The sequence below is a fragment of the Streptomyces zaehneri genome (assembly GCF_032248645.1).
Lineage (GTDB): Bacteria > Actinomycetota > Actinomycetes > Streptomycetales > Streptomycetaceae > Streptomyces > Streptomyces coriariae.
In genome coordinates, this window is sequence record NZ_JASTTJ010000031.1 from 1 (window position 1) to 88,364 (window position 88,364).

The following is an 88,364-nucleotide window of genomic DNA, read 5'->3' on the forward strand; positions in this document are numbered from 1 at the left end:
GGGCGGGGGGGCGCGCCGGTCCCCGTGGGGCCCGGCGCGCCCGGGAAACCACGGGAGACCCCGGGAGACGCCGGGAGACCCCGGGAGACATGGTCGGCCCGCCCGGTCGCGTCGTCCGGTCAGGCCGTGGCGGCCTCCGACCTGATCTTGGACACCGCCGCGGCCACCTGCTCCTGCACGGCGTCCGCGGGCGGTTCGCCCAGTACGGCGGCGACCAGGCCGCGGGCGAGGTGACAGAGCTTGGTGTTGGTGTTCTGGGAGGCCAGGACCAGAACACGCCAGGCCTCCTCGACGCTCAGCCCGAAGGACGCCATGAGGATGCCGCGGGCCAGGTCGATCACCGGACGGGTCTGCATGGCGCGCCGCAGCTGGACGACCTCGACGCGCAGATCCTCCAGGGCTTCGGCGCCCGGGGCGCTGTCCTCCGGGAGCCTGTCGTCCCGGCCTGCGGCCTGCGCGTCACCACGGCCCGCCGCCCCGTCGCGGACCCCGCCGCCGGCCCCCGCGCCGCCGGGGGCATGAGGGTCGGGGGCGTCGAACAGCATCCTGGTGCCGGTGAGGGTGAGCAGCCGCTCGACCGCGGGGCCGACCGTACGCAGGGCGACCGTCTTCCCCTGCTTCAGGCTCTGCTCGTGCAGGCCGATCAGCACGTTCAGCGCGGAGCAGTCACAGAACTCGACCCCGCCGAGTTCCAGGTCCACCCCGCCCACCGCGGCACCGAGCGCCGCACGCAGGGTGTGTGCCAGCTGCTCGGCCGAGTCGAGGTCGAGTTCGCCCCGTACCGCCACGACGACACGGTCGCCGTCGGGACGGACACCGATCCGGGGCGCGGGAGCCCGGCGAACGGGACGCGCACCGTTCACCTCCGCGCCGATGCAGGCTTCGCCGCCTGCGGTGTGCGCACCACGAGCTGGTTCCGACATGACCGCCTCCCCGGTCAGTCCACTGGTCACCTCCAGATTCACCCGCAGGCCGTCAGACGTCAACAGATACACGAAACAAAGTTCCGGCCTTTGAATACGTGAATGCCCAGCCGTACAATCGCCCCATGGATGGAGTGCCCGAGTCACACAACGGATGGACGTTTCTCACCAACCACGCCCGCGTGCTGGCGGCCATCGCCGACAACCACAGCGCCCGCATCCGGGATCTCGCCGCACACTGCCGGCTCACCGAACGGGCGGTCCAGAAGATCATCGCGGACCTGGAGCAGGACGGCTACCTGTCCCACACGAGGGAAGGGCGGAGCAACACCTACCGGGTCGAGCCCGACAAGGTACTGCGCCATCCCGCCGAGGCGGGACTGAGCGTGGCGGCCCTGCTCTCCCTGCTGGCCCAGGACGACGCGGGGCGCGGCCCGCGCCCGGAGGCCGAGGCGGCCGAGGCGGCCGAACCCCGTTCGTGACCGGTCCGCGACGGTCCGTACAGCGAGCAAACCTCCGGGCGGCCACGAGAGACGAAGGTCACGAATACGTATCGGACATTTGGCGCTTCAATCTTCACGCCAGCCACACAAGTTGGCTAAGTTGACGCCCAGGCCGTACGACTGCCCGTCAGGGCAGGGGGCTTGGGGGCACCTGGCAACAAGGGTCGCCCGGATTCCGCCGCCGAACGGCAGGCGGAGGACGGAAGGAGTACGTCTTCCATGGCGACGGATCGCAGCCCGCGCTCCCCAGGCGGCAACACCGACGAGCCGAGTCGGGCGGAGATCCAGGAGCGGGTCAGCTCGCTCTACGACCGGGCCGAGAGCGACACGGGCAGCTACAACATCACGCGTGCCCAGTCGAGCAGGACCCGCGGGAGGGTCACGTCCGTCGCCAACAGCGGTCGCGGGTCGACGGATCCGTCACTCGAAGCGGTGGCCAGGCAGTGGTTCGACGTGGCCCGCGGCAAGGTCGGGCCGGTCGCGCCCGCCGTACTGCCGGCCGACCGCCGGCCCGCCCCTCCGGCCCGGGCCGCGCGCCCGGCAAGACCCCCGGAGCGGCCCGCAGACAGCTCCGTCGTACGGGAGTTGGAAGCGGCCACCCGGCGCGTCCCGGAACTGACCGCGCGGCCCGCCGCCGCCCTCCCCGCGGCACCCGAGCCGCGCCAGGAGCCCAGGGCCCTGCTGCCCGCCGTCCCCACCCAGGCCGGCTCCCCCGCCTCCGCTCCCACGGACCGGCAGGCCTCGCTCAAGAACACCAAGGAGCAGATCGGGCGGAAGCTCGCCACGGCCCGGGAGGTGCTGACGCGAGCTCTCGCCCAGCCCACGCCGGCCCTGCCCGCGCCGGCCGCCCCCGCACCCGCCCTGCCCGCGTCCGCGCCGGCCGCCTCTTCCCAGGCCACGTCCGTCCTGCCCACGATCGGGACGCAGCCGCCCGAGGCGCAGCCGGTGCAGCAGCCCTGGGACACCGCGGAGCAGCAGGCGTTCCGCGCGGAGATCACCGCCGCGTGGGCGGGACGGCCACCCGTCACCGCTCCCGGCCCGGCGTCGCCGATCGGCGCGGACGGGTTTCTCCCGACCGGTGAACTCGGCTTCGCCGCACCGGCGTCGGGCTTCACGACACCCGAAACCGCCTTCCCCGCAGCCACACCGGGCCACCTGACCTCGGACATCGGCGTCACCGCGGCACCGCCTGGCTATCCGATGTCCGAACTCGGCCTGCCCGCACCGGAGTCCGGCTTCCTGGCCGCCGGCGTTGCCGCCCCGGCCGCACCCGCGCCCGGCTACCCGACGCCGGAACTCGCCTACACGACACCGCCGTCGGGCTACGCGACGTCCGAACTTCCGCTCTCCGTACCGGCTTCCGGCTACGTGGCGGCCGGCCTCGCACCCTCCGCGCCCATGCCGAGCCACCAGGCCCCCGCGGCGGACGTACTGACCGCCGGTAGCGGTTATCCGGCCTCGGCCGGTCTCGCGGCCCCCGCCGCCCCGCTCCCCGAGGCCCTCCCCCCGGCCGCCGCCCCCACCGATGTCACGGTCAGCACCACCGGGACGGCATACCTGGGGAAGGCGGACAAGGCCCTCGCCTTCGCCCGGGCACAGATCGGCCGACCGTGCCTGTGGGGGGCGACGGGACCGGAGTCCTACGACTGTTCCAGCCTCACGCAGGCCGCGTGGCGGGCCGCCGGGGTGACGCTGCCGCGCTCCGCCATCGACCAGGCGAAGGCCTTCACCCGGATCAGCCTGGCCGAACTGCGCCCCGGCGACCTCGTCTTCTTCTTCGACGACCTCAGCCACACCGGCCTGTGCACGGGCAACGGCATGATGATCCACGCCCCGGGTCCGGGCACGTTCATCCGCGAGGAGGCGATCCTGCCGTTCGGGGAGGGCGCCCTGCGCGGCGCCGTCCGACCCTCCTGAGGTCCGGCAGGCCCCGCCGGGCAAGGGGGCGTGCGCCCTCCGGTGCGCGCCTGCCGGTGTGCGTCCCGCCGCCGCGTGCCCACCGTCGCCTGTCCGCCGGCGCGTACGTGGCCGTAACGGGGCATCGCGGGGACGGCCGGCGGAGCTCGCCTTCGGCGACGGCGCCCACCGCTGTCCGGGCGCCGCCGTCGCCGTCCTGGAGGCGGACGTCCTGCTCAGCCGGCTCTTCGCACCGGACGGCCTGCGGATGACCGGCCGGCCGCGGGTGTCGTTCGAGGACGAGGCCGGCGGATACCGGACCCGGGAACCGACGGTGACCGTGCCGGGGTCGGCGAAGTGAGCCGATCCGCCCTCAGCGCATCGCGGAGTTCGGGCGTGCCTGAGCCCGCCTGGCGTTGTTGTAGGCCCGCAGGAGGTGTTTCGAGACGGCGCAGGGCGACATGTCGAAATGGCACTGACGACAGGTGCGTACGTGCTCCTCATAGGCGGTGCGGGACTCTTGCAGAGCGTCCTCAAGCGAGGGCATGGGGGTCCTCCGAACGAAGCGACGGTTACCCGGGGGCCTGGCTACTCACCAGTAGGGCCCGCGTCAAGAGGATTGGATCATGTTACTTACGGTAGTGGAAAATACGATTCAGGCCGTTTCCCGGAACGCGAGGCCCTGACCGGTGCACCATGGCGGCGCGGGACTCACACACCACCACGAAGGGAACCGGCTTGGTCGGCGAGGACGGCGGGCAGCGTGCGGCGCGGGTGTTCGACGCGCTGGGGCCCGTGTACGAGAAGGCGTTCGCGCACTCGGAGGCGCACCACAGATCCCTGGAGTGGCTGCTGGGGCGGCTCGCCCCGGGCGGTCGGGTGCTGGACGTGGGCAGCGGGACGGGGCGCCCGACGGCCGAGACCCTCGCCCGGGCGGGCCACCACGTGCTCGGCGTCGACGTCTCCCCCGTGATGGTGGAGCTGGCCGCCCGGCAGGTGCCCGAGGCGGAGTTCCGGTGCCTCGACGTACGTGAACTTCCTTTGGAAGAAAGCTCGTTGGACGCGGTCTGCGTGTACTTCTCGCTGCTTCAGCTGGACCGGCCGCAGCAGTCCGAGCTGATCGGCCGGCTGACTCGGGCGCTCCGGCCGGGAGGCAGCCTCGCGCTCGCCACCGTGCCGCTGGACGTGGCGGGTGTCGACGCCGTGTTCATGGGGCAGCCCGTGCGGGTGACCAGCTTCGCCGGCGAGGCCCTCGTCGACGTGGTCACCGGGGCCGGCCTGACCGTGCTGGCCGAGGAGAACGTGCTGTTCACCCCCGACCATCCCGAGGCCGTGCCGGAACCCCACCTCTTCCTGCACTGCGGCAGGGAGTAGGCCGGCTCGGGCCTCCCGGCTCTCTCAGGCGCCGCTACGGGCGGTGAGCGCCAGGACCAGCGCCGCCGAGCCCGTGCCCAGCAGCGCTCCGGCCACGACGTCGCCCGGGTAGTGCACGCCGGTGTGGACCCGCGAGTAGCCGACCGCGCAGGCGAGCAGGCCCAGCGGCACCGCGGAGAGCGGCAGGGTCGGGCCGACCGCGGCCGCGAAGGCGACGGCCGAGGCGGTGTGCCCGGACGGGAAGGACGCCGACTGCGGCATCGGCACGTGCCGCCCCGGGAACGGCGAGTCCTCGGCGCGGTGCGGTCGCGGCCGGCGTACGAGCTTCTTGCCGAGCAGGTTGGCGGTGGCCGAGGCGACCCCGATCGCCGCGACCCCGAGCACGGCGGCACGGCGCGGGCGGCGGCCGCACAGGGCGAGCCCGGCGGCGACGCCGAAGGACAGCTTGGAGTGGTCGGCGGCCGCGGACAGCCGGCGCAGCGCGCTGTCCAGGGTGGGTGTTCTGGTCACCGTGACCGTCTCGTACAGGGCCTGGTCCATGGTCGCGAGGTCACGGACCAGATGCGAACTCGGGAGCTTCGGCAGGCGGTCAGACATCGTAGGCCTCCTTGATCGTACGAGAGTCGGTATGGCCGAGCGCGAGGCGGACGATGCGCCGCCAGTCGACCGTGGGGGGCGCGTAGGCCGCGCCGGGGCGGTGCCGGGGCACCCGGACCCGCAGCACGGAGGGCCGTACCGTGCACACGACGGGGGTGGCCAGTTCGAGCGCCTCGCCGTCGACGGCCACCGCGATACGCTCGCGGTCCGCCCCGACGACGACGCGCCGGGACGTCACCGAGGTGATGCTGCCCGCGCGCTCGCCGAGCAGCGCGAGTTCGGCGGCCTGGGCCGCGCCCTCCACCCGGACGCCGATCACCCCCAGCAGTCCGGCGTCCAGCCGGGGCCGGCGCCCGCCGCCGAGCGGGTCGGCGCGGGCGTAGGCGTTGTTGCTGACCAGCAGAGCCTGCGGCGCGTGCACATGGGTGTCGTCCGTCTGGACGTCCAGGGTCGGGCCGGCCTCGCCCTGGAGCAGGTCGGGCAGATGGTCGAGTGCGGTGGCGGCCTTGGCGTCGCGGTAGTCGGGGCTCTGCACTATCTCCGCGTACGCCCCGAAGGAGACGGTGTTGACGAAGGCCCGCCCGCCGACGTCGCCGAGGTCCACACGGAGTTCGACGCCGTTGGTGAGGGCGTCGAGGCTGCGTGTGGGGTCGGTGCGGTCGAGGCCGAGGTCCATGGCGAAGTGGTTGCGGGTGCCGGCGGCGATCACCAGGAAGGGCACGTCGTGTTCGGCGGCGACGGCCGCGACCAGTGCCTGGGTGCCGTCACCGCCCGCGACACCGAGCAGGTCCGCGCCCTCGGCGACGGCCTGCCGGGCCTCTGCCTCCGGATCGGTGTAGATGTCGTCGGCGCCGAGCACGACCACCCGGGCGCCGAGCGCCTCGGCGCGCTCGACGAGGCCGTGCTTGACGACCTTGCCGCCGCCCGAGCGCACGTTCATGATCAGGACCGGCCGGCGCGGCGGCGGGGTCTTCCGGCCGTGCATGCCCTTGGGACGGCGCACGCTGCGCAGCGAGGCCCGCGCCGAGCCCAGGGCCCCCGCCCACAGCGCGAGCGCGCCCACCGCCACCGGCCACAGGCCGGACAGGGCGTACAGCACCACGACGCCCACCGGCGCGGTGACGGCCACCAGACCGCCGAGCAGCCGGGCGCCGCCCCGGTGCGCCAGCATCCACCAGACGCCCGCCCCCGCCAGCGCGAGGAGGACGAACCCGATGAACAGGACCAGCCAGCCGCCGGATCCCGCGCCCGCCATCACCACCGCGACACAGGCGGCGACCAGCAGCAGGGCGAGCCGCGCCCAGCCCCGCGCGCGGGCTACGGCGTCCCGCTGCGCCGGGCCGATGTGCGGCAGCGACCATTTCTTCCCACGTGTCTCGTTCATCGTGCGCCCGCCATGCTCCGAGGCCCCCTCAGTTGCGTCGACCGCGCCGACGATCTCGATCAATTGTCCATGGCGCAGCACCCGGATGTGACCGAGGTCCCGGTACCGGTGTCCGTGTCGGTGTCGAGGCGGCAGAAGCAGGACGCCCGGACGGGTACGTCGGCCAGGGCGGTGGCGAACTTCAGCTGCTGGGCCACGATCCGCGCCTCGGCCTCCTTGCCCAGCCGGACCAGGCACTCGTGGTAGCCGTGCAGGGACCACACGTTGCCGGGGTGCTGGGAGGGGCGGGGCAGTGTGTCGTCCAGTCCGAGGTCGGCGCGGTAGACCGCCTCGGCCTCCTCGATCCGCCCCTGCTCCAGCAGCAGGGCGCCGTAGGCGTGCCGGGTGGGCTGCATCCAGCCCCAGGGCTCGTCGTAGGGGAGGCGGTCGTCCAGGTCGACGGACCGCTCCAGGGCGGCGAAGGCGAGGTCGTGGTTGCCCTTGCGGTACTCCAGTTCGCCGTCGAGCATGGCGGACGCGATCGCGAGGATGTCCCGGCAGGTGTTGTTGAACAGCATCCGGGTCTGCGGCACCCGGTCGGCCGCCGAGCGGAACAGGACGCGCTCGGCCTCGGCCTCGGGCACCCGGCCGGTGGCGGAGAGCGCCACACCGCGGGCGTAGTGGCGCATCGCGGTGGTCACGCTGTGCAGCACCGGGTCGGCCGGCGGCGGCACGTCGAGGACGTCCTGCCAGCGGCCGAAGCGGATCAGCACATGGAACCGCATGCCCCGGAACGCCTCCAGCCAGTCGGCCATGGGCGGGCTCTGCACGCGCAGCAGCTCCTCCGGGATGGAGGCCTCCAGACGTTCCGCGGTCTCCAGCGCGGTCCGGTACCGGCCCAGGAACATCGCCCCGTAGATCTTGAAGTGGTAGTTGTGCGAGCGGTACAGCGTGTAGAAGTTCATCGCGCCGGAGCGCGTGCGGTACTTCTCGTCGGCGGTGATCGCGGCGGTGTTGTCCGTGACGACGCGCCGGTAGTCCCCGCAGAGCACGTCGAGGTGCGAGGGCATGTGCTGGAGGTGACCGGCGTCGGGGACCAGGCCGCGCAGCCGGTCGGCTACCCGGAGGGCGGCCTCGGGAGTGGGTGACATCTCCATGAGGTGGATGTAGAAGTGCAGGACTCCCGGATGTCCGGCCGCGGCCCCGTCGGCCAGTGCGCGGTCCAGCACCGCCTTCGCCTCCGGTGTCCGGGCGCCCTCGGCGGGCCGGCCGGTGCGCAGGTCCCACAACTGCCAGGGGGTGAGGTTCATCAGGGCGTCGGCGTACAGGGCGGCGACGTCGAGGTCGTCGGGGGCCAGTTCGTGGACGGCCCGCATGGCATCGGCGTAGGGCTCGTTCCACACCGAGCAGTCCTCGGCGGGGCGGGTCTGCGGATAGCGGGCCCGCAGCGCGCCGATCAGGGCCCGCTCGACGGGGGTGGCGGCCTCGGCCTTGCGGTGGGCCAGTTCGACGGCTTCGTGCGTCCGGGCGACGGTCCGCGCGAGATCCTGGCCGTCGAAGAACTCCCACGGTTTGTTGTAGTTGGGGCCGAGCGCGTAGGCGATGCCCCAGTGGGCCATGGCGCAGTCGGGGTCGGCACGGACCGCGGCCTCGAAACAGGCGACGGCTTCCTCGTGGTGAAAGGCGTACGACCAGACCAGTCCGCGGTCGAACCACAGTTGGGCCTCGGCGGACGAGGTCGTCACGGACCGGCCGTGGGTGCCGAGGTCGTAGTAGTCACCGGACGTCGTGTGCTCCATGGGTCTCCCAACGTCGTGCGCTTCGAACGACGTATACCGTGCGGTCCGGCGCGGCGGCGACGGCTCATGTGGTGAGCACCCGTACGGGGGGTGGGAACCCCTGAGTCGCGCCGAGGGCCCGTCGGCAGTCCGACGGGCCCTCGGTGCGGTGGCTGAGTCTCGGTGCCGAGTCTCAGTGCTTACGGCGTCTCAGTACCTACGGCGTCTCAGTACTTACGGCGTCTCAGTACTTACGGCGTGCGTTGCGGAACAGAACGCCGAAGCCGGCGATCACCAGGAGCCCTCCGGCGGCCGCGGGCCAGAGATTGGCGCCGGTCTCGGCAAGGCCGCCCTGGACCGCCTGGGGTTCGGTCCCGCCCGGGACGGTGGTGTCGGCACCCGTGCCGGCCGGGGTCTGCGACTGCTCGGGCGTGGCCGCGGGGGCGGCGGTCGCCGGGGAGCCGATCTCACCGCCCGAGGCGGCGGGCGCCGAGGTGGCCGCCTTGGGCGACGGCTTCGTGTAGACGCGGGGGGCGGCGGTCGCGGAGGCGCCACCGGCACCGTTGCCGCCCGCGGCGGGCTCGGTGTCGGCGGGCTCGGTGGTCGCGGGCTGCTCGGGAGCCTGCGACGGCTCCTGCGTGCCCTCGCCGGAACCGTTGCCGGCGTTGCCGTTGCCGTTGTCGGCGTTTCCGCCGTCGCCGGAACCGCCGTTGTCGGCACCGCCGCCGTTGTCGCCATTGCCGCCGTTGTCGGACCCGCCGCCGTTGTCGGCGCCACCGTTGTCGCCGCCGTTGTCACCGCCGCCGTTGCCGGCGCCGCAGGTGCGGCCGTCGTTGATGCAGTCGACCATCTCGCCCATCAGGTCCTCGTCGAAGACGTTGATGAAGTCACCGTGGTCGGTCACCGGCTTGTGCAGCTGCTCCGGGAAGGAGTCCACCGCGAACAGCGGAGTCGTCTTGCCGCCGTCCTGGAGGCTCGGCGCGTCGACGTCGTACACGATGCGCTGCACCAGCTGCGGAACGGCCTTGAAGCCGTTCGGGCAGGTGCCGTCGGCGGACGCGAAGGCCACGTGGGTGCGGTGGTTGGCGCTGTCGATGTTGCTGCCGTCCCAGCAGCTCTGGAAACGGAAGGTGCGCACCACGTCGCTGCCGGAGGGGCAGATCGGGTACTTGTCCTTCAGCTGCCGGTCCTCGAAGCCGGTGCAGCTCCAGGACGCGTTGGCGTTGGCCGTGCCGTTGACGAAGGCCTTGGCGTCGCCGGTGATGACCCGGAGCAGCCGGGGCATGGCGGTGACCTTCTCACGCGGGTTGCCGACGAAGGTCAGGGTGACCTCCTTGGGCGTGACGATCTCGCCGGCGTTGCCCTCGATGCCACCGCCGGGCTTCTGCGCGTCCTGCTCCTGGTTGCCGTTCTGCAGGCGCAGCACGGGCCAGTAGTAGGTGGACTTGTCGCCCTGGTCGGCACAGCTCGTGTCGGCGTTCGCCAGGTCGTCGTCGGAGGCGAAGGCGTCGTTGGACTGGTTGCCGACGTAGTCGTGGAAGTGGTGGGCGCCGTTGGTGACACCCGGGGCGACGATCACGTTGTCGGAGTTGAACACGCCGTTCGCGTTCACCCCGCAGCTGGTGGCGAAGGTGCCGCGGGAGGGGCCGGAGCTGGGATCCGGGGTCTGCCGCGTCGGCTGGACGGCGTTGATGTCGGCGTAGTCCGCGGCGACGGGGCCGTTTCCGGCCTGACCGCCGTTGCCCTGCTGACCCTGGTCGCCCTGCTGGTCGCCGCCGCCGTTCTGGTCGCCGCCCACCTGGTCGCCGTTCTGGTTCTCGTCGCCGTTGCCGTCGGCGCCTTCGTCGGCCTGGTCGTCGTTGGCGCGCAGGGTGCAGGCCGCGAGGTCCTCCAGGCCCTCGGGGCGGTCACCGGCCCGGTCGATGGCCTCCGCGATGCGCTGGATCGTCGCGCCGCGCTTCTCCTTCAACGGGTTCATGACCGCGTTGTCGGCGAAGTCCGCGTCCTGGCGCACCGATTCCGCCGACTCCTGGAGCCGGCGGTATGCCTCGGCGATCTGCTCGTCCAGCAGGGCGAGTTCGCGGGCGACCTCGGGCGAGGCCTGCTCCGGGACGTCGGTCAGCTTGCTGCCGACGTCCGGGCAGTCGATGGTGACGGCGCTGTTGCCGCCCTGTCCCGAGTTGCCGTCGGAACCGTCTTCGGTGGCCGAGGCATAGACGTTCACCCCCATCAGCCCACCGCCGCCGATGATGAGCGCCAGCGCCGCGAAAGTCGCGCGTCGCCCGCCCGTCTGGCGTCTGCGCCTGTTCTGTACCAAGGAGTGCTCCTACGCGTCGTCGTCGGCGGCCATGGGCATGAGATCCCCCGGCCCTATACGCAAGCGGACGCAGGAGTGTTCAACCGCACCACGAATTCATAGCAAGATCTCAGGCGGACGCCGTGTCCTGCGCGTTCGTGGCGGTCTGCCGTCGGTGGCGGCCCCGCTCGTGCAACAGGCCGAGGACGACGGCGGCGGCCACCGCGATGAGGTGTTCGCGGCCGGCGAGGTTGGGCTTGGCGATCGACTCGAGCACCATCGAGCCGCCCGTGAGGAGGAACACGACGGGCGCGTGGCGAACGACCGAGAGATAGGTGAACAGCCCTACGACCGCCGCGGACGGGCCGGTGTCGAGCACCTGTCCGACCTCGGGCGGCAGTCCGAGGCCCCACCATCCCGGCCCCACCGCCATCATGACCCGCACGGTGAGGGTGCCGGCCAGGGTGGCCGCGTAGGCGATCAGCAGGGTCCTGCGGCGGCCGAGGGCGAGTTCGGCGAGGGCGAAGGCGAGGAACAGCTGGGTGATGCCGGCCCACACCGGCAGATCGAGGGCCGGGACGTACAGGGAGACCGGCGTGCGCAGCAGGGCGAGCCACAGCGGCAGGTCGCCCTGGACCCCACCCAGGATCCGCACCGCCGCCGCGCCCGTGGGGTGCTGGGCGATGGCGTGGAAGAAGATCACGCCCGCGCAGGCCACGAACGCCAGCAGCAGGGCGGCCGGCCCGCGCCGGCGCAACTGCCGCAGGGGGTCGACGACGATGCCGTACCACTCGCCCCGCAGTGTCCGGCCGACGAAGCCCGCGATACGGACGAGCGCACCACCGAGCGGCCCGCCTTCGGAACGGCCGGCGCGCGGCTCGTCCCCGGAACGGCCGGCGCGCGGCCCACCCCCGGCACGGCCGGCGCGCGGCTCGTCCCCGGAACGGCTTTCGCGAGGCCGCTCCACGTCCGGACGCAGGATGCTCAAGGTCTCCCCCAAACACTCGTCGCATGATGTCTCATACGATTCACGCCCTGAAGGACGCACGGGAGGCCCGCGAGGATCACTCCCGCAGAAGCCGTCCACCTCACATTTCCACCGGCTCCTCGGCCGGGGAGCGCGGCAGGGGAGATCCGAGTGAGGCACGTGGGCGGCGGGCGGCGGTGCGCTCGATGACACCCGGTCACTTATCCGTGACTCAAGTGGGTTAACGTCACTGCTGTGGAACGCACTGACCAGCGGAACATGACCCCGGCCGGGTTACGTCGCACTGCGGGCCCGACCGGCCCCGGCGACCCCGGCCCCCGCCCGCCCCGGACGACGGCCGCGTGAACCGATCGTCGCCCGTCGAGGCCCGCCCCACCGCCGGACCCACCGCGCAACCCGCACCGACACTGCTCGCCGACGGTCTGCTCACCGAACGGCTCGCCCTGGCCGCACCGGAGAACACCAGGGTCGTGGTCGCCGACTACGAGATCCCGCCGGGCCACTCGCTGCCCTGGCACTACCACGAGGGCCGGGTCGTCGCCGTGGTGACGGCGGGCGTCCTGACCCGGACCCTGGCGGACGGATCCGAGTGCGTGACGCCCACCGGCGGATGCATCGTCGAACCGGTGGGTCCGCAGGGCGTGCACATGGCGGAGAACCGGGAGCCGGAACCGCTGCGCATCTGCGCCCTCTTCTTCCTTCCGCGGGACAGCCCGTTGTCTACGCGCGCAGACCCGCCCGCCGCGGTCGTCTACCGCTGACACGGGCGCGCGTCCGGGTCAGAGCTGCGGCCGGGGGCCCGTCTCCTGGACCGGGAACGACTGCTCGGCGCCCGGCAGGGTGGGCCTGGGCAGGGTGGCGACCTCCTCCTTCGCCCTCAGCAGCTGCTCCGCCGTGTCGTCGGGCAGCCCCGGCGCGAGCGGGCTCGTGGACGCGAAGCGGAAGGCGGAGGTGAGGTCCCCGAAGGCGCTGCGCCGCCAGTCGCTGATGTTGGGCTCCACGACCCCCGTGAGTCTCTCCAGGAACCGCAGGGTCGAGGTGTGGTCGAAGGGCTCCGAGGCCACCCAGCCGCCCACGGTCCAGGGCGAGACGACGATGGCGGGGACCCTGAAGCCACCCCCGATCGGCAGCCCGCCGACGAACTCGCCGGACGTGCCGACGGGCGGGGTCGGCGGGGGAACATGGTCGAACAGGCCGTCGTTCTCGTCGTAGTTGAGGATGAACGCGGTCTTGCGCCAGACCTCGGGGTTGTCCGCGATGGCCTCGAGCTTCGAGGCGACGAAGGCCGCGCCGGCCGCGGGCAGGTGGTCGGGGTGCTCCGACTGGTGCCCCGGCGGCACCAGCCAGGACACGGTCGGCAGCCGGTCGGCCCGGGCGTCGTCCTCGAAGGTGCCCTCCGGCTGGGGCCGGACGCCCCGCTCGTACAGCTCGGAGCCCGGTCGCGCGTTGCGGAACGTGTCGAACTGCTCCAGCAGGTTGCAGCCGTAGTCGTCCTCCTGCTGGTACACCTTCCAGTCGACCCCGGCCGCCTGGAGCCGTTCCGCGTAGGTCGTCCAGCTGAACGGCGTCGGGGCGGAGTTGCGGACGACGGGCCCGCCTCGGGCGCCGTCGGGGTCGATGGTGCCGGTCATCCACATCAGGCGGTTCGGCCAGGTCGGGCCCAGGACCGAGCAGAAGTAGTGGTCGCAGACGGTGAAGGTCTCGGCGAGGGCGAACTGGAACGGGATGTCCTCGCGGGTGTGGTAGCCCATGACGTAGGGCGCGTTGGCGCCGTCGGCCGTGCGGTGGGCCGACATCCAGCGGTCCATCCGGCCGCCGTTCCACGCCTCGTGCTGCACCGACCAGGCGTGGCTCGTGGACGGGATGGCCTGGGCGCTGGAGGCGTGGGTGTCGAGGTGGAAGGGCAGCAGATAGCCCGCGGGGTTCTCGTCGTCGGGCTGGTAGAAGACGGAACGTCCGGTGTCGAGGGTGAGCGCCTCGGGGTCGGCGAAACCGCGCACGCCGGACAGGGTTCCGAAGTAGTGGTCGAAGGAGCGGTTCTCCTGCATCAGCAGGACGACGTGTTCGACGTCGGCCAGCGAGCCACGGCGGGACGGTCCGGCCGCGACGGCCTTCTGCACGCTCGGCGGGAGGAGGGAGAGCGCCGCGGCGGCGCCCAGTACGCCCGCGGTCGAGCCCAGGAGTCTGCGGCGGGTCAACTCGGCCATGTGTGGTGCCCCTTGCTGAGCGGAGGAAGCGGAGGAAACCGAAAAACGGAACAGACGGGGGAAGCGGAGGAAGCGGGGAGCAGGGAAGGAGCGGCGGCTCGCGGCCCGCGCGGGACGGCCACCCGCCGGCTCTCCGCCTCCCCCGGGCCGGAACTCGGAGATCGCGGCTGCGGCGGCGCGCCGTACGGACCGCCCGTCAGACCGCTTGCGGCGCGGAACCGTTCAGGTCCACAGCTCACCGCTGTCGCGTACCCGCGCCCCCATGTTGCGCTCCATCATCACCAGCGCCGCGTCCGCGAGATCGGCGTGGATGTGGGCGACGGCGTCCCGGGGGACGGTCACGTCGAAGTGGCGGATGTGGGCGTCGAGGGCCGAGTACAGGACGCACTGCTCGGTGACCTGTCCGCACAGGACGAGGTGGTCGATGCCCTCCTGCTGGAGCAGGTAGGACAGCGGGGTCTCGAAGAAGACCGAGTGCCGTGCCTTGACGACGAAGAGCGAGTCCGCGTCGGGCACCAGCGGCTCCACGAGTGCTGCGTGCGGGCCGCGGAGGGCCTCGTGGAGGAGTTCGCCGTGGTGGGAGCGCCACTGGCCGAAGTTGTCGTTGACGTAGACGACGGGTTCGCCGGCCCGGCGGGCCCGGTCGAGGAGACCGGCGGCCACCGGGACCACCTTGCCGGCCGACTGCAGGAGCAGGTCGGCGTCCGGGTGGGCGTAGGTGTTGATCATGTCGATGACGATCAGCGCGGTCTTGCTCATGCCTGTATGGATTCCCGGCGGAGCGTGAATATGACGGCACGTCACTCGTCCGCGCGACGGCCGCGCGGCAGAGCGGCCGGGTCCCTTTCCGGGTCCCGGCCGCACCGCTGTCTCGGGTCGGCGCCGTTCAGCCCTGCCGGGCAGGCGCCGGCCTCATCGCGCCTCTCGGAAGGAGACGTGCCGTCCGGCGACGGAGTCGTACTTGCGCAGGACCAGCCGGTCGGCGTCGTTGCGACGGTTCTTGCGCGTCACGTAGGTGACACCGGTACCGGCCGTGGACCTGAGGGTGATGACGGGGCGCGCCGTACCGCGGGCCATGGGGAGCTCCTCTCACACCGACTCGCACCTGCTGATCGGTGCATGTCGGTCACGCGCCACGACAGGGAGTGGGGCCGGGACATTCCCGGCCGCCGCCCCCGCGGCGCATCTCGGTGGCGGGAGCCACGACCCCCTCGGTTACAGTGCTCCGCCGGTGTCGCGCCGGCGCCGAGAGGAGACACAGAAGTGCGCTTCGGGGCGGGGACCATGGGGAACGTGGGGCAGGCGCTGACGCTGGCGGCGCTGTTGACGGGACTGCTGACGGGATGCGCGGCCGAGGAGGCCGATCCGGACGGCGCCTCGGGGGCGTCGGCGACGAGTACCGCGAAGGTCGCGCGGCGCGGCGGGTCCATCGGGGCCTCCGGGTCCGCCTGCGAACTGCCCGTCACCTTCGACATAGCCGAGTTCTGGAAGGCGAAGGCCGTCGACGCCGAGAAGGCGACCGGCGACCTGGCCGACCTCGCCGACGCCTTCCTGCGCCAGGGCCCGGTCACCATGGCCTGCGAGGTCGACGCCAAGCCCGCGGGGAAGATCGGGTTCCTGCGGGTGTGGACGGGTGAGCCGGGCGACACCGACGCGCGTGCCGTGCTGGAGGACTTCGTGGCCGCCGAGCAGGGGGCCGGCGGGGCGCGCTACAGCACGGTGAAGGCGGGCGGCATCACCGGTACCGAGGTCGCGTACGTCACCACGAGCGAACTCCTCGAGGAGACGAAGAAGGAGCACGCGCTCGCCGTCACCACGCCCGAGGGCCCCGTCGTCCTGCATCTGGGCGGCATGGACACCGCGGAACACGAAGCGATGCTCCCGGCGTACGAGCTGGCCAAGAGCACCCTGCGCACCACCGCCGGCTGACCGCCCCGCGGATACCAGCCGCTGGAGCCCGGTGCCCGGTCCGTCCAGGAGCAGGCGCTCACCAGGATCTCGCGCATGGCGTGCCGGTCACCCCGCCCGGAACCGTTCTCCCCGGGTCGCGCAGATGCACATCCGGCCAGGTGTGGCGCATTCTTGCTGTGTCGCCCAAGCGGCGGCGCACGGACGAGGTAGGGCCGAATGACTGGGAGCGCCGGAATCGAGCGGAAGCCGTCCGGGCCACCGCCCGCGCTGCTGACCGGGGCCGTGGCGGACGCGCTGCGGGCGACGGACGGCCACACCGGTGGCGTGTACCTGTGCTCGGCCACGTCCCGGCTGCTGCGCCTCGCGGTCCTCGCTGGGCTGCCCGGTCCGCTGTTCCGTCCCTGGTGGCGGGTGCACATGGACCGGCCGTTCCCGGTGGCCGACGTGTACCGGACGGGTGTGCCGGTGGTGCTGGCCAACGCCACCGAGATGATGCGCCGCTACGCGCAGCTCGCGGCGGGCCTGCCCTTCCAGTTCGGTTCGCTCTACGTGCCCATCGCCGCGGACGGGCGGTCCTTCGGGGTGCTGGCCGTGCTGCGCCCGGCGGCGGCCGGCGCGGCGGAGGTGCAGGCGGAGCGGGAGCGGCTGACGGCGGTGGCGGACGACCTCGGAGCGGCCCTGCTGCGGCTGGGGGCGGACGGCCGGGACGTCACCTGGGACGAGGAGCCGCTGTGCGTGCGGCCACCGGCCGCCGGACCGGCCCCGGGGCGCGTCGGACGGTTCTCCTGGGACCCGGCGACCGACGTCGTCACGCTCGACGAACAGGCACGCACCCTGCTCGGTCTGCCCCCGGACGAGTTCCCGGGCACGCTGGAGGCCCTGGCCCGGGCCGTCGACCCGACGGACGCCCACCGGCTGCCGGGCCTGCTGCACCGGACGGCCCGGGGCCGGCCGCCGCCGCTGCCGCTCCAGGTGCGCACCACCGAGGGCGGCCTGCGGCTCCTCGAACTGTGGGATGCGACGGGCGTGGCCACCCGACCGGGTGATCCCCCCGCCGCGTCCTCCGCCCTGCCCCGCCCCATCGCCGGCGTCCTCCTCGATCCGGGCCCGGGCGCCCTGGCCGACGGAGCCGCCGACCTCCTCCCGGAGGGGGTCTTCTGTCTCGACCGGCTGGGGCTCGTCGTCTACGCCAACGCGCGCGCCGGGCACCTCCTGGGCGTGCCTCGGGACCGGCTGGTCGGCCGGTCGCTGTGGGAGGCCGTGCCGTGGCTGAACCAGCCGACGTGCGAGGAGCATCTGCGCGGCGCCCTGCTGTCGCCGCAGCCCGCGCACTTCGATGTGCGGCTTCCCGTCCCGGCCGACCCCTCCTTCGTCCCGCGGCCGTACGAGGGCGACTGGCTGAGCATGTCCCTGTACCCGGGCGCGGACCTGGTCACCTGCAAGGCGGTCCCGGCGAACCGCGTGCCGGACGACACGGCCCCCGAGCCCACGCAGACGGACACCCCGGCGCCCGGCTCCGCCGCCTCGGCCACCTCGCTCTACCGGCCCATCGTCCTCGCCATCGCCCTGACGGAGGCGGTGACCGCCCGCCAGGTGTCGGCGGTGGTGATGCAGGAGCTGCTGCCCGCGTTCGGCGGCCGTCGGCTCGCCATCTACCTGCTCCAGGAGCGGCACCTGTACCTGGCGTGGGAGTCCGGGTTCCCCGAAGGCTTCCTGGCCCCCTTCGAAGGGGTGGGGCTCGACACCCGGCTGCCCGGCGTGGAGACCCTCACCACGGGCCGGCCGCTCTTCTTCGACTCGATGCAGCAGCTGGCGGACGCCTATCCTGGCATCGACCTCGACGCGGCGGAGGGCGCGCGCGCCTTCCTCCCGCTGATCGCCTCGGGCCGCCCGGTCGGCTCGTGCATCCTCGGCTTCGACCGCTCGCGCAGCTTCAGCTCCGAGGAACGCACGGTGCTGACCGCGCTCGCCGGGCTGATCGCCCACGCGATGGAGAAGGCGCAGCGCTACGACACCGAGGCCGCCCTCGCCCGAGGGCTCCAGCAGGCCCTGCTCCCCCGGCGGCTGTCGCAGCACGCGCGCGTGGAGACCGCGGGACGCTACCTGCCGGGCACCGAGGGCATGGACGTGGGCGGCGACTGGTACGACGTCGTGGAGGCCGGGGACGGGCTGGCCCTGGTCATCGGGGACGTGCAGGGACACGGCGTGCAGGCGGCGGCCACCATGGGACAGCTGCGCAGCGCGGTGCGGGCGTTCGCACTGGGCGACCGGCCGCCCGAGGAGGTCATGGGCGGCACGAACCACCTCCTCATCGACCTGGACCCCGGCCAGTTCGCCAGCTGCTGCTACGTCCGGCTCGACCCGGCCACCGGTCTGGCCCGGGCGGTCCGCGCCGGGCATCTGCCGCCGCTGCTGCGCCACCCCGACGGACGAACCGAGGTCGTGGAACTGCCCGGCGGCGTGGTGCTCGGGGTGGACCCGCGCGCCCACTACCCGGTGACGGAGCTGCGGCTGGAGCCGGGCGCGATCCTCGCCCTCTACACGGACGGGTTGGTCGAGCGGCCCGGCCACGACATCGACGACGGCATCACGGATCTGCGCCGGGCCCTGGCCGGGGCCGGGCGCCCTCCGGCCGAGACCGGCACCGCCGGGCCCACGGCCGAGGCTCGTTCGGGCCGTTCCCTCGCGGACGTCGCCGACCTGCTCACCGCCACGGCCCGGCAGGCGGCGGACCGGGCGGACGACATCGCGCTGCTGCTGGCCACCCGGCGGGCGGCCGAAGTCACGCACGGCAAGCGAGCGGGACACGGCCCGTGACCGTGCGTGACGACTCTCGCCTCGCGCGGCCCGGCAGTGTAGACATGGCACATGGTCCGACTCCTGGGGCGCTCGGATGCCCGGCCGGCCCGTCGTCCCCGGGGCCCGCGGGTCCGGCGTACGCCCGAGTCCGCCCTGGGCGGGCGCAGTCTCGCCGCGCAGGTGTTCGTCCTCCAAGTGGTCATCGTTCTGCTGCTGGTCGTGGCGGCCGTGGTGGCGCTGCTGCTCCAGGTGCGTCACGACACCACCCAGGAGGCCCGCAACCGCTCCGTCGCGGTCGCGCAGACCTTCGCCAACTCGCCGGGCATCGTCGAGGCGCTGAACGCCCCCGACCCGACGGCCGTGCTCCAGCCCAAGGCCGAGGCCGCCCGCAAGGCGTCCGACATGGACTTCCTCGTCGTCATGAACACCGACGGCATCCGCTACACGCATCCCAAACCGGACCGCATCGGCAAGAAGTTCGTCGGGAACATCCAGCCGGCGCTGGACGGCGGGATCGTGGTCGAGGAGGTCAACGGGACCATCGGCCGGCTGGTCCAGGCGGTGGTGCCGGTGAAGACGGCCGACGGGACGGTGGTCGGCCTGGTGTCGTCCGGCATCACCACCGCGCACGTCGGCGGCAACGCCGACCGGCAGCTGCCGCTCGTCCTCGGCAGCGCCGCGGTCGCCCTGGCCCTGGCGACGGCGAGCACGGCACTGGTCAGCCGCCGTCTGCTGCGCCAGACCCACGGCCTGGGCCCGCGCGAGATGACCCGGATGTACGAGCACCACGACGCCGTCCTGCACTCCGTGCGGGAAGGCGTGATCATCGTCGGCGGCGAGGGCGATCTGCTGCTCGCCAACGACGAGGCGCAACGCCTGCTCGACCTGCCCCCGGACGCCGAACGGCGCCAGGTCCTCGATCTGGGACTCGACCGGGACACCGCAGAACTGCTGGCCTCGGGCCGGATGGTCACCGACGAGGTGCACCTGGTCGGGGAGCGGCTGCTGGCGATCAACCAGCGGCCCACCGACCTGGCGGGCGGACCGGCGGGCAGCGTCGCCACCCTGCGCGACTCCACGGAGCTGCGCGCCCTGTCGGGCCGTGCGGAGGCGGCCCGCGAGCGCCTGGACATGCTGTACGCGGCCGGGGTGGGCATCGGGACCAGCCTGGACGTCACCAGGACCGCCGAGGAGCTGACGGAGCTGGCCGTGCCGAGGTTCGCGGACTTCGCGTCGGTGGATCTGTTCGACGCCGTCCTGGAGGGCGAGGAGCCGGGGGCCCGGGGCACGCTGCGCCGCACGGCGGTCAGCGCGATCCGCAAGGGCGCGCCGCTGTACGCGGTGGGCGAGCGGATCCGGTTCGTGGACTCCGCCCCGCAGGCCCGAAGTCTCGGCGAGGCGCGGGCGGTCCTGGAGGCCCGTCTGGCCGAGGCGCCGGGCTGGCGCGCCCAGGACCTCGAACGGACCGAGCAGGTCGTGGAGTTCGGCATCCACTCGCTGATCACCGTGCCCGTGCGGGCGGGGTCCCTGATCCTGGGCGTGGTCAGTTTCTGGCGCTCGGAACGGCCCGATCCGTTCGATCCGGACGAGGTGGTGCTCGCGGAGGAACTGGTGGCGCGGGCCGCGATCTCCATCGACAACGCGCGCCGGTTCACCCGCGAGCACGGCATGGCGGTCACCCTCCAGCGCAGTCTGCTGCCGCGCACCCTGCCGGAACAGAACGCCCTGGACATCGCCTACCGCTATCTGCCGGCACAGGCGGGTGTGGGCGGCGACTGGTTCGACGTGCTGCCCCTGTCCGGGGCCCGGGTCGCCCTGGTCGTCGGTGACGTGGTGGGCCACGGGCTGCACGCGGCGGCCACCATGGGCCGGCTGCGCACCGCGGTGCACAACTTCTCCGCCCTGGATCTGGCTCCGGAGGAACTCCTCGGTCTGCTGGACGAGCTGGTGGCCCGTATCGACCAGGACGAGGCGGACGACGGCACCGACGCGGCCGTCTCCGGAGCGACCTGTCTGTACGCCATCTACGACCCGGTCTCCCGGCGCTGCACGATCGCCCGGGCCGGCCATCCGCCGCCGGCGCTGGTGCACCCCGACGGCCGGGTCGAGTACCTCGAGGTGCCCGCCGGACTCCCGCTCGGACTGGGCGGGCTGCCGTTCGAGACGGTCGAGCTGGAGCTGACCGAGGGCAGCTCGCTGGTGCTGTACACCGACGGGCTGGTGGAGGACCGGGAACGGGACATCGACACCGGTCTGGAGCTGCTGCGCTCGGCCCTGGAGCGGGCCTTCGACGGTCCGCCGGAGGGGACCTGCCAGGCCGTCCTGGACGCCCTGCTGCCGGCCCGCCCGGCCGACGACATCGCGCTGATCGTCGCGCGTACCCGGGCGCTGGGCGCCGACCGGGTCGCCGAGTGGGACGTGCCGGTGGACCCGGCCGCGGTCGGCGAGGTGCGGGCGGCCGTGGTGCGGCAGCTGGCGCGCTGGGATCTGGAGGACCTGTCCTTCACGACGGAACTGATCCTGAGCGAACTGGTCACCAACGCGATCCGCTACGGCAGCGCCCCGGTGCGCGTCCGGCTGCTGCGCGACCGCACCCTGATCTGCGAGGTCGCCGACAGCAGCAGCACCTCACCGCACCTGCGGTACGCGGCGATGACCGACGAGGGCGGCCGCGGTCTGTTCCTCGTGGCTCAGCTGACCGAACGCTGGGGCACCCGCTACACCGCCAAGGGCAAGGTCATCTGGGCCGAACAGCCGCTGCCGTGAGGCGAGTCGGACGCCACTCCACTCATAAATGATGCTTATGAGTCCATAGACCGGACCCGCGTACCGGGTAAGGTTTGCCTTAGTTTAGGCTTCCCCCGAGTCGATCTGTCGCCACTCGAAGGGAACCTGATCATGCCCCGCCCCCTGCGGGTAGCCATTGTCGGAGCCGGCCCCGCCGGGATCTACGCCGCCGACGCGCTGCTCAAGTCCGATGTGGCCGCCGACCCGGGTGTCTCCATCGACCTCTTCGAGCGTATGCCGGCCCCGTTCGGCCTGATCCGCTACGGCGTCGCCCCGGACCACCCCCGCATCAAGGGCATCGTCAACGCCCTGCACCAGGTCCTCGACAAGCCGCAGGTCCGCCTCTTCGGCAACGTCGACTACCCCACCGACATCAGCCTCGACGACCTGCGCGCCTTCTACGACGCGGTGATCTTCTCGACCGGCGCGACGGCCGACCGCGACATGCCGATCCCCGGCATCGAGCTCGACGGCTCCTACGGCGCCGCGGACTTCGTCTCCTGGTACGACGGCCACCCGGACGTGCCGCGCACCTGGCCCCTCGAGGCCGAGAAGGTCGCGGTCCTGGGAGTCGGCAACGTCGCCCTCGACGTGGCCCGCGTCCTGGCCAAGACGGCGGACGAGCTGCTGCCCACGGAGATCCCGGCCAACGTCTACGAGGGTCTCAAGGCCAACAAGGCCCTGGAGATCCACGTCTTCGGCCGCCGCGGCCCGGCGCAGGCGAAGTTCTCCCCGATGGAGCTGCGCGAGCTCGACCACTCCCCCACCATCGAGGTCATCGTCGACCCCGAGGACATCGACTACGACGACGGCTCGATCGCCACGCGGCGCGGCAACAAGCAGGCCGACATGGTCGCCAAGACGCTGGAGAACTGGGCGATCCGCGATGTCGGGAGCCGCCCGCACAAGCTCTTCCTGCACTTCTTCGAGTCGCCGGCCGAGATCCTCGGCGAGGACGGCAAGGTCGTCGGTCTGCGCACCGAGCGCACCGCCCTCGACGGCACCGGCAACGTCAAGGGCACCGGCGAGTTCAAGGACTGGGACGTCACGGCGATCTACCGCGCCGTCGGCTACCTCTCCGACAAGCTCCCCAAGCTGCCCTGGGACCTCGACTCGGGCACCGTCCCGGACGAGGGCGGCCGCGTCATGGAGGAGTCCGGCGAGCACATGCAGTCGACGTACGTCACCGGCTGGATCCGCCGCGGTCCGGTCGGCCTCATCGGCCACACCAAGGGCGACGCCAACGAGACGGTGTCGAACCTGCTGGCCGACCACGCGAACGGCCGTCTGCACACGCCCGCCTCGCCCGAGCCGCAGGCCGTGGAGACGTTCCTCGCCGAGCGCGACGTCCGCTTCACCACCTGGGAGGGCTGGTACAAGCTGGACGCCGCCGAGAAGGCGCTGGGCGAGCCGCAGGGCCGCGAGCGCGTGAAGATCGTCGAGCGTGAGGACATGCTGCGGGCGAGCGGCGCGTAGTCCCGGGCGCGGGGTCCGGCCGACCGCGGCCGCCGTGCCGGGCCACTCCGGCCACGGTCGACCGAACCCCAACTCACCCAAATTTCAGGGTGGTTGACGAAATCCTGTTGGGCCGCGCGATCGACGCCTGTTAGCGTCCCGGCGTGTTCACCCTCCATGAGCCTCCCCTCTTCACCCGGCTGCGCGACGCGCGCCGGGTGCTGATCGCCGGTGCGGGCGGCGGTTTCGACGTGTACGCGGGCCTTCCGCTGGCGCTCGCCCTGCGCTCGGCGGGCAAGGAGGTCCATCTGGCCAACCTCTCCTTCGCCGACCTGTACGGCCTGCCCTCCGAGGTCTGGCTCCAGCCGGACGTCGCGGCCATCCGCCCCGACATCCCCACCCGCGGCGACTACTTCCCCGAGCGCACCCTGTCCCGCTGGCTCGACCGGCACGACCTCCCGGCCACGGTGTACGCCTTCCCGCGCACCGGAGTGGAACCCCTGCGTGCCGCCTACCGGGCGCTCCTCGACCACCTGGGCGGGGTGGACGCCGTCGTCCTGGTGGACGGCGGGACCGACATCCTGATGCGCGGCGACGAGCACGGACTGGGCACGCCCGAGGAGGACATGGCCAGCCTCGCCGCCGTGGAGAGCCTCGACGACGTCCCCCACCGGCTGGTGGCCTGTCTCGGCTTCGGCGTGGACGCCCACCACGGGGTGAACCACTCCCTCGTCCTGGAGAACCTGGCCGCTCTGGACCGCGCCGGCGCCTACCTCGGCGCGTTCTCCCTGCCGCACCGGAGCCCCGAGGGGGCCCTCTACCTGGACGCCGTGGCCGACGCCCAGGCCCACACCCCGGGCCACCCGAGCATCGTCAACGGCTCCGTCGCCGCCGCCGTACGCGGCGCCTTCGGCAACGTCCGGTTCACCGAGCGGACCAAGGACAGCGAGCTGTTCGTCAATCCGCTCATGGCGCTGTACTTCTGCGTCGACGCGCCCGGCCTGGCCCGTCACAACCTCTACCTCGACCGCCTCGCCGACACCGTCCTGATGCGCCAGATCAGCTCCCGCATCGAGGAGTTCCGCGACGAACTCCCCCTGCTCCGGCAGCCGCGCGCCTTCCCGCACTGAACACGGCCGCCCCGCGGCGCGGGTGGTGGTGCGGCGCGGGTGGCCGTGCACCGCGCCGGTCGCCGGCGGGCCGCGAGGTCGCGGTCGGTGTCCCGCAGACAGACCTCGGCCATCTCCGCCTCGCGTTACCTGCGCTGGTACGCGGGCAGCGGGCACGGGGCGGTGCGGTGCGGTGCCGTAGCGCCCTGCGAGCAGCGTGGGCGGGCCCGCCGTCACCGAGTCGCGCACCTGACTCGGCAGGACACCGTTCCCGGCGAGGCGTTCAATGGTCTGCATGGGTGTTCGACAGACGACGACACGCCACCGGGCCAAGGCCCCGGCGGCCCTGACGGTGGCCGCGCTCCTGCTCGTCCCCGGTGTCCTCGCCGCCGCTCCCCCGCCCCAGCCACCTCCGCAGCTGACGACGGCGGAGGTGAACGCGGCCGTGGGGAAGCTGGACGGGATCGTGCGGGACGGGATGGAGCGGACGGGCGTGCCCGGGGTCGCGGTCGCCGTCGTGTACAAGGACCGGGTCGTGTACCTGAAGGGCGTCGGCGTCCGCCACGAAGGCCGGCCCGCCCGGATCGACCCCGACACGGTGTTCGAGCTGGCGTCACTGTCCAAGCCGCTGGCGTCGACCGTCGTCGCCGGAGCGGTGGGCGAGGGCGACGAGAAGATCGGCTGGGACGACCCCGTGGCCCCCCATCTGCCCGGCTTCGCCCTCAAGGACCCGTGGGTGACGCGGAACGTCACGGTGGCCGATCTGTTCGCCCACCGCAGCGGCCTGCCCGACCACTCGGGCGATCTGCTGGAGGACCTCGGCTACGACCGCGACTACATCCTCGGCCACCTCCGGTACGAGCCACTGGCCCCGTTCCGCGCCTCCTACGCCTACACCAACTACGGCCCGACGGCGGCCGGTCAGGCGGTCGCGGACGCCGAGGGCACGACCTGGGAGAAGCTCTCCGAGGACACCTTGTACAAGCCCGCCGGGATGGACTCCACCAGCTCCCTCTTCGCCGACTACGAGGCCGCGAAGAACCGGGCCGACCTGCACGTGAAGGCCCCCGACGGCACCTGGCGGGCCCAGTACGTGCGCGACGCCGACGCCCAGTCACCGGCGGGCGGGGCCAGTTCATCCGCCCGCGACATGTCCCGCTGGCTGCGCCTCCAGCTGGCGAACGGCAAGCTCGACGGCGAGCAGATCATCCCGGCCGAGCAGCTCGAGCGCACCCACCTCCCCGCGATCGTCTCCAATCCCCCGCAGGCGCCGGCCGGCCGCACGGGCTTCTACGGCCTCGGCTGGAACGTCGGCTACGACGACCTGGGCCGCCTGCGCCTGAGCCACTCGGGTGCCTTCGCCCTCGGTGCGAACACCAACGTCACCATGCTTCCCGCGGAGCAGCTGGGCATCGTGGTCCTCACCAACGGCAAGCCGCTCGGGCTTCCCGACGCCATCGCGCAGGGCTTCTTCGACACCGCCGAGCACGGGAAGGCCACGGCCGACTGGGTCGACCTGATCGGGAAGGTCTACACGCAGCAGGAACAGGCGGAGATCTCGCCCACCGACTACACCGACCCGCCCGCCGGCGCGGCCGCCGCCCGCCCCGACGCGGCCTACACCGGGACGTACGCCAACAGCTTCTACGGTCCGCTCACGGTCTCCGCGTCCGGCGGCGAACTGACCATGCGGCTGGGCCCGAAGCCGACGACGTTCCGGCTGACCCACTACGACGGGGACACGTTCAGCTTCCGGACGGTCGGCGAGAACGCCGTCGGACTGTCCGGCGTCACCTTCCACGGCGACCGCGACGGCAAGGCGACCCGGGTGACCGTGGAGGCGTTCGACGAGACCGGCCTGGGCACCTTCACCCGCGAATAGCGCGAGCGCGCGAACCGGCGGCCGGGGGTCAGCCGTCGTCGCGCGGGTGGGTCTCGATCACCCGGGCCCGCACATCGGCCCTGAGGTGGGCGCTGCGCCCGACCAGCTCGAAACGGCCGTCGACGACGCGTCTGTGGGGTTCCGCTGTGCTCATGGGGGGAGCTTAGGGGTACGGACCGACAGGCGGTGCGTCGGCCGGACGGGCACAGCGCGAATGGTCCGCGGGGGCCCCGGGCATGCTGTGAGCGAGGTCACTTCCGCCGGGCCGTGCGGGACCACTGCCGGACCGCTCCCCCACTCGCTCACCGCCCTCCCCCACGAAGGACATGTGCTTTGGCTCTTATGTACCCTGACGCCCCATCGGCCCGCCGTCCGGGCCGCTGCTGGACGATCCGTGTGGTCGGGCACCGGGACCGCACCGCGTCGGTCACCTGCTCCTCGCCGTGCGTGATGCCGCCTCGCTCCCGGGACCTCGCGGCCCTGCGCCGCTTCGCGGTGGCCCACGCGGCCGCGCACGCCAGAGCGGCGGCGGTGCACCACGACGCCGCCTGCTGGTGCCGTCGCCAGCGGTGCGCGCTGCACGAGGGCACCCGGGTCGCCTGCGCCGGCTCCGTCGTCCTCGTCCTGCGGCACGACCCGGCGGTCGGCCAGGTGTGGACCCTCAGCGAAGTCTGCGCCGCCTGCGCCCCGTTGCTGCCTCACGCACGCGTACTGACCCGTGCGGCGCCGCCACCGCCGCGCGTTCCGGACCCGGCACCGGGCACGGGCACGGGCGCGGAGGCGGGCCGGGGAGCGGGTACAGGTCCGGTTCCCTCCGGGTTTGCGACGTCGACCGCGGGGCCACCACGTCTCGTCCCCGGCGGGTTCAGCGCCCCCTCGCCGGGAGCGGGTGCGGGCCCGGAGCGGGGTGGCGGCCGACGGCGCGGGGCCGGCGGACGCCGCGGCCGGGCCACCGGTTCGTAGGCGCCCCCGCCGGAGTCCGGCCGAGTCCGCACGAGTCCTGCGGAGCCCTCCGGAGTCCGTCAGGGTTCGTATCGGGACTGCGGCGGGATACGTATGGGCAGGGCGCCGAGGATCCGGCCGCGCAACTGCGGAGCCGGTGGCTCGCCGCCATGGACGACGGGCCCGACGCCCCTGGACCGCGCCGCCAGCAACGCGGCGATGCGCGCGCCGCCGCGCCGCCCCTCCAGGTGCAGACGGCCGACGTTGGCCCGGTCGTCGGCGAGCAGCGTCAGGACGGCCGACGGCCCGGCCGCGTACGTCGCGAGGTAGCCCCCGGCCCCGCGCACCAGCAGTTCGCGGAACTCGCCGCGGTCGGCGAGGTCGACCATCCGGCGCCCCACGCCGAGCGCCGCCGCGGTGAGCGCGGCCAGCCCCTCCGGCTGGACGTCCGGCATGTCCTCGGCGAGCACGAGACCGTCGGCACCGGCCGCCAACGCCCCCGTCAGCTCCGGTATGCGGGTACGCAGCCGGTGCAGTTCGTTCAGAACCTCGGTCTCGACGGCCATGACCGTTGCCCCTTCGGCGCGTTGTCGGCTGACGCAAATCAAGTGCGGTGCGGCGCGCGGTGGTTCAGATACTCCTGAGGCTACGGAAAGGAACGACCGGAAGCGATGGCTCCGGCATTTTCATGTGGAACATGCCATGCGGCCAGGACCTGTCGCCGTCCCGGGCGCCCCGGTTGCGTTCCTTGCGGTTCAGGAACCCTTCCGACCGAGGCCGGGCCACCGAAGGCGGTTCGACACCGCGACTCCGGCGAGATTCTTCAGGACCCCACCCGGCCGCGGTAGACGGTGCACGGGCGGGTCAGGGGGCCGAGCGGTGCGGTGAGCATGTGGACCAGCCGTGTGAAGGGCCTGGCCGCCAGGAGAAGCAGGGCGCTCAGGGCGTGGAGCCGGAAGAGCACCGGGGCATACCGTCCGCGTCAGGACACACCGACGACATGGGCCATGAGTCCCTGCCGACGGACGGACGTCCCGGGCTCGGACGGGGGCCGACCGGCCCTACCCCCGCACTACGGCCACGGGGACCATGGACCGATGTTCCAGAACGACTCCATGCGCGCCATCGACCGGCAGGAGTGCCTACGTCTGCTGGCCAAGGCACCGGTCGGCAGGGTGGTGTACACCCGGCAGGCCCTGCCCGCCGTCCTCCCGGTCAACTTCGCCCTCGACTCCGATGCCGCTGTCCTGCTGTCCACCTCGGCCGGATCCGACCTTGTCCGCGCCATCGACGGCGTCGTGGTCGCCTTCGAGGCGGACGAGTACCACCCTGCGACCCGGTCGGGGTGGAGTGTGGTCGTCACCGGCCGGGCCACGGTGGTGACGGATCCTGCCGAGCACGCGCGGCTGTCGCAGACCGGCCCTCGCTCCTGGATGCCCGTGCAGGACGGCGTCTTCGTACGTATCGAGTCGGAGATCGTCACCGGACGCGACCTCAGGGGAAGCCCCGCCACGCGGTGAGGCGCGGACCGCGACGATCCGCCGGACGGCGCCTCCGGCCGCGCGGGCCGGGCTCGGTCGGCAGCGTGAGACCAGTGCGCCGACGCGTTCCCCGTGTCGGTCCCGAGGTGGGAATCGTGCGGTTCGGGCCCCGTGACGGAGCCGGACACGGGACGGGCGGACGCACGGCGGCCCGGCGATTCCGCGGGGAAGGGGCCGACCGGCCCATGCGGCAGCCGCATGGCAGGCGGAGAGTGGAAGGAGGAAGACACACGACATCAGGAGGCGGGAGCCCATGTGGCACCGAATGGTGAGCGACCTCATGACCGCACCGGTCGTCCGAGTGCGCCGCGACACCGGCTTCAAGGAGATCGCCAAACTGCTCGCCGAGTACGACATCACCGCCGTACCGGTCGTGGACGACGACGAACACCCCGTGGGCGTGGTCTCCGAGGCGGATCTGCTGCGCAAGGAAGCCTCTCACCTGGACCCGGTCGGCCTGCCGCCCTCGCCGCACCTCGCACCCACGTCGAGGACGAAAGCCGAGGCCGCGACGGCCGAGGGGCTGATGAACAGCCCTGTCGTGACCGCCAGGCCCCAGTGGACCGCAGTGGAGGCCGCCCAGGTGATGGAACGCGACCACGTCAAGCGGCTGCCGGTGGTCGACGAGACAGGCACGCTGGTCGGCGTGATCAGCCGGGCCGACCTGCTCCGCGTCTTCCTGCGCGGGGACAGCGCGATCCGGGAGGAGATCACCGGGGACGTGCTCCTGCGCACTCTCGGCATCACCCCCGACGGGATCGAGGTGCGCGTCGTCGACGGACGGGTCTCACTGAAGGGCACGGTCGAGCGCAAGTCGCTCGTCCCCGTAGTCGTCCGTCTCTGCCAAGGCGTGGACGGGGTGGTCGACGTCCGCGCCGACCTGCGCCACCGGGTCGACGACAGTCAGGCGGAACCGGAGCCCGGAGCGTCTCGCCGTGCCGGACTCGCCACGTGAGCGAGGCCGGCTCCGTCGGCTCCCCGAGAACGCGCCGGCGCGGCGAGAGTGGCTGATCGCCATGACGTCCCCGGTGGCCGTGCCCGACCACCTCGTCGCCGGCCTCGGTCTCGGCCTCGGCCTCGTCATGGGGCTTCACCCTGCGCGCGGATCACCGCCACGGGGCAGTCGGCGTGCCGCAGCGCCGCTCGGCTGAACCGGGTCGGCGACGCGCCCGTCCGGCCGACACGGCCGTTCATGCCGACCACGACGAGCTGTGCGCGTGCGCCGGCCTCGACGACCGCCCGTCGGACGCCCCCACGGACACGAGGACGGCGCACGACGATGTCCGGGTAGCTCTTGCGCAGCGCGGACAGCGTGTCGGCGAACCCGTTCCGGGACTTCCCCGTCCGCGTGTCCCAGCCCTTGAGCACCACCAGGTCCGTGCCGCGGGCGGACGCCTCGGCGAAGGCGAACTCGGCCGCCGCCCGGCCGGCCCTCCCGTGGTCGCCGACCAGCACGACGGGACCGGCCGGGTCCGGTCTGCCCCGCACGATCAGGACCGGAGAGCGTCCATGGGCGGCCAACCGCACGGCGAGGGAGCCGCGTCGCCTGCCCGCGGACCGGCTCGGCGGCCGGCTGCCGACGACGGTGAGCGACGCCCGGCGGGACTCGGTCTCCAGCACCGCCACGGGTTCACCCATGAGGACCGTGCGCGTGACGCTCAGCCCGGGAGCGGCGCTGCGGGCCCGGCGCTCTGCCTCCGTCAGCGCGCTGTTCGTCACGTCATGCACCCGTGCCCCGCCCGGATCCCAGGGCGCCACACCCGGCGGCACACGGGTCGCCGACCAGTCGAAGGCGTGCGTCAGCTGGAGTTCCACCCCCAGACGGTCCGCCTCACGGGCGGCGGCCTCCACCGCGGCCATGCTCGTCGCCGAGCCGTCCACTCCCACCAGTACGGGGCCGCTCATGACGGCTCCCCCCTTCACTTCGCATGCTTCCGAGGACCGGGGAACCCGGCTGCCCGGCTCGGTGACGTACGGCCGCGTGCCGTCGGCCTCGTCATGGCCGTCGTCCCGTTCGTCCGGCCGGGCTGACGCCCGGCCTTCGACGAACGGGCGGCTCAGCGCGGTCGGGGATGCCTACACATGGGGTACGACGGCCACGGGGCAGCCGACGTGATGGATCGCGGCGTGGGTGACGGGTCCGGTGCGCGGGCCGACGGGCCGTTCGTCCAGACGGTGGCCCACGACCAGGAGGCTCGCTCCGGTCGAGGCCCGTACGAGCGCGGTCGTGGGCTTGTCCTCCACCACCGTCTCCCGGACCTCCACGTCGGGGTACTTCTCGCGCCACGGCTGGAGCACGGCCTTGAGGAAGCCCAGCCACTCCTCGCCCCGCCAGGGATCGTCCACCAAGGCGATGTCACCCGCTCCGAGTCCGAGCGGGCCGGGTGCCTGCCAGGCGTGCACGGTCCGCAGTCGCGCGTGCCGGAGACGGGCCGCCTCGAAGGCGAACTCGATGACCTCGTCGCAGGCGTCGGCGAGGTCGACGGCCAGCACCACGTCCCGGTATCCGGTGTCGGTCGAGGTGTCGCCGTCGTCCGTCGGCACGTGTTCGTCCGACGCCTCCTCTCCGGCCCGGACGAGGACGACGGGACGGGTGGCCTTCGCGACCACGCCGAGCGCGACGGAACCGACGAGGAATCCGGTGAAGCCGCTCAGGCCGCGTGAGCCCAGGACGATCATGTCGGCCTGGTCCGCGGCCTTCAGCAGGGCGGCGGTGGCCGGGCCCTCCATCTGCTCGTCGGAGAGGCGGACGTCCGGGCACTCGGCTCGGACCCGCTCCTCCGCCTGCCGCAGGGAACGCCGGGCCAGGTGCCGCTGAGCGGCGCCCGCCACGTCGTGCTCCTGACGGGGGTGCCAGTCCCAGACGTGCACCAGGTGCAGCCATTGGCCACGCCGCCGGGCCTCGCGGGCCGCCCACGCGGCGGCGGCCAGGCTCTCGGCGGATCCGTCCACTCCGGCGACAACGGGAAGAATCATCTCGGCACCTCCAGCGACAGCACTGTCATCCGCTTCCAGCGTCGTACCGAACCCGGCGCACGGTCAGGGGCCGGCAGGGCCTCTCACGGGGCCGTCCGGCCCCCTCGGCCCGGGAGCGGCAGCCGGCGCGTCTCCCCCGGCTGCACGCGGACCGCGCGGTCCGGCAGCCGGATGTCGATCGGCGCACGGTCGGAAGGCGGCACGGCCACCTCCAGCAGGCCGCTCTCCAGTCGCAACCGGACGCCCCAGTGCCCTTGGTAGTGAAGGGAGAAGCCGTAGGACGAGAGTTCCGGCAGCGGTACGGGGTCGAGCCACAGCGCGCCCGCGCGGGTCTCCAGTCCGCTCAGCCCGCGTTGGACGAGGTCGAGGGAGCCGGCCATGGCGCCGAGGTGGATGCCTTCTCCCGTGGTACCGCCTTGCAGGTCGGCGACGTCACCGAGCAGGGCTTCCTGGCAGTACGTCCATGCCTCCGCCCGCCGGGCCCGGGCCAGGACCCAGCCGTGGACCAGGCCGCTGAGCGTGGAGCCGTGACTGGTGCGGTGCAGGTAGTGGTCGACGGTGCGCTGCCAGACGTCGTCGTCGAGGTGATGGCCCAGCCTGCCGAAGAGGGAGCTGAGTTCGGCAGGCGAGAAGAGGTAGCCGAGCATCAGGACGTCGGCCTGTTTGGACGCCCGGTAGCGATTGACGGTGTCGCCCTGCGCCTCGAGGATCCGGTCCAGCCGCCGGATGTCGCCGTACCGCTGCCGGTAGGCCTCCCAGTCGAGCTCGGCGAGGCCGCCGTAGCCCTCGAACTGGCTGATGACACCGTCGTGGAAAGGCACGTGGAGTGTGCGTGAGACGTCCTCCCACTGTTCGAGCTCGCCGTCGTCCAGGCCGGTGCGCTCGGCGAGTTCGCGCCGCCGGGGCTCCGGCAGGGCTCCCAGCACCTCCAGCGTGCGGGTGAGCACCCATGCCGCGGTGACGTTCGTGTAGGTGTTGTCGTCGAGACCGGGTTCACGCGCGCCGGGATACGCGTCGTGATACTCGTCGGGGCCCATCACGCCTCGGATGCGGTGCCGGCCCAGTTCCTCGTCCCAGGTCGCCGAGTCCGCCCAGAAACGGGCGATCTGCAGCAGCATCTCGGCGCCCTTGGTGTGCAGGAACTCGGCGTCGCCGCTGGCCTCGCAGTACTGCCACACGTTGTACGCCACCGCCGAGCCGACATGCCGCTGAAGCCGGGAGTGGTCGGGCAGCCAGCGTCCCGAGCGGGGGTTGAGGTGCAACCGCTGTGTCTCCTCGCGCCCGTCGCTGCCGCTCTGCCACGGGTACAGGGCTCCACGCCGGCCGGCCGCGCGGGCGGCGGCGCAGGCCTGGTCCAGTCGGCGATGACGGTAGCGGAGCAGGGCGCGGGACACTTCCGGGAAGTGCAGGTTGAGGTACGGCAGCACGAACAGCTCGTCCCAGAAGACGTGGCCGCGGTACGCCTCGCCGTGCAGGCCGCGGGCCGGGACGCCGACGTCGAGGTCCGCCGTGTGCGGGGAGAGGGTCTGCAGTACGTGGAAGAGGTGCAGCCGCAGGACGCGGCCCGCCTCGCCGGGGACGTCCAGCTCGGCCCTCCGCCACAGCTGGTCCCAGGCGGTCAGGTGTGCTTCGAGCAACTCGTCGAACGCGGGTGCCGCGCCCACCCGTTGGATCGCCGCGTCCAGCGGGTCACTGATCGCCGGGTCGCGGGAGGTGTGCAGAGCGACGGTCTTGTCGACGGTGACCGTACGGCCCGGCAGCAGGCCCAGGCGCACTCGCTGACTGGCGCGCGCTCCCGCGTGCCGGCCGGTGACGACGGGCACGTCGGCGGTCAGCCGGGCCGCCATGCCGATCCGGACGTCGGAGGTGCGGGTCCGGCAGCGCAGCCACACGGTGTCCGGCGCGGCGCTGCCCGTGTGCACGTGGGTCAGGTGGTGGCCGTCCAGTTCCCGGTAGCGCGGTACCCCCGCGTTGGTGACGCCGCCGTCGAGAGCCGCCTCGACCTCGAGATCTCCGGAGAAGCCCTCGGCCCTGAAGTCGGTGCGCAGGCAGGCCAGATGGGGGTCGGCCATGTGGACGAGACGTTGCTGCCGCACGGTGAGCGAGCGGCCCTCGCCGAACGTGTACCGCGTACTGCGCTCCAGCAGTGCGGAGTCCAGGTGCAGCACCTGCCGGTGGCCGAGCACCTCGGCCGTGTCAGGGCTGAGCCACTGCTGCCCGGCGAGGCGGTACCGCAGGGGCAGCCAGTTCGGCAGGTTGACCATGTCCTCGTTCTCCACCCGGCGTCCCGCGACGTCCGTGGTGAGCCGGTCGTAGCAGCCGGCGACGTAGGTGCCGGGATAGTGCACGTCGTCCGCCGTGCACTCCGGCAAGGCCCCGCGGGTGGCGAAGTACCCGTTGCCCAGCGTGCACAGCGACTCCCGCAAGCGTTCGTCCGTCGGGTCGTAGCCTTCGTACTCCCATGTCCGGCCCGTCATCGCCCTGCTCCCTCGACGAGCAACTCCGAGAGATCGGTCACGACGACGTCCGCGCCGTGGCGCAGGAGCCGGCGCCGGGTGTCCGGACCGTCGGCGCGGTCCACGCCGACGACGAGGGCGAATCCGCCGCGGCGGCCCGCTTCGACGCCTGCCAGGGCGTCCTCCACGACCGCGGCGCGAGCAGGCGGAACACCGAGCCGACGCGCCGCTTCCAGGAACAGGTCGGGCCCCGGCTTGCCCACCAGCCCCAGGCGAGCCGCCTCACCTCCGTCGACCAGGGCGTCGAAGAGGTCCAGCACGCCGGCTCCGGTGAGCAGCTCGCGGGCGTGCCGTGACGCGGAGGCCGCGGCGACCGGCACCGCGGCGCCGCGCAGCGCGCGCACCAGCCGTACCGTCCCGGGATACGCGTCGACACCGTGCTCGCGCAGCCGCTCGGTGAAGAGCCGCTCCTTGTCCGCGGCCACGGCGTGCACGAACGCCTCGGTCGGATCGAGACCTCTCGACGCCAGGAACGCGGCGGCGCCGTCGAGCCGGGACTTGCCGTCCACGTACCGCAGGTAGTCCTCGTCGGCGTCGAAGGGACGCCGCTGAGCGAAGTCGTCGGGCGGGTGCTCGGTCAGGAAGGTGTCGAAGGCGGTCTTCCAGGCGGCCGCGTGCACCTTCGCCGACTCGGTGATCACCCCGTCGGTGTCGAGGACGACCGCCTCGATGTCCCGCAGCGCGGGTGCGAGTACGTCACGGGGCCGAGCGGCCATCATCACTCCCCCTGTGCGCGGTCGGACAGGCGTGGGCCAGGACAACACTCACACTGTCCGCGGGACGATCGCCACCGGACAGTCCGCGTGGTGGAGCAGGGTGTGAGCCACCCGTCCGATCTGGAGCCCGAGGTGCCCGCTCCCGCGCCGGGCTCCGACGATCACGAGGTCGGCGGCGGCCGAGCGGCGCACCAGGACGCTGTGGGCGGGGCCCTCGGCCGTGACCCGCCGCACCCGGACAGCGGAGTGATCGGCTACGCCGTCCCGCAGCAGCTCGTCCAGCAGGGCCGAGGCCCGCTCCTCGTGCCGCCGCACCGGTTCCTCCGCGAGCGCGGGATCGTCGGCGCTGTCGTGCGCGGGGCGGCGCCAGGCGCGGACGACGTCGAGGCCGCAGTCGCGCGCCTCGGCCTCCCGGAGGGCGAAGCGGGCGGCTTCGGCACAGGTTTCGGGTTCTCCCGCACCCAGCAGGACCCGCCCGTGCGAGCCGGCCAGACCGGCCTTGTCGCCTCTGACCACGATCACCGGGCAGTTCGCGCGGGCCGCCACCGCCAGGCCGACCGAGCCGAGGAGCAGGCCCTTCAGCTCACCGCGGCCGCGCGATCCCGTCACCACGGCGAAGGCGTCGTTCGCCTCCCGCAGGAGAGCGTCCGCCGCGTCGTCGGGGACCACGTCCACGGTGACCTTCACCTGGGAATTGCGCAGCTCGGCCCGCTCGGCCGCGGCGGCCACGAGGTTCTCCGCGACCACGCGTTCGGACGGCCGGCCGAGGCTGCCGGTCGGGACGAACCTCTCGTAGCGTTCCCAGCGGGACGCGTACACCAGCCTGAGCGGGAGGCCGTGCCGAGCAGCCTCGTCCACCGCCCAGTCCACCGCGAGCAGGCTCGTGCCTGATCCGTCGACGCCCACGACCAAGGGGAGTGTCATCATCCCCACCGCCTTCCGTCGGACTGCCTGGGACAGCTAAGGGGCATTACCCCACCGTCGCACGGGCCGGCTGTCGGTACGAGGGGCGGTTCGGCCCCCGATGGGGCCGATCGGCCCATGCTGTCGCAGCGGAGGGAAACGGGTCGCCGCTGTGTCGCCTGTCCCAGGGGCTCGACGTCGGCTGGTCGTGTCCACCGTCGCGGCCGATCCCGGCCGATCGGGGCCGATCGGCCCTGGTGGCCGGGCGGGCCTGCGTGGTGTGGTGGAGACGACGGGAGGGGCGCGATGCAGACGCGGAGAAGCGATCGACGGCGGTCGCGCACCGCGCAATCAGGATCCGCGAGAAGCGGGTGACGCCCTTCCCGTCCTGTATGCGCGGGGCCTTTTGGACCTGGCGCGGATTTTTTCGGGCGCCGGCGACCGGGCCGCCTTCGGTCCTGGAACGGAACGGCAGCCGGGATCGCCCCGGTGGTCGGTGCACGCGCCGTGAGCGAGGCCAGGACGACGCCACGCGTGGACAGGCGGCCATCATCGACGACGCGGGGCGCGGCTCCGGCTCGGCCGGCGTCTCGGCCTCATCCGACCCTTCGAGGAGGAGACCATGCACAGCAGCCCGCACGCCGTGAGCGACGTGATGACACGCGCCGTCGTCGCGGTCGGCCGCGACGCGTTGTTCAAGGACATCGTCCAGCTCATGGAGCGTTGGAAGGTCAGCGCCCTCCCCGTGCTCGAGGGTGAGGGCCGGGTCATCGGCGTCGTCTCGGAGGCGGATCTGCTGCCGAAGGAAGAGTTCCGGGACAGCGATCCGGACCGGTTCACCCAGCAGCGGAGGCTGTCCGACCTGGCCAAGGCCGGCGCGGTGACCGCCGAGGAGCTGATGAGCAGTCCGGCGATCACCGTGCACGGCACCACCACCCTGGCCGAGGCGGCCCGCATCATGGCCCGGCGCAGCGTCAAGCGGCTGCCGGTGATCGACGACGAAGGCATGCTCCAGGGCGTCGTCAGCCGCTCGGATCTGCTCAAGGTGTTCCTGCGGGATGACGAGGAGCTCACCGAGGAGGTGCGCCATGAGGTCGTCGACCGTCTGTTCCCGCTGTCCGCCGACCACATACGGGTCGAGGTGACCGAGGGCGTCGTGACCCTCACGGGATGGGTGGACGGCCCGCGGTTGGTACCGGTGGCCGAACGCCTTGCGCGGGCCGTCGAGGGAGTCGTCGACGTCCGCTGCCACCTCTCCGCACGTCTCGGTGCGGAGTGACCTGCGTGAGCTGCTGCGACGTACCTCGACGGGTGACAGGCGGCCTACGACGTCGCGCCGGGGCGAGGTGCGCGGCCGGACACTCTGCCGCGCACACCGGGTGCGGCGTCGCCCTGTCTCGGCCGCGCCGCAGCCGGCGGTCCCCGGCCGCCGACCGCCTAGCCTTCCTTCACCGGTACACGCCACAGCAACGAGGCGCCACCGCCGGAAGGTTTCGACAGTTCGAGCCGGCCGCCCATTTGCTCGGCCCGCTCCGCCATGTTCCGCAGTCCGCTGCGCCGGCCCTCGGGCGCGATGCCGACGCCGTTGTCCGTGATCGACAACCGCACCTCGCGCCCGTCGGTGGTGAGGACCACCTCGGCCCGGTCGGCACGGGCGTGACGCGCGATGTTGGTGAGGGCCTCGGAGAGGACGGCCACGACGTGATCGGCGATCTCCTTCGGCACGTCGGTGTCCAGCAGGCCCTCCATCCGCACGCTGGGGGCGAAGGACAGGACCGGCGCCGCCTCCCCTACGACCCGCATCGCACGGGCCCGCAGTCCGGTGCCGTCGGCTCCCTCGCGGGTACGCAGGCCGAAGATCGTCGACCGGATGATCTTGATGGTCTCGTCGAGGTCGTCGACGGCCCGCACCACACGCTCGGAGGCCTCGGGATGCTCGATGAAGCGGCCCGCGCTCTGCAGCGTCATGCCGGTGGCGAAGAGCCGCTGGATCGCTAGGTCGTGCAGGTCGCGTGCGATGCGGTCGCGGTCGGTGAGCACGGCGATCCGCTCGGCGTCCTGACGGCGCTCCGCCAGCTCCATCGCGACGGCGGCCTGCGCGGCGAAGACCTGCAGGGTCTCGGTCTCCGTCGCCGTGAACGCCGGCCGGCCGGCTTCCCGCGCCAGCAGCACCACACCACGCGCGCCCGCGTCGCCGGTACCGATGGGCACAGCCACGGCGGGCCCCAGTCCGCCGAAGCGCGGAGGTTCCAGGGAGATTCGCTCGTCGTGAGCGGCGTCCTCGCTGGTGACCGGAGCCGCTCCGGAGAAGGCAAGTCCCATCAGGCTCCGGTCCATCGACAGGACGAGCCCCCGGTGCGCGTCGGCGTCCAGTCCGACGGCGATCTCGACGGCGAGGGAACCGGTGTCCTCCATGGGCAGGGCGACCGCCGCCAGGGCCGCCTCGGTGATCTCGCCCGCCCGCTCGGCGATCAGCCGAAGGACCTCGGTGCGCCCACCACCCGACATCAGGCTGTGGGTGATCTCGGCGTTCGCCCGCAGCCAGCGCTCGCGCAGCCGGGACTCGGCGTACAGCCGGGCGTTGTCGATGGCGACGCCGGCCGCGACAGCCAGGGTGAGCGTGACGGAGACGTCCTCCTCGTCGAACTGGGCGCCACCCCGCTTCTCGGTCAGGTAAAGGTTGCCGAACACCTGGTCGCGTACCCGGATCGGGACGCCGAGGAAGGTGTTCATCGGCGGGTGGTGCGCCGGGAAGCCGTACGACGCCGGGTGCTCGGAGATCTTCGCGAGCCGAAGGGGCTCCGGGTGGCGGATCAGCTCTCCGAGGATGCCGTGGCCCTCGGGGTAGGGGCCGATCGCGGCGATCTGCTCCTCGGTGACCCCGATGGTGTGGAAGGCAGACAGCCGCTTGCCGTCAGGACCGATCACGCCCAGCGCGGCGTACTCCGCGTCGACGAGCACCGCAGCCGCTTCGACAATGCTGTGCAGGGCCTGCTCGAGGTCGAGCTCCCGGCCGACCGAGAGCACGGCCTCCAGCAGGTTGTGGACCCGGTCGCGGGTGCCTCGCGCGGCGTCCAGCCGTGCCTGCAACTCTTCCAGCAGTTCGTCCAGCCTGAGCTGAGGCAGCCGTACACGGGCCTCCTCGGGGCTTCCCACCTGTGTTCCTCCAGGTCCGCTTATCGAACGGACACCCACCGGTCCGATCATGTGCCACGGTAACGGTCGCCAGTCCAGGGCGTAAGCGGAACCGGGCGAGCCACCGCGCCCGTCGGCGCCGGCCGCAGACCGGGCCCTGTCCCGAAAGGGGGCCGGTCGGCCCACCGGACGGGACGGACAGCACCTGTCCCGGTCGCTGCGGTCGTCGGACGCTGAAGGCGTACCGAGTCCGCAGACTGACCTCCGCAGAGAGATCGAGGAGACCGGCGTCATGGTCCGTTACGTGTACGAGTTCGCAGAGGGCGGCCGTGACATGGCCGACCTGCTCGGCGGCAAGGGGGCCAACCTGGCCGAGATGACCCGGCTGGGCCTGCCCGTCCCGTCGGGCTTCACCGTGACCACCGAGGCGTGTCGGGCCTTCCTGGCGACCGGCGCGGAACCGGAGGGCATGCTGGAGGAGGTTTCCCGGCACCTCACCGCCCTGGAGAAGTCCGCCGGACGTCTTCTGGGCCAGCGTGACGATCCGCTGCTGGTGTCCGTCCGGTCCGGAGCACGGTTCTCCATGCCCGGCATGATGGAGACCGTCCTGGACATCGGCCTCAACGACGAATCCGTCCTCGGACTGGCCAAGGCGTCCGGCAGCGACCGCTTCGCCTGGGACTCCTACCGTCGACTCGTCCAGATGTTCGGCAGCACGGTCATGGGGGTCGACCAGGCCCTGTTCGACGAGGCCATGACCCTGCTCAAGGAGACCCGCGAAGCCCCCGACGACCTGCACCTCGACGCGAACGACCTCGCCTGGCTCGTCGAGACGTACAAGCGGCTGATCCGCGACGAGACGGGGCAGGAGTTCCCCCAGTCCCCCGCCGAGCAACTGCGCCTGGCGATCCTCGCGGTCTTCCGTTCCTGGAACGGCGAACGGGCCCGGCTGTACCGCCGGCGCGAGCACATCCCGGACGACCTGGGCACCGCCGTCACGGTGCAGCGCATGGTGTACGGCAACCGGGGCACCGACTCCGGCAGCGGCGTCGCCTTCACCCGCGACCCCGCCACCGGGCGGCCGGGCCTGTACGGCGACTACCTGTCCAACGCCCAGGGCGAGGACGTCGTCGCCGGCATCCGCAACACCGTGCCGCTGGCCGATCTCGAGCGGCTGGACGCGGACGCGTACCGGCGGCTGCTCGACCACATGGGGACCCTGGAGCGCCACTACCGCGACCTGTGCGACATCGAGTTCACGATCGAGCGCGGCACGCTGTGGATGCTCCAGACCCGGGTCGGCAAGCGGACCGCGGAAGCCGCGTTCGCCATCGCCGCCGAGCTGGTGGACGAAGGGCAGATCACTGCGGAGGAAGCGCTGGCCCGGGTCAGCGGGGACGGCCTCGCCCGGCTGATGTTCCCCCGCTTCGACACCGCCGTCACCGGCGACGCCCTCGCCCACGGGCTTCCGGCCTCCCCGGGTGCGGCGGTCGGCGCGGCGGTGTTCGACTCCGCCGAGGCCGTACGGCGTGCCGCGGCCGGCGAGAAGGTGGTGCTCGTCCGCCAGGAGACCACCCCGGACGACCTGCCCGGCATGGTGGCCGCCGAGGCCGTGCTGACCAGCCGGGGCGGCAAGACGAGCCACGCGGCGGTCGTCGCCCGCGGCATGGGCAAGGTGTGCGTCTGCGGCGCGGAGGAACTCACCGTGCACACCGAGGCCCGGCGGTTCACCACCCCCGACGGCACCGTCGTCGAGGAGGGCACGGTCATCTCGGTGGACGGCTCCGTCGGAGCCGTGTACGCGGGTGAAGTCCCCCTGGTCGCGTCTGCGGCCATGCGTTATCTGGAGACCGGCGAAGAGTCCGACCGCGTGGTGGCCGGGGTTGCCCGCGCCCTCCGGCAGGCCGACTCCGTACGGCGGCTGGAGGTCCGGGCGAACGCCGACACCCCCGAGGACGCGGCCCGCGCCCGCCGCTTCGGCGCCCAGGGCATCGGGCTGTGCCGTACCGAGCACATGTTCCTGGGCGAGCGGCGCAAGCTGGTCGAGCGGATGATCCTGGCCCGCACCGACGCCGAACGCGACCGGGCGCTGGAGGCCCTCCTCCCGCTCCAGCGGCAGGACTTCGCCGGCATCCTGGAGGCCATGGACGGCCTGCCCGTGACCATTCGCCTTCTCGACCCGCCGCTGCACGAGTTCCTCCCCGACCACACCGAACTCGCCGTACGGATCGCCGCGGCCGAGGCCCGGGGCGGGCGACCGGACCCGCACGACGTCGAGTTGCTCGACGCGGTGAACCGTATGCACGAGGAGAACCCGATGCTCGGTCTGCGGGGCGTGCGGCTGGGCCTGGTGGTGCCCGGACTGGTCGCCATGCAGGTACGGGCGATCGCCGAGGCGGTCGTGGCCCGGACGAGGGCCGGGGGCTCCCCCGAGGCCGAGATCATGGTGCCGCTGGTCGGCGCGGTCGAGGAACTCCGGCTCGCCCGCGAGGAGGTGGAGCGGGTGCTCGCCGAGGTCACCGCCGAGACGGGCGTGCCCCTGCACTGCCCCGTCGGCACCATGATCGAGCTGCCCCGGGCCGCGCTCACCGCGGGCCGGATCGCCGAGGAGGCGGAGTTCTTCTCCTTCGGCACGAACGACCTGACGCAGACCACGTGGGGCTTCTCCCGCGACGATGTCGAGGCCGCGTTCTTCTCCGCGTACCTCGACAAGGGCATCTTCGCCACCTCCCCCTTCGAGACCCTCGACCGCGACGGAGTGGGCCGGCTGATCCGGATCGCGGTCGACGAGGGCCGCGCCGCGCGCCCCGGCCTGAAGATCGGCGTCTGCGGCGAACACGGCGGCGACCCCGAGTCCGTGCACTTCTTCCATGGGGCGGGCCTGGACTACGTCTCCTGCTCCCCGTTCCGTGTTCCGGTGGCACGGCTGGAGGCCGGCCGTGCCGCCCTGCCCGCGACGGAGGGGAGCGACAGTCGCTGACATGCTCGGGGCCGCTCGGCCCCGGCAGGCGGGGCCCTCACGGGAACGGCACCGATCGGGCCCCGCATCGGCCTGCTGGGCGGTGGCGTGGCGGCGCTCGACGGCAAGGGCGACGCTGGAAGGACAGTGAACCGGCGGACGCGGAGATCAACCGGAGGTGCCATGGCCAGTGCGGAGGGCCGTCGGCCGATCGTGGTGGGTGTCGACCCCGATCCCTCGAAGCGGCCGGCCCTGGCCTGGGCCGTCGACGAAGCGGATCGGCGTGGGCTGCCGCTGCGGCTCGTCCACGCCCAGGGCATGCCGACCGGCGGATACCGGTCGGGGGAGGCGCGGGCGTCCTGGGAGGAGTGGAACCCGGCGCTGCACGGCGCGGGCGACCGGATACTCGAGGGGGCGGTCGCCTTCGCCGAGTCCCGGCGTCCGACGGTGGAGGTGTCGACCTCGCTGGCGGAGGGAGAGCCGGCGTGGGTGCTGCGCGAGGAGGCGCAAAACGCCTCCCTGGTCGTGGTGGGCTCCTGGCACCTGAGCACCCGGCGTGAGATGTTCACCTCGGCGTCCGTGGCGCTCCCGCTCACCGCCCACGCCCCCTGCCCGGTCGTGGTGGTTCCGGAACCGGAGCCGGTCGCCGAGCAGCCCGCGTACTTCGTGGTCGGCGTCGACGGCAGCCCGCATTCCGCTGCGGCGGTGGACCTGGCGTTCGAGGAGGCGGCGCTGCACGGAGCGGCCCTCAGGGCCCTGTACGCGTGGCATCCTCCGCTGCTCGGCGTCCTGGACGAGGACGCGGCACTGCGGGAGTGCCGTCGCGTGCTGTCCGAGACGGTCGCCGGCCGCACGTCGAGGCACCCTGAGGTGGAGCTGCACCACGAAGTCGTCCGCGGCCACCCGGTGGGGGCCCTGACCGCCGCCTCGGAACACGCGCTGGGGCTGGTCGTGGGAACCCGCGGGCGCGGAGGATTCACGGGCATGCTGCTGGGCTCGGTGAGCCAGGGAGTGCTGCACCACGCCCACTGCCCCGTCATCACGGTCCCGGTGTGAGGGCCCGAACGGCCCTGCCTGCTGCCCCCGACGGCCCTGGTGACGGCGGTCGGCCCGGCACAGGATGACGGGGTGCCGCCGATCGAGGGCGGCGAACCGGCGGGACGGCAGCCGAACCCCTTGGAGTCCGTGATGGAAGCCTCGCACAAGGCCCTCCGCGCCCTCCGCCCTGTCGCGGCGGTCGCGGCGGTCGCGGCGGTCGCGCACGCCTTGTCGGCGTACGGACTCGGATGATGCGCACCGGTGCGGATCCGTCGGTGGCGGGCGGCGGGAAGGACAGGACGTCCGGCAGGACGTCACGCACCGGTCCCTCCGGTCCCTCGCCCGATCCGATCCGGCGGCTCGCCGCCGGTGATGTCTTCTCCACGCTGACCACGTCACGACGTGGTCTGCCGGCGGCACAGGCACGGGCGAGGCTGGAGCAGTACGGGACCAACGAACTGCCGCGCGTCCGCCGCCGCTCCGCATGGCGGCAGCTGGGGGCGCAGTTCACCGACCTCTTCGCGGTGGTGCTCATCGTCGCGGCGGCCATCACCTTCCTGGCGTACCGGCTTCAGGAGCCGCGTGACACGGCCACCTTGCAGCTGGCGGTGGCGATTCTGGGCGTCGTCCTGCTGAACGCCGCCATCGGCTTCGCACAGGAGTACTCGGCCGAGCGCACGGCTCAGGCCCTGGAGGCGATGGTGCCCCACACCTGCCGGGTGCTGCGTGACGGCGAACGGCTGGAGGTGCCCGCCCGGGAGCTGGCGCCGGGTGACGTGGTGGTGCTCGAGGCCGGGGACGCGGTGCCGGCGGACTGCCGGGTGGTCGAGGCGCACGAGCTGACGGCGAACAACGCTCCGCTGACCGGCGAGAGCAACGCCGTGGTCTGTACGGCCGACCCGGTGGCCGCCGTGTCATCGCTGGAAGCACGCAACTGCGTGTTCATGGGAACCGACATCGTCGCCGGGTCCGGGCGGGCCGTGGTGTACGCCACCGGCGCGACGACCGAGTTCGGGCGGATCTACCGGCTGGCCGCGGCGGCCCCGAAGCAGAAGACCCCGCTGCAGCACCAGGTGGCCTCCATGGCGCGGCGGGTGGCGGGGGCGGCCCTGGCGATCGGCGCCCTGATGTTCGCCGTGCGGCTGCCCACCGGGGAATCCCTGGTGCCCGCGTTCGTGTTCGCGCTGGGGGTGATGGTGGCGATGGTGCCGGAAGGGCTGCCCGCCACCCTCTCGGTGTCGCTGGCGATCGGCGTGCGGCGCATGGCACGCCGCCATGCGCTGATCAAACAGCTGCTGGCGGTCGAGGCGCTCGGGTCGACCACGGTGGTGTGCACCGACAAGACCGGGACGCTCACCCAGGCCGAGATGACCGTCACCCAGGTGTGGGCGGGCGGCGCCACGCATGCGGTGAGCGGCGTGGGATACGCCCCGGGCGGGGAGGTCCGCGACCCGGCACCGGTGCGCGAACTGCTGCGGGTGGCCGGTCTGTGCTGCGACGCCCGGCTGGTCCCGCCCGAGGGCCCCGGCGGCCGGGACCACTGGCGGGTGCTCGGTGACACCACCGAGGGGGCACTGCTCGTCGTGGCGGCCAAGGCCGGGCTCGATCCGGGTGCGGAGGAGGCGACAGCGCCTCGGGTGACCGAGTTCCCCTTCGACTCCACCCGCAAGTTGATGACCACGGTGCACAAGAGCGGCGCGGGCTACCAGGCGTGCGTCAAGGGGGCGCCCGTGGAGTTGCTGGCGCGGTGTACCGGCCTGGAGCGGGATGGGCGGCGCGAGCCGCTGACCGAGCGGGACCGGGCGGCGGTCGTCGCGACGAGTGACGCGATGGCGTCGCAGGGATTGCGGGTGCTGGGCGTCGCCCGGCGGGGCCTGGACGGCCCACGCCCCGCGCAGGACGAGGCCGAGGCAGGACTCACCCTTCTTGGACTGGTCGGCATGCTGGACCCGCCGCGTCCCGAGGTGACCGACGCGGTCGCCGCCTGTCGTCGGGCCGGCATCCGGATCGTCATGGTCACCGGCGACCACCCGCTGACCGGGGAGGCCGTGGCCCGCCGGGTCGGGATCGTACGGGGGCCGGATCCGGTCGTGGTGACGGGCGCCCGGCTCGACACGATGGACGACGAGGCGCTGGACGCGCTGCTCGCCGAGCCGTCTTCGGAGCTGCTGCTGTGCCGGGTCAGCCCCGAGCACAAGATGCGCGTGGTCACCGCCTTCCAGCGGCGCGGTGAGGTGGTGGCGGTCACCGGGGACGGGGCGAACGACGCGCCGGCGCTCAAGCACGCCGACATCGGCGTGGCGATGGGGGCCTCAGGCACGGACGTGGCCCGGGAGGCGGCCTCGATGGTGCTCCTGGACGACTCGTTCGCGTCCATCGCCACGGCGGTGCAGCTCGGCCGGACGGTCTACCAGAACATCCGCAAATTCCTCGTCTACCTCTTCAGCCACAACATCGGGGAGCTGGTCCCGATCCTGGCGGCGACCTTCGCCGGCTTCCCCCTGGTGCCCATCAGCGCCGTGCAGATCCTGGCCATCGACCTGGGTTCCGACGTGCTGCCCGCCCTGGCCCTGGGGGCCGAACCCCCGGAGCCCGACGTGATGGAGCGCCCGCCGCGCTCCCGCCGGGAACGGCTCTTCTCCGCCTCCGTGGTGGGACGGATCCTGTTTCTCGGCGGCATCCAGGCGCTCTGCGTCAGCGCCGTCTTCTTCTGGCACGTCACGTCCTCGGGCATCCCGTTCGACGACTTCACCAAGGACACGCCCGTCTACCGAGAGGCGATCACCATGGTCCAGGCCGGGATCGTGCTCAGCCAGTTCTTCAACGCGCTCGCCGTGCGCACCGACCGGCAGAGCATTCTCAAGGTCGGGCTCGTGTCCAACCCGGCCCTGCTGGCCGCGGGCGGCTTCGGCGTCGCTCTCATGGCCGCCATCAGCTACGTGCCGACGCTGCAGGACGTCTTCAACACCGCCCCGCTCGACGCCGCCGACTGGGCGGTACTGGCCGGGCTCGGCACCCTCCCCCTGCTCGCGGACGAAGCCCGCAAGTGGTGGCTGCGCCGCCGTACCGACCTCCGGAAAGGAGTCCCGCGGTGAAGGTGATCGTCGTCGGCTGCGGAAGGGTGGGGTCCACCCTCGCCGGTCTGCTCGCCGCGGAAGGGCACGACGTGCAGGTCGTCGACCGGCGCCCCAAGGCGGCCCGGCGGCTGCCCGACAGCCCCCACATCCGCTTCCACGAGGGCAACGGCTACAGCCGCGCCGTGCTCGAGGCCGCCGGTATCGAGCATGCGGACGCCTTCGTCGCCGTCACCTCCGGGGACAACAGCAACATCGTCAGCGCGCGCACGGCGAAGGACACCTACCGGGTGCCGATCGTCCTCGCCCGTATCTACGACCCCCGGCGCGCCGACATCTACCGGGAACTCGGCATACCCACCATCGCCAGCGTCCGGTGGACCGTCCACCAGATCCATCAGATGCTGCTGCACCGCCACCTGAGCCCGGAACTCAGCTTCGGCAACGGGGAGACACTGCTGCTCCGCTCCGAGGTGCCGGACTACCTCATCGGCCGGCGGCTGGCCGAGTTCGACGTCGACGGCGAGGTCCGTGTCGTCGAGGTCACCCGCGCGGGCCGCTCCCTGATCCCCTCGCACGGCACCCCCGCACAGGCGGGCGACCTGGTCACCTTCGCCGTCGCCGCGACCGCGCTGGGCAGGCTGCGCGGCTTTCTCGACAAGGAGCTGGGGACGTGAACGTGATCGTCGCCGGTGCCGGACGCCTCGGCACCCAGATCGCCCAGGTGCTCGCCGCCGCCCGCAACGAGGTCACGCTGATCGATGTCGACGACGACCGCGTGGCCGAACTGCAGGGCCGTATCCCGGTGCGGCTGGTCGCCGGGGACGCGTGCGAACCAGCCCTGCTGGAAGACGCCGGCGCGCTGACCGCCGACCTCGTCGTCGCCACCACGGGGGACGACGAGGACAACCTCGTCATCAGCCTGCTCGCCAAGCGGCAGTTCTCGGTGTCCCGGGTGGCCGCCCGGATCAACGACGCCGACAACGCCTGGCTGTTCGACGAACGCTGGGGCGTCGACGTCGCCGTGCCCTCCGCCACCCCGCTGATCTCCCTCATCGAGGAAGCCACCGGGGCCACCGACACGGTCGCCCTCCTGCGGCTCAGCAAGGCCGGCGTCGACGTCATCGAAACGGCCATCACACCGCAGTCCAGTGCCGCGGGCCGCGCCCTGGGCGAGGTCCGGCTGCCCGAGGGGACGGTCGTCGCCACCATCATCCGCGAAGGCCGGCCCACCGTGCCGGATCCGGCGACCCGGCTCCGGCCCGGCGACGAACTCCTCCTCGTCTCGCACACCGCGACCGAGCGGGAGATCCACGCCGCCTTCCAGTGAACCGGGCCTGCGCAGAGCGACGATCGGCGGTGCAGCCGCGGTGCGGTACGCCCCTGAGCGGCTGCGCTAGTCCGGCTCCATGTAGGGGCGGCGGAAGACCGGTGCCTGACCTGTGCCCCATGGCCTGACGGCAGCGAGCGCCCGGGAGACCGCGGACTCCAGAGACCCGCCGGTGTCGACCGCGACGGCTTGCGGCCACGGCGGCTCGTCGGCCGCCATGGCGGAGGCGATGCCCGCGTCGGCGTCGGACGGGCCGCGAGCGCGCCTGCTCAGCCGTGCCGCCGACACGTCGGCCGGAGCATCGCAGTGCAGAGCGACCAGGTCGGCACTGGCGCGCTCGGCCATGCGGTGCGCCGCCGTGCGCTGCTCGGCGTCGGACCAGGTGGCGTCCAGTACGACCGACTCGCCCGACGCCAGCAGCGCGGCCGCGCGGTCGAGCAGGGCGGCGTAGGTCCTGGCTGTCCATTGCGCTGTGTACAGTCCCTCGCCGTAGCCGGCCGCCGCCGACTGCTCCGGGGGAATGCCCGCCAGCTCCTTGCGCATGCGGTCACTGCTGAGCAGGGTGACTCCCAGCCGGTCGGCCAGCGCACCGGAGAGGGTGGACTTCCCGCTCCCGGGCAGTCCGCCCACGACCGTCACGCGGACCGCCGAGGTACGCAGATGGCGCAAGGCCGTCGCGACCAGCCGTTGCGAGGCCGCCTCCGCGCCGGGCGTCCCCTGCCGGGCCTGGATCAGGGAGACCTTGGCGCGGACGAACGCGCGGTAGGCGACGTAGTGATGCCACAGGGACGGGGGTGCGGGGTCGGCGGAGTACTCGCTGTAGCGGGCGAGGAAGTACGCCGCCTCCCGCGGGGCGCCGAGCTGTTCCAGGTCCATGGCGAGGAAGGCGGCGTCGTCGAGTCCGTCGACGTAGCGGAGGTGGTCGTCGAACTCCAGGCAGTCCAGGACACGGGGACCGTCGTCGAGGCAGAAGACGTCCTCGGCGAGAAGGTCGCCGTGGCCGTCGACCACCCGCCGCTGTTGGATACGGGAATCGAACAACGACTCGCGGCCCGCGAGATAGCCGCGCACCAGCCGTTCGGCCTCGGGCACCCCGTCGGGCACGGAGCCGTCGCCGGACAGGGCGCGGACCTGGGCGAAGCTCGCCTCCCAGCGCGATGACAGAGCGTCCCGTGTGCCCTGTTCGTCCACTTCCCGGCCGCGGGGCGCCTCCGCATGCCACGCGGCCAGGCGCCGCGCGACGGCGCGGAGGCTGTCGTCGACGTCGGCGCCGCCGCGTACGAGCCGGGAGAGACGCCGGTCCGCCGGCATGCGACGCATCACCACGAGCGGTTCCGGGGCGTCGGTTCCGGGACTGGTCACTTCGCCCAGGCCCAGGTACACGTCCGGGGCGAAGCGGCGGTTGAGAGCGACCTCGCGTTCGCACGCCGCGAGGCGGGCCGTCCGCGTGCTGTAGTCGAGGAATCCCAGGTCAACCGGCTTCTTGACCTTGTAGGCGCGGTCACCGGCGAAGAACAGGATCGCCGTGTGGGTCTCGCACACCTGCGCGCGCGGCGACTGCGTGCCGGTGCGATCGGCTTCAGCGCGATCGGCTTCAGCCATGAGGGACGACGGCGACGGGGCAGCGCCCGTGGTGGAGGGCGGCGTGCGCGACGGGATCAAGGTGGGGCGCCGCACCCTGCCGGTGTGCGCGGCGGCCGACGACGAGCAGTGCGGCGCCGTGGGCAGCCTGTACGACGGCCTTGGCGGGGCTTTCCAGACGGATGCTGTGGGCCACGTCCACCTGCGGGTACTTCTCGCGCCAGGGGCGGAGCACCTTGCTCACCTCGTTGTCCGCGTCCCGCGTCGCCTCGTCGGCGATGTCGTGGTCGACGCCCCAGGGCACACGCGCGTGCAGCGGCACGCTTCGGCCGTGTACGGCCAGAAGGGGGATGCCCCTGGCCGCGGCGCTGTGGAATGCGAAGTCGAGCAGGTCGTCGGTGGATCCGTGGAGCTTCAACGCCACGACCACCCGACTCGCCGGGGCGGGGTGTGCTCCCTCCTGGGCGGGGTGTGCTCCCTCCTGGGCGGGGTGTGCTCCCTCCTGGGCGCTGTCCGCGCGGACCAGCACGACCGGCCGCTCCGCCCGTGCCACGACCGGCATGCTGACGTCGCCCATGAAGTAGCTCTGGGCGGTGCCCAGCCCCCGGGATCCGAGCACGAGCATCTCGGACTCCGACGCCGCGTGGAGCAGCGCCACCTGGGCGTCCTCGGCGACCAGGCTCCCGACCACGGACAGGCCCGGGTGGCGCGCCTTCAGTTCCGCCTGTGCGGTGTGGACGAGACGCTTCGCCCAGTAGTTCTGGTCGACCACCGTGGGGGCGCCGGCCGGTTCCGGCGCCAGCAGCGGCCAGGCGTGCAGCAGGCGCAGGGTGAGCTTGCGTTTCTCGGCCTCGTCCGCCGCCCATCTGGCGGCGGCGAGGCTCTCGGGTGAGCCGTCAAGGCCCACGGTGACAACTGGTTGCATGGCGGCGGCCTCCGTCTCATACGAAGCTGGATGTGACGGTGAATGACGATGAACGAGTCCGATGGCGGATCGTCCGGGCGGACGTCGCCGGCATGCCGGGCGTGATGCGTTCCTTCTTCGAGAGAACCCCAATCCCTCCCCGGGCGCATGTGGACCCGAGGAGGAACGGTGCTGAGAGTGCGGATACGACCGCGGCCGCCGGAGCCCGGCTCCGGGCCGGAAGTCGGTCACTCAGGGACCTTCGGCCCTGTGCCCGAAGCCCGTGCCGCCCGACGGTGGAACCAGGGGACAACGGACCAGCCGCCCGCTGGAGGCCGAGTCATGAGCGCACAGGGACCGCCGTACACATCCGGTCCGCCCTCGCCGCGCGACGCACACGCGCCGAAGGGCGCGAACCCGCTGAAGCGCGTGTCGGACACGTTCGAATGCTGGCTCCGTCGCGTCCTGACGGTCGTCCTCGTCCTCGGGCTGCCGGCCGCCGCGATCAGCGCGGGTCTGACGGCCTACGAGGCGTCGATGGGCACCGTACGGGTCCAGCGGGCGGAGCGGCACCAGGTCACCGCGCGACTGACGGCGAGCGTCAGGAGCGACGACGACTGGGCCAAGCGGGCGGCGCGGGTCCACTGGACCGACGGCAAGGGTGTCACGCGCACGGGAGCGGCCCTCGTGAAGCCGGGAACGCCCGAGGGCGCGCCCGTGCGGGTGTGGGTGAACCGTGACGGAACCGTCGTCGCTCCGCCGATGAGCACACTCAACGCGAGGACTTCCGGCTGGTTCGTGGGCGTGATGGCGGCGTTCGGCGTGGCCGTCGGGACCTACGGGGCATGGGCGGGCACGCGCCTGGTGCTGGACCGGAGGAGGTACGCGCGGTGGGACGCCGAGTGGGACCTGGTGGAGCCGCAATGGTCCGGCCGCTTCCGCCGGTGACAGGCGGTACACGGGCCGCGGAACCAGACGGAGGCCGAGGAGGTGCCCAGATGTCGGATGCGGCGACCACCGATCTGTACGAAGTGACCATGGTCATGTCCTACCTGCAGGAGGGAATGACGGGCCCGGCGACGTTCAGCCTGTTCGTCCGTGACCTGCCTCCTGGGCGTGGCTTCCTGATCTCGGCCGGGCTGGAGTCGGCCCTGGACTACTTGTCGGGCTTCCATGTGGGCCCCGAGGACGTCGACGCGTTCGCCTCCGCCCTGCACCGGCCGCCACGGGATCTTCGGTCACTGCTCGGAATGGAGTTCACCGGCCGGGTGCGTGCCGTCCCTGAAGGGCGGGTCGTACTCGCGGGAGAGCCCCTGCTGGAGGTGACGGCGCCTCTTCCGCAGGCGCAGTTGGTCGAAACGTACGTACTCAACCAGCTCAGTCATCAGACGGCGATCGCCTCGAAGGCCGCGCGGTGTGTGCTCGCGGCGGCGGGCCGTCCGGTCGTGGACTTCTCCCTGCGGCGCGCGCACGGTCCGCAGGCCGGGTTCCAGGCCGCACGCCTGGGCGCCCTGGCCGGTTTCGCCGGGACGAGCAACGTGGCGGCGGCCACGGCTCTCGGAATTCCCGCCGTCGGCACGATGGCGCACTCCTTCGTGGAGGCGTTCTCCTGCGAGGAGGACGCCTTCCGGGCCTTCGCCAGGTCCCATCCCGGGCCGGTGACCCTCCTGGTGGACACCTACGACACCGAGGGGGGCGTCCTCGTCGCGGCACGCGTCCTGCGGGACCTGGACCGCGGGCCCGGTTGCGCCGTACGGCTGGACAGCGGCGACCTCGGGGGCCTGGCGGTTCGGGCGCGGGCCGCCCTCGACGGGGCGGGCCTGACAGACGTGCGGATCGTTGCCAGCGGTGGTCTCGACGAGTACGCCCTGGACGACCTGGTCCGCTCCGGGGCGCCCATCGACACCTACGCCGTCGGCACCCGGGTCGGGGTGTCGGCCGACGCACCGTATCTGGACTCCGCGTACAAGATGGTGGAGTACGACGGCAGGCCGGTGATGAAGCTGTCGTCGGCCAAGGTGACGGCACCCGGTCCCAAGCAGGTGTTCCGCCGCCCCGGGTGCGCCGACGTGATCTGCCTCGCCGACGAGCAGCCTCCCGAGGAGGCTCTTCCGCTGCTGGAGACGGTGATGCGCGACGGGCGGCGCACCGGCGGGCCGGCCACGCTCGACGAGTGCCGGGCGAGATGCGCCGCGGACCTGGACGGGCTGCCGCCGGCGGCCCGCCGGATCCGGGCGCCCGTCGCGCCCCGCGCGGTTGCCTCGGAGGGGCTGAGCGAACTCACCGCCCGCGTCCGGCACCGCATCGAGGAGCAGCTGTCGGCGGCCCCGACGCCGTCCCCGGTCCCGGAACGAACCGTGTCCGGACCGCATCGGACCGGCACGAGATGAGGAGGCACGCGATGCAGCACACGCTGGAATGGAAGGTCCGCATCCATCTTTTCGAGGACGACGAGGGAACGACGAACGCCCATCTGGTCCTGGACACCGGTACCACGGCGCTGACCAGCCACGGTGCCGCGCACTGCCATCCGGCTGACGCAAACGTGCCGGAGATCGGCGACGAGCTGGCGGCGGGCCGGGCCATGAACGCCCTGGCACAGCAGCTGCTGAAGGCCGCCGAGCGCGACATCCAGGGCATGGGTACGTCCCGGCCGGGCGGTCGCGAGGTCTCCGGATGGCCCACGTGACGCCGAGAAGGGATCACTCAGGACACGTCCCGCACGACGTCGGCCCGCCGCACACCGGCACCGGGCCCAGCAGCGCGGGACTGAACATCGGGGCTCACGGAAAGGGGCCCCGAGACCGACCACTGCGAGGAGAGGGCGGCCATCATGCGAGCGCACCTCGGCGACCAGCTCGTCATCGAGAGCACGACGACGGGCACCAGAAGACGCGACGGTGAGATCGTCGGGCTCCACCACGAGGACGGAACACCTCCCTACGACGTCCGCTGGTCGGACACCGACGAGGTGACGCTCGTGTTCCCCGGGTCCGACGCGCACATCCACCCGATCGAGCACGACCGGCCCAAGACCGCCGACGAGTCCGCTCGGCCGCTGACGGACGAGGCGCGGGCCGCAGCCGCGGGCGACCCGGGCGACATCGGCCGGCGCGTGGCCGTGGAGCGCGGGAGACAGAGACTCAGCCGGGAGGAGACAGCCCGCCGCGCCCGCATGGCGCCCGGCTACCTCGCCTACCTGGAGGAGCAGCCCGCCGATCCGAGCGTGGGGGCCCTCATCCGGCTGGCCGACGCACTGGGCACCACCGTGGCCGCCCTGCGCGGAGGTGGAATCGACCGTCCGTCGGGCCAAGGCCACACCGTGCTGCACCCGCGGCTGCGGGACCTCAGCCCGGCCGAATGCCGTGGGCTGCTCTCCACCCACGGCGTGGGGCGCATCGCGGTGTCGGCGCCCGACGGCCGTCCGGCGGTCGTCCCGGTCAATTACGAGGTCGTCGACGACACGGTCGTCTTCCGGACCGCACCCGACTCGCTGCCCGCCGCCGCCGTCGGAACCGAGGTCGCCTTCGAGGTCGACCACGTGGACGACGCCCTGAGCCAGGGCTGGAGCGTCCTCGCCGTCGGCCCCGCCGCTGTCATCACGGATCCCGACACCGTGCGCGGGCTCGCCGAGCGGGCCCACACCACGCCCTGGCCGGGCGGTGAACGTGAGATGTGGGTGTCGATCCGGCCGACGAGTGTCACCGGCCGCAGGATCACGGCAGCCGATCGGTAGCCGGCCACCGACGGGTGTGACCGTCCCCGCGCGCCGCCGACTCACGAGGGAGGCTCCAGTCAGCCGACGGGTGCTGTCCGTGGACCGGGTGACGGCCCTGGTCCACGACGACCGGCCCTGACGCCTGCGCCGTCTCCGGCGGGAGCGCGCCTTCGAGCCGCGTTCGGACGTAGAGCGCACCATGCCGCACCCCGGCAGACCCGTGGGCCCCGGAGTTCCCGTCGGGAGGCCGCGGGCCCCGGTGGCGGGGCGTCCGGGGCGGGTCGCCGACGCGGTCGCCGTCGCTCATGCTGGAGGGAGAGCCACCTGCACGCGAAAGCGTCCCGCGCCGCACACCGAGAGGTCAGGGCTGTCCCACCTTCCTGACCTCACCGCGGACCGGGAAGGGAGGAAGCCATGAGGGTAGGAGTGCTGACCGGCGGCGGGGACTGTCCCGGCCTCAACGCCGTGATCCGCAGCGTCGTCCGCAAGGGCGTCCAGGAGTACGGCTTCGATTTCGTCGGGCTGCGTGACGGCTGGCTCGGTGCGCTCCAGGACAAGGTCGTGCCGCTGGACATCTCCCGCGTGCGGGGGATCCTGCCACGCGGCGGAACCATTCTCGGTTCCTCCCGCACCAATCCGTTCAAGCACGAGGACGGGGTGAGTCGCATCCGGGACACCCTTGCCGCGCACCAGGTCGACGCGCTCGTCGTGATCGGCGGCGAGGACACTCTCGGCGCCGCCTCCGAGCTGAGCCGTCAGGGCGTCAATCTGGTCGGCGTGCCGAAAACGATCGACAACGACGTGGCCGGCACCGACTACACCTTCGGCTTCGACACGGCGGTCAACATCGCGACCGAGGCCATCGACCGCCTCCACACCACCGCCGAGTCGCACATGCGCACCCTGGTGGTGGAGGTGATGGGACGGCATTCCGGATGGATCGCGCTCCACGCCGGTGTCGCGGGCGGCGCCAATGTGATCCTCATCCCGGAGCAGCCGTTCGACGTCGACCAGGTCTGCGCGTGGGTGAAGAGCCGGTTCAGGTTCAACTACGCGCCGATCGTCGTGGCCGCCGAGGGAGCGGTGCCCGAAGAGGGACAGATGATCCTCAAGGACCGGTCGCTGGACGAGTACGGTCATGTGCGGCTGTCCGGCGTCGGCGAGTGGCTGGCCAAGGAGATCTCACAACGCACCGGCACCGATGCCCGCACGACGGTACTCGGTCATGTCCAGCGCGGCGGCACACCGAGCGCCTTCGACCGATGGCTGGCGACACGCTTCGGGCTGCACGCCGTGGACGCTGTCAAGGACGGGGACTTCGGCACCATGGTGGCCTTGCGCGGTACCCGGATCATCCGTGTCCCGCTCTCCGAAGCCAGGGCGACGACCAAGCGGGTGGACCCGTCGCTGTACGACGAGTTCGAGGTGTTCTTCGGCTGACCTCCGCGACGCGGTCGTCCGGCGTGCGGTACGACCGCCGCCGGGCAGCGGGTGAGGTGCTCAGGCGCCGAGGTCCACTCCGTACAGCGTGTGTCCGCCGACGAGTTCACGCCCGGTGACCAGCTGAGGGTCGATACGGACGAAGACCTCCCGCGGCGCGGGCGCCCAGGACCGCGGCCCCGCGCTCAGGAGCCGCGAGTGTTCGGCCGGGTCGGTGATCAGCGTGGCAGTGCCGGTGACCACGACGCTCCAGCCGGAGTGGGCGGCGGCGTCGACCGAGTCTGCCTCGAAGGCGACCACCGCTCCGTCGATCGCACCCACCAGCTCCGACGTCGCGGAGGTGCGCAGCAGGATCGCGTCGTCGCCGTCCAGACAGAAGTTGACGGGCAGCACCGCGGGCAGCGCCTGCCGGGTGTGGACGACGCGCCCCACGGGGACCGTGCCCAGCAGGCGTACGCACTCCTGTCGGTCGAGTTCGCGGAATCCGTCGTTGGCGTACATCTGCCTTCTCTTCTCTCGCACCTGATGACTCGCACCCGATGAGGGGGCGCGCCGCATCGTCCATGGTCGGACCGTGCGGCACGCCGCGGCCAGGGACCATCGGTCCCGGGCCGCCCTGAGAAGGGCCCGGTTCAGACCGTGATCCGGCGTCCGGTGACGGAGTACGGATCGATCCGCACCCACATGTCGCGCCGGCCCCCGGCCCATGGTGTGCTGTGCGCCCGTGCCGCGAGGCGGTTCGCTTCGTCGACGTCCGTCACCAGGCGCGCGCGTCCCCGCACCAGCACGCTCCAGCCCTGGCTGAACGCCTCGTCGATGCGGTCGATCTCGAAGGCCACCGAGCAGCCGGCCGCCAGCGCCGGCGTCGCACCGCGTGCGGTTCTGAAGGCGATCGTGCCGTCGATGACGCTGTAGTTGACGGGGACGATCACCGGCCCGGATGCCGTGGGCACCGCGAGCCTTCCCACACCGTGGGTCGAGAGCAGGTCACCGCACTCGGTCCTGCTCAGCTCGGTGAATCGAGGATCATGCCCGGCCTGTCCGGGTCCGGGGGGCAGTTCGGCGTCGCCTCCGGTGAGCGTCGAGAGCGTGGTCTCCAGGGCAGCCGCCAGCTTGAGCAGTGCGGCTCGGCTCGGGGCGGCGTCGGAATGCTGCTCCAGGTGCCGCAGATAGCCGGGGTCCATGTCCGCTCGGGCGGCCGTCTCGCCCTGTGTCAGTCCGAGTTGGAGTCGACGTGCGGCGAGTCGGCGGCCCAGGTCACCCGAAGGGAGGCTCTCCGTCGCACTCGTGTGTGTCAGTTCGGCCATGACTCGTCACGTCCTCTCGTCAGGCCGCCGGGATGGCGACTTCCTCGTGCGGCTGTTCGCCGAGCACCACCTTGAGCGCACCGGTGTCCGCGGCCCGGGAGAAGACGTCGTACGCCTCCTCCATGCGGTCCAGCGGGAAGGTGTGGGTGACCAGCTGTGCGGTGGGCAGTCGGCCGGCGGCGGCCATGCGCAGCAGGGTCGGGGTGGAGTGGGTGTCCACCAGGCCGGTGGTGATCGTGACGTTCTTGATCCACAGGTCTTCCAGGTGGAGCGTGGCGGGCTTGCCGTGGACCCCGACGTTGGCCACGTGGCCACCGGGGCGCACCATCCGCGTGCAGAGTTCGAAGCTCTCCGGCACGCCGACCGCCTCGATGACGACGTCGGCGCCGAGCCCGTCGGTGAGGTCGGCGATCAGCTGCTCGGGGTCCTCGCGCGCGTCGGCCACCGCGTCGGCGCCGAGCCGCCGGGCCGCTTCCAGCCGGGAAGCGGCCAGGTCGACGGCGACGATCCGCTCGGGCGCGAACAGTCGCGCCGTGGTGATCGCCGCGAGGCCGATGGGGCCCGCTCCGACGATGGCGACGGTGTCGCCCGGGCGGACGTGTCCGTTGAGAACGCCCACCTCGTACGACGTCGGGAAGATGTCCGCCAGCAGGACGGCGTCCTTGCTCTCCACCGCGCTGGGCAGGGCGTGCACGGACAGGTCGGCGTAGGGGACGCGGACGTACTCGGCCTGGGTGCCGTCGATCAGGTGGCCGAGGATCCAGCCCCCGCCGCCCCGGCACTGGCCGTAGGCGCTCTCGCGGCAGAAGCGGCAGCGCCCGCAGGCACTGATACAGGAGACCAGCACGCGGTCGCCCGGACGGACGGTCCGGACGTCACCGCCGACCTCCACGATCTCGCCGACGGCCTCGTGCCCCAGGACGGTTCCCGGGCGCACCTCGGGCACGTCGCCCTTGAGGATGTGCAGATCCGTGCCGCAGATGGTGACGGCGTCGACCCGCACGATGGCGTCGGTGGGCTCCTTGACAGCGGGGTCCGGGACGTCCTGCCAGGCGGACTGTCCGGGACCGTGGAAGACAAAGCCTTTCATGACCTTCCTCACCCTCGTCGCTCTGGTGCGGAGCCGGGAGGAGCGGTGGTGGTCGCCGCCCCCTGCGGACCCGGCGTCGGCTTGAGCGCCGGGGTTGCCCCGCAGGTCCAGCCTGTCCGGTGGCGGGTTGCGGCGCTTGGGCCGTCCGGCCCCCATGGCCTGCCGAACGGGTCCACCAGCGGTCGGCGGCCCACAGGATCGCCGCAGTCCACGGCACGGAACGGGACAGCGTCACTCACGCGCTGTCACGGGAGACGACCTGTCCCGTTGCCGTGGTGCCGAAGCGGCGGCTGACCTGGGTCACGCTCCTACGCCCGCGTCAGCTCGTGGGCGACGCCCGCCGCCCACGTCTCGATCACGTCGAAGTTCCGGAAGTCGCCGCCCTTGTCGGCGCGGAGGATCATCCCGGCCACACGCCCCTTCGCGCCTTCCACGAGACAGCCACCGAAGGTGACGTGCTCCCGGACGGACAGGCTTGTCATCGCCCGCCTCACACCGCGCACGGGCGGGATGTCCCGTTCCGATGCCGATGCGTCCAGCGGGCCGCTGCTGAAGAACCAGACCGGTCGCTCCGCGAGGAGATGGCGGTGGCGGCGGACGAACCGGCGTGCGTCCTTGTGCCAGCGCCCGCCGTACAGCCCGCCGCCGACCACCACGGCGTCGTACGACGCCACGCTCGTCACGGCGTCCGCCGGCGTTGCGTCGACCGTCAGTCCCTCCTTGCGCAGTACCTCGGCGACCGCTTCGGCGATCTGCGCTGTCGATCCGTTCGTGGATCCGTAGGTGACCAGCACGGTGTCGGTCATGGCGGTTGCGCCTCCTCTCACAGCCGGCCCGGCCGTTCGTCGGCCGCGCCGTGCAACGCCTGCGCATCGGCGCGCAGGGCCGCGTCGTCCAGTCGGTGGGTGAGGTGGTCTGTCGTGCGGGCGTCCGCCTTCGCGGCCCGCCGCCCGGCGCCGGGCATCGGCACGTGGAGTGCGGTGCGGCGCTGCGGCGCGTGAGGGGCGGGCGCGTCCGCCTGGTGCGGCATCAGGTCCGGTTCGGACAGGACGCCGATCGCCTCGTCCCGCTCGTCCACCACAGGCAGTCCGCTGATCCGGTGGTCCGCGAGCCGGCGCGCCGCTTCCTCGAACGGCGTGGCGTACTCGGCGCGGACGACATCCGTGGTCATCACGGAGCCGACCTTGCCGTGCTTCATGGCCGTTCCCTCCTCAGCGCAGTCGGCGCAGATACGGGTCCTGGGGGCGTCGCGGCACGAGACGCACCCGCGCGTCGAGCACGGTGACACCGCCGGGCGCCGCCAGAACCGGGTTGAAGTCGACCTCGGCGAGCTGCGGGAGGTCGCAGGCCATCCGGGACAGCCTGTGGAGCAGCTGTTCCAGCTCCTCCAGGTCGACGGGGGCGCTTCCGTTCGCGCCCAGCAGCAGCGGGGCGCACCGTGGCGAGGTGATCAGCTCGTGCACGTCGCGGTCGGTGAGCGGGGCGAGGCGGGCCGCGTGATCGGCGAGCACCTCCGTCGCGGTACCGCCGAGCCCGAACAGGACGAGCGGGCCGAAGACCTCGTCCTGGACGACGCCCGCGAACAGCTCGGTGCCGCGCGGGGCGAGCGGCTGCAGGACCGCTCCGGTCATCAGCCCGTCGAAGCGGGTCGCCAGGTCGCGGAAGGCCGCTCGCACCTGGGAGTCGCCGCGCAGGTCGAGGTGGACGGCGTGCTGTGCGCTCTTGTGGACGAGTCCGGGCCACTGGGCCTTCATGACCACCCGGCCGTCGAGACCGCGCAGCCGCTCGGCGGCGAGGACGGCCTCGTCCTCGGTCCCGGCCCAGGCCCAGGGGATCTGCCCGATGCCGTAGCAGGCGAGCAGGTCGGCGCGGGCGCGGGGGTCGAGCCAGCCGCCGTCGGGGGTCAGCGCGAGGTACTCCTCGACGACCGTTCGGGCCCGCACGGTCTCGACGTCGTCGAGGACCGGGACCACACCGGCGGGCCTGGCCAGCCAGGCGGCCCGGTCGGCGGCGTGGGCGAGGGCACGGGCCGCGGCCTGCGGTTCGGCGTAGGAAGGGATCGTGCCGCCGTCGGCGGCGGGCAGCAGCCTGACGGAACGGTCCTGCTCCAGGCGTACGGCGAGCACGGGCCGCGCCCGTCGGCCGGGAGCGGTGACGGCCCGCACCAGATCGTCACCGGTGGCCACCGCGACCGCCGTCGGGACGAGGGCGACGACGACGGCGTCGATACCGGTGCACCGGGTCAGACGGTCCACGCACTCGGTCAGCTGCTGTTCGGACACGGCGGCGGTGGCGTCGACGGGGTTGCCGACGGCGGCGCCGTCGGGCAGCACGCCGAGCAGTTCGTCGACCATGGCGGGGGTGAACGGGGGAAGGGCCAGCCCCGCCTCCACGCAGGCATCGGCGGCCAGCACTCCCGCGCCGCCCGCGTTGGTGACGATCGCGACGCGAGTGCCTTCCGGCAGCGGCTGGGAGTGCAGCAGGGCCGCGGTCTCGAGGAGCTCGCCGACCGAGCGGGTCGCGGTGATGCCGGCCTGGGTGAACAGTGCGCCCCGGGTCATGGTGCGGGTGGCGGCGGCAGCGGTGTGCGAGGCGGCCGCGCGGCGTCCCGCGTCCGTGCGTCCGGTGTCGACGGTGAGTACCGGGATGCGACGCGTGACGCGGCGGGCGGTACGGGAGAAGGCACGCGGGTTGCCGAACGACTCCAGGTGCAGCAGGGCGAGGTCGGTGCGGCCGTCGCTCTCCCACCACTGGAGCAGGTCGTTGCCGCTGACGTCGAACTTGTCGCCGAGCGAGACGAAGGACGAGACCCCGACGCCCAGCCGGGAGAGCCCGTCGAGCAGGGCGATTCCGACGCCTCCGGACTGCACGGCGACACCGGCCGTCCCCGGTCGGGGGTGCTCGGCGGCGAAGGTGGCGTCGAGGTTCAGCTCGGGGTCCGTGTTGGAGACGCCGAGGCAGTTGGGTCCGACGAGCCGCATGCCGTAGGTGCGGCAGGCGTCCAGCAGGGACCGCGCCTGGGTGTGGTCGAGTCCGGCGGTGACGACGACGAGCGCACGCACCCCGGCCCGGCCGCACTCGTCGGCGACGGCCGCGACCGCGCCGGTCGGCACGGCCACGATCACGAGGTCGGGGGTCTTGGGCAGGGCCGCGACCGACGGGTGGGACGGCACGCCGAGCACCGAGGTGACGCGGGGGTTCACGGCGAAGAGCCGCCGGGTGAAGCCGCCCTTGTGCAGATGGTGGAGGATCGCCCGGCCCACCGACCCGGGCGTGCGCCCGGCGCCGACGACCGCGACCGCGTCCGGGCGCAGCAACGGCAGGAGGCTGGCCACGTCGGCGGCACGGCCCCGGGCCTCGACGGCCGACAGGTAGGTGTCGTCCTGGTCGAGGTGGACGGTGCAGCGCACCTCCGGTCCCTCGAAGCGGCGGGAGGTTCGCAGGCCGAGGTCGGCGAAGAGACGGAGCACCTCGTGGTTCTCGCTCAGCGCGTCGGCCGTGAAGGTGGTGATGCCCTCAGCGCACGCCGCCGAGGCCAGGTGCTCGACGAGCAGGGTGCCCACGCCCCGGTGGTGCAGACCGTCGGCGACGGCGATGGAGACCTCCGCGTCGTCCTTCTCCCCGGCGGTGTCGTACTCGGCGAGGCCGATCACCCGGCCGTCCACCTCGGCCAGCAGGGCGCGGTAGCCCGGACGGGCCGGGGCGCAGGCCCGGCCGGCGGCCGTGGCGGCCGAACGCCGGCTCGCCGAGAAGAACCGCAGGCGGAGGTTCTCCGGCGACATCTCCTCGTAGAACCCCTGCAACTGATCGTGGTCGCTCGGCCGCGCGGGCCGTATGCACACGGTGGTGCCGTCGGCGAGCAGGGCGTGGACCGTGGGCCGGTCGATCAGGTCGTCCGTCATCGCAGGTCTCCTCCTGGCTCTCGACACTTCGATCGTCCGCCAGACCGGAGAGCGGTCCCATGGGCTGTCCGGGGCTGAACGGGGGGCCGATCGGCCCCCCGTTCCGCTGATGGTCCCCGGGCGGTCGGATCGTCCGGCCGGGTCAGGCCGTCCAGGTCCAGTCGGCGACCTCGGGCAGGTCGGTGCCGTGTTCGCGGATCCAGGCCTGATGCCGGGTGCGGACGTCGGCCATCCGCTGGCGTACCGCGGCGGCGCGCACGTCGAGGCCGGGGACGCGGTCGATGACGTCCATGACGAGGCGGTAGCGGTCGAGGTCGTTGCGGACGACCATGTCGAACGGCGTCGTCGTCGTGCCGGACTCCTTGTAGCCGCGCACATGAAGGTTCTTGTGCCCGGTGCGGCGGTAGGCGAGGCGGTGGATCAGCCACGGGTAGCCGTGGTACGCGAAGATCACCGGCTTGTCCTGGGTGAACAGTCCGTCGTACTCGAAGTCGCTCATCCCGTGCGGGTGTTCCTCGCGCGGCAGCAGCCGGGTCATGTCGACGACGTTGACCACGCGCACGGCCAGGTCGGGCAGATGGCGGCGGAGCAGCTGCGCGGCGGCCAGCACCTCCAGGGTGGGGACGTCGCCCGCGCAGGCGAGCACCACGTCGGGTTCGCGGGTGCCGTTCTCGGTGCCGGCCCACTCCCAGATCCCGGCCCCGCGGGCGCAGTGGGCCCGGGCGGCGTCCATGGAGAGCCAGTCGAAGCAGGGCTGCTTGCCCGCCACGACGACGTTGACGTAGTCGCGGCTGCGCAGGACGTGGTCGGCCACCGACAGCAGGGTGTTGGCGTCCGGCGGGAGGTAGACGCGGACGACCTCGGGGCTCTTGTTGAGGACGTGGTCGACGAAGCCCGGGTCCTGGTGCGAGAAGCCGTTGTGGTCCTGGCGCCAGACGTGCGAGGTGAGCAGGTAGTTGAGGGAGGCGATGGGCGCGCGCCAGGGCAGCTCCCTCGACGTCTTGAGCCACTTGATGTGCTGGTTGACCATCGAGTCGACGATGTGCACGAACGCCTCGTAGCAGGAGAACAGTCCGTGCCGGCCGGTCAGCAGATAGCCCTCCAGCCAGCCCTGGCAGGTGTGTTCGGACAGGATCTCCATCACCCGGCCGTGGTGCTCGAGGTGCTCGTCGACCGGCAGGTGTTCGGCCTGCCACGCCTTTCCGCTGACGTCGAAGACGGCCTGAAGCCGGTTGGACGCCGTCTCGTCCGGGCCGACGAGTCGGAAGTCCCGTCGCGCGCCGGTGTCCTTCATCACCCGGGCGAGGAGGTCGCCGAGAACGCGGGTCGGTTCGTGCAGGGTCGTGCCCGGCTTGTCGACGGGTACGGCGAACTCGTCGAGCGATGGGACGGGCAGGTCCCGGACGAGGAGGCCGCCGTTGGCGTGCGGGGTGGCGCCGAGCCGCCGGGCGCCGTCCGGGACACAGGCGAGGACGTCGGCGGTGGGACGGCCGTCGGGCCCGAAGAGTTCCCGGGGCCGGTACGAGCGCAGCCACGCCTCCAGCTGCCGCAGATGCTCCGGATTCTCACGGACCCCGGACAGGGGCACCTGGTGGGCGCGCCAGGTGCCCTCGACGGGTTCGCCGTCCACCTCGGCCGGTCCGGTCCAGCCCTTCGGGGTGCGCAGCACGATCATGGGCCAGTGCACGCGCTCGGTGACACCGTCCTCGCGGGCGGTGCGCTGCATGACGGCGATGCGGTCGAGTGCGTCGTCCATCGCCGCGGCCATGGCCCGGTGGACCTTGGCGGGGTCGTCGCCGGTGACGTGGATCGGCTCGTGGCCGTAGCCGCGCAGCAGCTCGTCGAGTTCGGCCTGCGGGATGCGGGACAGCACCGTCGGGTTGGCGATCTTGTAGCCGTTGAGGTGCAGGATCGGCAGGACCGCCCCGTCGTGCGCGGGGTCGAGGAACTTGTTGGAGTGCCAGGCGGCGGCCAGCGGCCCGGTCTCCGCCTCTCCGTCGCCGATCACGCAGGCGACCAGGAGGTCCGGGTTGTCGAAGGCGGCGCCGTACGCGTGGGACAGCGAGTAGCCGAGCTCACCGCCCTCGTGGATCGAACCGGGCGTCTCCGGGGCGACGTGACTGGGCACGCCACCGGGGAACGAGAACTGGCGGAAGAGCCGGGCCATGCCGTCCTCGTCGCGCGTCACGTCCGGGTAGGTCTCGGTGTAGCTGCCCTCCAGCCAGGAGTTGGCCACGATCGAGGGACCGCCGTGGCCCGGACCCCACACGCACAGCGCGTCGAGACCCCGCGCCTTGATCACCCGGTTGAGGTGCGTGTACACGAGGTTGAGACCGGGCGAGGTGCCCCAGTGGCCGAGCAGCCGCGGCTTGATGTGCTCCGGCCGCAGGGGCTCGGTCAGCAGCGGGTTCGCCATCAGATAGATCTGTCCGGCGGCCAGATAGTTGGCGGCGCGCCAGTGCGCGTCCAGGGTGCGCAGCTCTTCGTCGGTGGGTGCGGTGGCGTCCTGGTGCCGGACGGTGGGCATGGTGACTCCGGAGGCGTCGAGTGGTCGGTCGGGTCGTTTGGCGCTCACGCCTGCTCGGGCACGATAGCGACAGGGCAGGCGGCGTGGTGCAGGACTCCGTGGGCGACACGCCCGAGCTGAAGCCCGAGGTGCCCGGGGTTGCGCCGGGCGCCGACCACCAGCAGGCCGGCGCCGTGGGAGGCGTCCAGCAGGACTCTGCGGGCGGGTCCCTCGACGGTGCGGCGGTGGAGATCGACGTCCGTCGGCACGTCCTTCAGGGCCTCCTCCAGTGCCTCGGCGGCGTGCTCCTCGTGCAGTCGCGCGGGTTCGCCGGCGAGCAGGGGGTGGTCCACGCTCTCGTGTGCGGGGCACCGCCACGCGCGCACGGCGTCCAGGGGTGCGGCGCGCAGCCTCGCCTCCTGGAAGGCGAAGCCCGTCGCCGCGGAGTCCTTCCCCGTCTCCCCCACGCCGAGCACCACGCGCCCCCGCGAGTCCGCGCCCGCCCGGTTGTCGTGGCTGCCGCGCACCACGATCACCGGGCAGTCCGCGTGTGCGGCCACGGTGAGGCTGACGGACCCGAGCAGCATCTCGACGAGGCCGCTGCGACCCCGGGTGCCGAGCACCAGCGCGGCGGCGTTGCGCCCTTCCCGCACCAGCGCGTATTCCGGCTCCTCGGGCAGCACGTCAGAGGAGACCTTCAGGCCCGGTCGACGGCGGAGGGCGCGCCGCGCGGCGGCCCCCACGATGTCGTCCGCCCTCACCTCCTCCGACGGCTTGCCGACGTCCGAGGCGAGTGCGCTGCCCTCGTAGCGCTCCCAGAGCGAGGCGTACACCACCTTCAGCGCCACTCCGCGCAGAGCCGCCTCGTCGGCCGCCCAGTCGACGGCGCGCAGGCTCGGCTCGGAGCCGTCCACGCCGACGACCAGGGGCGCTCCCACCGCGTTCACCGCTGCGCTCCGAGGTCGAAGACGATGCGTGCCTTGACCTGGCCGCGCAGTACCTCGTCGATGGACTCGTTCACCGAGGCCAGAGGCCGGGTCTCGTAGATGACCTTGGTGCGGCCGGCCGCGTGCAGCTGGAAGACCTCGGCGAGGTCCTGCCGGGTGCCGACGATCGAGCCGATCACCGAGGTGCCGTTGAGAACGGTGTCGAAGATGGGCACGCGGACCGTGCCGTGCGCGGGCAGGGCCACCATGACCAGCTTGCCGCCGCGCCGCAGCCCGGAGTTGACGGCTTCGAAGGCTGCGTCGTTCACCGCGAGCGCGATGGCGGCGTGGGCGCCGCCGTGCCGCTTGAGCACCTCGCCGACGTTCTCCTTGCGGGCGTCGATGACGATGTCCGCGCCGAGTTCCGCGGCCAGCCGGAGCTTCTCGTCGGTGACGTCGATCGCGGCGACGGTGGCGCCGGCGATCTTGGCGTACTGCACGGCCAGATGGCCGAGCCCGCCGATCCCGGAGATCGCGACGAGCTGGGTGGGCTTGACGTCGGCCACCTTGAGCGCCTTGTACGTCGTCACGCCCGCGCAGGTCAGCGGGGCGGCTTCCAGGGCGGTGATGCCGTCGGGCACGAGCTGGGCGAAGTCGGCCCAGGCGAGCATCTTCTCGGCGTAGCCGCCGTCGCAGCCGTAGCCGGTGTTGATCTGCTGCTCGCACAGGGTCTCCCAGCCGGACAGGCAGTGCTCGCACCGCCCGCAGGCCTTGCCGAGCCAGGGCACGGCGACGCGCTGCCCGAGGGCGAGATGGGTGACGCCTTCGCCGAGCGCCTCCACCAGGCCGACCCCCTCGTGCCCGGGAACGAACGGCGGGTTCGGCTTGACCGGCCAGTCGCCGTGGGCCGCGTGGATGTCGGTGTGGCACAGCCCGGACGCCTCCACCCGGACGCGGACCTGACCGGGGCCGGGCTCCGGGTCGGGGCGCTCCTCGATGACCAGGGGCTCACCGAACGCTCGTACGACCGCTGCCTTCATGGCTCTCTTCTCCTCAGGGTTGATCAGCTGTGCGGGACGACGGCGACGGGGGCGGCGGAGTGGTGCAGGACCGCGTGGGTGACGTGGCCGACGTGGGCGCCGAACGGGCTGCGGCGGATGCGCCGGCCCACGACGACCAGGGATGCGTGACGTGAGGCGTCCACGACGTGGATCGCGGGGCTGCCGTACCGGGACTCCTCGACGACCGTCACCTCCGGGAACTTCTTCCGCCAGGGAGCCACGACCTCGGCCAGCGCCTCTGCGTCGCTCAGGGCCAGCGCCTCGTGCAGCGCGGGGTTGGCGGGCGTGCCGTACGCGTAGTAGGGCGGCGGGTTCCAGCCGTGGACGACCCGCAGGGACGTCGCGCGGCTCCTGGCCGCGTCGAAGGCGAACTCGATCAGCGTCTCGTCCGGGTGCTCGACGTCGAGTCCGAGCACCACGGGCCGGAAGGGTGTCGCGGCGGAGGGAACACCTGCCGGGTCCGGCTCGTGCTCGTCGGCGGCCTCCTGAAGCGCCCGCACCAGCACGACCGGGCGGTCCGCGTGGGCGACGACGGACAAGCCGACCGAGCCGACCATGAACCCGCCGATCCCACCGAAACCACGAGAGCCAAGGACGAGCAGTTCGGCGCTCTTCGCCGCCTCGGCCAGCGCATGGCCCGGCTGGCCGGAGAGCTGCTCCCTGATCACCTCGACGCCCGGGTGCCGCAGGCTGATGCCCTCGGCGGCCTCGCGGGGGATCCGCTCGGTCCAGTGCTGCTGGGTCTCGGCTCCGAGAAGCGGAGCCTCGGCCATGGGCTCCGGCACCGGTTCCCAGACGTGGACGATCTTCAGGGGCAGGTCGCGCAGCCTCGCTTCGCGAGCCGCCCATTCGGCGGCTGCCCGGCTCTCCTGCGAGCCGTCGAGACCTACGGTGATGGTGCGGAGCATGCTCTCCACCTCCTGGGGCGAAGGATCCGAGGGATCCGATTCCAGAGTCGTGTTCGGGGGGTTCGTTGTGCAGGGGCCACTGGTCCCGGATCGGGACCGGAAGGCCCAGGACACGGCTCGGCGCGGAGAGCCGGGTGACGGGCCCACCGCGCCGCCCGCGTTCAGCGCAGCCAGCCGTGGTCGCGCACGATCGGCAGCCGGGCCCAGACCCGGCCGGCACCGAGGGTGTCACCGGCCGCGGCAGCGGCCAGGACGATCAGCGCGATGGCATAGACCAGGTGGTAGTCGGCGAACGGATTCGTCGACATACTGAGCGACCCGTCCGAGAGGTGCTTGGCCGGCGGCCACTCGGCAACCCACATCAAAGCCATCATCACCGCCCCGGCCACAGCGGCGAGCCGCAGCGCGACACCCAGGACCAGAGCCAGGCCTATCCCGAGCAGACCGAGCATGAACAGCCAGTCAGCCCACGGCTCACCCGCCCAGGAACGGAACGTGGACTCCATCGGCCCCACCGCCACGGAACCGAGGAAACCCTTCGTCGGCGATCCACCGTCGACCCAGCCCCTGCCCGACCCGGTGGCGTAACCGAGACCGAAGGTCTTGTCGAGGAACGCCCACAGAAAGACGAACCCGGTCAGCAGACGCAGCGAGGCCAGGGCGTAGGCCCGCACGGTACCCGTGCCGGTGCCTGCCGACACGGCCGACTCGGATGCGGTGGCGGTCCGGTTCCTGCGCAGCGACGACAGACGGAAGCCGGAGCTCCGGTGCAGGTGCTCGTGCACGGACATGATGGGATTTCCCTTCGAAGCGGTCGGGGCCTTGCCTGACATGACTCACCCTGGTCCTGTGCACCGGACGGCGCCGGATGCCGAAGGTCCGTGCCGGCGGGCCGAACGGCCCTATCTCGAGAGGCTGTTGGGGATCGACACGGCACACCCGACGGGACGGAGCCTGCCGGGACCTCAGCCACTTCGCGGAGCGGCGCCGACCGGTGCCCGGCCTCGTGGCCCTTCGTGGCCACCGGCGTGCCCGGCTCACCGGTGACCCGCGCGCCGACGTGACCGTGGCGGCGTACCTCGTGCCACAGGTCATGGCATGCACGACGTGGAGGGCCGTCCACAGGCACGCGCGATCCCCGGCCTGCTCGTCCACCGCCACGACTCGCCCCCGTGCTTCGCCGACGCGGACGAATTCCGGCGCCGGGCCCTGGCCGCCGTCGACGAACAGAGCGACCCCGTCCGCTGGCTCGTCCTCGACACCGAGGTCAGTCGTGCGGCACCACCGCGACCGGTGCGGAGGCGTGCTGCAACACGGCGTGTGCCACCGGGCCGACGTGGCCGCCGACCGCCGCGCGGCGGTTCTTCCTGCCGACGACGAGGAGCGCCGCGTCCCGCGAGGCGTGCACGAGATGACGGCCGGCGCCACCGATCACGGCCTGCTCGTGCACCTTGACCCCGGGGAACCTGTCCTTCCACGGTCGCAGGACGTCGCTCAGCCCGTTCCGTGTTTCCTCGGCCAGTTCTTCGTTGAGTCCCGCGTCCACCGCGGCGGCGTAGCCGTAGACGGCAGCCGGGTTCCAGCCATGGACCACGCGCAGGCCGGCCGCGCGCCGCTGAGCGGCCGTGAAGGCGAACTCGATGACGGCGTCGCTCGGCTGCTCCAGGTCCAGTCCCAGCACCACGTCGCGGTACGGGGTGGTGGTCGCCCCGGCGCCCGTGGCGTCCGGCAGGTGCTCGTCCTCCGCGCGCTCGGTGGCCCGCACGAGGACGACGGGCCGTGCGGTACGCGCCACGACCGCCTGCGCCACGGAGCCGACCAGGAACCCGGCGACGGTACCGAGACCCCGGGACCCCAGGACCAGCAGCTCGCTGTCCTCGGCGGCGGCCAGCAGTGCGGGGACGGCCTGGTCTCCGGTGACTCGGCTGGTGATCAGCAGACCGGGGTGGCGCCGCGCGAGCCGGGACTCGGCCTTGCGCAGCAGTTCCGCGGCCCACTCGTGCTGCCCGTCGATCGCGCCCAGCGCCGGAACGCCACCGTACGGCGCGTAGGGAGGGGGCGGGTCCTCGGCGTGCACGAGGTGCAGGAGCGCCTCTCGTTGTGCCGCTTCTCGAGCGGCCCAGTCTGCGGCGGCGAGACTTGCGGGCGAGCCGTCGAGACCGACGGTGATGGTGGGCATGTGCGGACCTCCTTCAGGGGTGCACCGTAAGTCTCCGGGCCCGGTGATCTACGGCAGAAGAGGCCTGAGGGTCCCTCCTGAGGGCCAACCGGCCCACGGGGACGGGCTCTGCCCCGTGCCGGTCGGGCCGCGGGCATCGCAGCGCGTTCGGCCCGGGGCCGTGGATCCGCCCCCAGCGCGGGCGGACGCGGCGTCCCGGCGTGGGCAGGCGGATCGCCCGGGGGCCCGCGCGGCGCCGAGCGCATCCCAGGCGCCACGGTCGGCGGCGTACACCGGCCGGCGCCCCCTCGGTGAGACGCCGTCAGGGGACGACGGCTGTCAGCTCCTGCACCGTGCCCTGGCTCGGGGCTCATCGGTGACGGGCGGAGGCCGGGCACACCTCGGCCACTTGGCCGGCCCCGGTGGGGTCCACCGGGGCCGGCCAAGTGGCGCGGAGAGGCCACGTCCAGGGGGCGCATGCTGTCGGCATGACGTCCCCCGGGCTGCCGGCTCACACGGCCCGCAACCCATGTCCGCGGAACTGTGCACGGACCCGCTGGACGAGGTCCCGGTCGGGCGTCGGGGTGTCCTTGAGCGGGAAGGGGATCCCGAGGGCCTCGTACTTGTGGCTGCCGAGCTTGTGGAAGGGCAGGACGTCGACCCGGTCGACGTTGCCCAGCCCGGCCAGGAAGGAACCCAGGCCGTCCACGGCGGTCTCGTCGTCGGTCCAGCCGGGGACCAGGACGTAACGGATCCACACGGGGATGCCGAGCTGGTCCAGGCGGGTGGCGAAGTTGAGGGTGGGGGCCAGCGCGCCGCCGGTCAGCTTGCGATACGTGCCGATGTCGAAGGACTTGATGTCCAGGAGCACCAGGTCGGTGTCGGCGAGGAGCGTTTCGTCGGCACGGACGCCGAGGAAGCCGGAGGTGTCGAGGGCGGTGTGCAGCCCGAGTTCCTTGCAGCGGTGGAGCACGGCAGCGGTGAAGGCGGACTGGAGAAGGGGCTCGCCACCCGTGAGAGTGACCCCGCCGCCGGCCGTCGTGACGAAGTCCCGGTACTTCTCGATCTCGGACATCACCTCCTCCACCGTGGCCTCCCGGCCGTCGCGCATGTGCCACGTGTCGGGGTTGGCGCAGTACAGGCAGCGCAACGGGCAGCCGCTGACGAAGAGCACGAACCGGGTCCCGGGACCGTCCACGCCGGTGGAGAGGTCCCAGGAGTGGATCCGGCCCTTGGTCGTCGTGCTCACAGCGATCCGTGGAAGGTCCGGCTGATCACGTCGAGCTGCTGTTCACGGGTCAGCCGGACGAAGTTGACGGCGTATCCGGAGACCCGGACCGTCAGCTCCGGATACTTCTCCGGGTGCTCCATGGCGTCCTCCAGGGTGGCCCGGTCCAGGACGTTGACGTTCATGTGGAAGCCGCCGGAGGACATGTACGCGTCCAGGATCCCGGCCAGGTGATCCGCGCGCTCGTCCGGGTCGTGGCCCAGCCCTTCCGGGGTGATCGTCGTGGTCAGCGAGATCCCGTCCCGGGCCTGTTCGTACGGCAACTTGGCGACCGAGAGGGCGGAGGCGGCCACGCCGTGCCGATCACGGCCGTTCATCGGATTGGCGCCGGGCGCGAAGGGCGCGCCGGCCCGCCGGCCGTCGGGGGTGTTTCCGGTGTGCTTGCCGTAGACGACGTTCGAGGTGATGGTCAGTACCGACTGGGTGTGCTCGGCGTCCCGGTACGTGGGGTGCTTGCGGACCTTGGCCATGAAGGACTCGACGAGGCCGACGGCGATGCTGTCGGCGCGGTCGTCGTTGTTGCCGTAGGCCGGGAACTCCCCCTCGGTGCGGAAGTCGACGGCGAGACCGGTGGCGTCGCGGAACACCTTCACCCGCGCGTGCTTGACGGCGGACAGACTGTCGGCGGCGACCGAGAGTCCGGCGATTCCGCAGGCCATGAACCGGTGCACCGGATAGTCGTGCAGCGCCATCTCGATGCGCTCGTACGCGTACTTGTCGTGCATGAAGTGGATGACGTTGAGGGTGTTGACGTAGGTCTGCGCGAGCCAGTCCAGTACGCGGTCGTACGCCGCCGACAGCTCGACGAAGTCCAGGTACTCACCCGTCAGCGCAGGTGCCTCGGGGGCGACCTGTTCGCCGGTCATCTCGTCCCGGCCGCCGTTGACGGCGTACAGCAGTGCCTTGGCCAGGTTGACCCGCGCCCCGAAGAACTGCATCTGCTTGCCGACGGCCATCGCCGAGACACAGCAGGCGATCGCGGTGTCGTCGCCCGTGCGCGGGCGCATGAGGTCGTCGGACTCGTACTGGATGGCGCTGGTGTCGATGGAGACCTGGGCGCAGAACTTCTTGAAGCCGGCGGGGAGTCGCGGCGACCACAGCACGGTCAGATTGGGCTCGGGGGCCGGTCCGAGGTTGTACAGGGTCTGGAGGAAGCGGAAGGAGGTGCGGGTGACCAGCGTGCGGCCGTCGTCGCCGATGCCGCCGATGGACTCCGTCACCCAGGTGGGGTCGCCGGAGAACAGCGCGTCGTACTCGGGGGTGCGCAGGAACCGTACGATCCGCAGCTTGATCACGAAGTCGTCGATCAGTTCCTGCGCGCGGGTCTCGTCGACGAGCCCCGCGTCCAGGTCCCGCTGGAGGTAGACGTCCAGGAAGGTGGAGGTGCGGCCCAGCGACATCGCGGCGCCGTTCTGCTCCTTCACCGCGGCCAGGAAGCCGAGGTAGAGCCATTGCACGGCCTCGTGGGCGGTGGCGGCGGGGCGGGAGACGTCGCAGCCGTAGGTGGCCGCCATCTCAGCCAGTTCCCTCAACGCCCTTATCTGCTCGGCGAGTTCCTCGCGATCACGGATGACGTCCGCAGTGGAGGGCTGCGTGGCGAGGAGGGCGTTCTCGGCCTGCTTGGCCTCGATCAGCCGGTCGGTGCCGTAGAGGGCGACGCGTCGGTAGTCGCCGATGATCCGGCCGCGACCGTAGGCGTCCGGCAGCCCGGTGATGATGCCCACCTTGCGGGCGGTGCGCATTTCGGGGGTGTAGGCGTCGAAGACACCGTCGTTGTGGGTCTTGCGATAGGTGCCGAAGACGCGGGTGACAAAGGGATCTGCCTGGTAGCCGTACGCCTTCAGCCCGTTCTCGACCATCCGCAGGCCGCCGTTGGGCATGATGGCCCGCCGCAGCGGGGCATCGGTCTGGAGGCCGACGATCAGCTCGCGGTCGCGGTCGATGAAGCCCGGCCGGTGCGAGGTGATCGTGGACGGATTGCCCGGGTCGACGTCGAGGATGCCCCGGCGCCGCTCCTCGGGAAACAGCGAGCTCACCTTCTCCCACACCGCGCGCGTGCGCTCGGTGGGCCCGGCCAGGAAGGCCGCGTCGCCCTCGTACGGCGTGTAGTTCGCCTGGATGAAGTCGCGGACGTCGATCCGCTCCCGCCAGCCCGCGCCGGTGAAGTCCCGCCAGGCCTGCGGCGTCCGGGGTCCAGCCGTCACCGTTACCGTCATCGCCGTTCTCTCCTCAGTCCGCACGGTCGCTCCTTCTGTCCTGCCGATCCTTCTCGTCGGCCCCGGCCGCCGGGAGGGTCCGTCGGCACACCTGCCGGCGGCCACCGGTCCCTCCCAGCCGGGCCGATCGGCCCTTCGCCTCAGCCCCCTGCCAACTCGGGGCGGACGAGCGTGCCCGAGCGGCCGTGGACGATCTCGTACGCCGCGTCCAGGGCGCCGATCGCGGCCAGACCCCCCGTGCGTTCCACGAACCGCGCGCACGCCTCGGCCTTGGGGCCCATCGAGCCTTCGGGGAAGTCCCTTCGCCGCAGCTCGGCGGGGGTGGCGTCGAGTACGGGCTGCTGAGCCGGTGTGCCGTAGTCCTCGTACACGCAGGGGACGTCGGTGAGGACGAGCAGGAAGTCGGCCTTGAGGTCCTCGGCGAGCAGCGCGGCCGTGAGGTCCTTGTCCACGACGGCCTCGACCCCGGTCAGCGCCCCGGTGACCTTGTCGGCGGTGACGGGGACACCTCCGCCGCCGGCGCAGATCACCAGCGCACCGCCGTTCAGCAGTTCGTGGACCGTGTCGGTCTCCAGGATCCGTTCCGGTGCGGGGGAGGGCACGACGCGGCGCCAGCCGCCGGTGTCCTGGGCGATGTGCCAGCCCCGCTTGCGTGCCAGGGACCGTGCCATCTCCCGGGAATGGGTCCGGCCCACGAACTTCGTGGGCCGTGCGAAGGCCGGATCGTCGGCCCGAACGAGGGTGTGGGTGACGAGCGTGGCGATCCGGCGGCCGGGCAGGGCGTCGTGCAGGGTGCAGGCCAGCAGGGAGCCGATCATCCCCTGGGTCTGGGCCCCGAGCAGGTGCAGCGGATAGGGGGCGCTGAGGGCGGGGTCGGACGCGCTTTCCATGGCGAGCAGGCCGATCTGGGGACCGTTGCCGTGGGTGAGGACGACCTCGTGCTCGTGTGCCAGAGCCGCCAGGGCGGTGGCCACCCGGTCGATGTTCTCCTGCTGTACGGCGGCGTCGGGGCGCTCGCCCCGGTGGAGCAGGGCGTTGCCGCCGAGGGCGACGACGATTCGCATGGCTTCAGCCCTCCAGGGTGGCGACGAGTTCGGCCTTGATGGTGTGCATCCGGTTCTCGGCCTGGCCGGGGACGACCGACGCGGGCGAGGAGAAGACGTACGGGGCCGGGGCGGAGGGCGGGGCGAGGATCCCGGCGCCGATGACGGTGCCGTTCACGAGCGAGGACGCGGCGGACGGACCGAGTGACGGTCTCGGCGCCGCTCGCTCCCCGCTCTTCGTGGTCCCGGGCATGGCTGTGCTCCTTGTGCGGGTCGGTGCGGATGGGCCGATCTGTGCACGAGCTTTCTGCGCCGTGCCGCGCGCGGGCAGCGGCCACTCGGCCCCGGCCGGTGCGGAGGGTCCCGGTACCCGAGGGCCGACCGGCCCGGGGTGACCCGAACGTCCCGGCCGAGGGACCCGGGTGGCCCCTGCCGAGCTCAGGGGGATACGGCGCACCCTGGCCAGGGAACGCCGTACCACTCTCGCGGAGGCACGCCATGAACGCTTCCCCCACCCCCACGATGCTTCGCTCCCTCACCGCGGAAAACCGCGAGCGGTTGATGCGGTTCGCCCGGGAGGTGTCCATCCCTCAGGGAACCCGCCTGTTCGAGGAGGGATCCCGCGCCGATCGGTTCTGGATCATCCGCACCGGCAGGATCGAGCTCGACATGCGCGTCCCCGGCCGTCGGCCCGCCGTGATCGAGAACCTGGGCCACAACGAACTCGTCGGCTGGTCCTGGCTCTTCCCGCCGCACATGTGGCACCTGGGCGCCGAGGCGACGACACCGGTCAGGGCCTACGAGTTCGACGGCGCGGCGGTCCGTTCCCTGTGCCAGGACGACGCCGAACTGGGCCGGGACGTCTCCCAGTGGGTGGGGCAGGTCCTCGCCCACCGGCTCCGTTCGGCCAGGACACACCTGCTGGACCTGTACGCCCCGTACGGCGCCGGCAGTTCCGTCTGAACCCCACCGGCTGACCCCACCGGCTCCTGCACGAGAAACGAAGGAGTGACCATGCACGGCACCCCGCACATCGTCAGCGATGTCATGACCCACACGGTCGCCGCGGTCGGCCGAGGGGCGGCCTTCAAGGAGATCGTCCAGCTGATGCAGGAGTGGAGGATCAGCGCCCTGCCCGTGATCGAGGGCGAGGGCCGGGTCGTCGGCGTGGTCTCCGAGGCGGATCTGCTGCCCACCGAGGAGTTCCGCGACGGCGATACCGACCGCTACACGCAGCTGCGGCGTCCGCAGGTCCCGGACAAGGCGGGTGCGCTCACCGCTGAGCAGCTGATGACATCCCCCGCCCTCACCGTCCGCGCGGACGCCACCCTCGCCCAGGCGGCTCGCACCATGGCGCGCGCGAAGGTCAAGCGGCTGCCCGTGGTCGACGCCCTGGGCATGCTCGAGGGCGTCGTCAGCCGCGCCGACCTGCTCAAGGTCTTCCTGCGTGACGACGAGGAGATCGCCGAGGAGGTCCGGCGCGAGGTCGTGTCCTACCTCTTCCCGCCACCGAAGTCGGCCGTGCTCGTGAGCGTGCGGGACGGGGTCGTACAGCTCACCGGCCGAGTCCGGGACACCGCACTGGTGCCGGTGGCGGCACGGCTGGCCCGTGCCGTCGAGGGCGTGGTGGACGTGGAATTCGACCTCACTCCCCACGCAGGGCCGCCCGCGCCGGAGGAAGCCGCCGCGCCGCGGTGACGCTCCCCGGAGTCCGCTGTCCCTCCGCCGGTCTGGGCGCGATCGGTCCGCTCGCCGTCCTCCTTCGTGCACAACCCCGAGGAGGCGTCATGACTGCCACCGTGATCAGGGCGACCCGACCGCGCCCGAGGACGCCACCCTCAGCCGCGTCCTGTACCTGAACGCGGTATCACCGGCGGTATCACCGCCCAGCGCCGGCGCTGGGCGGTGATACCGCCGGTGATCGGGGTGCCCGCGGCCCGCGCGCAAGGGCTGCCGTCGGCGAACGCTCCGCCCGCCGCCAGGCGCGGGGGAGCGCGCACCGGCCGCCCAGGAACCCGTCGGGCCGATGTCACGCGATGTCGAGGACCTCCCCCACCGCGCGCCGAGGCGTGACCGGCCCTCGCGGGCCGTAGCCGAGTCGCAGCACCATCTGTACCTGCCCTGTGCCCTCCCCGGGGTCGCGGGTCAGCAGGCGCAGGTCGCGGGTCTCCAGCGCGTGAGAGGTCAGGGAGGTGGCCAGGTCGGCCAGGGTGGCCTCCAGCAGGACGCGCTCCAGTGCCTGCCCCGCGCACAGCCAGTCGTCGGAGCCGTCACCGAGGGTGCTGAGCAGTGCCAGCTGCGGGGTGCGTTCGAAGGTGGTGGTGCCGCGGTCGGCCACCCGACGGCGGCCGGCGAAGTCCCGGACGGGAGCCTTGCCGTCCCGCTTGCCGGGTCCGAAGGCGTACTCCGGGACGCCGTCGACGGCGATATCCGCTTCCGGTCCGAGCCGCGTCCAGCGCACCAGGTCCTCGTTGGAGCCGGGGTCCATGACGTCGCGGCTTTCGGCGTCGCGGACGAGGTCGAGAACGGTCTCGGTGTGCCAGGGGCCGGGGAACAACAGCTCGGCGCCCTCGCGTGCCGCGGCCTCGCGCAGGACGGCCTGTACGTCGTGCGGGATGGCCGTGTCCGCGAACGGGTGGCGGCTGGTGTGCCGCTGGTGGATCGCCGGGTGCAGCCGCACCAGGTCGTCGTCCCGGACACGGCCGGCAGTATCGACCAGGCGCACGGACGCAAGCAGCAGCGGGTCCTGCGGATCGGGCGACAGCGCTGTTTCCGCGACGAGGTCCGCCTGCGCGGCCGCGACCCGGAGATTGAACAGCGCTGCCCCGCAGCCGATGTACAACGCCCGGTTGCCGGGGTCCGAGCGGGGCATGGCCCGCTCGAGATCCGCGTACAACAGCATGCGGCGTTCACCGGTCACGAAGCGGAACCGCCACGGTTGCGCATTGTGCATGGACGGCGCCTTCGTGGCCTCGGCCACGAGCTTCGCCACCGTCTTCTCATCGAGTCGGGATGCCATGGCATCCTCCTCACACGCTCGGGATACGCGGCGAGTCCCCTCCGTCGGCCGTGACGGGTGGGGCGCCGCACACGCGGGCTTCGTCGAACCCCTGCGCGCTCCCGCCGACCGGCGCCCGACGAGTGCGGGAACGCGCAGCTTGGTGCAGGTATGCCTACCTCCGTTCACCGCGCCTGAACACAGGATGCGCAACCGGCTCGCCCTCGCCCCTGCCCTCGCATGTCGGCAGAGGTCATCGCGTGAGCGACCAGGCCGGTCAGCTCCGCGAGAGCCGGGCCGCGACGTACTCGGTGAAGTCCAGCAGCCGGTTGGTGTAACCCCACTCGTTGTCGTACCAGCCGAAGATCTTGACCAGGTCGCCGTGTGCCTGGGTCAGCGGGGCGTCCAGGACACACGAGGCGGGATCGCCCACGACGTCCCGGGAGACGATCGGTGCGTCGGACACCCGCAGGATGCCCTTGAGCGGTCCGTCGGCGGCCTCGCGGAAGGCGGCGTTGACCTCGTCCGCGGTCACGGGCCGTTCCAGGACCACGCTCAGGTCGGTCAGCGAACCGTCCTCGACCGGCACCCGCACGGCGATGCCGTCCAGGGTCCCGGCCAGCTCCGGCAGCACCAGACCGACGGCACGCGCGGCCCCGGTGCTGGTGGGGATGATGTTGACGGCGGCGCTGCGGCCACGGCGCAGGTCCTTGTGCGGGCCGTCCAGGACCACCTGGTCGTTGGTGTAGCCGTGGATGGTGGTCATCAGGCCCTTGACCAGGCCGAAGTGCTCGTCGAGGACCTTCACCATGGGCGCTACGCAGTTGGTGGTGCAGGAGGCGTTGGAGACCACGTGGTGGCGCTCCGGGTCGTACGTGCCTTCGTTGACGCCCATCACCACGGTGGCGTCGACGTCCTTGCCCGGCACCGACAGCAGCACCTTGCGGGCGCCGGCCTTCAGATGCAGCCCCGCCTGCTCGCGGGTACGGAACCGGCCGGTGGACTCGATGACGACGTCGACTCCGGCGTCACCCCAGGCCAGGGCCGCCGGATCGCGCTCGGCGGTCACGACGATCCGGTGCCCGTCGACCGTGAGCGAGGTGTCGTCGTGCTCGACCGCGCGGTGCAGCCGGCCGTACGTGGAGTCGAACTCCAGCAGATGGGCCAGCGCCGCCGGCGAGGTGAGGTCGTTGACCGCGACGACCTCGACCGGTGTGCCGGCCGAGGTCTCCGCGCGCTCCAGCACGCAGCGCAGGTAGTTGCGTCCGATGCGGCCGAAGCCGTTGATGCCGACGCGCACGCTCATGTCCGCCATCCTCCTGATGAGTGCCGTCCGGTGATGTCCGGGTGCGTTGCCAGCCTGACGGCCGGGAAGGAGATCCGGCTTGGGCCGCACGGGGCTGGGAGGAGGGCCGTTCGGCCCAGTGGGCCTGGCGTGCGGGCGGGCTCAGCGGCCTTGCTGCCTGGCCCGGTCCTGGGCCTGGGTGGCGATGACGGCCGCCTGGATGCGGCGCTCCACGCCGAGTTTGGCCAACAGCCGGGAGATGTGGTTCTTGACCGTCTTCTCCGCGAGGTAGAGCCGCTGACCGATCTGCCGGTTGGTCAGTCCCTCACCGATGAGGGCCAGGATCTCCCGCTCCCGGTCCGTCAGGCCCGGGAGGGCGTCCGGCTCGGGCTCCGGCTCCGGGCCCTGGCGCAGGCGGGCCATCAGCCTGGCGGTGGCACTGGGGTCGAGCAGGGACTGGCCGGCGGCCACCGTACGGACGGCCGAGACCAGATCCGATCCCTGAATCTGCTTCAGTACGTATCCGGAGGCGCCGGCCATGATCGAGTCGAGCAGCGCCTCCTCGTCGTCGAACGAGGTCAGCATCAGACAGGCCAGTTCCGGCATGCGCGACCGCAGCTCCCGGCAGACGGTCACACCGTCGCCGTCCGGCAGGCGGACGTCGAGAACCGCCACCTGCGGGCGCAGCGCGGGGACACGCACCAGCGCCTGCTCCACCGTGCCCGCCTCACCGACCACGTCGATGTCCGGCTCGTCGTTCAGCAGGTCGCGCACCCCGCGGCGTACCACCTCGTGGTCGTCCAGCAGAAAGACCTGGATCGGATCATCGGGTCCGGGCCGCTTGCCGTCCGCCATCAAAAACTCCTCATTCCGTGCCGTCTCGTACCTGCGCCGGAGCACGCCCACCGCGTGCCCGGGTCCCTGCCTACCGTAGATCGTGCGCGTTCCAGGGCCGAAGGGCCAGGGCCGGTCGGCCCTACTGCTTCGGACCATCCAACTGCGTTGCCGGCCAAGGACCTCGCCGCCTTCCTTGATCCGCGGTGTGCCGAGAGCTCCCGCGGCCCGGCCGCGACGAACTGCCCGCCCGGCGAAAGCCGGACCACCCGGCCGGCGGGAGAGATCGTCGACGATCCCGCTCCCGCGCCCCCTGCGCCTGATCGCGCGCATCCCGAAAGCGGCGGGTTCCCCATGTGACAGGGCCGGATTCCTGGAGTCGGGGCATTCGGCCCCGGCTTCGGGACGGTTGACCCCTGCCACGACGGCTCGCGCCGGCGGACGCTGGAGCCGTATCGGGGGCCGGTTACCCGGGACGGTCCGAAGGGACGTCGTCGGCCGTCGGCCGACACAGCCCGTGCGCTCCGGCCCCTGTGCGATCACGGACGACCCACCGCACGGGGCTCCGCGACGTGGGCGTCCGGGCACAACAGCATCCGCCGCGCTTCTCTCGCGGACGGCCGAGGCAAGGAGTGGCGTGATGACCCGCATCGTCGGCGAGGTGATGACCAGCGAGGTCGTCGAAGCGCGCCGGGAGACACCCTTCAAGGACGTGGCACGCCTGCTGGACCGGCACCGCATCAGCGGCGTGCCCGTGGTGGACGACGACGACAAGGTCCTCGGGGTCGTCTCCGAAACCGACCTGATCCGCCATCAGGCGGCTCGGCCCGCTCACGGCCGTCTCCGGCGTGGCCGCAACCCCGCGCGCGGTTCCACCGCTGACGCGACGGCCGCGGCCCTGGCCACGACCGCCGGAGAGCTGATGTCGACGCCCGCCGTCACCGTGCACCCCGAACAGCGCGTCGCGGACGCCGCACGCATCATGGAACGCCGCCACGTGGACCGGCTTCCCGTGGTGGACGAGGAGGACCGGCTGATCGGCATCGCCACCCGACGGGACCTGCTGCGCGTGTTCCTGCGCACGGACGAGGAGATCGGCCGGGAAGTGCTCGAGGACGTGCTGACGCGGGCCATGTGCGTGCCGCCCCACACGGTGAACGTCTCGGTCCGGGACGGCATGGTCACCTTGCGGGGCCGGCTGGAGCAGCGCAGCGGCATCCCCCTGGCCATCCAGCTGACGTGGCGGGTGGACGGAGTGGTGGGCGTCGTGAACAACCTCACGTTCCGCGTCGACGACACCCGTCCGCCCGAGCGGCACACGGGCGGGATCGCGCGTCCCTGGCCGCTCTGACAATGCCCCTCTGACAATGCCCCTCTGACAAGCGGCTCGCGTTCCGCGGCGTTCAACAGGGCGTAAGGGCCACTCGGCCCGCACATTCGGGGCCGGTCAGGCACCCGCCGGGAACCGGGAGGACCTGCTCGGCGCAGCGGTGCCGGCGAGACGCTGCTGAGGGAGCGGCGCCGGTCATCCACGACGCCGCTCCGGTACCGGCCGCCGACAGCGCGGCTCACCTCTCGACGACGGAGGCACAACCATGACCCGCCACGACGACCGCACCGCCACCAGGCCCACCGCCGAGGCGCCGTCGGACACCGTCGTCGCCGTTGACCAGCTGGTAGCAGGCGGACTCAAGGCCTTGGCCGACTACGAGGCCCTGGACCAGGAGCAGGTCGACCACATCGTCAAGAAGGCGTCGGTCGCCGCTCTGGACCAGCACACCGCGCTCGCCCGCCTCGCGGTGGAGGAGACCGGACGGGGCGTCTTCGAGGACAAGGCGGCCAAGAACATGTTCGCCTGCGAGCACGTCACCCACAGCATGGCTCCCATGAAGACCGTGGGCGTCATCGCACGCGACGACATCGAGGACATGGTCGAGGTGGCGGAACCGGTCGGCGTGGTGTGCGCGGTCACTCCCGTCACCAACCCGACCTCGACCACGATCTTCAAGGCGCTGATGGCGCTGAAGACCCGCAACCCCGTCGTGTTCGCCTTCCATCCCTCCGCCCAGGAATGCAGCGCGCAGGCGGCCCGCGTCGTGCGCGACGCCGCCCTCGCCGCGGGAGCGCCCGAGCACTGCATCCAGTGGATCGAGGCTCCGTCCGTCGAGGCGACCGGCACCCTGATGCGCCACCCGGGCGTCTCGCTGATCCTCGCCACGGGCGGCAACGCCATGGTCAGGGCGGCCTACTCGGCGGGCAAGCCCGCCCTGGGGGTCGGCGCAGGCAACGTCCCCGCGTACGTCCACAGGAGCGCCAAGCTGCGCCGTGCCGTCAACGACCTGGTGCTGTCCAAGTCGTTCGACAACGGCATGATCTGCGCCTCCGAGCAGGCCGTCATCCTGGACGACGAGATCTACGACCCGGCGCTCGCCGAGTTCCGCACACTGCACGCCCACCTGGCGACCGCCGAGGAGAAGGCGAAGCTGGAGGCCTTCCTGTTCCCCGCGGGCACCGCGGGTTCGGGCTGTGAGCCCAAGGTCAACGCAGCCGCCGTGGGCCAGAGCCCCGAGTGGATCGCGGAGCACGCGGGCTTCCGTGTGCCCGCCGGCACCTCGCTCATCCTGGTCGAGACGGACCGGGTCGGCCCGCAGGAGCCGCTGACCCGGGAGAAGCTCTGCCCGGTGCTCGCCGTGCTGCGTGCCCGCTCGGAACAGCAGGGCTTCGACCTGGCCGCCGACATGGTCGCCTTCCACGGCCAGGGCCACAGCGCCGTCATCCACACCGAGGACCGCGCGCTGGCGGAGGCGTACGGGAAGCGGATGAAGGCCGTGCGGATCATCGTCAACGCGCCGTCCTCACAGGGCGCGATCGGCGGCATCTACAACGGCCTGCTGCCGTCGCTGACCCTCGGCTGCGGCTCCTGGGGCAGCACGTCGGTGTCCAACAACGTCTCCGCCGCCCAGCTGCTGAACGTCAAGCGGGTCAGCACCCGCCGCAACAACATGCAGTGGTTCAAGGTGCCACCGAAGATCTACTTCGAGCCGCAGGCGATCCGGTACCTGGCGTCCATGCCGGACGTGCACCGGGTCACGATCGTCACCGACGCGACGATGACCCGCCTCGGCTTCGTCGACCGCGTCACGCGCGTGCTCCAGCGGCGCCACGAGCCGGTGACCGTCCAGATCATCGACAACGTCGAGCCCGAGCCGAGCATCGACTCCGTGCAGCGCGGCGCGCGGCTCATGCGGGACTTCCGGCCGGACACGATCATCGCGCTGGGCGGCGGCTCGCCGATGGACGCGGCCAAGGTGATGTGGTTGCTGTACGAGCAGCCGGACATCGACTTCGCGGACATGCGGCACAAGTTCTCCGACATCCGCAAGCGGGCATTCCGTTTCCCCGTGCTCGGCCGCCTGGCCCGTCTCGTGTGCGTGCCCACGACTTCCGGCACCGGCGCCGAGGTCACCCCCTTCGCCGTCATCTCCGATCCGGCGACCGGCAAGAAGTACCCGCTCGCCGACTACGCGCTCACCCCGAGCGTGGCCATCGTCGACCCGCTGCTCACCACCGGGCTGCCCCCGGCGCTGGCCGCGGACAGCGGCTTCGACGCTCTCACCCACGCCATCGAGGCGTACGTGTCCGTCTACGCCAACGACTTCACCGACGGACTCGCGCTGCACGCGATTCGGCTGATCTTCGGCCACATCGAGGCCGCCGTGAACGACCGGGCAGCCAGCCCGGAGGCACGCGAGAAGATGCACAACGCGGGCACCATCGCGGGCATGGCCTTCGGAAACGCCTTCCTCGGCATAGTCCACGCCATGTCCCACACCCTCGGCGCCACGTTCCACATCGCGCACGGCAGGACCAACGCCGTGCTGCTCCCCCACGTCATCCGCTACAACGGCACCGTTCCGACCAAGCTCACGGGCTGGCCCAAGTACGAGAGCTACCGCGCTCCCGAACGCTTCCAGGACATCGCCCGCACCCTGGGCCTGCCGGCCGGCACCCCGGCCGAGGGCGTCGAATCGCTCGCCCGCGCCGTGGAGCGACTGCGCGACGCCGTGGGCATCGAACCGTCGTTCCGGTCCCTCGGCATCGACGAGAGCGCCTTCCTCGACGCCCTGCCCCAACAGGCCCTGAACGCCTACGAAGACCAGTGCGCGCCCGCCAACCCGCGGATGCCCATGCTCGACGACATGCAGGGGATCATGCGAGCCGCCTTCTACGGGCCGACAGGCACACCCGACAAGTAGGGTCCGGCGGTGCCTGCCACGCGGAGGTGCCGTGCCGGGAGCCTGGGGACAAGTCCGTCCGACCACGTCCGGCTCCCGGGGGCGGGCGGCCGGGCAGTCGGACGACACGCTCACGGCGTCGGCACCAGCACCACGGGACACCGGGAGCCGTGCAGCAGGACGTGCGCGACCGGGCCCAGCTGAAGACCGAGCCGACCCGCACGTCGGCGCGCGCCGATGACCACGACGCCGGCCTCCCGCGTACCGGCCAGCAGGGCCTTCGCCGGACCGGTGCGCACCGTGCGGCTGTCGACCTCGATCTCGGGGTACGCCTCCCGCAGTCGAGCGATGCCGAACCGCGCAACCGCTTCCTCCGCTCGGCTCTGTATGGCCTGACGCTCCTGGCCGGGGCTCGTCGCGGCTACCAGCGACGGGAACCCGGGCGTGGTGTACCGGTGCGTCGGGGAATGCACGACGCGCAGCCTCACACCGCGCCGCGCGGCCTCCTCGAACGCATACACGGCAGCCGCTTCGGCATCGCTCTCCAGTCCGAGGAGCACGTCACGCCCCTCACCGCAGGGGTGATCCCCTCCGACGACCAGCAGAGGGCCTCGCGCGTGCGCGGCCAGGCGCCGGCTCACCGATCCGGCCAGAACGCCGACGACACCGCCGAGCCGCCGGGTGCCCACGACGGTGAGGTCCGCCTCCTCGCTCTCTTTCGTCAGGGCCGGCACGACGCCGCCCTCCACGGCCTTGGTCTCCACCCGCAGACCGGGCCGGCGCTCCTGGACGCGCGAGGCAGCCGACGACAGAACCGGCCCCGCCTCGTCGCGGTCGGCCACGGCGTAGACGACGCGCAACGCGGAGCCCCGGCACACCGCTTCGCCGACGGCCCGGTCCAGGGCCCGCACCGCGACCGGTGAACCGTCGAAGCCGACGGTCACATGACGGACAGTCATTGTCCTGTTCCCTTCTCTCCACGTGCGCTGGTGTTCGCTCTCTCGGGAGGATGCTCGTCGTCCGCGGACGACGCGGGCAGCAGCCGACTGGCCCCGGCGACACGCCGTGCGGCCCCTTCCCGCCGAGACCGCACGGTCCCCGCACCCGGCAGGCTCAGCAGCGGCTCGATCAGGTCAGCGGCTCACCAGCACGTCATCCAGCACCACCGTGCGCGGGTCGCGCCGCGGGCTCGCGGCGCCCTCGGGGCCGTGGCCGAGGCGGGACGAGCATCTGTACATGACCGGTCCGCCCGGTCGCCGGGCTCAAGGAATTCCGCCGCGCCGGGCCCGAAGGGGCCACGCCGCACCGAGCCACCGGGACACCGGAGATCCGCCGCACCACGTCCTCCGATCACCTCGAGCATGGGCCGAACGGACCGGCCTCCTCTGCGAATCGGCGGCGGCCGGCCCTCGTGTGCTGCCCCCTCGGCCCATGCCTCGGACCGCTCCCGGCTGTCACCTTCGTGATGTCACGACGAGGCGGAGGGGCAGGCCGATGAAGGGCATCACGCGTACGCGGAAGAGGCTTTGGCGGTGGCGGGGCAATCCGCTGCGACGGCACGACGACGTCGTCGAGGCCTGGATCGTGCTTGCCGTATGGATGGTGGCCGCGGTGGGCGGCACCGTGGTCGGCCTGGTGACGGCCCACGCATCCGATGAGATGTTCGCCCGCCAGCGCGCCGAACGCTCTTCGGTGAGCGCCACGCTCCTCACCGACGTACCGCGAGAGGTGGCCGGGATCGGGACGATCGGCGCACAGACCGCGGCGCGAGTCCGCTGGACGGACCCTGATGGCTCCGTCCACACCGACAGGACCTTGGTGGAGGACGGCCTGAAGGCCGGAACCGAGGTCGTCGTCTGGACCGACGGCCGAGGCGAGATCACCGCGGAGCCGCCGAGTTCCACGGAGGCAGCCGTCGAAGGCGGCGTCCTGGCTGCCGCGGCGGCGCTCGCCCTCACCGGCATGGCCTTCGGCGCCGGAGCCGTCGCGCGGTGGCGGCTCGACCGGCGGCGCATCGCCCAATGGGGCAGCGAGTGGGACTTGGTCGGCCCTGAATGGGGTCACAAGACCAGCTGACCGCGCTCGGCTGCCGGGACGCCCGAAGAAATGGTTCGTCACCCGCCGGACGGCCCCTCCCCCTGCCTTATACGACCCCGGATCCCGCCTCCCGTGCTGGAGCTCCCGGATCACGATGCCGAGCGGCCCCATCACGAAGCGGGTTGCGGGACCACTGCGCCCGGATCGATGGGGCCGTTCGGCCCCTCTTCGCCCAGGGCCGTGCATCAGCGCGGAAACACGGCCCGGTGCCTGCTACACAGGAACTGCCGCCCGGTGAGAGCGGCGCCCTTCCCACTTCACCCCCTACCAGGGAGGCTTCATGCTGTCCGCAGAGTCCACCGCAGTGGTCCGTGCCACCCTGCCCGCGATCGCCGGGGCGCTCGACGAGATCACGACGCGCTTCTACGCCGCGATGTTCCGCGACCGGCCGGAGCTGCTCGACGGCATGTTCAACCGGGGCAACCAGGCCAGCGGGGCCCAGCGGCGCGCGCTGGCCGGTTCGATCGCCGGATTCGCCACCGCGCTGCTCGAGGATCCGGACACCCGCCCGGACACGCTGCTGGACCGGATCGCGCACAAGCACGCCGCCGTCGGCGTCACCGACGACCAGTACACGATCGTGCACAAGTACCTGTTCGGAGCGATAGCAGAGGTCCTCGGCGACGCCGTCACCCCCGAGGTGGCCGCCGCCTGGGACGAGGTGTACTGGCTGATGGCCGGCGCCCTGATCGGCCGGGAGGCACGCCTGTACCAGGACGCGGGCGTGAAACCCGGTGAGGTGTGGCGGCGTTGGACGGTCGTCGAGCGCCGCACCGAGACCGCCGACGTGGTGTCCTTCGTGCTGCGTCCCTCCGACGGCGGACCGGCTCCGCACGCCCGGGCAGGCCAGTACGTGAGCGTACGGGTCATGATGGCCGACGGCGTCCACCAGTTGCGGCAGTACAGCCTGTCCTCGGACGTCGGCGGCGAACTGCGGAGGATCACCGTGAAGCGAGTGTCCGGCGAGCCGGGCACGCCGCGGGGCGAGGTCTCCACCGCGCTGCACGATCAGGTCCGCGCGGGAGACGAACTGACGCTGTCCGCGCCGTTCGGCGATGTCTTCCTCGACGACCCGGCCGACGCGAGCACCCCGGTCGTCCTGGTCTCCGCGGGCATCGGCTGCACCCCCATGACCGGGATCCTGGCCCACCTGGCCGCCCTCGGCTCCGCACGACCGGTGCTGGTCCTGCACGCCGACCGCTCCCCCGCCGACCACGCACTGCGCACCGAGACGAACGAACTGGTGGGCCGGCTCCCGCACGCCCGCGCGGTCTTCTGGTACGAGCAACCCGGCCGGCAGGAAGCCGCCGCCCGGGAGGGCCGGATGGACATCGACGGCATCGAACTTCCCGACGGCGCGGCGGTGTTCCTGTGCGGCCCGCTGCCGTTCATGAGGGAGGTACGCGGACAGCTGCTGCGCGCCGGAGTTCCGGCTCGGCGGATCCGCTACGAGGTCTTCGGCCCCGACCTGTGGCTGCCCGGCAGCCCGACCGCGTGACCGACGCGGGACGTCCCACCGCACTTCCAGGAAAGGATATCGACATGACCGGCGACAACTCCCAGAACAACGTTCCCACCGTACTGCTGCGCACGGAGGGCGAGGTGGACGAGGAAACCCTGGTGTACGCCCGCACGAAGATCGACGCCGTCCTCGGCCGGCCGGAACTGCCCGCAGTCGCCGGCGAGGTGCGGATCACGAGGGCGTCCGTCCATCACGCGGAGCGCCCCTGGTCGGCGACGGCTGCCGTGCACGTCGGACGGCACGAAGTGGTCGTGCTGGCCGAGGCGGCCACCGGCCAGGAACTCGTCGACCGGCTCCAGGACCGCCTGCGCCGCCAGACCGAGAAGGCCACCCACGCCGGCCGCGACGGCCATCGGGCGGCGCCGCCGTGGCGCGGCGGCTCCGGTGCTCCGCGCCCTGCCGACATCGGCGACCGCGACGACAGGACGGCGGACCCTCACCCGGTGTGAACCCGAGGCGAGGACAGGCCCGGTCGGTGACGGTCCACCGGCCGGGCCTTTGTCCGCCCTCGTGTTCGAGCGGCCGGCCGGACCCCGCCTCCTGGGCCATATGGCCCCGGCCGGTGACCATCGGCCCACTGACCGCCGTCGCCGACACGGACGACACTGGCCGTGCGGTTCCCGATCAGCAGGTGAGAACAAGGAGTTGTGCGGTGGCAAAGGCGTATCTGGTGGGCAGCGGCATCGCCGCGCTCGCCGCGGCGACGTTCCTCATCCGCGACGGTGGTTTCGACGGATCCGACATCCACCTCTACGAGGGGCAGCGGAACATCGGCGGAAGCCTGGACGCGGGTGGCACGGCGGAGGCCGGTTACACGATGCGGGGCGGGCGGATGTTCGAGGCCGAGTTCCGCTGCACGTACGACCTGCTGTCCGGCATCCCCTCCCTCGACGACCCCTCGGTGTCGGTGACACAGGAGACCCTGGCCGGGCACGAGGAGTTCGCCTGGGACGACATCAGCCGTCTCGTCGACGGACAGGGAAGGATCGTCGACGTCCGCTCGATGGGGTTCTCCGAGCGGGACCGAATAGACCTGGTCAGGTGTCTGGCGACGCCGGAGGGGCACCTGGACGGCAAGCGGATCACCGACTGCTTCGGCGAACACTTCTTCACCACGAACTTCTGGTTCATGTGGTGCACCACGTTCGCCTTCCAGCCCTGGCACAGCGCGATCGAGTTCCGCCGCTACCTCAGGCGCTTCGTCCACCTCTTCCCCGAGTTCGCCTCCATGTCGGGGATCCACCGGACCCGTTACAACCAGTACGACTCCATCGTGCTGCCGCTGACGACCTGGCTGCGCGAGCGAGGCGTCACCGTCCACACCGGCTGCACTGTCACCGACCTCGGGTTCACACCAGGTCCTCGCAGTGGCACCGTGCAGACCATCTACCTCACCCGTGGCAGCCATGACGAGAAGATCACCGTGGCTCCCGAGGACCTGGTCCTGGTCACCAACGGCTCCATGACCGACGCCTCCAGCCTCGGCTCACACAGCGCGGCGCCCCCAGCGGCGCCCCACCGTTCGGACGCCTGGCTGCTCTGGCACCGGCTCGCCCGGGGGCGCGAGGACTTCGGCAACCCCGCCGCCTTCGACAAGCGCGTCAAGGAGTCCCGCTGGGAGTCGTTCACCGTCACCACCAAGGATCCCGCCTTCCTCCAGGCGCTGGAGGAGTTCACCGGCCGGGACACGGGCAAGGCCGGCCTGATGACGTTCACCGAGTCCAACTGGCTGCTCACCATCGTCGCCCAGCGCCAGCCCGTCTACCGCGACCAGCCCGACGGGGTCTCGGTCTGGTGGGGTTACGGCCTCTTCCCCGGCCGCGCGGGCAACAGCACGCCCAAGCCGATGACGATGTGCTCCGGCCGGGAGATCCTCGAAGAGGTGCTGCACCACCTGCGGTTCGACGAGGCGCTCACGGCCCGCGTCCTGGCCACCTCCACCGTCGTGCCCTGCGTGATGCCGTACATCACCAGCCAGTTCCTGGCCCGTCGGCGCGACGACCGTCCAAAGGTCGTGCCCGAGGGATCGGTCAACCTCGCCTTCATCGGACAGTTCGCCGAGGTACCCGACGACGTCGTCTTCACCGTCGAGTACTCCGTACGCACCGCCTGGACGGCGGTGTCCCAACTCCTCGGCCTCGAAAGGCAACCACCCGCGGTCTACAAGGGCCACCACGACCCCCACGTCCTCGCCGGAGCTCTGGAGACCATGCACCGCCGCTAGGGAGTGTCCGACGGATCATGATCGGAGCCATAAGCGGATCGCTGCTGCGGTGACGGTGCCATGGAAGACGTAGGCCCTCTTGTCGTAACGGGTTGCGACGGCACGGGAGTTCTTGAGCCGGTT

General features: G+C 72.3%; 72 protein-coding genes and 3 pseudogenes. 34 read left to right on the plus strand and 41 right to left on the minus strand.

Annotated elements, in window-relative coordinates:
- Positions 1-119: 119 nt before the first annotated feature.
- The gene (locus tag QQM72_RS35995; protein ID WP_314224997.1) at positions 120-923 is read right to left on the minus strand and encodes an anti-sigma factor antagonist; all 804 of its coding nucleotides are present in this window, start codon (positions 921-923) and stop codon (positions 120-122) included.
- A 125-nt stretch (positions 924-1,048) separates the two neighbouring features.
- On the opposite strand from QQM72_RS35995, the gene QQM72_RS36000 reads away from it, so the two are divergent.
- The 4 genes from QQM72_RS36000 to QQM72_RS36015 all read left to right on the plus strand — a co-directional run bounded on the left by QQM72_RS36000 (position 1,049) and on the right by QQM72_RS36015 (position 4,696).
- On the plus strand, positions 1,049-1,405 hold the full coding sequence (locus QQM72_RS36000) for a helix-turn-helix transcriptional regulator (RefSeq protein WP_314224998.1): 357 nt from the start codon (positions 1,049-1,051) through the stop codon (positions 1,403-1,405).
- A gap of 240 nt (positions 1,406-1,645) precedes the next feature.
- Positions 1,646-3,343, plus strand: a complete 1,698-nt coding sequence (locus QQM72_RS40990; RefSeq protein WP_399079891.1) for an NlpC/P60 family protein — start codon at positions 1,646-1,648, stop codon at positions 3,341-3,343.
- 58 nt (positions 3,344-3,401) lie between these two features.
- Complete coding sequence (locus QQM72_RS36010; protein ID WP_314224999.1) at positions 3,402-3,683, plus strand: hypothetical protein; 282 nt, start codon at positions 3,402-3,404, stop codon at positions 3,681-3,683.
- Positions 3,684-4,018: 335 nt separating this feature from the next.
- Positions 4,019-4,696 carry a class I SAM-dependent methyltransferase gene (locus tag QQM72_RS36015; protein WP_314225000.1) on the plus strand — a complete coding sequence of 226 codons (678 nt, stop codon included), beginning with the start codon at positions 4,019-4,021 and terminating at the stop codon, positions 4,694-4,696.
- 24 nt (positions 4,697-4,720) lie between these two features.
- Here the strand turns inward: QQM72_RS36015 and QQM72_RS36020 are convergent, their stop codons facing one another.
- From QQM72_RS36020 to QQM72_RS36040, 5 genes are all read right to left on the minus strand, one after another.
- On the minus strand, positions 4,721-5,293 hold the full coding sequence (locus QQM72_RS36020; protein WP_314225001.1) for a phosphatase PAP2 family protein: 573 nt from the start codon (positions 5,291-5,293) through the stop codon (positions 4,721-4,723).
- A complete protein-coding gene (locus QQM72_RS36025) occupies positions 5,286-6,677 on the minus strand; it encodes a diacylglycerol/lipid kinase family protein (protein ID WP_314225002.1) in 1,392 nt (463 codons plus the stop codon). The genes QQM72_RS36020 and QQM72_RS36025 overlap by 8 nt, the downstream gene beginning before the upstream one ends.
- Positions 6,678-6,736: 59 nt before the next feature.
- Positions 6,737-8,455 carry a tetratricopeptide repeat protein gene (locus QQM72_RS36030; RefSeq protein ID WP_314225003.1) on the minus strand — a complete coding sequence of 573 codons (1,719 nt, stop codon included), beginning with the start codon at positions 8,453-8,455 and terminating at the stop codon, positions 6,737-6,739.
- A 223-nt stretch (positions 8,456-8,678) separates the two neighbouring features.
- Positions 8,679-10,664, minus strand: coding sequence for a DUF1996 domain-containing protein (locus QQM72_RS36035; protein WP_314225062.1), 1,986 nt, complete (start codon positions 10,662-10,664; stop codon positions 8,679-8,681).
- A gap of 196 nt (positions 10,665-10,860) precedes the next feature.
- Positions 10,861-11,556, minus strand: coding sequence for a hypothetical protein (locus QQM72_RS36040; RefSeq protein WP_314225063.1), 696 nt, complete (start codon positions 11,554-11,556; stop codon positions 10,861-10,863).
- Positions 11,557-12,059: 503 nt separating this feature from the next.
- Between QQM72_RS36040 and QQM72_RS36045 the strand changes: the two genes are divergently transcribed.
- Complete coding sequence (locus QQM72_RS36045; RefSeq protein ID WP_314225004.1) at positions 12,060-12,479, plus strand: cupin domain-containing protein; 420 nt, start codon at positions 12,060-12,062, stop codon at positions 12,477-12,479.
- A gap of 18 nt (positions 12,480-12,497) precedes the next feature.
- Here QQM72_RS36045 and QQM72_RS36050 read toward each other — a convergent pair whose 3' ends face one another.
- The 3 genes from QQM72_RS36050 to rpmG all read right to left on the minus strand — a co-directional run bounded on the left by QQM72_RS36050 (position 12,498) and on the right by rpmG (position 15,002).
- The gene (locus tag QQM72_RS36050) at positions 12,498-13,925 is read right to left on the minus strand and encodes an alkaline phosphatase family protein (protein ID WP_314225005.1); all 1,428 of its coding nucleotides are present in this window, start codon (positions 13,923-13,925) and stop codon (positions 12,498-12,500) included.
- Positions 13,926-14,147: 222 nt separating this feature from the next.
- Positions 14,148-14,684 carry an isochorismatase family cysteine hydrolase gene (locus tag QQM72_RS36055; RefSeq protein ID WP_314225006.1) on the minus strand — a complete coding sequence of 179 codons (537 nt, stop codon included), beginning with the start codon at positions 14,682-14,684 and terminating at the stop codon, positions 14,148-14,150.
- A 153-nt stretch (positions 14,685-14,837) separates the two neighbouring features.
- On the minus strand, positions 14,838-15,002 hold the full coding sequence (rpmG, locus tag QQM72_RS36060) for a 50S ribosomal protein L33 (RefSeq protein ID WP_314225007.1): 165 nt from the start codon (positions 15,000-15,002) through the stop codon (positions 14,838-14,840).
- A gap of 207 nt (positions 15,003-15,209) precedes the next feature.
- On the opposite strand from rpmG, the gene QQM72_RS36065 reads away from it, so the two are divergent.
- The 6 genes from QQM72_RS36065 to QQM72_RS36090 all read left to right on the plus strand — a co-directional run bounded on the left by QQM72_RS36065 (position 15,210) and on the right by QQM72_RS36090 (position 25,868).
- Positions 15,210-15,854 (plus strand): lipoprotein, encoded by a 645-nt coding sequence (locus QQM72_RS36065; RefSeq protein WP_314225064.1) that lies wholly within the window; start codon positions 15,210-15,212, stop codon positions 15,852-15,854.
- Between the two features lie 198 nt (positions 15,855-16,052).
- The gene (locus QQM72_RS36070) at positions 16,053-18,653 is read left to right on the plus strand and encodes a GAF domain-containing SpoIIE family protein phosphatase (RefSeq protein ID WP_314225008.1); all 2,601 of its coding nucleotides are present in this window, start codon (positions 16,053-16,055) and stop codon (positions 18,651-18,653) included.
- A gap of 51 nt (positions 18,654-18,704) precedes the next feature.
- Positions 18,705-21,401 carry a SpoIIE family protein phosphatase gene (locus QQM72_RS36075; RefSeq protein WP_314225009.1) on the plus strand — a complete coding sequence of 899 codons (2,697 nt, stop codon included), beginning with the start codon at positions 18,705-18,707 and terminating at the stop codon, positions 21,399-21,401.
- A 132-nt stretch (positions 21,402-21,533) separates the two neighbouring features.
- Positions 21,534-22,898 carry an FAD-dependent oxidoreductase gene (locus QQM72_RS36080; RefSeq protein ID WP_314225010.1) on the plus strand — a complete coding sequence of 455 codons (1,365 nt, stop codon included), beginning with the start codon at positions 21,534-21,536 and terminating at the stop codon, positions 22,896-22,898.
- 143 nt (positions 22,899-23,041) lie between these two features.
- Positions 23,042-24,007, plus strand: coding sequence for a DUF1152 domain-containing protein (locus QQM72_RS36085; RefSeq protein ID WP_314225011.1), 966 nt, complete (start codon positions 23,042-23,044; stop codon positions 24,005-24,007).
- Positions 24,008-24,272: 265 nt separating this feature from the next.
- A complete protein-coding gene (locus QQM72_RS36090) occupies positions 24,273-25,868 on the plus strand; it encodes a serine hydrolase (RefSeq protein WP_314225012.1) in 1,596 nt (531 codons plus the stop codon).
- 28 nt (positions 25,869-25,896) lie between these two features.
- On the opposite strand, the gene QQM72_RS36095 is transcribed toward QQM72_RS36090, so the two are convergent.
- Positions 25,897-26,022, minus strand: coding sequence for a hypothetical protein (locus QQM72_RS36095; protein WP_314225013.1), 126 nt, complete (start codon positions 26,020-26,022; stop codon positions 25,897-25,899).
- Positions 26,023-26,210: 188 nt separating this feature from the next.
- Between QQM72_RS36095 and QQM72_RS36100 the strand changes: the two genes are divergently transcribed.
- Complete coding sequence (locus QQM72_RS36100; RefSeq protein WP_314225065.1) at positions 26,211-26,831, plus strand: hypothetical protein; 621 nt, start codon at positions 26,211-26,213, stop codon at positions 26,829-26,831.
- Positions 26,832-26,890: 59 nt separating this feature from the next.
- Here QQM72_RS36100 and QQM72_RS36105 read toward each other — a convergent pair whose 3' ends face one another.
- Together QQM72_RS36105 and QQM72_RS36110 are read right to left on the minus strand one after the other, a co-directional pair.
- Positions 26,891-27,376 carry a roadblock/LC7 domain-containing protein gene (locus tag QQM72_RS36105; RefSeq protein ID WP_314225014.1) on the minus strand — a complete coding sequence of 162 codons (486 nt, stop codon included), beginning with the start codon at positions 27,374-27,376 and terminating at the stop codon, positions 26,891-26,893.
- 257 nt (positions 27,377-27,633) lie between these two features.
- On the minus strand, positions 27,634-27,774 hold the full coding sequence (locus QQM72_RS36110) for a respiratory nitrate reductase subunit gamma (RefSeq protein ID WP_399079904.1): 141 nt from the start codon (positions 27,772-27,774) through the stop codon (positions 27,634-27,636).
- 133 nt (positions 27,775-27,907) lie between these two features.
- On the opposite strand from QQM72_RS36110, the gene QQM72_RS36115 reads away from it, so the two are divergent.
- Together QQM72_RS36115 and QQM72_RS36120 are read left to right on the plus strand one after the other, a co-directional pair.
- Positions 27,908-28,330: a pyridoxamine 5'-phosphate oxidase family protein gene (locus QQM72_RS36115; protein WP_314225015.1), complete on the plus strand. Its 423-nt coding sequence runs from the start codon at positions 27,908-27,910 to the stop codon at positions 28,328-28,330.
- Between the two features lie 274 nt (positions 28,331-28,604).
- Positions 28,605-29,306 (plus strand): CBS domain-containing protein, encoded by a 702-nt coding sequence (locus QQM72_RS36120; RefSeq protein ID WP_314225016.1) that lies wholly within the window; start codon positions 28,605-28,607, stop codon positions 29,304-29,306.
- A gap of 125 nt (positions 29,307-29,431) precedes the next feature.
- Here QQM72_RS36120 and QQM72_RS36125 read toward each other — a convergent pair whose 3' ends face one another.
- The 5 genes from QQM72_RS36125 to QQM72_RS36145 form a co-directional block, all read right to left on the minus strand.
- The gene (locus tag QQM72_RS36125) at positions 29,432-30,256 is read right to left on the minus strand and encodes a universal stress protein (protein ID WP_314225017.1); all 825 of its coding nucleotides are present in this window, start codon (positions 30,254-30,256) and stop codon (positions 29,432-29,434) included.
- Positions 30,257-30,427: 171 nt separating this feature from the next.
- On the minus strand, positions 30,428-31,327 hold the full coding sequence (locus QQM72_RS36130; protein ID WP_314225018.1) for a universal stress protein: 900 nt from the start codon (positions 31,325-31,327) through the stop codon (positions 30,428-30,430).
- A gap of 83 nt (positions 31,328-31,410) precedes the next feature.
- Entirely contained in the window at positions 31,411-33,804 is a 2,394-nt protein-coding gene (locus tag QQM72_RS36135; RefSeq protein ID WP_314225019.1) for a glycoside hydrolase family 65 protein, read from the minus strand.
- Entirely contained in the window at positions 33,801-34,559 is a 759-nt protein-coding gene (locus QQM72_RS36140; RefSeq protein WP_314225020.1) for an HAD family hydrolase, read from the minus strand. The genes QQM72_RS36135 and QQM72_RS36140 overlap by 4 nt, the downstream gene beginning before the upstream one ends.
- A gap of 48 nt (positions 34,560-34,607) precedes the next feature.
- The gene (locus tag QQM72_RS36145) at positions 34,608-35,483 is read right to left on the minus strand and encodes a universal stress protein (protein ID WP_314225066.1); all 876 of its coding nucleotides are present in this window, start codon (positions 35,481-35,483) and stop codon (positions 34,608-34,610) included.
- Positions 35,484-36,084: 601 nt separating this feature from the next.
- Between QQM72_RS36145 and QQM72_RS36150 the strand changes: the two genes are divergently transcribed.
- Positions 36,085-36,741, plus strand: a complete 657-nt coding sequence (locus tag QQM72_RS36150) for a CBS domain-containing protein (RefSeq protein ID WP_314225021.1) — start codon at positions 36,085-36,087, stop codon at positions 36,739-36,741.
- 158 nt (positions 36,742-36,899) lie between these two features.
- On the opposite strand, the gene QQM72_RS36155 is transcribed toward QQM72_RS36150, so the two are convergent.
- On the minus strand, positions 36,900-38,618 hold the full coding sequence (locus QQM72_RS36155) for a GAF domain-containing sensor histidine kinase (RefSeq protein ID WP_314225022.1): 1,719 nt from the start codon (positions 38,616-38,618) through the stop codon (positions 36,900-36,902).
- A 271-nt stretch (positions 38,619-38,889) separates the two neighbouring features.
- Between QQM72_RS36155 and ppdK the strand changes: the two genes are divergently transcribed.
- The 5 genes from ppdK (at position 38,890) to QQM72_RS36180 (ending at position 46,998) form a co-directional block, all read left to right on the plus strand.
- Complete coding sequence (gene ppdK, locus QQM72_RS36160; RefSeq protein ID WP_314225023.1) at positions 38,890-41,577, plus strand: pyruvate, phosphate dikinase; 2,688 nt, start codon at positions 38,890-38,892, stop codon at positions 41,575-41,577.
- A 162-nt stretch (positions 41,578-41,739) separates the two neighbouring features.
- Entirely contained in the window at positions 41,740-42,612 is an 873-nt protein-coding gene (locus tag QQM72_RS36165) for a universal stress protein (protein WP_314225024.1), read from the plus strand.
- A 230-nt stretch (positions 42,613-42,842) separates the two neighbouring features.
- A complete protein-coding gene (locus QQM72_RS36170; RefSeq protein WP_314225025.1) occupies positions 42,843-45,689 on the plus strand; it encodes a cation-translocating P-type ATPase in 2,847 nt (948 codons plus the stop codon).
- Complete coding sequence (locus QQM72_RS36175; protein ID WP_314225026.1) at positions 45,686-46,345, plus strand: potassium channel family protein; 660 nt, start codon at positions 45,686-45,688, stop codon at positions 46,343-46,345. The genes QQM72_RS36170 and QQM72_RS36175 overlap by 4 nt, the downstream gene beginning before the upstream one ends.
- Positions 46,342-46,998, plus strand: coding sequence for a potassium channel family protein (locus tag QQM72_RS36180; protein WP_314225027.1), 657 nt, complete (start codon positions 46,342-46,344; stop codon positions 46,996-46,998). The genes QQM72_RS36175 and QQM72_RS36180 overlap by 4 nt, the downstream gene beginning before the upstream one ends.
- Before the next feature lie 66 nt (positions 46,999-47,064).
- Here QQM72_RS36180 and QQM72_RS36185 read toward each other — a convergent pair whose 3' ends face one another.
- On the minus strand, positions 47,065-48,600 hold the full coding sequence (locus tag QQM72_RS36185; RefSeq protein ID WP_314225028.1) for a bifunctional aminoglycoside phosphotransferase/ATP-binding protein: 1,536 nt from the start codon (positions 48,598-48,600) through the stop codon (positions 47,065-47,067).
- Entirely contained in the window at positions 48,593-49,504 is a 912-nt protein-coding gene (locus tag QQM72_RS36190) for a universal stress protein (protein WP_314225029.1), read from the minus strand. The genes QQM72_RS36185 and QQM72_RS36190 overlap by 8 nt, the downstream gene beginning before the upstream one ends.
- Before the next feature lie 321 nt (positions 49,505-49,825).
- On the opposite strand from QQM72_RS36190, the gene QQM72_RS36195 reads away from it, so the two are divergent.
- From QQM72_RS36195 to QQM72_RS36215, 5 genes are all read left to right on the plus strand, one after another.
- Positions 49,826-50,431 carry an Rv1733c family protein gene (locus QQM72_RS36195; RefSeq protein ID WP_314225030.1) on the plus strand — a complete coding sequence of 202 codons (606 nt, stop codon included), beginning with the start codon at positions 49,826-49,828 and terminating at the stop codon, positions 50,429-50,431.
- A gap of 50 nt (positions 50,432-50,481) precedes the next feature.
- Positions 50,482-51,873: a nicotinate phosphoribosyltransferase gene (locus tag QQM72_RS36200; protein ID WP_314225031.1), complete on the plus strand. Its 1,392-nt coding sequence runs from the start codon at positions 50,482-50,484 to the stop codon at positions 51,871-51,873.
- Between the two features lie 11 nt (positions 51,874-51,884).
- Positions 51,885-52,172, plus strand: coding sequence for a DUF1876 domain-containing protein (locus QQM72_RS36205; RefSeq protein WP_314225032.1), 288 nt, complete (start codon positions 51,885-51,887; stop codon positions 52,170-52,172).
- Positions 52,173-52,316: 144 nt separating this feature from the next.
- Entirely contained in the window at positions 52,317-53,219 is a 903-nt protein-coding gene (locus QQM72_RS36210) for a pyridoxamine 5'-phosphate oxidase family protein (protein WP_314225033.1), read from the plus strand.
- Between the two features lie 396 nt (positions 53,220-53,615).
- Positions 53,616-54,641 (plus strand): 6-phosphofructokinase, encoded by a 1,026-nt coding sequence (locus QQM72_RS36215; protein ID WP_314225034.1) that lies wholly within the window; start codon positions 53,616-53,618, stop codon positions 54,639-54,641.
- 60 nt (positions 54,642-54,701) lie between these two features.
- On the opposite strand, the gene QQM72_RS36220 is transcribed toward QQM72_RS36215, so the two are convergent.
- From QQM72_RS36220 to QQM72_RS36270, 11 genes are all read right to left on the minus strand, one after another.
- Entirely contained in the window at positions 54,702-55,142 is a 441-nt protein-coding gene (locus tag QQM72_RS36220; RefSeq protein ID WP_314225035.1) for a pyridoxamine 5'-phosphate oxidase family protein, read from the minus strand.
- Positions 55,143-55,273: 131 nt separating this feature from the next.
- Positions 55,274-55,948: a helix-turn-helix domain-containing protein gene (locus tag QQM72_RS36225; RefSeq protein ID WP_314225036.1), complete on the minus strand. Its 675-nt coding sequence runs from the start codon at positions 55,946-55,948 to the stop codon at positions 55,274-55,276.
- Positions 55,949-55,967: 19 nt separating this feature from the next.
- Positions 55,968-57,038: a zinc-dependent alcohol dehydrogenase family protein gene (locus tag QQM72_RS36230; RefSeq protein WP_314225037.1), complete on the minus strand. Its 1,071-nt coding sequence runs from the start codon at positions 57,036-57,038 to the stop codon at positions 55,968-55,970.
- Positions 57,039-57,346: 308 nt separating this feature from the next.
- A complete protein-coding gene (locus QQM72_RS36235) occupies positions 57,347-57,844 on the minus strand; it encodes a flavodoxin domain-containing protein (protein ID WP_314225038.1) in 498 nt (165 codons plus the stop codon).
- A 17-nt stretch (positions 57,845-57,861) separates the two neighbouring features.
- Complete coding sequence (locus tag QQM72_RS36240; RefSeq protein WP_314225039.1) at positions 57,862-58,236, minus strand: CBS domain-containing protein; 375 nt, start codon at positions 58,234-58,236, stop codon at positions 57,862-57,864.
- A gap of 13 nt (positions 58,237-58,249) precedes the next feature.
- The gene (locus QQM72_RS36245) at positions 58,250-60,940 is read right to left on the minus strand and encodes a bifunctional acetate--CoA ligase family protein/GNAT family N-acetyltransferase (protein ID WP_314225040.1); all 2,691 of its coding nucleotides are present in this window, start codon (positions 60,938-60,940) and stop codon (positions 58,250-58,252) included.
- A gap of 142 nt (positions 60,941-61,082) precedes the next feature.
- Entirely contained in the window at positions 61,083-63,467 is a 2,385-nt protein-coding gene (locus QQM72_RS36250; protein ID WP_314225041.1) for a phosphoketolase family protein, read from the minus strand.
- Positions 63,468-63,511: 44 nt separating this feature from the next.
- Positions 63,512-64,393 (minus strand): universal stress protein, encoded by an 882-nt coding sequence (locus QQM72_RS36255; protein ID WP_314225042.1) that lies wholly within the window; start codon positions 64,391-64,393, stop codon positions 63,512-63,514.
- A complete protein-coding gene (locus QQM72_RS36260) occupies positions 64,390-65,412 on the minus strand; it encodes a zinc-dependent alcohol dehydrogenase (RefSeq protein ID WP_314225043.1) in 1,023 nt (340 codons plus the stop codon). Before QQM72_RS36260 ends, QQM72_RS36255 begins: the two co-directional genes overlap by 4 nt.
- A 23-nt stretch (positions 65,413-65,435) precedes the next feature.
- Positions 65,436-66,341, minus strand: coding sequence for a universal stress protein (locus tag QQM72_RS36265; protein ID WP_314225044.1), 906 nt, complete (start codon positions 66,339-66,341; stop codon positions 65,436-65,438).
- Positions 66,342-66,502: 161 nt separating this feature from the next.
- Positions 66,503-67,132 carry a DoxX family membrane protein gene (locus tag QQM72_RS36270; RefSeq protein WP_314220108.1) on the minus strand — a complete coding sequence of 210 codons (630 nt, stop codon included), beginning with the start codon at positions 67,130-67,132 and terminating at the stop codon, positions 66,503-66,505.
- A gap of 304 nt (positions 67,133-67,436) precedes the next feature.
- Here QQM72_RS36270 and QQM72_RS36275 point away from each other — a divergent pair.
- Positions 67,437-67,613 (plus strand): annotated as a pseudogene (locus QQM72_RS36275) (sodium-independent anion transporter); the annotation flags it as partial.
- Here the strand turns inward: QQM72_RS36275 and QQM72_RS36280 are convergent.
- From QQM72_RS36280 to QQM72_RS36300, 5 genes and pseudogenes are all read right to left on the minus strand, one after another.
- A complete protein-coding gene (locus QQM72_RS36280; RefSeq protein WP_314225045.1) occupies positions 67,609-68,520 on the minus strand; it encodes a universal stress protein in 912 nt (303 codons plus the stop codon). The pseudogene QQM72_RS36275 and the gene QQM72_RS36280 sit on opposite strands and share 5 nt — an antisense overlap.
- Positions 68,521-69,010: 490 nt before the next feature.
- Complete coding sequence (gene pflA / locus QQM72_RS36285) at positions 69,011-69,748, minus strand: pyruvate formate-lyase-activating protein (RefSeq protein WP_314225046.1); 738 nt, start codon at positions 69,746-69,748, stop codon at positions 69,011-69,013.
- On the minus strand, positions 69,745-72,003 hold the full coding sequence (pflB, locus tag QQM72_RS36290; protein ID WP_314225047.1) for a formate C-acetyltransferase: 2,259 nt from the start codon (positions 72,001-72,003) through the stop codon (positions 69,745-69,747). Before pflB ends, pflA begins: the two co-directional genes overlap by 4 nt.
- A gap of 140 nt (positions 72,004-72,143) precedes the next feature.
- Entirely contained in the window at positions 72,144-73,067 is a 924-nt protein-coding gene (locus tag QQM72_RS36295; protein ID WP_314225048.1) for a carbamate kinase, read from the minus strand.
- Positions 73,068-73,071: 4 nt separating this feature from the next.
- Positions 73,072-73,164 (minus strand): annotated as a pseudogene (locus QQM72_RS36300) (ornithine carbamoyltransferase, subunit I); the annotation flags it as partial.
- A gap of 380 nt (positions 73,165-73,544) precedes the next feature.
- Between QQM72_RS36300 and QQM72_RS36305 the strand changes: the two are divergent.
- On the plus strand, positions 73,545-74,009 hold the full coding sequence (locus QQM72_RS36305) for a cyclic nucleotide-binding domain-containing protein (RefSeq protein WP_314225049.1): 465 nt from the start codon (positions 73,545-73,547) through the stop codon (positions 74,007-74,009).
- A 51-nt stretch (positions 74,010-74,060) separates the two neighbouring features.
- Positions 74,061-74,744, plus strand: a complete 684-nt coding sequence (locus tag QQM72_RS36310; protein WP_314225050.1) for a CBS domain-containing protein — start codon at positions 74,061-74,063, stop codon at positions 74,742-74,744.
- A gap of 331 nt (positions 74,745-75,075) precedes the next feature.
- On the opposite strand, the gene QQM72_RS36315 is transcribed toward QQM72_RS36310, so the two are convergent.
- From QQM72_RS36315 to QQM72_RS36325, 3 genes are all read right to left on the minus strand, one after another.
- Positions 75,076-76,065 (minus strand): Acg family FMN-binding oxidoreductase, encoded by a 990-nt coding sequence (locus QQM72_RS36315; protein WP_314225051.1) that lies wholly within the window; start codon positions 76,063-76,065, stop codon positions 75,076-75,078.
- A 256-nt stretch (positions 76,066-76,321) separates the two neighbouring features.
- Entirely contained in the window at positions 76,322-77,350 is a 1,029-nt protein-coding gene (gap, locus tag QQM72_RS36320) for a type I glyceraldehyde-3-phosphate dehydrogenase (RefSeq protein ID WP_314225052.1), read from the minus strand.
- Between the two features lie 141 nt (positions 77,351-77,491).
- Positions 77,492-78,184 (minus strand): response regulator transcription factor, encoded by a 693-nt coding sequence (locus QQM72_RS36325; protein ID WP_314225053.1) that lies wholly within the window; start codon positions 78,182-78,184, stop codon positions 77,492-77,494.
- Positions 78,185-78,803: 619 nt separating this feature from the next.
- Here QQM72_RS36325 and QQM72_RS36330 point away from each other — a divergent pair.
- A complete protein-coding gene (locus QQM72_RS36330; protein ID WP_314225054.1) occupies positions 78,804-79,514 on the plus strand; it encodes a CBS domain-containing protein in 711 nt (236 codons plus the stop codon).
- Positions 79,515-79,758: 244 nt separating this feature from the next.
- Positions 79,759-82,419, plus strand: coding sequence for a bifunctional acetaldehyde-CoA/alcohol dehydrogenase (adhE, locus tag QQM72_RS36335; RefSeq protein ID WP_314225055.1), 2,661 nt, complete (start codon positions 79,759-79,761; stop codon positions 82,417-82,419).
- Between the two features lie 110 nt (positions 82,420-82,529).
- On the opposite strand, the gene QQM72_RS36340 is transcribed toward adhE, so the two are convergent.
- A complete protein-coding gene (locus tag QQM72_RS36340; protein ID WP_314225057.1) occupies positions 82,530-83,357 on the minus strand; it encodes a universal stress protein in 828 nt (275 codons plus the stop codon).
- A 535-nt stretch (positions 83,358-83,892) separates the two neighbouring features.
- On the opposite strand from QQM72_RS36340, the gene QQM72_RS36345 reads away from it, so the two are divergent.
- The 4 genes from QQM72_RS36345 to QQM72_RS36360 all read left to right on the plus strand — a co-directional run bounded on the left by QQM72_RS36345 (position 83,893) and on the right by QQM72_RS36360 (position 88,241).
- Positions 83,893-84,474 (plus strand): Rv1733c family protein, encoded by a 582-nt coding sequence (locus tag QQM72_RS36345; RefSeq protein WP_314225058.1) that lies wholly within the window; start codon positions 83,893-83,895, stop codon positions 84,472-84,474.
- A 301-nt stretch (positions 84,475-84,775) separates the two neighbouring features.
- Positions 84,776-85,993, plus strand: coding sequence for a globin domain-containing protein (locus tag QQM72_RS36350; RefSeq protein WP_314225060.1), 1,218 nt, complete (start codon positions 84,776-84,778; stop codon positions 85,991-85,993).
- 44 nt (positions 85,994-86,037) lie between these two features.
- Positions 86,038-86,466 (plus strand): hypothetical protein, encoded by a 429-nt coding sequence (locus tag QQM72_RS36355; protein ID WP_314225061.1) that lies wholly within the window; start codon positions 86,038-86,040, stop codon positions 86,464-86,466.
- A 182-nt stretch (positions 86,467-86,648) separates the two neighbouring features.
- Positions 86,649-88,241, plus strand: a complete 1,593-nt coding sequence (locus QQM72_RS36360; RefSeq protein WP_314225067.1) for an oleate hydratase — start codon at positions 86,649-86,651, stop codon at positions 88,239-88,241.
- A gap of 15 nt (positions 88,242-88,256) precedes the next feature.
- Here QQM72_RS36360 and QQM72_RS36365 read toward each other — a convergent pair.
- Positions 88,257-88,364: pseudogene (locus QQM72_RS36365) on the minus strand (IS5/IS1182 family transposase); the annotation flags it as partial.

What these genes read in the sequence shown, in the direction of transcription:
- QQM72_RS36280 (WP_314225045.1), bottom strand. Translation starts at nt 68,520, where the DNA reads ATGCCCACCATCACCGTCGGTCTCGACGGCTCGCCCGCAAGTCTCGCC.
- QQM72_RS36115 (WP_314225015.1), top strand. Translation starts at nt 27,908, where the DNA reads ATGTTCCAGAACGACTCCATGCGCGCCATCGACCGGCAGGAGTGCCTA.
- QQM72_RS36125 (WP_314225017.1), bottom strand. Translation starts at nt 30,256, where the DNA reads ATGAGCGGCCCCGTACTGGTGGGAGTGGACGGCTCGGCGACGAGCATG.
- QQM72_RS36000 (WP_314224998.1), top strand. Translation starts at nt 1,049, where the DNA reads ATGGATGGAGTGCCCGAGTCACACAACGGATGGACGTTTCTCACCAAC.
- pflB (WP_314225047.1), bottom strand. Translation starts at nt 72,003, where the DNA reads ATGACGGTAACGGTGACGGCTGGACCCCGGACGCCGCAGGCCTGGCGG.
- QQM72_RS36030 (WP_314225003.1), bottom strand. Translation starts at nt 8,455, where the DNA reads ATGGAGCACACGACGTCCGGTGACTACTACGACCTCGGCACCCACGGC.
- QQM72_RS36245 (WP_314225040.1), bottom strand. Translation starts at nt 60,940, where the DNA reads ATGACGGACGACCTGATCGACCGGCCCACGGTCCACGCCCTGCTCGCC.
- QQM72_RS36135 (WP_314225019.1), bottom strand. Translation starts at nt 33,804, where the DNA reads ATGACGGGCCGGACATGGGAGTACGAAGGCTACGACCCGACGGACGAA.
- QQM72_RS36190 (WP_314225029.1), bottom strand. Translation starts at nt 49,504, where the DNA reads ATGCAACCAGTTGTCACCGTGGGCCTTGACGGCTCACCCGAGAGCCTC.
- QQM72_RS36330 (WP_314225054.1), top strand. Translation starts at nt 78,804, where the DNA reads ATGACCCGCATCGTCGGCGAGGTGATGACCAGCGAGGTCGTCGAAGCG.
- QQM72_RS36230 (WP_314225037.1), bottom strand. Translation starts at nt 57,038, where the DNA reads ATGAAAGGCTTTGTCTTCCACGGTCCCGGACAGTCCGCCTGGCAGGAC.
- QQM72_RS36210 (WP_314225033.1), top strand. Translation starts at nt 52,317, where the DNA reads ATGCGAGCGCACCTCGGCGACCAGCTCGTCATCGAGAGCACGACGACG.
- QQM72_RS36340 (WP_314225057.1), bottom strand. Translation starts at nt 83,357, where the DNA reads ATGACTGTCCGTCATGTGACCGTCGGCTTCGACGGTTCACCGGTCGCG.
- QQM72_RS36325 (WP_314225053.1), bottom strand. Translation starts at nt 78,184, where the DNA reads ATGGCGGACGGCAAGCGGCCCGGACCCGATGATCCGATCCAGGTCTTT.
- QQM72_RS36050 (WP_314225005.1), bottom strand. Translation starts at nt 13,925, where the DNA reads ATGGCCGAGTTGACCCGCCGCAGACTCCTGGGCTCGACCGCGGGCGTA.
- gap (WP_314225052.1), bottom strand. Translation starts at nt 77,350, where the DNA reads ATGAGCGTGCGCGTCGGCATCAACGGCTTCGGCCGCATCGGACGCAAC.
- QQM72_RS36350 (WP_314225060.1), top strand. Translation starts at nt 84,776, where the DNA reads ATGCTGTCCGCAGAGTCCACCGCAGTGGTCCGTGCCACCCTGCCCGCG.
- QQM72_RS36260 (WP_314225043.1), bottom strand. Translation starts at nt 65,412, where the DNA reads ATGAAGGCAGCGGTCGTACGAGCGTTCGGTGAGCCCCTGGTCATCGAG.
- QQM72_RS36100 (WP_314225065.1), top strand. Translation starts at nt 26,211, where the DNA reads ATGTACCCTGACGCCCCATCGGCCCGCCGTCCGGGCCGCTGCTGGACG.
- QQM72_RS35995 (WP_314224997.1), bottom strand. Translation starts at nt 923, where the DNA reads ATGTCGGAACCAGCTCGTGGTGCGCACACCGCAGGCGGCGAAGCCTGC.
- QQM72_RS36225 (WP_314225036.1), bottom strand. Translation starts at nt 55,948, where the DNA reads ATGGCCGAACTGACACACACGAGTGCGACGGAGAGCCTCCCTTCGGGT.
- QQM72_RS36130 (WP_314225018.1), bottom strand. Translation starts at nt 31,327, where the DNA reads ATGATTCTTCCCGTTGTCGCCGGAGTGGACGGATCCGCCGAGAGCCTG.
- QQM72_RS36145 (WP_314225066.1), bottom strand. Translation starts at nt 35,483, where the DNA reads ATGACACTCCCCTTGGTCGTGGGCGTCGACGGATCAGGCACGAGCCTG.
- QQM72_RS36250 (WP_314225041.1), bottom strand. Translation starts at nt 63,467, where the DNA reads ATGCCCACCGTCCGGCACCAGGACGCCACCGCACCCACCGACGAAGAG.
- QQM72_RS36165 (WP_314225024.1), top strand. Translation starts at nt 41,740, where the DNA reads ATGGCCAGTGCGGAGGGCCGTCGGCCGATCGTGGTGGGTGTCGACCCC.
- QQM72_RS36150 (WP_314225021.1), top strand. Translation starts at nt 36,085, where the DNA reads ATGCACAGCAGCCCGCACGCCGTGAGCGACGTGATGACACGCGCCGTC.
- QQM72_RS40990 (WP_399079891.1), top strand. Translation starts at nt 1,646, where the DNA reads ATGGCGACGGATCGCAGCCCGCGCTCCCCAGGCGGCAACACCGACGAG.
- QQM72_RS36240 (WP_314225039.1), bottom strand. Translation starts at nt 58,236, where the DNA reads ATGAAGCACGGCAAGGTCGGCTCCGTGATGACCACGGATGTCGTCCGC.
- QQM72_RS36185 (WP_314225028.1), bottom strand. Translation starts at nt 48,600, where the DNA reads ATGGCTGAAGCCGATCGCGCTGAAGCCGATCGCACCGGCACGCAGTCG.
- QQM72_RS36205 (WP_314225032.1), top strand. Translation starts at nt 51,885, where the DNA reads ATGCAGCACACGCTGGAATGGAAGGTCCGCATCCATCTTTTCGAGGAC.
- QQM72_RS36310 (WP_314225050.1), top strand. Translation starts at nt 74,061, where the DNA reads ATGCACGGCACCCCGCACATCGTCAGCGATGTCATGACCCACACGGTC.
- QQM72_RS36035 (WP_314225062.1), bottom strand. Translation starts at nt 10,664, where the DNA reads ATGGGGGTGAACGTCTATGCCTCGGCCACCGAAGACGGTTCCGACGGC.
- QQM72_RS36200 (WP_314225031.1), top strand. Translation starts at nt 50,482, where the DNA reads ATGTCGGATGCGGCGACCACCGATCTGTACGAAGTGACCATGGTCATG.
- QQM72_RS36020 (WP_314225001.1), bottom strand. Translation starts at nt 5,293, where the DNA reads ATGTCTGACCGCCTGCCGAAGCTCCCGAGTTCGCATCTGGTCCGTGAC.
- QQM72_RS36345 (WP_314225058.1), top strand. Translation starts at nt 83,893, where the DNA reads ATGAAGGGCATCACGCGTACGCGGAAGAGGCTTTGGCGGTGGCGGGGC.
- QQM72_RS36315 (WP_314225051.1), bottom strand. Translation starts at nt 76,065, where the DNA reads ATGGCATCCCGACTCGATGAGAAGACGGTGGCGAAGCTCGTGGCCGAG.
- QQM72_RS36080 (WP_314225010.1), top strand. Translation starts at nt 21,534, where the DNA reads ATGCCCCGCCCCCTGCGGGTAGCCATTGTCGGAGCCGGCCCCGCCGGG.
- QQM72_RS36055 (WP_314225006.1), bottom strand. Translation starts at nt 14,684, where the DNA reads ATGAGCAAGACCGCGCTGATCGTCATCGACATGATCAACACCTACGCC.
- QQM72_RS36305 (WP_314225049.1), top strand. Translation starts at nt 73,545, where the DNA reads ATGAACGCTTCCCCCACCCCCACGATGCTTCGCTCCCTCACCGCGGAA.
- QQM72_RS36170 (WP_314225025.1), top strand. Translation starts at nt 42,843, where the DNA reads ATGATGCGCACCGGTGCGGATCCGTCGGTGGCGGGCGGCGGGAAGGAC.
- adhE (WP_314225055.1), top strand. Translation starts at nt 79,759, where the DNA reads ATGACCCGCCACGACGACCGCACCGCCACCAGGCCCACCGCCGAGGCG.
- QQM72_RS36140 (WP_314225020.1), bottom strand. Translation starts at nt 34,559, where the DNA reads ATGGCCGCTCGGCCCCGTGACGTACTCGCACCCGCGCTGCGGGACATC.
- QQM72_RS36270 (WP_314220108.1), bottom strand. Translation starts at nt 67,132, where the DNA reads ATGTCCGTGCACGAGCACCTGCACCGGAGCTCCGGCTTCCGTCTGTCG.
- QQM72_RS36220 (WP_314225035.1), bottom strand. Translation starts at nt 55,142, where the DNA reads ATGTACGCCAACGACGGATTCCGCGAACTCGACCGACAGGAGTGCGTA.
- QQM72_RS36120 (WP_314225016.1), top strand. Translation starts at nt 28,605, where the DNA reads ATGTGGCACCGAATGGTGAGCGACCTCATGACCGCACCGGTCGTCCGA.
- QQM72_RS36195 (WP_314225030.1), top strand. Translation starts at nt 49,826, where the DNA reads ATGAGCGCACAGGGACCGCCGTACACATCCGGTCCGCCCTCGCCGCGC.
- QQM72_RS36075 (WP_314225009.1), top strand. Translation starts at nt 18,705, where the DNA reads ATGGTCCGACTCCTGGGGCGCTCGGATGCCCGGCCGGCCCGTCGTCCC.
- QQM72_RS36015 (WP_314225000.1), top strand. Translation starts at nt 4,019, where the DNA reads ATGGCGGCGCGGGACTCACACACCACCACGAAGGGAACCGGCTTGGTC.
- QQM72_RS36090 (WP_314225012.1), top strand. Translation starts at nt 24,273, where the DNA reads ATGGTCTGCATGGGTGTTCGACAGACGACGACACGCCACCGGGCCAAG.
- QQM72_RS36265 (WP_314225044.1), bottom strand. Translation starts at nt 66,341, where the DNA reads ATGCTCCGCACCATCACCGTAGGTCTCGACGGCTCGCAGGAGAGCCGG.
- QQM72_RS36235 (WP_314225038.1), bottom strand. Translation starts at nt 57,844, where the DNA reads ATGACCGACACCGTGCTGGTCACCTACGGATCCACGAACGGATCGACA.
- rpmG (WP_314225007.1), bottom strand. Translation starts at nt 15,002, where the DNA reads ATGGCCCGCGGTACGGCGCGCCCCGTCATCACCCTCAGGTCCACGGCC.
- QQM72_RS36065 (WP_314225064.1), top strand. Translation starts at nt 15,210, where the DNA reads ATGGGGAACGTGGGGCAGGCGCTGACGCTGGCGGCGCTGTTGACGGGA.
- QQM72_RS36105 (WP_314225014.1), bottom strand. Translation starts at nt 27,376, where the DNA reads ATGGCCGTCGAGACCGAGGTTCTGAACGAACTGCACCGGCTGCGTACC.
- QQM72_RS36295 (WP_314225048.1), bottom strand. Translation starts at nt 73,067, where the DNA reads ATGCGAATCGTCGTCGCCCTCGGCGGCAACGCCCTGCTCCACCGGGGC.
- QQM72_RS36215 (WP_314225034.1), top strand. Translation starts at nt 53,616, where the DNA reads ATGAGGGTAGGAGTGCTGACCGGCGGCGGGGACTGTCCCGGCCTCAAC.
- QQM72_RS36355 (WP_314225061.1), top strand. Translation starts at nt 86,038, where the DNA reads ATGACCGGCGACAACTCCCAGAACAACGTTCCCACCGTACTGCTGCGC.
- QQM72_RS36095 (WP_314225013.1), bottom strand. Translation starts at nt 26,022, where the DNA reads ATGAGCACAGCGGAACCCCACAGACGCGTCGTCGACGGCCGTTTCGAG.
- QQM72_RS36070 (WP_314225008.1), top strand. Translation starts at nt 16,053, where the DNA reads ATGACTGGGAGCGCCGGAATCGAGCGGAAGCCGTCCGGGCCACCGCCC.
- QQM72_RS36025 (WP_314225002.1), bottom strand. Translation starts at nt 6,677, where the DNA reads ATGAACGAGACACGTGGGAAGAAATGGTCGCTGCCGCACATCGGCCCG.
- ppdK (WP_314225023.1), top strand. Translation starts at nt 38,890, where the DNA reads ATGGTCCGTTACGTGTACGAGTTCGCAGAGGGCGGCCGTGACATGGCC.